Genomic DNA, 115,343 nt, shown 5'->3' with positions numbered 1-115,343 from the left:
ATCCTTGGTTAGTAACTGAAGACTAGTTCATAGCTAGTAGAGACTGACGGCATTTAAAATAGATCGCGGACGATCTGAGAACGAAGAGATTCCAAGCACATGATTACTAAGCTGCTGACAAAGGTAATTGGCAGTCGCAATGACAGAACACTGCGCCGCCTTAGAAAAATTGTAAAAGAAATTAATAACTACGAACCAACGTTTGAAGCACTTTCAGACGAAGAGCTAAAAGCAAAAACGGTTGAGTTTCGTGAGCGCTTAGATAAAGGTGAATCGCTAGACCAACTTCTACCGGAAGCATTTGCTACGGTACGTGAAGCGTCTAAGCGTGTTTACGGCATGCGTCACTTTGACGTGCAAATGATTGGTGGCATGGTTCTAAATGCTGGCCAAATTGCAGAAATGCGTACTGGTGAAGGTAAGACTCTTACAGCAACCTTACCAGCTTATCTTAACGCCCTACCTAGCAAAGGTGTTCACGTAGTAACGGTGAACGACTACCTAGCGAAACGTGATGCGGAAACAAACCGCCCATTATTTGAATTCCTTGGTATGACCGTTGGCGTGAACGTGCCAAACATGGCTCCACCAGAGAAGAAAGAAGCGTACCAAGCGGATATCCTATACGGAACAAACAACGAGTTTGGTTTCGACTACCTACGTGACAATATGGCTTTCCGTGCTGAAGATCGTGTTCAACGTGAACGCTTCTTCGCTGTTGTCGATGAAGTTGACTCAATTTTAATTGATGAAGCTCGTACACCACTTATTATCTCTGGCCCTGCTGAAGATAGCTCAGACCTTTACACGCGTATTAACACGTTAATTCCGAACCTTGAGCGCCAAGATAAAGAAGATTCTGAAGAGTACCGTGGTGAAGGTCACTACACCATGGACGAGAAATCGAAGCAGGTTCACCTGACTGAAAACGGTCAAGAATTTGTAGAAGAGCTAATGGTGAAAAACGGCCTGATGGAAGAGGGTGATACGCTTTACTCTCCAACAAACATCAGCCTATTGCACCATGTTAATGCAGCGCTTCGTGCACACGTATTGTTTGAGAAAGACGTCGACTACATCGTTACTGAAGAAGGCGAAGTGGTTATCGTTGATGAACATACTGGTCGTACTATGCCAGGTCGTCGTTGGTCTGAAGGTTTACACCAAGCTGTTGAAGCTAAAGAAGGTGTGAAGATTCAGAATGAAAACCAGACTCTAGCATCGATTACATTCCAGAACTTCTTCCGTCTATACGAAAAACTGTCAGGTATGACAGGTACTGCCGATACTGAAGCTTTCGAATTCCAGTCTATCTACGGCCTAGAAACTGTGGTTATCCCAACCAACAAGCCAATGGTTCGTAACGATATGCCAGATGTGGTTTATCGTACTGAAGAAGACAAGTTCAATGCGATCATTGAAGACATCAAAGACCGTGTAGCAGCTGGTCAACCATCATTGGTTGGTACGGTTTCTATCGAGAAGTCTGAACTACTGTCTAACGCACTGAAAAAAGCAAAAATTAAGCACAGCGTTCTAAATGCTAAATTCCACGAAATGGAAGCAGAGATCGTTGCACAAGCTGGTATGCCGAGTGCGGTAACTATCGCAACTAACATGGCTGGTCGTGGTACCGATATCGTGTTAGGTGGTAGCTGGCAGGCACAAGTTGAGAAGCTAGAGAATCCAACCAAAGAGCAGATCGATAAGATCAAAGCTGATTGGAGAATCATCCACGATAAAGTACTTGAGTCAGGTGGTCTGCACATCATTGGTACTGAGCGTCATGAATCTCGCCGTATCGATAACCAGCTACGTGGTCGTTCTGGTCGTCAAGGTGATGCGGGTTCTTCTCGTTTCTACCTATCAATGGAAGATTCTCTGTTACGTATCTTTACATCGGATCGTATGGCTGGTCTTATCCAAAGTGGTATGGACGAAGGCGAAGCGATCGAATCTAAGATGCTTTCTCGCTCAATTGAAAAAGCACAACGTAAAGTTGAAGGTCGTAACTTCGATATTCGTAAGCAGCTTCTTGAGTACGATGATGTAGCCAATGACCAACGTAAAGTGGTTTATGAGCTTCGTGACGAACTGATGAGTTCTGACGACATCAGCGAAATGATCGAACACAACCGTGAAGACGTGTTTACTTCGGTTATCGATGAGTACATTGCTCCTCAATCTCTTGAAGATATGTGGGATATCGCTGGTCTGCAAGATCGTCTGAAGAATGACTTTGATCTAGACTTTGATATTCAAGGTTGGTTAGACGAAGACGACAAGCTTTACGAAGAAGCATTGCGTGAACGAATCCTAGGTATGGCGGTTGATTCGTACAAACAGAAAGAAGAAGTGGTTGGTGCTCAAGTACTGCGTAACTTCGAGAAGTCTGTGATGCTACAAACGCTAGATGGTCTTTGGAAAGAGCACTTGGCTGCGATGGATCACCTTCGTCAAGGTATCCACCTTCGTGGTTATGCTCAGAAGAACCCGAAACAAGAGTACAAGCGTGAGTCGTTTGAACTGTTTGAAGGCCTACTAGATGTACTAAAAACAGACGTTGTTACCATTCTTTCTAAAGTTCGCGTTCAGCAACAAGAAGAAGTTGAAAAGATGGAAGCGCAACGTCAAGCCCAAGCTGAAGAAGCGGCGCGTCGTGCAAAAGCACAACATGCAACAGCTGAAAACCAGCTAGGCGATAATGAAGCTGAAGCTGCATCTCCACAAACGGTAGTACGTGATGAGCGTAAAGTGGGTCGTAACGAACCATGCCCATGCGGAAGTGGCAAAAAATATAAACAGTGTCACGGTAAAATTGACTAAGCTTGGTGAATCGTTGCTGTAACGGATGATTGCAGTGTCGGAGGTACTCACTTACTAACGTAAGCTCCGTGCCTCCTCCTCGCACTCAACACGTCACAGCTTAGCTTCACACAAACTTATTGATAAAAAGAGTCGCTTAGGCGGCTCTTTTTGTATATGAAAATAATAAGGTTTCGATGGCGTCATCCTCGAGAGTGAGGGACGAGCGAGTCGTGGACCTTTGGAACTAACAAAAGAGCAGATTCCCTATCTAATTCGTTCCTCATTGTAGGGAATGACGGTAAGGGCACAAAAGGAACACCATCAATGAAAAGAATCCACATTGTAGCTGGAATTATCTTTAACCAAGATAAGTCACAGGTATTTATTACTAAGCGCCCAGACGACAAGCATAAAGGCGGTTTCTGGGAATTTCCTGGTGGTAAAGTAGAAGTAGGCGAAACCATTGAACAGGCGATGACTCGTGAACTTGATGAAGAAATCGGTATCAATGTGACTGAACAGTCTCTGTTTGAACATCTTGAGTTTGATTACAGTGACAAGTCGCTTAAGTTTGATTTCATCCTTGTGACTGATTTCGAGCAACAGCCTTATGGTAAAGAAGGGCAACAAGGTGAATGGGTCGATCTTGAATCATTGAGCCAATACGCATTCCCTGAAGCGAATGTGCCAATTTTAGAGCGAGTAATAAAAGAGTTTTCGTAATTGCTAGCCTGAGTTTGAGATTGTTGTTAGTTTAAAGAGATTAATCGATTGAACGTTGCTGCAAGAGATAAGTGGCAACGGTAACCAAAACAATGGAGATATTCGCAGTGGTAAGAATTGCAATTGCAGGAGCAGCGGGCCGTATGGGTCGCAACTTGGTGAAAGCCGCTCATCATAATTCAGAAGCAAGTGTTGGTGCTGGTTCAGAGCGTCCAGAGTCATCTTTGGTCGGCGTTGATGTTGGCGAGTTATGCGGTGAAGGTCGTTTTGATGTTGCTCTAGTGGATGACTTGTCTAAAGCGATCGAAGAGTTTGATGTGATTGTCGATTTTACTGCACCTGTTAGCACATTAGCGAATATTGAACTTTGTAAACGTCATGGTAAAAAGCTGATCATCGGTACGACGGGTTTCTCTGAAGAAGAGAAGCAGGTGATTGATGCAGCTTCAAAAGAGATGCCTATCGTAATGGCACCTAACTACAGTGTCGGTGTGAACCTGGTATTTAAGCTGCTAGAGAAGGCCGCTAAAGTGATGGGCGATTATTGTGATGTCGAGATCGTTGAGGCTCACCACCGTCATAAAGTTGATGCACCTTCTGGTACTGCGATTGGCATGGGCGAAGCGATTGCTGGTGCGATGGGCAATGAGCTAAACGATGTAGCCGTGTGGTCACGTGAAGGCATTACTGGCGAGCGTACAAAAGATGAGATTGGTTTTGCGACAATTCGAGCTGGCGACATTATTGGCGAGCATACCGCTATGTTTGCTGATATCGGTGAGCGAGTCGAAATTACTCATAAAGCCACAGATCGAATGACCTTTGCTAATGGTGCAATCAAGGCAGCAGTTTGGTTAAATGACAAACCTGCTGGCTTTTATACCATGACTGACGTCCTTGGTTTGAACGATCTGTAAATAGATATTTATGCGCTGGCAACTGCCGGCGCTTTCTTTATTTAGTCCCTTTTTTACAGTGATCCCTCTTCTACGATCCTCTTTTTACTTTCTTATTATCGTCATTTTCCCTTAGTTTAAGTGTTATTTATATTGCCTTTGGTGTGTTTTCTATTTTAGATCTTTAAATTATCATGTTTTCTCTTTGTATTTATCGTTTGCGTTTTGTTGCTGATATTTTTATTACTCTATGCTTAGCTAAAATGAGGGGTGAAAATTAGAAAATCATAATATTCGGTTTAAATGAGCATGAAAGTTGAACTTTTGAAGCTTTGATGGTGTAAATTGGATTAGTCCTTACAAATGTTTAATTTCTTTTACGTTAAATGTTGACACGTATCACGCACATCACTAAAATACCGCCAATTTGTCTAATTTCCATAAACACGCAGTTTCTGGTGTTGCAGGAAGGTAGATTTGCAAATTAAATCAATTTTAATGCATTTTTATTTCTGGAGGTTGTCTTGAAGAAGTCAGCACTACTCGTCCTAGAAGATGGGACAGTATTTCACGGTGAAGCCATTGGCGCTGTAGGTTCTGCAGTTGGTGAAGTCGTTTTTAATACCTCGATGACGGGGTACCAAGAAATCCTCACTGATCCTTCCTATTCTCAACAAATCGTTACTCTTACTTACCCTCACATTGGCAATACCGGAACCAATTCCGAAGACGAAGAATCTTCTTCAATCCACGCTCAAGGCCTTGTGATTCGCGATCTCCCTCTAATCGCTTCTAACTTCCGTAATGAACAATCCCTTTCTGATTACCTTAAGTCGCAAAACGTTGTTGGTATCGCTGATATCGATACTCGTAAGCTGACACGTATTCTTCGTGAAAAAGGTGCTCAGAACGGTTGTATCGTAGCTGGCTCTTCAGTAAACGACGGAAATTTAGACGAAGCTTTGGCTCTAGCTAAAGCAAAAGAATTCCCTGGCCTGAAAGGTATGGACCTTGCGAAAGAAGTTACAACAAAAGAAGCGTACCAATGGAAACAAGGTTCGTGGACGCTTACGGGTGGACTTCCTGAAGCGAAAGCAGACTCTGAATTGCCATACCACGTTGTTGCTTATGACTTCGGTGCAAAACGAAACATCCTACGAATGCTTGTTGACCGCGGTTGCCGCCTAACGGTTGTTCCAGCTGAAACTTCTGCTGAAGAAGTACTAGCTCTGAACCCAGACGGTGTTTTCCTTTCAAATGGCCCTGGTGACCCAGAACCATGTACTTACGCAATTGAAGCGACAAAAGTGTTCCTAGAAAAAGGCTTGCCAATCTTCGGTATCTGTCTAGGTCACCAGATTCTTGCTCTTGCGTCAGGCGCTAAGACAGTGAAGATGAAGTTTGGTCACCACGGTGCAAACCACCCGGTTAAAGATTTAGATCGTGATGTTGTGATGATTACTTCGCAAAACCACGGCTTTGCTGCTGACGAAGAAACCCTTCCAGAGACACTGCGTGCAACTCACAAATCACTATTTGATGGTTCTCTACAGGGTATTCACCGTACAGACAAACCAGCATTCAGCTTCCAAGGTCACCCTGAAGCAAGCCCAGGTCCAGAAGATGCGGCACCGCTATTCGACCACTTCATTGAATTAATTAAACAGCACACAGCGTAATCCGGAGTAGTAGATAATGCCAAAACGTACTGACATTAAAAGTGTTCTAATTCTAGGTGCTGGCCCGATTGTTATCGGTCAAGCATGTGAGTTTGATTACTCTGGTGCTCAAGCTTGTAAAGCACTTCGCGAAGAAGGTTACCGAGTTATTCTTGTAAACTCGAACCCAGCGACAATCATGACTGACCCTGACATGGCTGATGCAACTTACATTGAGCCTATCCAATGGGAAGTTGTGCGTAATATCATCGCTAAAGAGAAGCCTGATGCAGTTCTACCTACAATGGGTGGCCAAACTGCATTGAACTGTGCTCTAGACCTAGAAAAGCACGGTGTTCTTGAAGAGTTCGGTGTTGAAATGATTGGTGCAACGGCTGACGCTATCGATAAAGCAGAAGACCGTTCACGCTTCGATAAAGCAATGAAAGCTATTGGCCTTGAGTGTCCAACTGCTGATACAGCGAAAACGATGGAAGAAGCTTATAAAGTTTTAGACATGGTTGGCTTCCCTTGTATCATTCGTCCATCGTTTACGATGGGTGGTACTGGTGGCGGTATCGCTTACAACAAAGAAGAATTTGAAGAAATCTGTCGTCGTGGTTTGGATTTATCTCCAACAAACGAACTTCTTATCGATGAATCACTTATCGGTTGGAAAGAGTACGAGATGGAAGTGGTTCGTGACAAAAACGATAACTGCATCATCGTATGTGCGATTGAAAACTTCGACCCAATGGGTATTCACACGGGTGACTCAATCACAGTGGCTCCAGCACAAACGCTGACAGACAAAGAATACCAACTAATGCGTAACGCATCTCTAGCAGTACTGCGTGAGATTGGTGTTGAAACAGGTGGTTCAAACGTACAGTTTGGTATCAACCCGAAAGATGGCCGTATGGTTATCATCGAGATGAACCCACGTGTATCTCGCTCTTCAGCACTAGCTTCTAAAGCAACAGGTTTCCCAATCGCTAAGATTGCAGCGAAACTGGCTGTTGGTTTCACGCTAGACGAGCTAATGAATGACATCACTGGTGGCGCAACGCCAGCATCATTCGAACCAACAATCGACTACGTAGTAACTAAGATTCCTCGTTTCAACTTCGAGAAATTTGCAGGTGCTAACGACCGTCTAACGACACAAATGAAGTCTGTTGGTGAAGTTATGGCTATCGGCCGTAACCAACAAGAATCTCTACAAAAGGCACTCCGCGGCCTAGAAGTTGGCGCGACTGGTTTTGACGAAATGGTAGACCTAGACGCACCAGATGCTCTAACGACTATCCGTCACGAACTTAAAGAAGCTGGCGCAGAGCGTATTTGGTACATCGCTGACGCATTCCGTGCTGGTATGTCGGTAGACGGTGTATTCAACCTGACGCAAATCGACCGTTGGTTCCTAGTTCAAATCGAAGATATCGTTAAGCTAGAGCAAGAACTTAAAGCGAAAGGCTTTGCTGGTCTAAATAAAGACGAGCTAAACAAGCTTAAGCGTAAAGGTTTTGCTGATGCGCGCCTATCTAAGATTCTAGGTGTAGCGGAAAGCGAAATCCGTCGTCTACGTGACCAGTACGATATCCATCCGGTATACAAGCGTGTAGATACGTGTGCAGCTGAGTTCTCTTCAGATACGGCTTACATGTACTCATCTTACGATGACGAGTGTGAAGCAAACCCAACAGACAAAGAAAAAATCATGATTCTAGGCGGCGGTCCAAACCGTATTGGCCAAGGTATTGAATTTGACTACTGTTGTGTACATGCATCACTAGCGCTACGTGAAGATGGCTACGAAACTATCATGGTTAACTGTAACCCTGAGACAGTTTCTACAGACTACGATACGTCTGACCGTCTGTACTTCGAACCGGTAACTCTAGAAGACGTGCTAGCAATAGCTCGTGTTGAGAAGCCAAAAGGCGTTATCGTTCAGTACGGTGGTCAAACGCCACTTAAACTGGCACGTGCTCTTGAAGCGGCTGGCGTACCAATCATCGGTACTAGCCCTGACGCAATCGACCGTGCAGAAGACCGTGAGCGTTTCCAAGTTGCTGTAGACCGCCTAGGCCTACTTCAGCCAGAAAACGCAACAGTAACAACAATGGAGCAAGCGGTAGAGAAATCTCGTGAAATCGGCTTCCCACTTGTTGTTCGTCCTTCTTACGTACTTGGTGGTCGTGCGATGGAAATCGTATACGACGAGCAAGATTTACGTCGCTACTTCAACGAAGCAGTTAGCGTATCAAACGAATCTCCAGTACTACTTGATAGCTTCCTAGATGACGCTGTTGAAGTAGACGTTGATGCGATTTGTGACGGTGAGCGCGTTGTAATCGGCGGTATCATGGAGCACATCGAGCAAGCGGGTGTTCACTCAGGTGACTCAGCATGTTCTCTTCCTGCATACACGCTAAGCCAAGAAATCCAAGACGTAATGCGCGAGCAAGTTGAAAAGCTAGCGTTTGAGTTGGGTGTTCGTGGTCTGATGAACACGCAGTTTGCTGTTAAGAACAATGAAGTGTACCTAATTGAGGTTAACCCTCGTGCAGCACGTACGGTTCCATTCGTATCTAAAGCAACGGGTGCGCCAATCGCTAAGATTGCCGCTCGTGTAATGGCTGGTCAATCTCTAGAGTCTCAAGGCTTTACGAAAGAAATCATCCCACCTTACTACTCAGTGAAAGAAGTTGTACTTCCATTCAACAAGTTCCCTGGTGTTGACCCACTGTTAGGCCCAGAAATGCGTTCTACTGGTGAAGTTATGGGTGTTGGCGCGACATTCGCAGAAGCATACTCTAAAGCTGAATTGGGTTGTGGTCACATCTACCCTGAAGGCGGTCGTGCATTGCTCTCTGTTCGCGAAGGCGACAAAGAGCGTGTTGTTGACCTAGCATCTAAGCTATCTAAGCTTGGTTACCAGCTAGACGCAACACACGGTACAGCGGTTATCCTTGGTGAAGCGGGTATCAACCCACGTCTAGTAAACAAGGTACACGAAGGTCGTCCTCACATTCTTGACCGTATCAAGAACAACGAGTACACGTACATCGTGAACACTGCTGCTGGCCGTCAAGCGATTGAAGATTCTAAAGTTCTTCGTCGTGGCGCATTGGCTGAGAAAGTTAACTACACGACAACGCTAAACGCTGCATTCGCGACTTGTATGGCGCACACAGCGGACGCGAAGACGTCAGTAACTTCAGTTCAAGAGCTCCACGCACAGGTTAAAGCTTCTCAAGCTTAATAGCCTAAAGTGTATCGCTGTTAAGCGGATATAAATGCTCAAAGCCCACTCTCCGGAGTGGGCTTTTTTATGTCTGTTATCCAATATGAGTTAAATGGTGAAAATCTGGAATAGGTTAGAATCTTGTGTTTCGTTGTTGATCGTTTGCTCACGGTGGTAACTTGTCGCTATACGAGAACTTAAGGCATGGGTATATGGAAATCACTCTAGAAATATTGGCTATCTTGTTTGTTGTTGCAACGGCAGCAGGCTTTATTGATGCAATGGCTGGCGGCGGTGGGTTACTGACTCTACCGGCATTGCTCGCGGCCGGAGTACCACCAACGCAGGCACTGGCAACCAATAAACTCCAAAGCTCATTTGGTAGCTTTTCTGCGAGTTGGTATTTCGTGCGTAACGGTATCGTGAACATAAAAGAGATGCGTCTTGCCATTCTCTGTACCTTTATTGGTTCGGCTATTGGTGCAGAGTTAGTGCAGCATATTGACGCGAGCTTGCTGACCAGCGTGATACCACTGCTGCTTATCGCTATCTCGCTCTATTTCCTGTTAGCACCACAAACCAGAGCTTCTGAAGGAAAACAAAAGATCTCTGAGGCGATGTTTGCGTTATGTGTTGGCGGCGGTGTTGGTTTCTATGATGGTTTCTTTGGTCCGGGCACAGGTTCTATCTTCACAGTTTGTTTTGTTGCTATTGGCCATTTTTCGTTAGTCGATGCTACTGCGCGCACCAAGGTACTTAACTTCACTTCGAATATCGCAGCCTTGATCTTCTTTATTTTAGCAGGCTTGCCAATTTGGGAGCTGGGATTAGTGATGGCGGTCGGCGGCTTTATGGGTGCCCAGCTTGGCGCTAAAGTAGTGGTGACAAAAGGGCAGAAATGGATTCGCCCCCTTGTGATCGTAATGTCGATGCTAATGGCGTCTAAACTGCTTTGGGAACAGCATCAACAATGGATTCTATCAGTGCTTTAACTCGTGGAGACTGATAGCTATTTGGTCTGACACAGATATGAATCGGTCGAATAAGGCCTTCTAGTTCTTGAAAGCTAAATAGGTATTGAGACTCAATATTGAGCGTCTTTACGATAGAGAGCGGGATTAAGGCTGGTCCAGTTCCACCAAGTGCAAGTTGCGCGGCTGCGGTATAAGCATCCATCTCCATCAAGGGTTTAATGCCAAACTTCTCTAATACAGAGAGCTGATAAGAGTTGGCAGGATTGGTCATATCGTTGGTAATCACCAATGGAGGAAGCTCCGTTAGCGGTGACTTACTCACTATGTAAAACGGCTCATCAAACAGGTGGAATGCCATTAAACCATGATGCGGTGGCAGTAAGCCAGCACACAACCCCAAAGTCGCCTTGCCAGATTGTACTCGCTCTATGATTCTCGGCGTGTGGTTGGTGGTAATGGTGATGTACTTATCTTGTTGGATAAATTGCCCCATCATTTCACCTAAATAACCCGCTATCAGCGACTTAGAGCTATCTAAAGTAATGAGAGTGGTATCTTCCAACTCTTGCTGTTCATAAATAAGACCACGAAGTTCATTGAATGTAGGGCCAATACTCTCGATTAATGCAATTGCATCCGGCGTGAGTTTTATCTGTCGGCCACTCGGTTCAATGAGCTTTTTACCTAGCTTCTTTTCTAAATTCGCAATCCGTTTGCTGACCGCTGATTGGCTGATATAAAGCAAACTGCCTGTGCGGCTCATGGTCTTTGCTTTACTCAATACCAGTAGAGTTTCGATTCCTTCGAGTAGCATTGGGTTATATTCATGAAAGTTGGGAATGATTGTGTCAACTTACCTGAAACGCAATCCATTCTCTAGACTTGAAACTAAAGCTTTGAACCAAGTTAGGTATTTTTAGTTATGCTCGCACGTGTAACGCGAGAGCATAATAATTGTGTTGGGGGAGCTCAAATTAAGAAAGGCTCCTTTGAGGAGCCTTTCTTAATATTTGGTAATGGTCTATTTGATGGCGAAGGTCGGCAGTGATAAGTGCCAACGAATAGCCCCAAGCCTGATCAGCAGCGTTGAGAATACACCGGCTAAAAATGCCGTCTCTGAATCGTGCCCCATGCGAATAGCCATAGTGTGGAATGCACCGCCGATGATACAAGCGGTCGCGTAGACTTCGCTTCGTAGGATCATCGGTACTTCACGGGCAAGTACGTCACGAATAATACCGCCACCACAGCCGGTGATGACACCCATGATGATGGCCACTAGTGCTGAATCTTGATAGATAAGCGCTTTTTCTACACCAATGCCAACAAACACCGCTAGGCCGATTGCATCACATACTGGCAGTATCCACCACGCCAGACGTTTGGGACGCCTTACGATGATCATAGTCAGCAAGCAGGTAATGATGATTACCCAAAGGTAGGTGGTGTCAGTGATCCAAAACACTGGAGTTGCACCCAATGCCATGTCACGAATAGTACCGCCGCCAATTGCGGTTACACTGCCTAGAACGGCTACGCCAAAGGGGTCCATCTTAAGACGGCCAGCGACAAAAACGCCTGAAATAGCAAAGATGGCAGTGCCAAATAAATCGATAATATAAAGCAGCATGGAGTCCATGATACTGGTGCTCTTATAGTTAAAATTATAGGGACAGGTCGGTGGCGAATTGTACGAAAAAACGCAGCAAATAGTTAGTGATTTTGCCTAGCTCTATCGAAGAAATCGCACACTTGTTGGATCGCTTTCAAAGTTCTCGTTGTCGGGCGATTAATCCAGTCAGAATTGAGTGACCAAATCTGATTTTGAACAACTGCTGGGATCTCATCTTCCCATGTTTGCCACATGGTTCCATTCTCAATCGCGTGCTGAGAAGTGAAGATCACTTGCGGTTTTCTTAATATAACTTGTTCAATACCAACTTGCGGATAGGGGGAAGCACTGTCTTCAAAAATATTGTGGCCACCACAAAACTCAAACACCTCACTTGGCCAATGCCCTTGAGCCACAGTGATGATCGGCTTTTCACTAAGCTGATAAAAGTAGTTTACCGGTTCGGCATCTTTATATTTTAGTCTTAACGCGTTGAGCTGTTCTTTGTATTGCTTGGCATTATTTTCACCGATACTCGGGTCGCTTGCGTATTGGCTGAGTTGTTCAATATTGGTCGCGATGCTGTCTAGGCTTTTGGTTTTTGAGTAGTAAATATTGAAACCAAACTGCTCTAGTTTCGCGAGTTCTCTAGGCGGGTTACCTGCAGGCCATGCGAGAATCAGATCTGGCTGCAGTGCGATGATTTTCTCAACCTTGATGCCTTGATAATTTGCCACCTTCTCAAGCTTATCAGCCTGTGGTGGGTAATCACTTCGTTCACTCACCGCAATAAGGTTGTCACCTAGGCCTGCGCTGTACGCTAGCTCGGTTGCATGAGGAGCGAGGCTGATAACACGTTCGGCTGTTGCTACTTCTGTCGCAAATGAAGTGGGTGCCCATAAACTGAAGCTGAGAGTGAATGCGAGGGCAGAGTATCGTGTAACAAGTTGAGAGGGTTTCACTTTAAATCCCTTGGTGAATAATGAGTAAGGTTAGGCTTTGTAAGAATATCCAGATAGCGATGCGACCAAAAAGTAGCTTTTGAACCTGAGATAAATGCAGTGCTGATGGGGCGATTCTGCCGCCTAATTTTGCTCGAATGGCTTTGGTGTTGTCATAAATGGCAGGGCCACCCAATGATAACTCCAGCTTGTTCCCTACGGCTGTAATTAACCATGCCGGGCCGGGTAGAGGCCAAGAGCGACTTTGAACAAGCATCATCTTAAATGTATGAGACGCTTTATCACCACAGACGATCATCAAGGCAAATAAGCGCATGGGTATAAATTCTAGGATAGCGACGATCTTGATTGCCGTTGAGCCAAAAGGAGAGAACTGCTTACGGCTTGGTGACCAAGCTCGAGCTAACTCGACAATCAGGCGATACATCAAAGCGGCGATACCACCACCGACGGCGTACCAGAACAGCACACAAACTACGTTACGAGCGTAACCCATGATGATGGTTTCTGTGGCGGCTTTGCCTAGGCCAAGTGATGAAAGTGATTCGGTCTGACGATTGACAATTGGAGCCAGTAACTGACGAGCGGCGGCTTTATCTTCTCGACCAAGTGCTTTGATCAACTGATTAGCCAGCTTTTCATTATTACGCCAATCAATCGCGAGTAATAACAGTGCTAACTCAAACAGTTGAGATTGCCAAACCAAAGGTTGCAAGGCCAACAGAATAACCAGAGTTGGCAGTACCATTAACCCCCAGGCTAACGTGCCCGAGATTAAGCTTTGGGAATAGTTTTGGTTGTTATTAACCTTGCTTGCTAAAAGCTCAGCAAACTTATGCCATAAGGTCGTCGGGTGTGCGGCATGAGGAATAGGTAAAATTAAATGAAAAAGCAGTGCTCCCCACATTACAAGGAGCACGCCATTAGCAAATACCTGATCAAACAGTGTTTGCATGTCTAGTCGCTTACTTTAGTAGGGCAACCATTTTGATAACCATTTCAGAAGAGCTTTGTGCTGCTAGCGGCAGGAACTCTTCGAAGCTCATTGGTGATTCTTTGTCTGCAACGTCAGAGATTGCACGTACAACCACGAATGGAACTTGGAATTGGTGACAAGCTTGAGCAATCGCAGAAGCTTCCATCTCTACAGCAACCACTGATGGGAAATGCTTACGGATGAACTCTTGGCGTTCAGCTGTGCATACAAATGCGTCGCCAGTACAGATAAGGCCACGAACAGCGTGCTTATCTTCCATTTGAGATAGCGCTTGTTCAGCAACTTGCATCAGCTTGTCGTCAGCTTTGAATGCTGCAGGTTGACCTGCCATTTGACCAATTTCGTAACCGAAAGCCGTAACGTCTGCATCGTGGTGACGAACTTCAGTTGAGATAACCACGTCGCCAAGGTTCAGTGTTGAATCAAAACCGCCAGCAGAGCCAGTGTTTAGAACGACATCTGGTTGGTATTCGCTTAGAAGGATTGAAGTACCAACTGCTGCTGCTACTTTACCAATGCCTGATTGAAGCAAAACAACGTCAACACCATTTAGCTGACCAGAGAAAAAGGTACAACCGCCTTTATTAACTTCAGTAATGTCTGAAATTGCTGCTTTTAGGATCGCAACTTCTTGCTCCATTGCGCCAATGATGCCGATTTTCATGTGTAGTCTCTTAATTAAAAATATTTAAACAGTAGAGCGAAATTGTAGCATGGATAAGAAGCGTCGAGCGACTGCCCAGAAGCACTTCTCATCCGAATAGTGTGGATTTACTCCAGTATTCTTTGTCTATTTGATTAGACCTTCGCTTTGCAAGCTAGCACGAAGTTGTTCTGCTCGTTTACGGTTCACACCAAAATCAGAGTAGCCCGTACGAGACTCGGAGCGAACGATGAGCTTGTCTCCATCGACTTTTAACTCAAGGTCATCGACAAAGCGCATGATGCGTGATGTGCACTCAACACGCAGGTAATCATCGGTTTTGTTGGCCGTTTTCGCGCCCGGCAAAGTTAGAGCTACTTGCTCAATGGCATCAAGGTTTGCTGAATCGGATAGTTCGTACGCAGCCAAAGCATGTTGTTCACGGTCATCTTGTGTTGATACGCAATTTGGTTTGTCACCACAAGGTGATGAGGTTCTGTCTTTCATGTCCGTGATTCCTTGGCTGCAAGCGGTTAATGTTAAAAGTGATAGCGAGAGGAGAGCGGCTTTTTTCATAGTGTTTCCTATGGCTTGTTTTTAATTCTAATTGTAGTTATCGGAATTGGCTTGTTTGCTGTTTTTTGTTGTGCTTGTGATAAACGTATCGAACTTAAAAAAGGATCCATAATTGGATCCTTTTTTATAGTAACGAACTGAGTAATAAAGGAAACCTACTCACACTTCTAGGTAATCTAATATCCCTTCAGCGGCTTTGCGGCCTTCATCGATAGCGGTCACCACCAAGTCAGATCCTCGAACCGCATCACCACCAGCAAAGATCTTGCTGTTGGTGGTTTGATATTGAAATTCTTGTTGTCCGGGAGCCTTGATACGCCCCCATTGGTCGAGTTCTACACCAAAAGGTTCTAGCCATTCCATTGCATGAGGTTGGAAACCAAATGCCATGATTACGGCATCAGCCTCAAGAACATGCTCACTGCCTTCAACTGGTTCTGGACGACGACGTCCTGCATCATCCGGTTCACCCAAGGCTGTTTTCACCACTTTGACGCCGGTAACGTGACCTGATGAATCGGTTTCCAGTGCTAGTGGCTGAAGGTTAAACATGAACTTCACGCCTTCTTCTTTCGCATTTTTCACTTCGCGACGAGAGCCTGGCATGTTCGCCTCATCTCGGCGATAAGCACAAACAACGTTAGCTGCGTGTTGACGAATCGAAGTTCGGACACAGTCCATCGCGGTGTCACCACCACCAAGCACGACCACTTTTTTGCCTTGCATGTCGATGAATGGCGTTGGGTTATCTAAATCCATTACCTTGTAGGTGTTAGAGATTAGGAAAGGCAGGGCATCATAAACGCCTGGTGCATCTTCATTGTCTAAACCTGCACGCATGTTTTTATAGGTACCGACACCTAGGAATACAGCATCGTAATCATCGACCAATTGCTGAAGTTGTACATCTTTGCCAACTTCGGTATTCATTTGAAACTCAACGCCCATCTCGCTAAAGATGCGGCGGCGATTTTCCATGATGCCTTTCTCAAGCTTGAACGATGGGATACCAAACGTCAGTAGGCCACCGATCTCTGGATAACGATCAAACACAACAGCTTTCACGCCATTACGAACTAGGATATCAGCCGCCGCTAGACCTGCTGGCCCTGCACCGATGATAGCGACCTTTTTATCAGTCCACTCAACGTGAGACATGTCTGGCTTCCAACCCATTTCAAAGGCTTTGTCGGTAATGTACTTTTCAATATTACCGATGGTGACCGCACCGAAATCGTCATTGAGGGTACAAGAGCCCTCACACAGTCGGTCCTGAGGACACACTCGTCCGCAAACCTCAGGCAGGCTGTTGGTTTGGTGAGACAATTCAGCGGCTTCGATAATGCGCCCTTCATTGGCAAGCTTAAGCCACTGAGGGATGTAGTTATGAACTGGACATTTCCATTCACAGTATGGGTTACCACAGTCTAAACAACGGTCTGCTTGCGCTTTCGCTTGCTGTTTAGTGAAAGGTTCGTAGATCTCTACAAACTCAATCTTACGTATCTTGATTGGTTTTTTCGCTGGGTCTACGCGATTCACATCAATAAATTGGTATACATTCTGGCTCATTATTGGCTCCTTCCAATTATTGCGCTTGAACACGAAGTTCAGCTGAGCTGCGGCTTTGGTGGCCGAGCAAGGTGTTCAGGTCTGCCGTTTTTGGCTTCACAAGGTAGAACTTCGGAATCCATTCATCAAAGTTCGCCAGAATAGCTTCAGCGTGTACTGAGCCCGTCTCTTCTAAGTGCTCTGCAATTAAGCCACGCAGATGTTCTTGGTGGATAAATAAGTCAGACAGAGAAAGTGCCTCGACCGACTCGTTGTTCACTCGGCCTTGGAAGTCTTCGTTCTTATCCATCACATAAGCGAAGCCACCCGTCATACCTGCGCCGAAGTTCACTCCAGTTGCGCCAAGGATGGCCACAATACCGCCTGTCATATACTCACAAGCGTTATCACCTGCGCCTTCAATCACAGCGACGGTACCAGAGTTACGTACGCCAAATCGTTCACCAGCAGTACCTGCGGCAAATAGCTTGCCTCCGGTTGCGCCATACAGGCAAGTGTTGCCTATGATGGTTGCTTCGTTACAAGTAAATGCGGTGCCTTGGTGAGGCTTGATAACCACCTTACCACCAGCCATGCCTTTACCAACATAGTCATTGGCATCGCCTGTTAGGTACAGCTCAACGCCGCCTGCGTTCCAAACCGCAAAAGATTGGCCTGCAGTACCATCGAGATACAATTTGATTGGTGAACCAGCCATGCCTTGGTTGCCATATCGCTTAGCAATTTCGCCAGAGATACGTGCGCCTATCGAACGGTCTGTATTAATCACGTTGTAGTAAAGGCTGGTGGATTGACGTTTCTCAATCGCATTGAGTGCATCATCAAGGATCTGCTGGTTGAGCTGAGCCTTATCAAATGGTGCGTTTGGCTCGGTCCAAAACAGCGGGTGACCTTCCGGAGAGACTGGAGCTTCGAGTATTGAAGATAGATCGAGTTTGCTCTGTTTCGCTGTGAGACCTTGAACGGCTTCAAGTAAATCAGTACGGCCAATCAAGTCGGTGAGTTTTTCTACACCAAGCTCTGCAAGGTATTGGCGAACTTCATCGGCTAGGCCCGTAAAGTAGTTCACCACCATATCTGGCAGGCCTTTGAAGTATTCGCGGCGCAATGTTTCATCTTGAGTCGCGACACCCGTTGCACAGTTGTTGAGATGACAAATTCGTAAGAACTTACAACCCATTGCGACCATTGGTGCGGTACCAAAACCAAAGCTTTCAGCGCCTAAAATCGCACCTTTAATCACATCAAGACCGGTTTTCAGACCACCATCGACTTGCAGACGGATCTTATGACGAAGCCCGTTAGCAACCAATGCTTGCTGGGTTTCTGCTAGCCCTAGTTCCCAAGGACAGCCTGCGTATTTTACTGAGGTCAGTGGGCTCGCTGCGGTACCGCCATCGTAGCCAGAAATAGTGATTAGATCGGCATAGGCTTTTGCTACACCTGTCGCGATAGTACCAACACCCGGTTCGGATACTAACTTCACTGAAACCAAGGCATTAGGGTTAACTTGCTTAAGGTCGAAAATCAGCTGCGCTAGATCCTCGATAGAGTAAATATCGTGGTGTGGAGGAGGGGAAATCAGAGTGACACCTTGAACTGAGTATCTCAGTTTGGCGATTTCTGCCGTCACCTTATGACCTGGCAGTTGACCACCTTCTCCGGGCTTCGCGCCTTGTGCGACCTTGATTTGCAGAACATCCGCATTGGTTAAGTAATGTGGCGTTACACCAAAACGACCAGAGGCAATCTGTTTGATGCGTGAGTTACGGTCGGTACCAAAGCGTCGTGGATCTTCACCGCCTTCACCAGAGTTTGAGTAACCACCTAAGCGATTCATCGCCATGGCCAGCGCTTCATGAGCTTCTGGGCTCAGAGCACCAATCGACATCGCTGCCGAGTCAAAGCGCTTAAAGAGATCGCTACTCGGCTCTACTTGCTCAAGTGTTAGTGGATTATCGGCTTTTTTAAGGCTCATTAAGTCACGCAGCATCGCGGCAGGGCGAGCATTTACCTGTTTCGCAAAAGATAGGTAATCCGACGTTTCGCCAGTTTTAACTGCGGTTTGCAGTGTGCCGACCACATCTGGGTTATAGGCGTGGTATTCGCCGCCATGCACGTATTTCAGTAAACCACCGTGCTCGATTGGCTTACGTTTGGTCCACGCTTTGCGAGATAAGTTATAAATATCTTGTTGGAAATCGCTAAAGCTTGCGCCTTGGATTCGTGTAGTAACTCCGCGGAAACATAGTTCAACAACGTCAGAATGTAGGCCAACGGCTTCGAAAAGCTGCGAACAGCGATATGAAGCAATCGTAGAAATACCCATCTTCGACATGATCTTATACAGACCTTTGTTGATGCCGTTTTGGTAGTTCTGCATCGCGGTGCGATAGTCTTTATCTAAAGAGCCATCATCTAACATTTTACCTAATGCTTCATAAGCCAGGTATGGGTAAACCGCGGTCGCACCGAAGCCAAGTAGCACTGCGAATTGGTGTGGGTCACGAGCAGTTGCTGTCTCAACCACGATGTTGGCATCGCAACGCAGATTGGTATCAGCAAGTCTTGTTTGCACCGCACCAACCAACATGGCTGCAGGGATTGGTAGTTTGCCTTTCTCTAACCCTTTATCCGACAGCACAACTAAAACCGCGCCTTCACGGACTTCTTGTTCGGCGCTATCACATACTGCTTTGATTGCTTGTTCAAGGTCTTGATGGTTAGGGGCGTAGTGCATGCTGAGAATAACATGACGGTAATGTTTTTGACTTAACTGCAGAAGCTGCTGCATGTCTGAGTAAAGCAGTACTGGTGAATCAAACGTGACACGATAGGCGTGACCGTCTGTCTCACAGAACACATTCATCTCTTTACCAATACTGGTCGCCAAAGACATCACGTGTTTTTCACGCAGTGGATCAATTGGTGGGTTGGTGACCTGTGCAAACTTCTGGCGGAAGTAATCAGTAACCAGACGCTCTTTTGAAGAGAGCACAGCCATCGGCGTATCATCGCCCATCGAACCTACCGCTTCTTGCCCCATGTCACCAAGCACACGCAGTACTTGGTCTGACTCCTCGTTGCTCATCGCAAACTGTTTTTGGTAGGTCTTGAGCGTGTCATCGTCAAAGCTACGCTTACCGACTTGGTCATCTTGCAGCGCAGAAAATGGCGTTAACTTGTGAACGTTCTTTTCCATCCACTCTTTATATGGGTGGCGGCCTTTGAGGTCATTGTCGATCTCATTAGATTGCCATAGCTTGCCGCGGCGAGTATCGATCACCAGCAATTCACCTGGACCAACACGGCCTTTTTCTGCAACTTCATCCGGTGCGTAATTCCAGATACCGACCTCAGATGCCAGCGTGATTAGGTTGTCTTTAGTAATCACATAACGCGCCGGGCGTAGGCCATTTCTATCGAGGTTACATGCGGCGTAACGACCATCTGAAAGTACGATGCCAGCAGGGCCATCCCACGGTTCCATGTGCTTGGAGTTGAAATCGTAGAAGGCACGTAGATCTGGGTCCATGTCTGGGTGGTTTTGCCAAGCGGGCGGAACAAGCATACGCATTGCTCGGAACACATCCATACCACCGGCAAGGAACAGGTCGAGCATGTTATCTAGGCTTGAAGAGTCTGAGCCTGTCTCATTCACAAAGGGCGCTGCGGTTTGTAAATCCGGCAGCAGTGGTGAAGAGAATTTATAGGCACGAGCCTTTGCCCATTGGCGGTTACCTTCAATGGTATTGATCTCACCGTTGTGCGCCAAATAGCGGAATGGTTGAGCCAGTGGCCAGCGCGGTTGTGTGTTAGTTGAGAAACGCTGGTGGAAAAGACATATTGCAGATTCCATACGTAAGTCTGCAAGATCGAGGTAAAATCGCGGAAGATCGGCCGGCATACACAGACCTTTGTAGACCATTACTTGTGTTGAAAGGCTACAAATATAGAAATCTTTGTCTTCGGTGATCTGCTTTTCAATTCTGCGACGAGCAATGTATAGGCGACGTTCGATATCACGCTCACGCCAGCCTGCAGGTGCTGAGATAAAGACTTGTTGAATGTTGGGCACTGAGTCTTTTGCGATTGGACCTAATACGTCGGTGTTAGTCGGCACGACACGCCAACCTGCGACGGTGAGTGTCTCTTGAGCGAGCTCTTTATTGACGATGTCTTGCGTGGATTGCGCTTTTATTGGGTCTTGGCTGAAGAAAATCATGCCGACAGCGTATTGCTTGCCGAGGTTGAAGTTATTCTCTTCTGCGATAATTCTGAGGTAAGAGTCTGGCTTCTGCAGTAATAAGCCACAGCCATCTCCGGTTTTACCATCCGCAGCGATACCACCACGGTGTGTCATGCGATCTAGGGCTGAAATAGCAGTTCTTACCAACTTATGACTAGGTTGGCCTTCCATTTGCGCTATTAAACCAAATCCACAGTTGTCTTTTTCAAGACTAGGATCATATAGAGCCATTGCAATTCTCCCTTTTGCTTCTCTGTCATCCAGACAGTAAATGACTAACTATTCATGTACTTGTTGTTTTTTATAAACTGATAGTTTGCTTTAGCCAGTTAAAACGTTATTGGTTGTGTTAACAAAACCGATTGATTTTATTTTCATCAGCTTTACAACGTATAGCTAATTGTGTTTAAGGTCAAGTTCATGGTTAATTATCATGCATAAACGCGATTAGCCACTTAATAATCTAAAATAGTCGATGGATATCAATGAGATATGCAAGATGAATGTTAATGATATTTAACATATACAACAGGGTGTTTTTGAAAACGCCGAAGGCCAGATAGAAAAAAGGCTAGCATCGAGTGCTAGCCAAATATAAAAGTTAGGAAGGGTGTTACTTTTCCTCTAGGCTAACGTCATTGACGCTAGCCCGAGAAATATTATGCGGAAAGCATGAGTGAATCAGCTTTCGCTTCTAAGTTTGAGTTACCCATTAAGAAGTCATCAATAGCAATTGCACATTCACGACCTTCATTAATACAACGTACCACTAGAGACTGACCTGTACGCATATCACCAGCAGCGAAAACGCCTTTCTGGTTAGTTGCGTAACCTTCAGAAGCGACGTTACCGCGCTCGTCCAGTTTAATGTCTAGTTGAGCTAGCACACCTGTTGGCTCTGGGTGTAAGAAACCCATCGCTAGGAATGCCATATCACAAGGGATAACACGTTCTGTGTTCGCCACTTCTTCAAAGCTTGGGCGCTCACCTGGTTTCGCATCTTGCCAAACGATGTCAGCAATACGTAGACCCGTCACTTGACCTTGCTCGTTACCGATGAACTCTTTGGTTAAGATGTTCCAGTGGCGTTCACAACCTTCTTCGTGAGAAGTCGTTGTTTTCATGATCATTGGGTATTGAGGCCAAGGCATATTTGCAGGGCGTTTCTCTGGTGGGATCGGCATGATCTCTACCTGAGTAATGCTTGCTGCTTTATGACGGTTTGATGTACCCACACAGTCAGAACCCGTATCACCACCACCGATAACCACAATGTGTTTATCTTGAGCGTAAATCTCTTCTGTTTTCAGGTCTAGGTCGTTGGCACGACGGTTGTTTTGACCAAGGAATTCCATCGCAAAATGAACGCCTTTTAGCTCACGACCTGGAATTGGTAGGTCACGCGGAACCGTAGAACCACCTGTTAGCAAGACTACATCAAACTCTTGACGTAGTTGCTGAGCATTAACATCAACACCGATGTGCTGGTTCACTTTAAATTCAACGCCCGCTTCAGCCATTAGGTTGATCTTACGATCAATCACGTCCATACCCAGTTTGAAATCTGGGATACCGAAACGCAGTAGGCCGCCAACTTTCTCGTCACGTTCAAATACAGTCACTGAGTGACCTGCACTGTTTAGTTGCTCAGCAGCGGCCAGGCCAGCAGGACCTGAACCGATAACAGCTACTGTTTTACCCGTGCGAGAACGAGGTGTTTTAGGTTTTGCGTACCCTTCACGGTACGCAGTTTCTACAATTGTTTTCTCGATATTACAGATAGTGATTGGGTCTTGGTTGATACCTAGTACACAAGCACTCTCACAAGGAGAAGGACACACACGACCTGTAAATTCAGGGAAGTTATTGGTTGAGCTTAGGATGTTCCAAGCCTCTTCCCAGCTGTCACGGTAAACCGCGTCATTGAATTCTGGGATTATGTTACCAATCGGACAACCGCTGTGACAGAAAGGTACGCCACAGTCCATACAACGAGATGCTTGAGTATTGATCTTGTCACCAAACTCTTCGTTAAGTACGAACTCTTTGTTGTCTTCGATACGAACTGACGGGTCGAGCTTCTTTGGAAGCTCACGACCGTGTTCTAAAAATCCAGTAGGCTTACCCATTATACTGCCTCCACTTCTTCCGTTTGTGCTTGTTGTGCTTCAGCTTTACGCTTCTCAAGAACTGCTTTGTAGTCGCGTGGCATGACTTTAATTAGTGATGCAACACTTGCTTCAAAGTTGTCGAGGAAAGACTGAGCAACTTCACTTCCTGTGAATTCAACGTGCTTGGTTAGCATATCTAGTAGAAGATCTTTATCTTCTTGTTCAATTGGATCTAGGTCTACAAGTTCAGAGTTAAGCTTGGTTTCGAAGTCGCCCGCTTTATCCCAAACATAAGCGACACCACCACTCATACCCGCAGCAAAGTTACGACCCGTTGAGCCAAGGATAATAGCAACACCGCCAGTCATGTATTCACAACCGTGGTCACCAACGCCTTCAACAACAACCTTCGCGCCTGAGTTACGAACACAGAAACGTTCGCCAGCCATACCGCGAATGAAAGATTCACCTGAGGTCGCACCGTAGAAACATACGTTACCAACCACGATGTTATCTTCAGCAACGATAGAAGATTTCGCATCTGGGTACAGTACCAAAGTACCGCCAGACAGACCTTTACCCCAGTAATCGTTCGCGTCGCCTTCTACTTCGAACTTAACGCCTTTCGCAAGGAATGCACCGAAAGATTGGCCAGCACTACCGTGGAACTTAACGTTCATTGGTTGTGGTAAACCTTGGTCTTTGTAAACCTTCGAGATTTCGTTCGACAGCATGGTACCCGCAGAGCGGTCCGTGTTGATGATAGGGAAGGTCGCATTCACGGCTTCACCTTTCTCAAGTGCAGGAATCGCAGCTTGAATCAACTTACGGTCTAGAACATCTTCAAGGTTGTGGTTTTGTTGTGTCTGGTTGTAGATACCATCTTCTTCACGAGCCTGCTCAATGTGCAGTACAGGTGTTAGATCTAGGTTCTTGTACTTCCAGTGGCCGATGTCGTCACGAACTTTAAGTTTGTGCGATTGACCCACCATCTCATCGATAGAGCGGAAGCCAAGTTCAGCCATTACTTCACGTAGGCCTTCAGCCATGTATTGGAAGAAAGTCACTACGTCTTCTACGCGGCCGTCGAAACGCTCACGTAGAGTCTTATTCTGTGTTGCGATACCAACAGGACATGTATTCTTGTGACACTTACGCATCATGATACAGCCTTCAACAACCAATGCTGCTGTTGCTACGCCCCATTCTTCCGCACCAAGTAGTGTTGCTACTGCAAGGTCACGTGGTGTTTTCATCTGACCATCAGACTGAACAACGATACGGTTACGTAGGCCATTTTTCAGTAGTGTTTGGTGCGTTTCCGCTAGACCAAGCTCCCAAGGCAAACCAGTGTGACGGATAGAAGACATCGGAGATGCACCAGTACCACCATCAAAACCTGCGATAAGTACTACGTCAGCTTTCGCTTTTGCTACACCCGATGCAATCGTACCTACGCCAGCTTCCGATACTAGCTTCACGTTGACACGGCCGTTACGGTTCGCGTTTTTCAGATCGTAGATCAGCTGAGCCAAATCTTCGATTGAGTAGATATCGTGGTGTGGCGGTGGCGAGATAAGACCTACGCCCGGAGTCGAGTGACGCGTTGCACCGATCCAGTCATCAACCTTATCACCAGGTAATTGACCACCCTCACCAGGTTTCGCACCTTGAGCCATCTTGATTTGCAGCTCATCAGCGTTAGATAGGTAGTAAGACGTTACACCAAAGCGACCAGAAGCGACCTGTTTGATAGCTGAACGTTCCCAGTCACCGTTTTCTTTACGTTCGAAACGTGCTGGATCTTCACCACCTTCACCTGAGTTTGATTTCGCGCCAATGCGGTTCATTGCAACAGCCAGTGTTGAGTGAGCCTCATGCGAGATTGAACCAAAGCTCATTGCGCCTGTAGCGAAACGCTTAAGGATGTTCTCGATTGGTTCTACTTCTGCTAGAGGAATAGAGCCTGCAGGGTTCTTGATGAAATCAAGTTGGCTACGTAGCGTTGCTGCGTTGTCGCCTTGATCATCGACTGCTTTTGCGTACTTCTTGAACTGACCGTAATCTTTGTTACGCGTCGACTCTTGAAGTAGAGAAATCGTTTCTGGGTTGAATAAGTGTTTCTCACCACGTTGTTTCCACTGGTAAACACCACCAACATCAAGGATCTGAGCTGGGATTTCACGAGCTGGGTAACCAACACGGTGACGAACCAGTACTTCTCGCGCGATATCGTCGATCGTTAGACCTTGGATACGAGAAACCGTACCTGTGAAGTATTTTTCAACCACTGATTTGCTAACACCAAGTGCTTCAAAGATTTGTGCACCGTGGTAAGACTGCAGCGTAGAGATCCCCATCTTAGAGAAGATCTTAAGTAGACCGCCGTTAACACCTTTACGGTAGTTATCGAATAACTCACGTGGGTGTACGTTTGGATCTAGCTTCTTCGTACGTTGCAGTTCAACAATCGTTTCAATAACTAAGTATGGGTTAACTGCGTTTGCACCGTAACCGATAAGCGTTGCAAAGTGGTGTGTTTCACGAGCATCACCTGTTTCAACAACGATGTCACACTTAGCACGTAGGCCTTTACGGATTAGGTGGTGGTGAACCGCGCCAACCGCCAGCATTGCTGGAATAGCGGCGTGGTTAGAGTTAACCGCACGGTCAGTCAGTAGGATGATAGAGTAGCCATCAATCACGGCGTCTTCTGCATATTGGCAGATACGCTTAAGTGCGCGCTCTAACTTACCTTGGTCGCCATTTGCTTGGAATACGATATCCAGCGTCTTCGCTTGAAGGTGCTCGTTATCGATTGCACGCAGTTTTTCTAACTCAGAGTTAGACAGGACTGGAGATTCAAGTTCTACTTTTTGACAGTGCTCAGGTGTTTCAGCAAGTAAGTTCTGATCCTTACCTAGGTAAGTGTTCAGAGACATAACCATACGCTCACGAATCGGGTCGATCGGCGGGTTAGTTACTTGTGCAAACAACTGTTTGAAGTAGTTTGAAAGGTGCTGCGATTGGTGAGAAAGAATCGCTAGCGGCCAGTCAGCCCCCATTGCAGAAAGTGGCTCGTAGCCTGTTTTCGCAAGAGGTAGAATAATTTCGTTTACTTCTTCAGAGCTCACGCCAAACGATTGCTGTTTGTGGAGAAGTTTCTCTGGAGAAGGTTGGCTAAATTCGTTGCTCGCATCTGGTAGCTTTTTCAGGCTCAGAAGGTTCTCTTCAACCCACTTTTCGTAAGGTTGTGCTTTAGCAATGCTGTCTTTCACTTCTTCATCAGAAATGATGCGGCCTTGCTCAAGGTCAGCAACAAAAATACGACCTGGCTGAAGACGACCACGGTACTCAACGTTTTCAGGTGCGATCTCAACAACACCAGACTCAGACGCCATTACTAGGAAGTCGTCTTTTGTCACTGTGTAGCGAGAAGGACGCAGACCGTTACGGTCAAGTGTTGCACCTACTTGAACACCATCGGTGAAACATACAGATGCTGGGCCATCCCATGGTTCCATAACGTTCGCGTGGTACTGGTAGAACGCGCGACGAGTTGGATCCATGTTTTTGTTTTCTTGCCATGCTTCCGGGATCATCATCATCAACGCGTGTGGCAGAGTACGACCTGAAAGAACAAGTAGCTCAAGCGCCATATCGAAGTTTGATGAATCCGAACTACCTTCCTGACAGATAGGCAGTAGCATGTCGATTTCAGCTTGTGTAAACAGATCCGATTCAAGGATCGCTTCACGTGCTTTCATCCAGTTCAGGTTGCCGCGAACCGTATTGATTTCGCCATTATGCGCGATGTAACGGAAAGGCTGAGCTAGACGCCAACGTGGGAATGTATTGGTAGAGAAGCGAGAGTGTACCAGTGCTAGAGCTGTCACCATGGTTGGATTTTGCAGGTCTAGGAAGTACTGAGGAACTTGTTCAGTTGTTAGCTGACCTTTGTACACCAATGTCTTGTAAGACATAGAGTTGATGTAGAAGTCATCACCGATATTTGAAACGCTTTCTAGGCATACACGAACTGTGTAGTTACGTAGAACATACAGTTTACGCTCAAGCTCTTCTGGTGTGATACCAGGGCCGCCAGAAATAAATACGTGTTCAAATTGAGGTTCAGTGCTTAGTGGGTCAGCACCAATCATTGAATTGTCAGTTGGAAGTTCACGGTAACCGATAACTTCTAATTCAAGGCGTTGTGCATTGCGTTCTAGAATGTCACGACACTGTGCACGTTTGTGTTCATCTTTAGGGAAAAGTACAACACCAACACCATATTTTTCAAAAGATGGCAGCTTAATTCCAAGCTTTACGGCTTCTTCTAGTAAGAATTCGTGCGGCTTCTGTAGCAGGATACCTGCACCATCACCAGAACACGGATCGCAGCCTTGGCCGCCACGGTGTTCCATACGTGCAAGCATATCGAGTGCTTGAGTTACTACATCATGAGATTTGCGATTCTTTAGATGCGCAACAAAACCGATACCACAAGCGTCATGCTCCAATTCAGGAGTATACAGACCCTGTGAGTTCTGCTCTTGATCTACCATAGATACATCCTTCCAGTTAAATCTAGGCGCAACTTCTTTGTATAAAGTCAGCCTTGTCCTTTTATATTTATGGGTCTAAACCTGCCTATGCTGGCGGTTTGAATCCTTTCCGTATCTCGCAGGAAAAGTATTGCGAGAAAAACAATCCTTAGTGATATCCGTTTATTTTTAACCACAAACTAGTGGTTTATATAGGTGGGATATGGATATCACCGACTTATTAGCAAGTTTTAGTTGTAAGTAAATACTCAAAAATAGCCAATATGTGTAAGTATCCTACAATTTTGTTTAGGCGAATTGCAATGAAAGTTGAACCATGTAGACCATTTTTTTCGTTTTATTTTGAATTTAATGTCTAACAAATGTGCAACATTAGGCAAATAGAGCAGATTTTTTGCATGTTTATTGATATTTGTTAGGTTGCTCGCAAAAAGCCTTGAGTAAACTAATTGGTCGAATTTTGCAGGGATGTAATTTTTTTCAAAAAAAGACTGATATTCATTCTTATTTACTTGAGTGCTTTGAAAATATGCAATTACATGAGTTAGTTAATACTATCGGCCAAGATCTTCAACGCCGTTATGGCGAGAAAGTCCACAAGCTGACGCTTCACGGTGGTTTCAGCTGCCCAAACCGAGACGGGACAATTGGCCGTGGAGGTTGCACGTTTTGTAACGTGGCTTCCTTTGCTGATGAACAAACTCAAATTCAAAGTATTGCTGACCAGCTAAAAGATCGTGCGGGTGAGATTGCTCGTGCCAAGAAGTATTTGGCTTACTTTCAGGCGTACACCAGCACTTATGCTGAGGTGCAAGTGCTCAAGAATATGTATGAAGAGGCGCTAAAAGCACCCGGTGCAGAGATCGTTGGTCTTTGTGTTGGCACGCGACCAGACTGTGTGCCTGATGCGGTGTTGGATCTGTTAGCGGACTACGTTAAACAAGGCTATGAGATTTGGCTCGAGCTTGGCCTGCAAACCGCCAATGATAAAACCCTCAAGCGAATTAACCGCGGCCACGATTTTGCAGTGTATGAAACGATCACCCAACGCGCACGCGCTTTAGGTATCAAGGTGTGTACTCATCTGATTGTTGGCCTACCAAAAGAAACCAAAGCGGATAACCTTGAAACCTTAGACAAGGTATTAGCCGTTGGCACCGATGGTATTAAGCTGCACGGCCTTCATATAGTAGAGGGCAGTACCATGGCTAAGGCGTGGAAGGCAGGAAAGCTAGAAGCCCCAAGCCTTGAAGAGTACATCGATATCGCGACTGATATCATTCAACGCACGCCTGCGGACGTGGTTTATCACCGTGTTTCTTCAGCGGCGAGACGCCCAACGTTACTTTCTCCTTTATGGTGTGAGAACCGATGGTTAGCGATGACTGAAATAGGCCGTTCGCTCGATAAAACCGGTGCTCAAGGCATCAAAACTGGTTCTGCATTCGAGTACACGTTGCCTGTTTTAAACGCAGCCAATTAATAGAAATGGGTGACTGTAGGTAACAGCAGATAAAACCAACAAATAGTGGTAACATTTCCCTCACAGATTTTATGGTATAGATTGAGAGTAAATGGAACTGGTAATGACTTGGTTGTGGGACAGGGCGTATGGCTACGGTATTTATATCGTTGTTGTATTGCTGATTGCTCTCATCTGCTGGCATCTCTATTCTCGTTATCAGTCGCATATCGAAACACTTCTACTTGCTACCCCGTCGCCACTCTACTTTGTTGATGTTCGAAGTGGCGAAATACTCTATGCCAATCGTCAAGCCATGCAGTTGCTCGGTATCCGCCAAATCGGTGTTAATTTTCGCTTTCCTACTGTGGAAAGTGAGAACAGCTTTCGTCACTACTTAACCAATCACATTAACTCTCGAGCCTTCGAGCAGGTCTCCCTGTGGGCGCTTTCTGAATTTGAGTCGTTCAAGATCAACTTGGTCGGTCGTAAGATCCATTTTAGAAATAAGCAGGCTTGGATGATTCACGCCTCACCTTATAAAAACACTAACGAAGAACTGTCCCAAGAAGTTCGAGAACTGAATGTTGCTCGTACCGCGTTGGATTCTTTGTCTGAGCTGATCTACGTGAAAGATAAAAAGGGTGAGTTGGTCGCGAGTAATCGCTCGTTTAAAAAATTTTGGCACGGTCGCCCGGAAGAGGGCACCTTGAGTGTTTCTGGTGGTGCATTAAAAGGCCGTGTTAGTGAGCGTTCGTGGACAACCGATCAGGACGGCAAAGGGTGTTTGCTCGAAACTTATCAAAGTGTATTGCTCTCGCAAGATGGAGAAACCATCGGCACGCTCTCTATTAGTCATGATGTGACCGATTGGCATGACATGCAGCAGAAATTGCGTGGCGAAATGGAGAAGCGTAAAGATACCGAAGTGGCACTTGCGCAACGTGACACCATATTGCAAAACATCTTGGAAGCGAGCCCAGACTCGATTGGTATCTTCAACGAAAACATGGTTTATCAAGCGTGTAATAAACCGTTTGTGGCGGCGCTTGGTATCTCTGCGGTCAGTGACCTAGTGGGTAAGCGCCTGCAAGATGTCGTGCCGAATAGTATGTATATGCGTATCTCAGACACTGATCATCAAGTGCTTCATCATGGTAAATCGTTACGCTATATCGATAAGGTTGTCTCTAGTGATGGAGAATACACTTGGTACGATGTCGTGAAATCACCGTTTAGAGATCCAGTATCCAGTACTAATGGTGTTTTGATCATGGCGCGTGATATCACCGAGCGTTATCTCGCTGAGCAGAAGCTTGAAGAGGCCAACCTTGAGCTTGAACGTCTCAGCTTTATGGATAGTTTGACCCAGGTTTCCAACCGACGCCGTTTCGACGAACAGCTCTCTACACTGTGGCATTATCATGTGCGTGAGAAGTTACCACTGACGATCATGTTGTGTGATATCGACTTCTTTAAAGGCTACAACGATTTTTACGGACACCAACAAGGTGATGATGCTTTGATTCAGGTTTCGCAGGCATTTAAGCAGGTGTTGAATCGTTCATCTGATTGTGTGGCTCGTTATGGTGGCGAAGAGTTCGGCTTTATTCTGCCAAATACAACGACCGACGGTGCTCAGCTGGTGGCGCAGCGTATTCATGACGAAGTCCTAAAATTGGAACTTGCGCATGAGAAGTCGACAGTCTCTGAATTCATCACTGTGAGCATTGGTATTATCTCTTACATTCCTACACCTGATGATGAAATGGAATCGGCTGTTGCCTTGGCTGACAGTGCGCTGTATCAAGCAAAATCTGACGGTCGAAACCGTTCTATGGTGCATCCATCCTCAATTCGCTAACTCTATAAAATTGGTGATTTGTCCACCTTTGTCTGTTTTGGTTGTTCGGTATTTATATTAATTGGATTAACCTGCGATATTGCCGCTGATCTCTTTCTGCGTGTGATGTAGCTAGCTTACCTCCTATCTTCAAACAGGGTAGAATGTTGCTAGTCTTATCGCATGGAGCGCTAAATGAAACCCATGAAAAATCTTGCCCAGTATTACGTGGATCTACTCGTAAAGCTGGGGATTGTCCGCTTTTCTATCTTACTCGCCTTAGCGCTTGTTGCCCTCGCTGTTGTTGTGCAAGTCGGCATTACCCTCGCACTTAAAGGTAATGTTGATGATATCGACATTGTCCGTTCAGTTTTCTTCGGCTTAGTGATCACGCCTTGGGCGGTTTATTTCTTATCGGTGGTCGTTGACCAGTTGGAAGAGTCTCGTCAGCGTCTAGCGAAACTGGTCTCTAAACTTGGCGACATGCGAGAGCGAGACCAAGAGCTCAACAATAAATTGCAGCTCAATATTGAGAAGCTTAATCAAGAAATTGAAGAGCGTGAAAAAGCGGAGGAAGCACGTGCAGAAGCGATGTACGACCTTGAGAACGAGGTGTTCCAACGTGAGCGAACTCAGCTTGAACTGGCAGAGCGAACGGCACTATTGCGCTCGTTTATCGATGCTTCTCCTGACCTTATTTACTACCGTAATGAAGATGGTGTGTTTTCTGGTTGTAACCGAGCGGTGGAAGAGCTCACCGGAAAAACAGAAAAAGAACTGGTTGGCTTAACGCCTTGGGATGTCTACAGCAAAGAGGTTGCCCAGCAAGTTGTTGAAACCGACAAGAGAGTATTTGCCGACAACCAAGCGCTGACCTATGACCAGTGGCTTGAATACCCTGACGGACGTAAGAGTTACTTCGAACTGCGTAAAGTGCCTTTCTACAGTAAAGATGGCCGTCACTTGGGCTTAGTGGGTTTTGGTCGTGATATTACCGAGCGTAAAGAGCACCAAGAGTCGCTAGAGAAAGCCAGTCGCGATAAGACCACCTTTATCTCAACCATTAGTCATGAGCTAAGAACACCGCTTAACGGCATCATTGGTTTGAGCCGAATGTTGCTCGATAGCCAACTGACCACTGAACAGCGCAAGCAGATGCAAACCATCAAGGTGAGCGCAGTGACACTGGGTAATATCTTTAACGATATTATCGATATGGATAAGTTCGACCGTCGTAAGCTTGAGCTATTCCCAACCCCAATCAACTTTGAAGATTTCGTTGTTGAGATTGAAAGTATCTCTGCATTGATGGCCGAACAAAAAGGATTGAGATTCGATCTAGAACGATTGTCTGATCTTCCTGCTGCCGTTGAAGTGGATGGTACTCGTCTTAGACAGGTTCTGTGGAACCTTGTAAGTAACGCGATGAAGTTCACCAAAGATGGTGGTGTAGTGATGACAGTCAGCGCCGACATTGATGGCGACTTTGCTAACATCACGATGGAAGTAGAAGACACCGGGATTGGTATCCCTGAAAGTGAAATCGAGAAAATCTTCGCGATGTACTATCAGGTGAAATCGGGAACGGACAATCTACACGCCGTTGGTACCGGTATTGGCCTTGCTGTATCTCAACAACTGATCAATATGATGGATGGCCACATTGAAGTCACCAGTGAAGAGGGTTTTGGTAGTACCTTTACGGTTTCTATTCGTGTGCCTGTTAATCACGATACTCAAGCATTGATTAAGACACCAAGAAAGCAATCAAATCTAAAGATCTTTATGGTCGAAGACATTGAGCTTAATATTACGGTGGCTCGTTCTCTACTTGAAAGCTTAGGCCATGAAGTGACAGTAGTGATGACGGGTAAAGAGGCGCAAATAGCTTTCAACCCTGAAGACTATGACTTGGTATTACTGGACATCCAACTGCCAGATATGACAGGTTTCGACATTGCCCAATACTACCGTGAGAAATACAGCCAGCTGCCGCCTTTGGTTGCATTAACGGCGAACGTATTGAATAACAAGCAAGAGTACTTCCAGAAAGGCATGGACGAAGCGATCAGTAAACCATTGTCGGTTCGTGCAATCCAAGATGTCATCAGCGAGCTGATCGAAGATGCGCCAGAGGTAATTGAGACAGTAGCGGGTACGGAGAAGGTTGAGAGCATTGATAAAGTCGACGTGAGTAAGCCTGTTCTTTCACCGGTTGATACCACTTTACTTGATATTGATATGCTAGAGTCTTATGTTGATATTGTTGGGCCGAAACCGGTTTTGGATAGCATCGTGATGTTTGAAGATATGATGCCGGAGTATATGGAAATATTGAACTCCAACATGGTCGCGAAAGACAAAGCCAGTATCGTTTCCGAGGCACATAAGATTAAAGGTGCAGCAGGGTCCATTGGTTTGAAACGTATCCAGCAAGTGGCTCAGAAAGCTCAATCTCCAGATATGCCTGCGTGGTGGGAGAACATTTCAGATTGGGTTGATGAAATAAATAACGAATACCAGAATGACATTGAAGTCTTAAAGAGTTGGTTAAATCAAAGGTAGAAGAATAATGAAAAAATTAGCATTCGCCGCATGCGTAGTGGCATTAGCGGGTTGTTCTGCGCCGCAAGTAGAATGGCAGCAAGATAATCAAGTAGAAGTATCTGCAGCAACAGTCACAATGAAAAGCAACCTTTGGCACAACAAGATGCCAACGATTGGAGAAGCTCAAGATAAGACACTACACGGTTCTATCTACTTAGAGTCAGACTCACAGCTACCAGCAACACTTGCGGTGGAGAGCGTGACCGTTAAGCAAGGTGCAGATACCTTGCTAGTAACGGCTGACGACCTTGATCTAAGAACACATAGCGAGACTCAGTGGGAAGTGGCGTTTGTATGGCAGTTAGAGATCGATAGCGAAAAGCCTGTTGATGTTGCGGTTGAGCTGAGAGACGGTGAAACTGTGAAGTGGCTGGTGGAGAAAGACGTTAAGGTTGATACGGTTTACTAAAGCCTTATCAATTAAGAAGAATAAAAAAGGGAGAATGCGTTGGCATTCTCCCTTTTTAATAACTATTGATTGCGCTTCTACTGTTAAAAACACCGAGTGTTAAACGACCAGAAACGTCAATCGAATTAGTCTTCTAGGTCACCACAGAAGCGGTAGCCTTCACCGTGAATCGTTGCAATGATTTCTGGCGTACCAGAAACAGATTCAAAGTGCTTACGAATACGACGGATTGTTACGTCTACAGTACGATCGTGTGGCTTAAGCTCACGGCCAGTCATCTTCTTAAGAAGGTCTGCACGTGTTTGGATCTTACCTGGGTTCTCACAGAAGTGAAGTAGAGCACGGAACTCTGAACGAGGTAGCTTGTAGCCTTCGCCATCTGGGCTAACCAGAGAACGGCTGTTGATATCTAGTACCCAACCGTTGAACTCGTACTTCTCAACGCTGCGCTTTTCTTCTTGAACAGAGCTTGTGCTCATTGAACGGTTCAGAAGGTTGCGTGCACGGATAGTCAGTTCACGAGGGTTGAAAGGCTTAGTGATGTAGTCATCAGCGCCGATCTCTAGGCCAAGGATCTTATCAACTTCATTATCACGACCAGTTAAGAACATAAGTGCTACGTTTGCTTGCTCACGTAGTTCACGCGCAAGTAGTAGACCATTCTTACCTGGAAGGTTGATGTCCATAATTACAAGGTTAACTTGGTTGTCAGATAGCACTTGGTGCATCTCTTCACCGTCGCTAGCCTCAAAAACAGCATATCCCTCTGCTTCAAAAATACTCTTTAGAGTGTTACGAGTTACTTGCTCATCTTCAACGATAAGAATCTGCGGGGTTTGCATTTGGCGGTACCTAAATTTGTGACGAAACTGTGCTAATAGAATAAATTCTAGGCAAAAACATAACATACAGGTAATGTATTTTTGATGATAACTTAAAGTTTTCAAAAAAACACTTACTTCCAGCTATCTGCCTTCCTTGAAGTATTGCCCAATAACGTAGATCCAGTACGCCTTTCAATCATTCTTTTAGTGATTGCAGAGGATTCTATAATGTTAACAGCATGCTAACAACGCGAGAATGTTAATTCCATTCAGTTTGTTGATTTACATCAATTGCCGTATCGCAACAAACTTTAATAGTATGGCTACAACTTAACCAATGTTATGGTGACTATTTAGTACCAAAACAAGAATGATTATTCGAGATGCTTCGGACATCTCGGTTGCTAAAGACCGGATTATTAACCAAGGAAGCTGAAAGCTTTCCTAAGAGTCTAGTAGATAAATATGCTCAATCAACTTTTATTGAGTAATAAATTGAGCATAGAACAATGAAAACAAAGGATTAATTTTAATAACATATAAAAGCATAGAGGCTCACCTGACTTAACAGGTAGCGCCTTACTCACGGAGGATATATGCACGATATAACACCTGACTTGTGTGATGAGTTTGAAAGCAAAGTCACCCTACTGAATATGCCATTACAGAACTTCGGTCAACGTGGTGCGTTCTTTGGAAAAATTGTAACAGTTCGTTGTTATCACGATAATTCCAAGGTTCGCGAGGTTTTAGAGACAGACGGCTGTGGCAAAGTGCTTGTTGTTGACGGGAATGGTTCATGCCAAAAGGCGCTGCTTGGTGATCAACTCGCGATTCTCGCAATAGAAAATGGCTGGGAAGGCGTGATTGTAAACGGTGCTGTGCGTGATGTTGGCATGATGTCGCAAATGGATCTTGGTGTTCAGGCATTGGGTGCATCGCCATTCAAGACGGAGAAGCGCGGCGTAGGCCAAGTGAATGTCACGCTATCTATACACAATCAACTGATTCAGCCTGGGGATTACATTTATGCCGATTGGAATGGTGTGTTAATTTCATCTGAGCTATTGCTTGAATCATAACTGGTACGTAACTAATAAAAGAGGCTTGAATACGTAACATATTCATCGATATCAAGTTAATTGGATTAGAAGCGAAATCCTAATCCCACTTCAACACCTTGCTGCCACTCTTCATAATCAAGAGTGGCATGCAAATCTAAATTGTCGGTCAGCTGTACTCGGCTAGAAACTTCTGCGGCCACCGATTTCTCATTGTCTTCGGTTTCATCTTTATAGGTGTGTAGAGAACTGTTGAAAGAGACTCTTTCTGAGAACTGATAACTGACACCACTCAAGAATCCGCTTTCCTGTTTCAGTGCAGCACTATTGATACGTGTACCGACATAAAGATCCACATCCGAAAACAAACTATATGAATAGCCACTGTCTATTTTCCAAGTATCGAAGCTTTCATTCGATGCGTTTTGGGTGGAGATAAAAAATTTATGAGAAGAGCGATCGATTTGACCGGGAAGCAGAGGCAAACTATTTAGAAGAGGTAAACTGTTCGCTGAACAAACAACAGGCATAGCCAAGGCTATAAGAATAAGTAATCTCTTCACTTCCCACTCCTGATGTCATTATTATTGTTTTTCGAACGTTATCGTTCAATTAAAGCACAGAATTTGTACGCTCGCCGCACAATCGATATAGCATTTTGTTATTAGAATATGCAATTAGCTACTTATATTTGCTCGGTGAGTGAATTCAGTATCTTAATTGAAGGTTAATACAGGGTGTTTTATCCCTAAAATGATGGTTTGCTCTGAAAAATGGTGCGAATGTAAAAAAAACGCAACTTTTCATTGACGTCTAGTGGTAAAAATTGATACACGTAGAGTAAAGCACAAGCAGAGAATTTGATATGCAGCACGTAAGCCACCTAGTAATGACCACAACCATTATTATTACCGACATTAACATTGTTGGGGCAGGCTGCTAAGTAACGGATTTTAAAAAAAGGCCTGTATCCAACAAGATACAGGCCTTTTTTTGTACCATTTTTATGACTTATGGAGAAAGGGATGCGCGTTTTAAAGTTTGGAGGTTCATCATTAGCTGATGCAGATCGTTTTTTACGAGCGGCGGATATCATCGCTAATAATGCCCAGCAAGAAGAGCTAGCCGTTGTACTATCGGCTCCAGGAAAAACAACCAATAAGTTGGTCGCTGTTATTGAAGCTGCACTGAAAAATGGTGAAGCAGACGCACAGATTACAGAGATCGAATCTTCATTCGCTGCGCTGTTTGCAGAGATTAAAGCGGTTGTACCTTCTATTGATGGTACTGCGTTCCAAGAGCAGGTTGATGCCTCTCTTGCTCAGTTAAAGCAGTTCGTGAACGGCATCAACCTACTTGGTATGTGCCCGAACCACGTCAATGCTCGCATCATCAGTAAAGGTGAGCGAATCTCTATCCAGTTAATGAAAGCGGTACTTGAAGCAAAAGGCCAACCAGCAAGCCTGATTGACCCAGTTCAATACCTATACGCTAAAGGTGATCACCTTGAAGCTATGGTTGATGTGGATGTGTCTACTCAGAACTTCCGTCAATCGCCACTTCCACAAGGTCACGTTAACATCATGCCGGGCTTCACTGCCGGTAATGATAAAGGCGAATTGGTCACTCTTGGCCGTAATGGCTCTGACTACTCAGCAGCAGTGCTAGCTGCATGTCTGCGTGCTGATTGCTGTGAGATCTGGACAGATGTAGACGGCGTTTACAACTGTGACCCACGTTTAGTCGATGATGCTCGTCTTCTTAAGTCATTAAGCTACCAAGAAGCGATGGAGCTTTCTTACTTCGGTGCTTCGGTTCTACACCCGAAGACTATCGCACCTATCGCGCAATTCCATATTCCTTGTCTGATCAAAAATAGCTTTAATCCACAGGGTGCGGGTACTTTGATTGGTCAAGACACTGGCGAAGATAACCTAGCAATCAAAGGTATTACTACGCTAAGTGACCTAACAATGGTTAACGTATCAGGCCCTGGTATGAAAGGCATGGTAGGCATGGCAAGCCGCGTATTCGGCGCGATGTCTTCGGCTGGCGTTTCTATTGTCCTTATTACTCAATCTTCTTCTGAGTACAGCATCAGCTTCTGTATTGAATCGGCTGACAAAGTGAAAGCGAAACAAGTGTTGTCAGACGCGTTTGAACTTGAACTTAAAGATGGCCTACTAGAGCCCGTTGAGTTCATGGACGACGTAGCGATTGTAACGCTGGTGGGTGACGGTATGCGTACTTCACGCGGTGTCGCTTCTCAGTTCTTCTCTTCTTTAGCTGAAGTGAACGTGAACATCGTTGCGATTGCTCAAGGTTCTTCAGAGCGTGCTATCTCTGCGGTTATCCCTGAAGACAAGATTTCTGAAGCTATCAAGGCGTGTCACGAGAACCTATTCAACTCTAAGCACTTCCTTGACGTATTCGTTGTGGGTGTTGGCGGTGTTGGTGGCGAGCTTGTTGACCAGATCCAACGTCAACAAGGCAAACTGGCTGAAAAAGGCATCGTGATTCGCGTATGTGGTTTAGCAAACAGCAAAGGTTTGTTGCTAGACAGTGAAGGCTTGCCTCTAGAGCAGTGGCGTGACCGTATGTCGAGTGCGACTGAAGAATTCAGCCTTGCGCGTTTAGCGGCTCTGGTTCAACGTAACCATATCATCAACCCAGTATTGGTTGACTGTACGTCTAGTGAAGATATTGCTGCGCAGTACGCTGATTTCCTAGCGGCTGGTTTCCACGTGGTAACACCAAACAAGAAAGCAAACACAGCAAGCATGGCATACTACCATCAGCTGCGTGAAGTTGCGCGTAACTCACGTCGTAAGCTGATGTACGAAACAACCGTAGGTGCAGGTCTACCGGTAATCGAAAACCTTCAGAACCTTATCTCTGCAGGTGATGAGCTTGAGAAGTTCAACGGCATTCTTTCTGGTTCACTGTCTTACATCTTCGGTAAGCTTGATGAAGGCATGACACTGAGCCAAGCAACCAACATTGCTAAAGATAATGGCTTTACTGAACCGGATCCACGTGATGACTTATCAGGCATGGATGTGGCGCGTAAGCTACTTATCCTAGCTCGTGAAGCAGGCATGGCACTTGAACTTGAAGATGTTGAAGTAGACCAAGCACTACCACCAGGTTTTGACGATTCAGGTACGGTTGAAGAGTTCATGGCTCGCTTGCCAGAAGCAGATGCTTACTTCCAAGAGCAGTCAGCTATCGCAGCAGAAGAAGGCAAAGTACTTCGTTATGTTGGTGAGATTGCTGATGGTAAATGTAAGGTTCGTATCGCAGCTGTTGATGGCGACGACCCAATGTTCAAGATTAAAGATGGCGAGAACGCGCTGGCATTCTACAGCCGTTACTACCAACCAATCCCGCTAGTACTTCGTGGCTACGGTGCCGGTACTGAAGTAACAGCAGCAGGCGTATTCTCTGATGTGATGCGTACTCTTGGTTGGAAATTAGGAGTTTAGGAATGAGTTCAAGTGATATGGATGTTGTCGTTTATGCTCCTGCATCAATCGGTAATGTCAGTGTAGGGTTTGATGTGCTGGGGGCCGCTGTGTCTCCAGTGGATGGCACATTGCTGGGTGACCGAGTTATGGTTAAAGCCGGTGATGAACCATTCTCACTTAAAACAGCAGGCAGCTTTGTATCTAAGCTGCCAACTGAAGCCAAAGAAAACATCGTCTACGACTGCTGGGTGGTGTTCTCTAGAGAGCTTGATAAAAAAGGCGTAGCGCTAAAGCCTTTGGAAATGACACTCGAAAAGAACATGCCTATTGGTTCTGGTTTAGGTTCAAGTGCATGCTCAATCGTAGCGGCACTTGATGCGCTAAACCGTTTTCACGGTCAACCACTGAATGAAACGGAACTGCTTGCTCTGATGGGCGAAATGGAAGGTAAGATTTCAGGCGGTATCCATTATGATAACGTTGCACCATGTTATCTTGGTGGTGTGCAGTTAATGCTTGAAGAGCTAGGCATCATTAGCCAAGAAGTCCCATGTTTTGATGATTGGTACTGGGTGATGGCTTATCCGGGCATTAAGGTTTCAACGGCAGAAGCGAGAGAGATCCTACCATCTCAGTACCGTCGTCAGGATATCATTGCTCATGGTCGCCACTTAGCGGGCTTTATCCACGCGTGTCATTCAGGTCAACCTGAACTGGCGGCGAAGATGATCAAAGACGTGATCGCTGAACCATATCGTGAGAAACTGCTTCCAGGGTTTGCTGACGCTCGTAAATACGCGCTGTCGGCAGGTGCATTGGCTACTGGTATTTCTGGTAGTGGCCCAACTCTATTTAGCATTTGCAAAGAACAAGATGTCGCCGAGCGTGTTGCACGCTGGTTAGAACAAAATTACGTACAAAATGAAGAAGGATTCGTTCACGTTTGTCGCTTAGATAAGCAAGGTTCGATCGTTACAGGAAGTGAGTTATGAAGCTGTACAACATCAAAGAAAATGACGAGCAAGTCTCTTTTGGCCAAGCCGTTCGTCAAGGCTTAGGTCGTAATCAAGGTCTATTTTTTCCATCTGAGCTGCCAAAGTTTGATGATATCGATGCGCTGCTAGCAGAGGACTTTGTCCCTCGTAGCTCAAAGATTCTGTCAGCATTAATTGGCGATGAACTACCAAAAGAACAGATCGACCAAATGGTGGATGCAGCGTTCCAATTCCCTGCTCCAATCAACCAAGTAAAAGATGGCGTTTACGCGCTTGAGCTTTTCCACGGTCCAACACTGGCGTTTAAAGATTTCGGCGGCCGCTTTATGGCTCAGTCTTTAGCAGCCGTTTCAGATGGTGGTCAAATCACTATCTTAACAGCAACATCAGGTGATACTGGTGCGGCGGTTGCGCATGCTTTCTACGGCATGGAAGACATCAATGTCGTGATTCTTTACCCGAAAGGCAAGATCAGCCCATTGCAAGAGAAGCTTTTCTGTACGCTGGGTAAGAACATTCACACTGTCGCTATTGATGGTGACTTTGATGCGTGTCAGGCTCTGGTTAAAGACTCATTTGATGACGCTGAACTGCGTAAAGAGATTGGTCTTAACTCGGCAAACTCTATTAACATCAGTCGTCTAATGGCTCAGATCTGTTACTACTTTGAAGCGGCTTCTCAGCTGACTAAAGAGCAGCGTGAAAACCTCGTTATCTCTGTACCAAGTGGTAACTTTGGTAACCTAACGGCTGGTCTATTGGCTAAAGCACTCGGTTTACCTGTTAAGCGTTTCATCGCAGCAACCAATGAAAATGACACGGTTCCTCGCTACCTAGAAACAGGTCAATGGGATCCAAAACCGACCGTTGCGACAACATCGAACGCGATGGACGTAAGCCAACCAAATAACTGGCCTCGTATTGAAGAGCTTTGCCAACTGAAAGGTTGGGGCTTAGATACATTAGGCAAAGGTAAAGTATCTGACGAGCAGAGCGCTGAGTCAGTACGTGACCTAAAAGCACAAGGTTACCTATGTGAACCACATGGTGCGATTGCTTACCGTCTATTGGATGAGCAACTGCAAGAGAACGAAACTGGTTTGTTCCTGTGTACAGCACACCCAGCGAAATTCAAAGAAGTGGTTGATGACATCCTAGGTTCTGATATCGAACTGCCTGGCCCGCTAGCAAAACACGCGGCAATGGAGTTGTTGTCTGAAGATCTTGATAACGATTTTGAAGCGCTAAAAGCAGTGCTTCGTCGAGTTCAACCGTAACGTCCATTTGTTTTTCGAACAAATAAAAACGGCGCTCAATGAGCGCCGTTTTTGTATTCTAATTTAAGCTCTAAAAATTATAGAGACTCAGTGAACGTACGTGCGATAACGTCACGTTGCTGTTCAGTTGTTAGAGAGTTGAAACGTACAGCGTAACCCGATACACGGATTGTTAGCTGTGGGTAGTTCTCTGGGTGAGCAACTGCATCTTCTAGCGTTTCACGTTTAAGAACGTTAACGTTTAGGTGTTGACCACCTTCGATGCGTGGTGCTGCTTCGATTGCAACTTCACGGCTTTCGTACTCGCCTAGGTCTGCAGCTGAGATAACTTGGTCAGCTTCGAAACCTGCAGTAGCAACAACACAACGAGCTTCATTCTTCTCGCTATCTAGTAGCCAGATTGAGTTTAGTAGGTCATCGTTTGCTGCTTTAGTAATTTGAATACCTTGGATCATAACTATCTCCTAGTCCACTGAATGTGGTTTGATTATGGTGTTAACTTTCGATTTTTATTGAGCTGGGTAATATATACCTAATACCCATGAGGTTATCATTGATTTAAGTCAAAAAACAACCAAAAACCATATTTTTACAAAGGTAATTATATTGAGGCAAATCAATAAAACCTTTGAAAACAAAGTAATTACAAAATATTTTAAAGTATAAAAAATATTTAACAGTCATATTTGTTGTAAGTTTACTACATTTGTTGTGTTTTTATTGACCTGCAACCGATACGACCCTTTATTTATTAAGCATTCTGAAAGTGTAAAGTGATTTAATGACAAACAATAATTCATCCTCAAAACCGGAAACAAATATGAAGTTTATTGGCGCTCATGTGTCGGCTGCTGGTGGTGTCGATCAGGCGCCTATGCGTGCTCGTGAGATTGGCGCTAATGCGTTCGCACTGTTTACCAAAAACCAGAGACAATGGGCTGCAAAACCATTGGAAGCTAAAACAATCAGCGCCTTTAAGGCCAATTGCAAAATGTTAGGTTTTAGCGCTGAACACATTCTTCCTCATGACTCCTACCTTATTAACTTAGGAGCACCAGAAGAAGAGAAGCTAGAGAAATCACGTGCGGCTTTTATTGATGAAATGGAGCGTTGTAATCAACTTGGCTTAACGCTTTTGAATTTTCATCCTGGGAGTCATTTAAAGAAAATCTCAGAAAGCGAATGCTTGGCAAAGATCGCTGAATCGATCAATCTCGCTCATCAAGCGGTTCCTGATGTGATCGCGGTGATCGAGAATACGTCAGGGCAGGGCACTAACCTTGGTTGGAAGTTTGAGCACCTAGCAGAGATTATCGATCAGGTAGAAGATAAGTCACGTGTTGGTGTGTGCTTAGACACTTGCCATACCTTTACTGCTGGTTACGACCTACGTACAAAAGCGGCGTGTGAGCATACTTTTGCAGAGTTCGACCGCATTGTGGGTATGCACTATCTAAGAGCAATGCACATCAATGATTCAAAAGCTGAGTTCGCGAGTCGAGTCGATCGACACCATTCTTTAGGAAAAGGCGAAATTGGCTGGGACTGTTTTGAGTATATTGCTTCGGATTCTCGCTTTAATGGTATCCCTCTCATCTTAGAAACCATTGATTCGACGATCTGGAAAGAGGAAATTCAACAACTTAGAATGTTTCATCGCTCAGCAATGGAAGTGAGTGAAGAAGCGTAATATATAGAGGAAAAAATAATTTCCTTCTATTCCTAAAATTGGCATCTTTCTTTCATAGTGTTTAGTTGAATATGTAGTTCACTGTAACAATAGAGGAGGGTGCCATTATGTATTCTATAACTTATACCCCAAGTGCTTCTTCAACAGTCCATGCTGCAGCGCGTCTGCCAGCACCGAACCGTCACATCCATAGTCATGGTCACCATCGTACTCCCCAGAAGAGTGGCTAACCGAGATAAACTTAAATTGAACCCATTAATATGATTCATCAACAAGCGAACCCTACACATCATGTTTATTGATAGCTGTATGAGGTATAACTAGAGCCTTATTTAGGACAGTTAGCCGATACCGCTATTTTTTTGTCTGGCGAAAGCCCCTAGAAACCTTGATGATTGGGAAGTAAAACGATGAGCGCACCAAAGACTTGGGAATCCATTATTAATGATGAACGTGATAAAGAGTACTTTGAGAGTATCCTCGCGTTTGTTGAACAGCAACGTAATAGTGGGAAAACAGTCTACCCGCCACAAGATCAGGTATTCAGTGCCTTTGACATGACGCCTTTTGAATCTGTACGAGTGGTTATCTTAGGGCAAGATCCTTATCACGGTGCTAACCAAGCTCATGGCTTAGCATTCTCAGTGCTTCCTGGCGTGAAAATCCCACCTTCTCTACGCAATATGTACAAAGAGCTTGCTCAAGATATAGAGGGCTTTGAGATTCCTAGTCATGGTTATCTCGATTCTTGGGCATCGCAAGGGGTGTTGATGTTGAACACGGTCCTTACAGTAGAAGAAGCAAAAGCACACTCACATGCGAAGTGTGGCTGGGAAATCTTTACCGATGCCGTCATTGCTGAGCTCAATCAGCGCTCTGAACCTATCATCTTCTTATTATGGGGTGCACACGCCCAGAAGAAAGGACAAGCGATCGATGTAGGTAAGCACCATGTGTTGATTGCGCCTCATCCATCGCCATTATCCGCCCGTCGTGGCTTTTTTGGTTGTCAGCATTTCTCAACAACTAACAAGTTACTTTCTTATATGGATCAACAACCTATTGACTGGCGTTTACCAACAGAAGTGTAGGTTGGTGATTTTCTGAGCAGAGTCAAATCATAAATGAGCATCTTCGTATACACTTATAAACAGTAGGTGTAATGGAGTGCAATACTATGATGATTGAAAGGATAAGACGAGAGCATGGCTATATGGCTCGTTTGCTCGCGATACTCAACAATAAGTTAGAGCTTCTAAAACAAGAGCGAGAAATAAACTATAGCTTGATCGCTGAGGTGGTTGATTACCTGATGAATCATTCAGAGAAGGTCCATCACCCAAAAGAAGACGTTATTTATCGCTACTACCTTAAACAATATGGCGGTGACCAAGTGATTGAAGACTTGGAGTTAGAGCATCAATTGCTTTCTGAGAAAACGGCGGAATTTTTAGGAGTGGTCGATATGATCCTTCAAGATGCGGTGGTTCCTCAGCAAGTCTTTATTGAGCAGCTTGAAGCGTTTGTTAAAGCTCAGCGAAAGCATATGGAATATGAAGAGAAGCATGTGTTACCAATGATTGTTGAGGCGTTCACGGTGAAAGATTGGCAAGAAGTTGAATCTCAATGGCTTCAACCGGAAGATGACCCTGTCTTTGGAGAGACCATTGCTGATCAGTATCGTCAACTCGCAGCCCGTGTTCGACAAAATGAACAAGAGTGCGTTTAGTGAGTCGGCAGTTGCCTCTATAGTAGAGGGGCTTTCTCTGATAACTGGGATTTCAAATCGACTCACAGGGAGAAATGTCACCTCATCAACGAAAAAAGGCACCTAAATAGGTGCCTTTTGCTATCTGATTTCTTATCGTGCTGATTAAAGCTTTATATCGTCTAGGCTAAAATCGAGTCCTAGATTCATTTCTCTCAGCTCTTTTTCAAGCTGTCTACGATCGTTGATGGCTTCGATTTCACGCCACTTACGCTTGAGTGGTTTTGAGCGTGATTTTTGAGTTACACGAGGCATTTCTAGTTCTGATACTTCATCGAATTGAAAGCTATCCATAAGCCATATCTCCTTCCGTGGGACTAGTTCTTACGAACCAATAAATATCATATTTAGGTTTACAATAACTTTGATTTGTTTCTCATTTGTTTCAAATCTATGAAGCTTTTGTTCTGTTTTCTCATGCATGCTCACACATTGTGAGAATTTTTATGTGCAAAAAATAAGCAAACAAACCTAAGTAAACGATTAAATTGGGGGTTATTGAATGTTAATTCATTGTGCGAATGGAATAGCGTTTTGATCACAATGCATTGAAGTGTATATGGTGCCGTGCGGTATAGGGATATCATTGGCCTAGAAAAAAACGAATATCTTCACTATACCTTGTAAAACCTAGGCTGACGTCATTTTTATAGGATGATGTTCCTGTTGGGGCGGTGCCATGGCTGTTGTTGATATTATGTCCCGATAATGTGACTTTTATTGAGCTGCATTGTTGAATGTTGTGTTAACAAAAGGTGTGTTATTAGTGAAATGTCATTTTAATATAAGTGTATTTGCATATTGATTTTTAGGCCGTCTCGCTGCATTATCCGCCCGTCAAAAAATACACTGATACGTAAAATGGATGCATGAAGCGACATTTACAGTCTCAATCGCCGCAAGAATATAACAAGAGTGCCGACACAACATTGACAGAGGCATAGGCGATTAAGAGGAAGGCTAGGAAGCATGATCGGTGCTTAAACTCAATTACGAGGTTCACGTGACAGACTTAATCAATTTGATGAACGATCTCCTTTGGGGATCTATCTTAGTTTACTTACTGGTTGGTGTGGGTATCTACTTCACTGTACGACTAGGCTTCATTCAATTCCGCCATTTCGGCCACATGTTCTCTGTTCTAAAGAACAGCCGTAAAGCAGACAGTGCTGGTATCTCTTCTTTCCAAGCTCTTTGTACTAGTCTCGCTGCTCGTGTAGGTACGGGTAACATGGCCGGTGTTGCTGTAGCACTAACCGCTGGTGGCCCAGGTGCTATCTTCTGGATGTGGCTAATCGCAATGCTAGGTATGGCAACATCGTTTGCTGAAAGCACACTGGCTCAGCTATACAAAACGCGTGATAACGACGGTAACTACCGCGGCGGCCCTGCATACTACATGGAGAAAGGCCTAGGCATGCGTTGGATGGGGGTTCTATTCTCTATCTTCCTAATCATTGCATTTGGTCTTGTATTCAACGCGGTTCAAGCAAACGCGATTGCAAGCGCAATGAACACAGCATTTGACCTTGAGCGTAGCTACGTTGGTGTTGGTATCGTAATTATCTCTGCATTCGTTATCTTCGGTGGTATCCGTAAGATTGCTCGTACTGCAGAAATCATCGTTCCAATCATGGCATTGGCTTACCTAGCGATCGCTATGTACGTGATGTTTGCGAACATTGAGAAAGTGCCTGAAGTATTGGCTCTTATCTTCAAGAGTGCATTCGGTTTGCAAGAAGCAGCTGCGGGTGGCCTAGGTTACGCAATCGCACAAGCGATGATTAACGGCATCAAACGTGGTTTGTTCTCGAACGAAGCGGGTATGGGTTCTGCGCCAAACGCAGCAGCTTCTGCTACGCCTTACCCACCGCACCCAGCATCACAAGGTTACGTGCAAATGCTAGGCGTGTTCATGGATACCATTGTTATCTGTTCAGCAACAGTCGCAATCATCCTGATGTCTGGTGAGTATGTACCACACGGTGAAGTAACGGGTATCGAACTAACGCAACGTGCGCTAACAGCACAAGTGGGCGAATGGGGCGGCATCTTTGTAGCGGTAGCGATTTTCTTCTTCGCTTTCACTTCAATCATTGCAAACTACTCGTACGCTGAAACGAACCTTATCTTCCTTGAGCACAACAACAAGAAAGGCCTAGTGCTGTTCCGTATCGTTGTTCTGGGTATGGTTATGTTCGGTTCTCTAGCGACACTGCCAACGGTATGGGCACTGGCTGACGTATCAATGGGCCTAATGGCGATTGTTAACTTGGTGGCGATTATCCTGCTATCAGGAATCGTGATTAAGCTAGCGAAAGACTACAACCGCCAACTAGACGCGGGTAAAGTACCAACATTCGATTCGAATGACTTCCCAGAGCTTAAGTCTCAGCTGGAAGACGGTATTTGGGACAACAACAAGAAGTAATCTTGTTGGGGCGATAAACGGCTCATCCTAAAGTGATTAGAAAGGCTAAGGTTTCGACCTTAGCCTTTTTCTTTGCCTGTCATTTGTCTCATTCTGTCTATCGAAGCTCATTCTCCCTATCGAAACAATAGGAAGAGTCATAAAGACAAGTTGATGTTTTTTCTATACTCTAGCAGCATCCAGTTAGATAACCGATTAGGGTAAAGTTATGTTAGTTGTCGTTTCTCCAGCCAAAACACTTGATTACGAATCACCATTAGCGACGGAACGCTTTAGTCAACCTGAGTTTGTTGAACACTCTGCTGAGTTGATTGAAGAGTGCCGTAAGCTGACGCCAGTCGATATTTCTGCACTGATGAAAGTCAGCGATAAAATCGCAGGGTTGAACGTAGCGCGCTTTGAGCAGTGGAGCGAGACCTTTACCCAAGACAACGCACGTCAAGCAATCCTAGCCTTTAAGGGCGATGTATACACTGGCCTAGACGCTGAAACGCTATCGGATGAAGATTTTGACTACGCACAAAATCACCTGCGCATGCTTTCTGGCCTATATGGTTTGCTTAAGCCGTTAGATTTGATGCAGCCATATCGCCTAGAGATGGGTACACGCTTAGCGAATGCTCGTGGTACTAACTTGTACCAGTTCTGGGGTAACATCATCACAGACAAGCTAAATGAAGCGTTGAATGCTCAAGGCGACAATGTGTTGATCAACCTAGCATCGAACGAATACTTTAAAGCCGTGAAGCCGAAGAACTTGGATGGCCAAGTGATTACCCCAGTATTTAAAGACTGTAAGAATGGTCAGTACAAGGTAATCAGTTTCTACGCCAAGAAAGCGCGTGGCATGATGGCTCGTTACATTATCGAGAACAAGATTGACTCGGTTGAAGCGCTGACCCAGTTTGATACGGCGGGTTACTACTTCGTTGAAGAAGAGTCGAACGCGAAAGAGCTTGTCTTCAAGCGTGAAGAGCAAAACTAGACGTTATTGATTAATGGTCTTCACGCTCTATGGCGAGATACTAACCAGATAGAGAAAAGCCCCATGCAGCGAACTGCATGGGGCTTTTTTATTGAATCGTTGAAGCAGTTAGATTATTTCTTCTTTGCTGCTTTCTTTTTCTTGGCGATTTTTTTCTTCTTGGCGATTTTTTGTTTCTCTACCGCTTTTTTATCTTCTTTCTTCGGCTTCTTCTTCTTAGTCACCGCCGCTTTCTTATGCGTAGGACGCATGCCTTCGATGAAGCGTTCTTTGATTGGTTCGTCTGTGTAACGAGCTACACGCTCAATCATCAGTTGATCGTGCGCTTCAATGATAGAAACCGCGTTACCTTTTTTACCAGCACGAGCTGTACGACCAATGCGGTGTAGGTATACGTCAGCCGTACGTGGCATGTCGTAGTTGATTACGTGGCTTACGTCTGGAAGGTCGATACCACGAGCAGCAACGTCAGTCGCTAGCAGTACGTTTACAGAACCGTCACGGAAACGAGCAATCGCGTTGTTACGACGATCTTGAGGCATTTCACCTTGGATCCATGCACATGGGATTTGCGCGCTTTCAAGTTGAGCTCGTAGATCACCTAGACGATCACGTGTCTTCAAGAATACGATGCTGCGCTCAGCTTGTTCTGTGATGATGTGTTTTAGGATGCTCAGCTTGTGCTCTGCTGTGTCTGCACGGTGGTACCACTGAGTGATTTTCTTACGCTCACGAAGTGATGATTTCGCATCGATCTCTGCTGGGTTTTTCAGTAGGTCTTCAGTGAAGCCTTCAATGCCTTTACCTTCTAGCGTTGCTGAGAACAGTAAAGTTTGTTTACGCCAGCGACATTCTGCAGACAGACGGTCAACAACAGGACCAAAGCCCATGTCTAGCATACGGTCGGCTTCATCTAGAACTAGCCATTCAATCGCACGACAGTCAAAACGCTCGCCTTCAATGTATTCCATCAAACGACCAGGTGTTGCTACTACGATATCTTGAGTCGTACTTAAGATATCTGCATGCTCTTGATACATCACACCGCCCGTGATCGTGAAGATATTTAGGCTGGTGTATTTAGCAAGCTCACGTGCTTGTTCGGTTATCTGCATTGCTAGCTCACGCGTTGGCGTCAGGATAAGCATACGTGCAGGGCCAGATTTCTTACGTGGGAAATCCAGTAGGTATTGCAGTGCTGGCAATACAAATGATGCTGTTTTACCAGTACCTGTTGGCGCAGAAGCCAAAACGTCTCTTCCATCTAACGCTTGTGGGATTGCTTCAGCTTGTATCTGTGTTGGACGTTCGTAGCCCATTTCGTCAATTGCTTTAAGCAGCTCTTGGTTTAGATCGAGTTCTGCAAAGGTTCTGATCACTGTTGTTTCTCCACAAGCAATAAATGTTTCTGCCTCAAAAGCAGACGATAAAAAAGAGTAGTCGGACATTATAGAAGCATTAGTGATTAGGATCACATGGTATTTGCTACATCTTGAGATAAAAATCTTTAGTGAGCGCAATAAATGCTTCGCTATAACCATCTTGCTGGTGAATTGTAAGCGATTCGCGCTGCAAATCTTGCTCGCAAGCAGGATCTTTAGATAACTCAAATAGAATTCGGCTAGCTGGCTTTTTATCTGTTGTTTTCACATCAAGGCGTTTTGCTAGATACCAACCACATTGCTCGGCAAACTTGATAAAACCTTCCCCTTCAGGCGTCGGTAGGATGAAACTGGCAGTCGCGAATTCAGTGGTTAGCTCAAAACAACGCTGTGCAAGCGCTAGGTGATCCAAGCTGTCGGAGTGTCTGGCGGTGGCTCTTTGGCTTTGCTGCGCCTGTTCTCCAGAGTTGAAGTAGGGCGGGTTACAGATGATCGCATCAAACCTTTGTGGAAAGTCGGCCGTTAACACGCTGTCGTGATGAAGGGAGATACGATCTTGCCAAGGCGACTGATCAATATTGACTGTGGCAGCATCAATGGCGTGTTGATCAATATCTATCGCGGAGATTGAAGCATCCTCAAAACGCTGCGCTGCCATTAAGGCCAGCAGACCTGTTCCTGTTCCAATATCGAGTACACATGATCTTTGTGGCAGGCTTACCCATGCGCCAAGTAATACGCCATCGGTACTGACTGGCATACCGCTTTTCCCGCCGTAAATTGAGAATTGCTTAAAATTGAAGCTTTTAGTCTGCACTGTTTTGTCTTTCATTAATGTTCTGAGTATCGAGATATTTTAAGTGATTAGCTCTAATGTTAACCGCTTGTATGAATCAATGTTCTGCTTGAGAAACTATTGTTGTGAATTATGGTTAGTTTATAATTGTGGCTATTTTTCTATAGCTAGTGGAATCCACTGCTTTTTGTTCTCATATGCAAATTTATATGGTGTTTTTGTGTGGTGACTTGTAGCTAGCCAGTTGTTTCGTCATTATGCGCGACTATTTTATAGATTGATTGGCAGCTTTGAGCTGTAACATTCATGTAAGCACAACATAAATTCATAAATATAATTAAGGATTATCTGTGAAACAGAGTCTAAAACTAACAGATATAATGGCATTGGGCTTTATGCTTTTTGCGTTTTTCTTGGGTGCGGGTAACATCATCTTCCCACCTCTAGCTGGCCAATTAGCCGGTGATCACTTCCTTCCAGCGATGTCTGGTTTTCTGCTGACTGCCGTTGGTCTGCCGTTAATCACTATCGTCGCGGTCGCAGTGGCTGGTGGCTCTTGGGGTCACTTAACTAAAGATCTTCCTAAGAAAGCAGCAACCATCATGGCTGTACTGATCTTTATCATTATCGGTCCTGCATTTGCTGCACCACGTACCGGCCTTGTTGCCTATGAGATGGCGGTGAAACCGTTCTTCATCGATGCCTCTCAAGCTCACCTAACTCTCTTTTCGATTGCATTTTTTGTAGTAGCGATGTTTTTCTCTTGGTCGCAAGGTAAGCTTATTGACGTCATTGGCAAGGTACTAACACCAGCACTGTTTGTTGGTTTGGTTGTACTGGCGATTGCTGTATTCGTTAATCCTCAAGGCGATATTCTTGCGGCTCACGGTGAGTACATCACTCAGCCACTGACCAAAGGTTTCCTGGAAGGTTACAACACCATGGATACTTTTGCTGCTTTGATGTTTGGTATGCTGATTGTTGATGCGATTCGTAGCAAGGGCATTACTGACCGTGCAGCGACAACTAAGTACCTAATTAGCGCGGGTTGTATTGCCGCAACGGGTCTAGCGTTTGTTTACATCTCTCTATTCTTCCTGGGTGCAACAAGTGCAACAGTAGCAGCCGGCGCGGACAATGGCGGTGCTATCTTAAGCCTTTACGTTCAATCGTTGTTTGGTCCTTCTGGTCAGCTAGTACTTTCTGTGATCGTACTGTTGGCGTGTCTAACGACGGCGATTGGTCTTGTGTCAGCATGTTCTGATTACTTCAGCTCACTAACGCCTCTGTCTTACAAGACTTGGGTAATCATCAATGGTGTAGCTTGTGCAACTGTTGCGAACGTTGGCCTTTCTCAATTGATTTCTCTGTCTGTACCAGTACTGTTTGCACTGTACCCAGTCGCTATCGCTTTAGTAGCACTGACGTTCTTGCGTAGCCGTTTCCCTAATCCAAAAGCGGCTTACCGCGTGGTGGTATTAGTGTCACTGCTGTTTGCTCTTATTGATGGTGCTAAAGTAGCGGGTGTAGACGTGTCTGCACTTAAGATGCTGCCACTGTTTGAGATTGGTATGGGTTGGTTGCTTCCAACGACTGCTTCAATCATCTGTATGTTCTTTGTTGGGAAATCAACAGAACAAGAGATGGCTGAAGAGACTGTTTAATCTTCCGTTGAGATTAGATTGTCCTTCGAGATGAAATAGAAAAGGCCTCATTACTTCGCAGTAATGAGGCCTTTTTGTATTCTGTGGTCTTTTTATATTCAGCTACTTAGCTGGGGGCACTTCTGTTTGGTTATAGTTTTTCGCTGTACTCAACCAGTACTTGTTCAACCCAGCTTGCGATACGGTCGTCGCTAAGCTCGTATTGTGAATCTTCATCAAGCGCCAAACCAACAAATTGAGATTTGTCTTCCGTTAACGCTTTAGACGCTTCGAATTCGTAGCTGTTATCGTTTGGCCAGAAGCCAACGAACTCTGCTCCTGCGGTTTTCAGTTCATCATGCAATAGACCCATCGCATCTAGGAACCATTCGCCGTAGCCTTCTTGGTCACCCAAACCAAACAGAGCCACAACCTTGCCCTTCATTGGCGTGGTTGCGATGTCTTCCCACAGTTCATTCCAATCTTCTTGGATTTCACCGAAGTCCCAAGTCGAGATGCCCAGCAATAAAAGGTCGTAGTCCGCCATCAATGAAAGAGGGGTTTCTTTCACGTTATGGATATCAACTAGGTCTTCACCAATAATGCCGCGAATTTTCTCTGCTGCCATTTCTGTGTAGCAGGTGGTTGAGCCGTAAAATAATCCAATTTTCATAGCAAACGTTCGATTTTAATTTCAGATGGCGAATTCTAACCATAAATCGACTTCGATTGCAGCGATTATCCGCTCAAGTCGTAATTTTTATGGCATTCATATTTGCTCTGGCATACTCTCAAAACAGTTTCCAATATTGTGAGTAACACTATGCAGTCGCCTCAAGGGCAGAGCGCAGACCACGGTCTCGTTGAGCAGTTTTTAGATGCTATGTGGATGGAGCGAGGATTATCGGAGAATACGCTTGTCTCGTACCGTACTGATTTGTCCAAATTATTAGCGTGGATGGAAAAGAACAATTACCGCCTCGACTTCATTAGCCTTTCAGGTTTACAGGATTATCAAGGTTGGTTAGCCGACGCTGATTTTAAACAGACTTCTCGTGCTCGTATGTTGTCGGCAATTCGTCGCCTGTTTCAATACTTACATCGCGAGAAAATCAGAGGTGATGATCCAAGCGCATTGTTGATCAGCCCGAAGCTGCCGCAACGCTTGCCAAAAGATTTGAGCGAAGAACAGGTTGATGCTTTGCTTGATGCACCTGATCCGAACGATCCAATTGAGCTTCGCGATAAGGCGATGCTTGAGTTACTCTATGCTACCGGTTTGCGTGTGACAGAACTTGTCAGTTTGACGATGGAAAACATCAGCCTAAGACAAGGCGTGGTGCGCGTTATTGGTAAGGGTGGCAAAGAGCGCTTGGTTCCAATGGGCGAAAATGCGGTGGATTGGATCGAGACATTTATTGAACAAGGTCGCCCGCAGTTGCTTGGCGAAAACAGTTCTGATGTGGTTTTTCCGAGTAAACGCGCTAAGCAAATGACCCGTCAGACGTTTTGGTATCGTATCAAACATTACTCGGTCGTCGCTGGTATCGACACGGAGCTATTGTCACCACACGTATTGAGACACGCTTTTGCGACTCATTTACTGAACTATGGTGCAGATCTCAGGGTCGTACAGATGTTACTTGGGCATAGTGACTTATCGACAACCCAAATTTATACTCACGTGGCGACTGAAAGGCTGAAGCAAATTCACGCACAGCATCACCCACGTGCTTAAATCCATTTATTTTTAAGGTGAACTTAATGAGCGTATTACGCCGTCTTCCTCTATTAGCGCTTCCTCTGATGATTACTGCATGTAATGCATCAGAAGCGAAAGTAGAAACAACATCAACAGCCGTAGAAGCTGCTCCAGCTCAAGCTATTGATACTGCAGCGTTAACTAAGCGTTTTGAAAAAATCGGCATTAAGGTCGATAAGATTGTTCCTTCGGATATCGATGGTCTTTTAGAAGTTCAAACCAACAGCGGCATTATCTTTTCTTCTCCAGAGGGCGACCATTTTCTAGCCGGTACACTTTACTCTTTGGATGACAACGGCAAGTTCAGTGATGTTTTGGCTGAGCGTCAAGCTCCGTTGAATGCAGAAAAAGTAGCAGCAATGTCGGATACAGTTATCGAATATAAAGCAGATAACGAAAAGTATGTTGTGACGGTATTTACTGACATTACGTGTGGCTACTGTGTTCGTCTGCACAGCCAAATGCAGGGCTACAACGATCTGGGTATTACCGTTCGTTACATGGCTTACCCACGCCAAGGTGCGACAGGGCAAGTTGCCGATCAAATGGCGGCAATCTGGGCGGCTGATGATCCAAAAACAGCGATGCACGACGCTAAAGTCAACCGTCAAATGCCAGCGTCTGGCAAAGACCTAGCAGAACAGAAGCAGATCATCGCTAAACAGTACCAATTAGGTCGTGAACTTGGCATCAATGGTACACCGGCTATCGTGCTAGCAAGTGGTGAGTTGGTGAGTGGTTACTTACCGCCAGCACAACTGCTTCAACGTTTAGAGCAATAATCTCGTTTTCTGTATTGCCAATTTATCCCCCCATGTTTTTGATTTAAGGAGTGGCCTGATTGATATTGGGCCCATTTTTATATGATAGAGATCCAACGCCGTCCTGAGGTCGACATTTCAGTTTTACCTGCTCACTTACCTGACTTGTTAAAGCGCATCTATGTGAGTCGTGGTATCGACAATGCTGACCAACTAGAGACTGCTGCGAAAGGCTTGCACTCTTATCAGAAACTGGGCGGTATTGATGCTGCAGTTGAGTTGTTGTTCAACGCGATTCAGCATCAAAAACGTATCATCATTGTTGGTGACTTTGATGCTGATGGCGCGACCAGTTCAGCCTTGTCAGTGCTTGCTTTGCGTATGCTGGGCAGCTCTAACGTCGATTATCTGGTACCAAACCGTTTTGAAGATGGTTATGGTTTGAGCCCTGAGGTTGTCGAACAGGCAATCGAGCTTGGCGCTGAAGTGATCATGACGGTTGATAACGGTGTATCTTCGATTGAAGGTGTGCGTTTTGCCAAAGAGAAAGGACTAGAAGTCCTGGTTACCGATCACCACTTGCCGGGTAATGAACTGCCAATGGTTGATGCGATGGTGAACCCGAACCTTGAGAGCTGCGCTTTTCCTTCAAAAGCTCTAGCGGGTGTAGGAGTTGCGTTCTATCTGATGATGGCGCTGTGTGTTCACATGCGTAAGTTGAACTGGTTTGCTCAACACGGCATGACAGAACCTAAGTTGATGGAACTGATTGACCTTGTGGCGTTGGGTACTGTTGCCGATGTTGTTCCGCTCGATGAGAATAACCGAATCTTGGTTCATCAAGGGTTACAACGTATTCGAGCGGGTAAAGCTCGTCCGGGCATTCAAGCCTTGATCGAAATTGCTAAGCGAGACGCTAAGCGTTTGGTGGCGTCTGATTTTGGCTTTGCTCTTGGTCCTCGTATCAATGCAGCTGGTCGACTGGATGACATGTCTTTTGGTGTTGAGCTGCTAATGAGTAACAACATCCATGCTGCGCGTCGTATGGCGAGTGAGTTGGATGGATTGAACCAAACTCGTAAAGAGATCGAAGAGGGCATGAAGCAAGAAGCGATGGCTTTTTGTGAGCGCCTTGAGTTTGGTAAAGACGACCTGCCTTCTGGTTTAGCCCTGTTCCAACGTGATTGGCACCAAGGTGTGATTGGTATCTTGGCTTCGCGTATCAAAGACAAATACCACCGCCCAGTGATTGCGTTTGCAGATGGCGGCGAAGGTAGTATTAAAGGCTCTTGTCGTTCGATTCCGGGTTTGCACATGCGTGATGCTTTAGACCGAATTGACACTCAAAACCCAGGCTTGATTCTTAAGTTTGGTGGCCACGCAATGGCGGCGGGTTTAACCATCATGGAAAAGGATTTTGAACGCTTCAGCAAGCTGTTCAATGATGTCGTGAAGAATGAGCTTGGAGAAACAGCACTGAAGGGCATTATTTTGTCTGATGGTGAGCTGTTACCTGAAGAGTTTTCGATGCACACCGCTGAAACGTTGCGTTCAGGTGGTCCTTGGGGACAAGCATTCCCTGAGCCCATCTTCGACGGTGAGTTTAAAGTGCTACATCAAAAACTGGTGGGTGAAAAGCACCTTAAGCTGATGCTCGAGCCGTTATACAAAGGCCACCCAACCAATGTGATGATTGATGGTATTGCCTTTAACGTGGATTTGCGTCGTTGGCCTGATGCGTCAGTGAAAACGGTTCACCTTGCATTTAAGCTCGATATCAACGAGTTTCGTGGTAACCAATCGCTGCAGTTGATGATTGATCACATCGAAGCTAAATAGCCACCTCTCGGCTGAATAATGTTAATCATTTAGCGCTAAATTCAACAAGCTCTGTTCAAAAACAGGGCTTGTTTTCCTTTCTGCCCTTACAAATTTTAGGTGTTTTTTCTGCCTGTCAATTTTATATCCGATTAAGTTGTTGAATCTTGGTTCACCACTCTAAAAAATTCTGTATCTCCGTCACACTTTTGAGTACAATTCTTCGGTTAAATTCTACTCATAAATGATGAGCTAAAATGTTTGAAATCAATCCTATAAAAAACCGTCTGCAGGATGTGTCTGAGCGCACAAATATCCTGAGGGGGTATCTTTGACTATGACGCTAAGCAAGAGCGTCTAGAAGAAGTAAACGCAGAATTAGAACAACCGGATGTATGGAACGAACCTGAGCGTGCTCAAGCGCTAGGTAAAGAACGTTCTGCATTGGAAGCGGTAGTAGAAACGATCGACCAACTTGACCAAGGTGTTGAGGATGTTGATGGCCTATTAGAGCTTGCGGTTGAAGAAGAAGATCAAGAAACGTTTGACGAAATTGAACCAGAACTGGCTGAGCTAGAAGCTAAGCTAGAGAAGCTGGAATTTCGTCGTATGTTCTCTGGTGATCACGATGCATCAGATTGCTACATCGATTTACAGTCAGGTTCGGGCGGTACAGAAGCTCAAGACTGGACTTCAATGATGTTGCGTATGTACTTACGTTGGGCAGATTCGAAAGGCTTCAAGACTGAAGTTATCGAAGTGTCGGATGGTGATGTTGCTGGCCTTAAAGGCGCAACGGTACGTATTTCTGGTGAGTACGCTTACGGTTGGTTACGCACAGAGACTGGTGTTCACCGTCTAGTTCGTAAGTCACCATTTGATTCAAGTGGTCGTCGTCATACTTCATTTGCATCTGCGTTTATCTATCCTGAGATTGATGACAACATTACGATCGACATTAATCCTTCTGACCTACGTATTGACGTATACCGTGCCTCTGGCGCTGGTGGTCAGCACGTAAACACCACGGAATCGGCGGTACGTATTACTCACGTTCCGACTAACACCGTGGTTCAATGTCAGAATGACCGTTCGCAGCATAAGAACAAAGATCAAGCGATGAAGCAGCTACGTGCTAAGCTTTTTGAACTTGAGATTCAAAAACAAAATGCTGAAAAACAAGCGAGCGAAGAAACCAAATCAGACATCGGTTGGGGCAGTCAAATCCGCTCTTACGTACTGGATGATTCTCGTATCAAAGATTTACGCACCGGCATCGAAAACCGTAATACTCAAGCGGTTCTTGACGGTGACTTAGACAAGTTTATTGAAGCTAGCCTGAAATCAGGTCTGTAAGCTTTACCAACTATTAAGCTTTACCAATAATATTGGTAAAAATGCCTATATTTGCAAAAATATAGCTGTCCAAATTTTAAAAGCAGGGTACATCTCTAATGACTGATGCTGTTCAAAACGAAAACGCACAAGAAGCTTCTTCACCTGAAGAGAACAAACTAATCGCTGAGCGCCGCAGCAAGCTGGATCACATCCGCCAAAACTGCAAAGCTAACGGTCACCCAAATGACTTCCGTCGTGAGCACCTAGCTGGCGATCTTCAAGCGGAATTCGGTGAGAAGACTAAGGAAGAGCTAGAAGAGCTCAACCACATCGTTGCGATCGCTGGTCGTGTTATGGCGAAGCGTGGTCCATTCCTTGCGATTCAAGAAACTTCTGGTCGTATCCAAGCATACGCAGCGAAAGACGTACAAAAAGTACTGAAAGAGAAGTACCAAGGCCTAGATATCGGTGACATCATCGGTGTTAAAGGTGCGCTTCACAAATCAGGTAAAGGTGACCTTTACGTGAACATGGAAGAGTTTGAATTGCTGACTAAAGCACTTCGCCCTCTACCAGAGAAGTTCCACGGTCTAACTGACCAAGAGATGCGTTACCGTCAGCGTTACGTTGACCTAATCGTGAACGAAGATTCTCGCAATGCATTCATCGTGCGTTCTAAGCTTGTATCTTCAATCCGTAACTTCATGAGCTCAAAAGGCTACCTAGAAGTTGAAACGCCAATGATGCACGTGATCCCGGGTGGTGCGACTGCACGTCCATTCATCACTCACCACAATGCACTAGACATCGACATGTACCTACGTGTTGCACCTGAGCTTTACCTTAAGCGTCTAGTGGTTGGTGGTTTTGACCGTGTATTCGAGATCAACCGTAACTTCCGTAACGAAGGTTTGTCTCCGCGTCACAACCCAGAATTCACAATGATGGAATTCTACCAAGCGTACTCTGACTACAAAGACCTTATGGATCTGACTGAAGAGATGTTAAGCACGGCAGCAATGGACGTTCTTGGTTCTACTTCTATGCCTTACGGTGATGAAACAGTTGAGTTCGGTGGCACTTACGCTCGTATGAGCATGTTCGATGCAATCAAACACTACAACCCTGAGCACGCAGAGATTCAAGCGCTAACAGAGGCAGATCTGCAAGACCGTGAGAAGATGGTAGCTATCGCTAAATCTGTACACGTAGACGTAGAAACGTTCTGGACATGTGGTCAGCTTCTTGAAGAGATCTTTGGTGAAACGGCTGAGCCTCAGCTAATTCAACCAACGTTCATCACTGGCTACCCTGCGGACATCTCTCCTCTAGCTCGCCGTAGCGATGACAACCCGTTCTTCACAGACCGTTTTGAATTCTTCATCGGTGGCCGTGAAGTAGCGAACGGCTTCTCTGAGCTTAACGATGCACAAGACCAAGACGAGCGTTTTAAAGCGCAAGTTAACGCGAAAGACGCAGGCGATGACGAAGCAATGTACTACGATGCAGACTACATCACAGCTCTTGAGCACGGCCTACCGCCAACAGCGGGTCAAGGTATCGGTATCGACCGTCTAGCAATGCTATTTACAAACACGCACACAATCCGTGACGTGATCTTGTTCCCGGCAATGCGTCCACAAGCGTAATTCTTGCTTAAGGGTCGTAGCAGCCCACAAAATTAAAAAGCCACCTTCGGGTGGCTTTTTCTGTTTTTGGGCTTCAAAACCTAGTCTGTACCGCACTCTTGATTCGAAAAATCGTTATTTCTGACATAGTCTTACTATTGAGACATAAAATCTAAGATAGTCTCACTACTATACGTCTCTGCGCTGAATACGATCTCGTGGCATTTTGTCGAACGATGAAGCATTGACTCGTATTAGCCTGATTTAAATAAAAATAGAATAAGGAAGAAGGATGGGAACTCAATTTAAGATGGATTCCTTACCAGGTTCTCTTATCGTCGTTGGTGGTGCGTACGAACCCTGGTTATCAGTGTTAGAACAAGTGGGTTGGCAGTGTACCCAGTGTGCAGATTTACGAAAAGCCGATGCCTTGATTGCTGATATCGGCCCATGTATTGGTATTGTCGATCTTAGTCATGATGAGTTCAGTCTCAATGGTATTGCTAACCTTGTGAGCAATAACAAGCAGGTGAGATGGCTCGCCTTTATCCGTGAATCTCAATTAAGCTCTGATACGATCTGCCAGTTTATCGTTAACTTCTGTATCGACTTTTTCACGGCACCAATACCAGATGCTCAGTTGTTAAGTACCATTGGTCACCAACTAGGTATGCTTAAGCTTGAGCAGAAGGTATGGCCAAACTACGGCATCAATAACAACATGGGCCTACTAGGTGATTCTGTAGCTGTGAAGCGCCTGAGAGACCAAGTGAAGCGTATTGGCCCGACAGATGTAAGTATCTTAATTTATGGCGAGAGTGGGGCAGGTAAAGAGACGATTGCACGTTCTATTCATCAAAACTCGTCACGAGCTCAGAAACCATTTTTAACGGTTAACTGCCGTGCCTTATCTGAAATGAGAATAGAGGCTGAGGTGTTTGGTATTTCAGCACAGCCAGCTACAACACCTTGTATGTTGGAAGAAGCTAACGGTGGAACCATCTTACTCAATGATGTTTTAGCAATGCCGCGCAATCAACAATTGAATCTGTTGCGCTTTTTGCAAGAAGGTAAGATTGAAACCGCGAATGGGCCTAAATCTGTCGATGTACGTATTCTGGCTGCGAATTCCTCTGATATAGAGAAGGCGTTGATCGAAGGTGACTTCAATGAAGAGCTCTACCACTACATCAATGTTCTGCGTATTCATATCCCTAGCCTGAAAGAACGTGTGAGTGATATTTCAGTATTGGCTAATCATTTCCTTCGTGAGTACTCGAAAGAGTTTAATGCTCAGGCTAAGAGCTTTTCAGACGATGCCATTCGTTCGATGAATCGCTATCACTGGCCAGGCAACGTCCGTGAGCTGATGAATCAGATTAAGCGTGTTGTGTTGATGTCTGATGCCGTGATCATTGAGGATCACCAACTCGATTTACCAAAACAGAATGATGAACGCCGTAGCTTGAAAAGCATTCGTGAGCGTTCAGAGCGCGATGCATTGCTGATTGTATTGGAGTCCTATGGTGGACAGGTTTCGTTGGCGGCCAAGGAGCTTGGAGTATCACGAGCAACGATGTACCGTTTGCTGAATAAACACAGCCTTATTTCTGAGGGTGTTGTGTAGAACTCTCTGCTAAGTCATTCAATCTGTTAGTGTAAATTTAAGAGCCACGCATCATGCGTGGCTTTTTTGTTGCTAATCTCTGCGTTTATGTTCGAACAATCGAGAGATGAACTCTCAGTGACTAAGAGAGATATGCTGTGATTTTATATAATTATAGTGAATATCTTATATATAAATGAATATGCAACTGATATTTTAGGTGAATGCATTGTTTTGAAAATGTTAACCAATTATTGGTTGAATAATATACTCACTTGGTTAGACTTTAACCGTGAAAGCAGCGATTTAACAAAGACTTGTCTGCTTCTACTACCCATTTCTTTTTGGATTTTTTAGTTAGTTTGGAGGCGCAAATGAAACATTTCGATTTTATACAGCATATTTGCGCTTCGTTTGATCCGTGTTCTGACATGGTGACTGTTATGTCACAAACATCAGCCATGGCCGATCGAAACACCCAAGATAAACCTAACTAATAGATCCGTATCCTTATTTGGCTGCGGAAAAATAGCAGCTAAATGAGAAGCCCTCATACTATCTAATACGCTATTTTTCCTCAGTTTATTCAACAACTGGAGAGTTATTATGCGTCACTCAGTATATTTAAAATTAGCAACAGTCCTTATCCGTGCAGACCTTCGTCGTGAAGAGCGTGAATGGCAACGAAAAGTTCGTCGTAGTTCATATGATCTACCATGGAACAATACTCACTTATTAAGAGATATTGGTCTTGAAGCTGACGGTCGACCTATTGGTTTTTCTGAGCCAGAAGTCGTTACTATTGAACGTCGAGTACGTCACCTTCGTCGTGTTCTAAGTGCTCGAATACCGACGTAATCTGCGGGGTTGATAGCACCTTTCAACCCCTTAGATAAGTCACAGGGATAGTTATGGCGTCGAAAGTGTAAGCTTTTGAACTAGAACTGACCAAAAAAGAGAAGCTTTTGCTTCTCTTTTTTGGTTTTTTAATCGAGAAAAATCAACACGCCCTAGTAAAGAAATAGAGTTCTACTAAGCTTTAGAGAGCAAGGGAGGCTGGCTATGCAAAAGCATCAATTAGACATGTGGTTACATGGAGAGCACAAAGACTCTTATCAAACCCCCAAAGTGTACGTTATTGGTTGTTCTGATATCTCAGAGTATCTATTGGCGGTGGAGTATAAACACAAGCTAGAACCGGTAAAGCAAGATGGCGAGCCGCTTCACTTTGGATCCTTGGATCAAGTGAAAGAGGAGTTACTCCGGCTCGGCTTTGAAAAGGCCTACCTTCGTTTGCACAACGCATATGACGAGTTTGGTAATGAACCAAGCCAAAGCTACTGCGACATTGAACTGGCGCTCAAACCTCATTAGAACTCGTTTTTTAGTACCGACGGTTTATAACATATTGATCATCAGATCTTTGAGGCGTGTTAAAACGACCTATGCGTAGTGTGTCGTCAGCAATTTGTGGGTGAATTGAGTTCGTAGATAGAAACCACGTGGTTTAGTTTTGATTGGTTTTCCACTTGCACCGTAAGCTTCTGTTAACACTCGACTGTTGGCGGCTTTTGGACGTAAATGCAGTGCTTCACCGTGCCTTGCTGTTATCTGTTCAACATTGCCTAACACGATCAATTCCATCAGTTCTTCCCAATCCCTTTTTAGCAGCTCATCTTCAGCTTCGCTTGGTGTCCATAGCAAAGGGGAGCCTACATGCCTTTCTGCCAATGGGATCTCTCTTTCTCCCTCAACAGGGATCCACAACACTTTGGATAGCTTGTTACGAACGTGACTGGTTTCCCAGGTAATGCCTTGCACACCCATTAGCGGTGCGACACACACAAAGGTGGTTTCGAGTGGCTTTCCAGAGTAGCCAATCGGAATGCTTTTGAGCTCAATACCTAGCTTGGCAAAATCTTGTTCTGGCTTACTGCCAGCAGGTGCGCCTAAGTGCCATTCCAATAGCTGCCCAACCCAGCCTTTATCGCGCTTAAGGTCGTTTGGCATCACCATCTCGGCTTCATCGGCAAGCTCTTTAAAGGTCATTCCGGCGATAGCATACGCTCGCTCTAACAGCTCTTGTTGTGTTTGTGGTTCTGGTTTCATAATAAAAGGCATGATCAAAAAAACGATTTTATCAGAAGTTACCACCAAATGACGACTGGTTAAGAAATGATCTCCTTGCGATGAAGGGATCAAAATCAGGGTTATCCACAGGACATAAAGGTAATTAATTGAAATATTAATTTAGTGGATAAATAAACAGGGGTTTATGGTGGATAAAATGCTTGCCAAATGGGGTTCAAAATGAATCTTTCACTTGGTAGTGTGGATAAACATCGGAGTGGTTGATCTTTAACCATGTCAGATTTCTGAAAGATCTTTTACATTGCTAATGTTTTTTAAAACCAAAATAATATTTTAATTTATTGATTTGTATGGAAATAAAATGAATTTGATTGATTTGTCGTTTTTGGTGTTGATGAATCTATGGATTAAAAAAAACGATTGCGGGTAATTCTTCACATAGTTATTCACAGAAAAGGTGAATAAATGTGGTCTATGTCTCACTATTGTGTGGGTAACTAGAACTTGAGCAAAACTTATCCATATTCCTAGTTATTATTCATAAATATAGCGCTTATCACGTCACTAAGTTTGCTCCGATTGGGGATATGTGGAAAAATCAGAGTAATTAAAAATTTAGATAGAGGTTGGCCAGTGATAGATGGCGATGGTTACCGATTAAATGTTGGTATTGTAATCTGTAACAACCATGGTCAGGTCTTCTGGGCTAAACGATACGGGCAACATTCATGGCAATTCCCTCAAGGGGGAATAGATGAAGGTGAGACTCCGGAACAAGCAATGTACCGCGAGTTGTATGAAGAGGTTGGCCTTACCAAAAAGGATGTAAAGATCGTCGCGACAAGTCGTCATTGGTTACGCTACAAGCTACCCAAACGACTGGTTCGGTGGGATTCTAAACCTGTCTGTATTGGACAAAAACAGAAGTGGTTCCTTTTGCGCTTAGATTGCGATGAATCGCATATCAATATGCAGCGTGGAAGTACACCTGAGTTTGATGGTTGGCGTTGGGTGAGTTACTGGTACCCAGTTCGACAAGTTGTTTCTTTCAAGCGAGATGTGTACCGTCGAGCGATGAAAGAGTTCGCATCTTTAGCAATGCCGTTTAAAGAGCGAAAAATAAAAGGAAAGCGCAAATTGCGTAGAGGTTAAGCATGCTCAGTCAACTAAGGGAAATAGTTGAACACGTATCAAGAGTTGAAGATGTGTCGACGGCTCTTGATATTTTGGTTAAAGAGACATGCAGTGCGATGCAGACGGAATGTTGCACCGTGTATTTGGCAAATAATGATATGCAGCGCCTTGAGTTGATGGCAACTCAAGGCCTGATCTTCAAAGGTAATAGCATTCACATTGGTTTTGACGAAGGTCTGGTTGGCCTTGTTAAAAGAAGTGCTGAACCTATCAACCTTGCACAAGCGTCTGCTCACCCTGCTTATAAGTTTTTTCCAGAGCTTGGAGAAAACGTCTATCACTCTTTTCTCGGCACTCCGATTATCCACCGCAAGCAAGTGCTTGGTGTATTGGTTATTCAACAGAAGACCCCTCGTTTATTCAGTGAGATGGAAGAATCTTTCCTTGTCACGCTCTCAGCACAACTTGCCGTTATTGTGGCGCACGCCCAAACTCAAGGTCATTGGCTGTTAGAGCAACAGAAACTACCTGCGACTAAAGGTATTGCAGCTTCATCGGGTGTGGCGATTGGTGATTTGTGGTGGGACAATACTCAGCCTGAACTCACCGATGTTTATCCTGCTTCGACGCTCAATGTAGAGAGAGAGCATGAGTTGTTGGCGGTAGCGGTTGAAAACGCCCTCAATGACTTTAAGCGCATGCGAAAGCGCTTAGATAGCGAAATCAATAAAGATGCGTTGGCGATCTTTGACCTGTTTACTCACTTACTCAACGATCCTATGTTGCGTAAGGATCTGAAGAGTCAAATTCAGAAGGGCGATAAAGCCGATTGGGCATTAAGACAGGTTGTTGAGAGCTATTCGAATCGCTTTGCTCGTATGTCAGATGTGTATCTTCGTGAGAGAGCGCAAGATATCCGAGAGCTCGGACAAAGGCTGCTCTATTTCCTCCATAACTCTGAACATGAACTCCGCACCTTAGATAAGCCGATTATTCTAGTGGTTCGTGAGTTAACCGCTTCGGTATTAGCGTCTATTCCCAAAGAAAAGCTCTTGGCGGTTATTTCTTTGGAAGGGGCGGCGAACTCGCACGCAGCGATTTTATCTCGAGCGCTTGGCATACCTTCAGTCATGGGGGTAAATCTCAACCTAGCTCAAGCTAATGGTAAGCGAGCGATTGTTGATGGGTATAGCGGTGAGATCTTTATTGAGCCGACTAAAAGCCTGCTCAAAGAGTATCGAGGGCTGATTCTGGAAGAGAGTGAGCTCTCCTCTATGGTCAATCGCGAGCTGTACCTTCCGGCAAAAACCCAAGACGACAAGCAAGTCGAGATCCTGCTTAATGCGGGCTTGAGTGCAGACACTAACATCGCTATCAACCAAGGCGTTGATGGAGTAGGGCTGTATCGAACTGAAATCTCTTTCTTGTTGCAGCAAAGATTCCCGTCAGAGGATGAACAATTCAAGCAGTATCGTTCTGTGCTGGCAAGTTACCCAGAGAAACAAGTGGTGATGCGTACACTCGATATCGGTGGTGATAAGGCCTTACCTTATTTTCCTATCGAAGAGGACAATCCATTCCTTGGTTGGCGTGGTATTCGTTTTACGCTCGATCATCCTGACATCTTTATTATTCAGTTACGTGCCATGCTACGTGCGAGTTGTGAAAGCCATAATTTGAGTATTTTGCTGCCGATGATCTCAGGTGCTCAGGAATTGGATGACGCGCTACAGCTGATTGAACAAGCGTATGACGAAGTGCATGAGCTTGATAACCGAGTGCGTATGCCTCGCGTTGGTATCATGATTGAAGTGCCGTCCATGCTGTACATATTGCCGTTGATTGCGCATAAGGTCGACTTCGTTTCAGTTGGTACCAACGACTTAACCCAATATTTATTAGCGGTTGATCGGAACAATTCACGAGTATCCGATGTCTATGAATCAATGCACCCTGCGGTGATCATGGCATTAAAACAAATTCATGATACTTGTAAGCAATATCAATTACCTGTGTGTATTTGTGGCGAATTAGCCGGTGACCCGATGGGCGCGCTGCTATTGATTGGATTGGGGTATGAGACGTTAAGTATGAATACCTCGAATGTCGCAAGAACCAAATATTTGATTCGTCAATCGAACTTGGCTGAATTACAGGATTTGGCAAATAAGGCACTTTCAAAACCGTATGGTAGTGACATCTATAGTATGATGCTGAACTATTTCGAAGAGCGTGAATTTACAGGCTTCATTCGAGCAGGTAAAAAATAGGATTTAACGTGTCATATGAACTGATAGGCTTGTTAGCAGGCCTTGGTGCTATTGTTGGTGTTTTAGCTGGCTTGCTAGGCATTGGTGGTGGTTTGCTGGTGGTTCCTGCCTTACTGTTTTTGCTTCCTAAAGCGGGTATCCCTCAAGAGTTTGCGATGCAAATGGCATTGGCTACTTCGCTATCAACCATCATCGTTACGTCGGGATCGTCTGCGATTAACCATCTAAAGTTGGGTAACGTAGAGATATTTGTCGTTAAATGGTTGATGCCAGGTGTAGTGATAGGTGGCTTCCTCGGTTCTTTTGTGGCCGATGTGATTCCAGCTCAATACCTACCAAAAATCTTTGGTGTGATTGTCTTGGTATTGGCGTTGCAAATGCTGTTGTCGATTCGCTCTAAGAGCCAAAAATCGATGCCGGGTTCAGCTAAAACCGTGTTGTGTGGTGGTGGGATTGGTTTGGTATCAAGCTTAGCGGGTATTGGCGGTGGGTCTTTATCGGTACCTTTCCTTAACCATCACGGTGTGGAAATGCGTAAAGCCGTCGGCTCATCTTCGGTATGCGGTTGTGTTATCGCGATTTCGGGAATGCTAGGTTTCATTTGGCATGGTTCATCGGTTAACGATTTACCCGCTTTCAGTTTAGGTTACGTTTATCTACCCGCTCTGGTTGCGATATCTTGCACCTCAGTGTTGACCACTCGAATTGGCGCTAAGTTGGCGACTCAACTGCCAACCCCTGTGCTGAAGAAATTCTTTGCGGTATTTTTAATGTTTATAGCAGCTACAATGCTGCTGTAGTGTCTTTTCTGTTAGTTATTGAGCTAACCGTTAATCAATTTAGATAGAGAGCCAAGTATGTCTCAGGGTTTTATCGAATTCCCAAATATCGATCCTGTTCTTATTGAACTAGGACCAATCTCAGTTCGTTGGTACGGCCTAATGTACCTTGTCGGTTTTATGTTTGCTCTTTGGCTAGCAAATCGCCGAGCTGATCAGCCGGGTAGTGGTTGGACTCGCGAGCAAGTCTCAGACTTATTGTTCGCTGGCTTTCTAGGTGTGGTGCTGGGTGGTCGTATTGGCTATGTACTGTTCTACAATTTTGATCTTTTCCTAGCCGACCCACTTTACCTATTCAAAGTGTGGACTGGCGGTATGTCTTTCCACGGCGGGTTGCTTGGTGTTATTACCGCAATGTTCTGGTATGCGAAAAAGAATGGTCGCACTTTCTTTGGCGTCGCAGACATGATTGCACCATTGGTACCCTTTGGTTTAGGTATGGGCCGTTTAGGTAACTTCATGAACAGTGAGCTATGGGGCCGTGTTACGGATGTACCATGGGCTATCGTATTCCCGAATGGCGGTCCACTTCCTCGTCACCCATCTCAGCTTTATGAAATGGCGCTTGAAGGTATTGTGCTGTTCTTCATCTTGAACTGGTTTATCAAAAAGCCGCGTCCTCTTGGTTCTGTATCAGGGTTATTCCTTGCAGGATATGGTACATTCCGCTTCTTAGTAGAATACGTACGTGAACCAGATGCACATCTAGGCTTGTTCGGCGGCTTTATCTCTATGGGACAAATCCTGTCATTGCCAATGGTTATCATCGGTGCGCTGATGATGGTTTGGGCATACAAGCGTGGTCACTACAAAGACGAATTACCACAACAGACGAAGTAAGGAATTGGTGTGAAACAGTATTTAGATCTCTGTCAGCGTATCGTTGATAACGGTACTTGGATTGAAAATGAACGCACGGGCAAGCGCTGCCTAACCGTGATCAATGCTGACCTTGAATATGATGTTGGTAACAACCAGTTCCCACTTGTCACAACGCGTAAGAGCTTTTGGAAAGCGGCAGTTGCTGAACTGCTTGGCTACATCCGTGGTTACGATAATGCTGAAGATTTTCGTAAGCTAGGGACTAAAACTTGGGATGCGAACTCGAACCTGAACGAAGCATGGCTGAATAATCCTTACCGCAAGGGTGAAGATGACATGGGCCGTGTTTATGGCGTTCAAGGCCGTGCATGGGCAAAACCTGACGGCGGTCATATCGACCAACTGAAGAAGATTGTAGATGACCTGACGAATGGTATCGATGACCGTGGTGAGATCTTAAACTTCTACAACCCAGGCGAGTTCCATATGGGATGCTTGCGTCCGTGTATGTACAGCCACCATTTCTCTCTACTTGGTGACACTCTGTACCTAAACAGTACTCAGCGCTCTTGTGATGTACCACTAGGTCTGAACTTCAACATGGTTCAAGTGTACGTGTTCCTAGCGATCATGGCACAAATCACCGGTAAAAAAGCAGGTGTTGCTTACCACAAGCTAGTTAATGCTCATATCTATGAAGATCAACTGGCGCCAATGCGTGATATTCAGCTGAAGCGTGAGCCTTTAGCGGGCCCTACGTTCCATATCAATCCGGAGATTAAGTCTCTAGAAGATTTGGAAACTTGGGTAACGATGGATGACTTCTGGGTTGAAGGTTACGAGTGCCACGAAGCGATTAAGTACCCATTCTCGGTTTAATTGAATCTGTTTTGTTTGATTGAAAGGCTGCCACTGTGCAGCCTTTTTTATTTGTGATGCTTGGCTTGCTTACCATTTATAAAACCAATAACCTTGTGGGGTCTTTTCTAACTACAGAACTGCTATGACTCGCTCGCATTGCTTTGTATTGCAACATGACTTCCCTATTTCATTTTACCCTGATAAGAATCAGTTGGTGATTGATTATGAGGCGATTCATCTAGAGCCATTGCAATCTAAATTGCTGAGCTATTTCATTGAGAATCGTGGGCGAGTGGTGAGTACGCAGCAGATTGCCGCGGATGTGTGGCAAAGAACTCAAGTGTCTGACAACTTGGTCAGACAGGTCATCAGCTTACTGCGCAGTCAGCTTCAGGATAAGTCACGCCCATATCAGATTATTCAGACCATTCCTAAGCAAGGTTACCTGTTCGATGTTGAGGTGACTCAGCCGAGCATCGAACCAACTCCCATCGAGGACGTCTCTCAGCTTGAACCTAAGGCCCTTGTCGCTAAGTCGAAAAAGAAAACCATCGCCCGGATTACAACAGCGGTATTCTCTGTTGGCTTAATAGCTACCTGGGCGTGGCAACTCGATGTCCCAACTAATGACACCACTGTTATTTCTGCTAATCAAAATGATGTAATTCCCGTTTATATCCATGATATAACACTCGATTCTACGAACGATTATGAGATGTCGGAGAGTGTGTATAACTATCTTTTCTATGGGCTGAACTCAGCTAAAAACCTATCGGGTTACCACTTTTCTCAGCTATCTAAACAAGGTAAGCAATCACTGGCCAACAATGGTATCGAACTCAAAGGTTGGCTCAAGCAAAAGGGTGGAGAGTATGTACTGAGCGTACTTGTACAAAACAACCGCCAGCCCAATCAAAGTCAGAAAGTGGAAAAGCGCTTCAGCCAAGATAATTTCTTTGATGCCATTGGGGATGTGATTCTCGAGATCAAAGCCATTATTGCTCCTATGAGCTCAGAATACGGCGTGGCAAGTCATCGAGTGACCTCTATCGAAAACTACGAGGATTGGAGTGTTATCTCTGAGGGGATATCGCTTTTTTACCAAGGCAAAGGTGGTCAGCCATTTGAAGACATAGCGGTTCAGTTGGATGTGATTCAACAGCAAGGGCGAGATAATTATTTGGTCAATGCTTTGCTGTCGTATTCCGAGTCTTTGGCCTATTTGCAAAACAGTGAGCAAGAAGATCGCGAACGCGCTCTGCAATTGGCAAAGCAAGCCTTTGAGATGAACCCACGTTGTGATATTGCCAATCTGACCCTAGGGCTTGCATTGTTAATTAACCAACATGCCAATCAAGCTTTTCCTTACCTTTCTTATGCTGCTGAAAGTACGCCGAGTCCAATTAGCTTTTATCTACTCAGTGTGGCTGACAAGCTATCGGATAATCCAAAAGGCTCACAATACAATTATCAACGCTACACTGAAGTGAAAAAAGAGCATGACGGTCAACTCTTTGATCTTATTGAATCTTTATAAAAACCAAACCTTTTCTAAATGCCTAAACTCTCTTTCAAGCGAAGGTGTTTCATGAGAGCTGATAGCTCCGGTATTCCCGCAAGTTTTTCTTGTGCCAACAGGCTTCTCAACATGTTTGATTATTGTTTGGACTTAGGCTCGATTGCCTTGCATCAAGTGTAAACACGCCGAATTCCACATACTTGTCACCAAATAATTCACTATTTGGGGTACATACATGTTGAAGAAGTTTGCTTTTCAGATCATTCCAATTCAGATTTTCCTGTTCGTCTTTTGGTTCAAAAATGGCTTTATCGATAAAGTGATGGGCGTACTACTTGGCTTCATTTCGCCGGATACCGCATATGCGGGAGACACCTGGGCTGGTTGGAAAGGCTATATTGTAGGCACTTGGGATAAGAGCCAAGTCGGTCATGCTTTACTTAGCCCAACGTTCGACTTTATGTTTCCGATTCTGATTGCGTTGCAATGTGTTCCATTTTTACTGGTTATTCGCTCTGTATTTGCAGGTGAGTTCATGGTCGGGAAAGACCGTCCGTGGTTACTTTATGCTGCATTTTCTTCTTTGTTTGTGACTGCTTGTATGGCTTTCACTCAAACCATCACTGGCGCAAGCGATGGACAGTATCTATGGCAATTTATCGGTTTTGGCATGGTTGCGATCATGTACCTGCGTAATGAGCAGGGTAAGTAGGGTAGCTAGATACGAGTGCACGAGATGCGAGATACGAAGATCTAAGAATAGAAACGAGTAAATGAGATTAGGAATACGAAAAACATACCTAGGTTTGAGTCGGCGATATACCAAGTACGACTATCACAGTTCGTGTTTTTCGTTACTCGCTTACCCGTATCTCTAATCTGCTTCTGGCCCTTCGCTACTCGCATCCGCTGTGCAGAAAAGAAAAAGCCCACAACCTAGGTTGCGGGCTTTGCTATAAGCGATGTTTGTTTTGCTATTAAGCAGTCAGAGCTAACACTGTACCAGGCAGTACAAGGAATACCGCAACAAGGTAGCCTGCTACTACAGATTTGTTCTTCACAGCCATATCCGAAATCATGTCAGCCGCTTTAACTGGAAGTTCACGTAGGAACGGGATTCCGAAGATGAATACCGTTGCCATGATGTTGAACACCAAGTGTACTAGAGCAATTTGTAGTGCGAATACTGCGAACTCACCAGATACTGCTGTTGCTGCAAGTAGAGCGGTAATACATGTACCGATGTTTGCTCCCAGAGTGAATGGGTAAACGTCACGTACTTTAAGAACACCTGAACCTACTAGCGGAACCATCAAGCTTGTTGTCGTAGAAGAAGACTGAACAAGGATAGTAACGATAGAGCCAGAAGCGATACCGTGGATAGGGCCACGACCGATTGCGTTCTTTAGAATCTCACGAGCACGACCAACCATTAGGCTCTTCATTAGCTTACCCATTACTGTGATGGCTACGAAGATAGTCGCAATACCTAGAACGATAAGCATGATGCCGCCAACAGTGTCGCCAAATGTTGATAGAGGCTCTTTAATCGCACTGACTACTGGCTTAGTGATTGGCTTGATGAAGTTAAGACCACCCATGCTCATATCACCTGTTGCTAGCATTGGTGATACTAACCAGTGAGAAATCTTCTCTAGAATACCAAACGCCATCTCTAGTGGTAGGAAGATAGCCACAGCTAATAGGTTAAAGAAGTCGTGAATTGTCGCACTTGCGAATGCACGCTTGAACTCTTCTTTACAACGAACGTGACCAAGGCTAACTAGCGTATTGGTTACCGTAGTACCAATGTTCGCACCCATGATCATTGGGATTGCTAGCTCAACAGGTAAACCACCGGCCACAAGGCCAACGATAATTGAAGTAACTGTACTAGATGACTGAATCAGCGCTGTTGCTACTAAACCAATCATTAAGCCTGCAACTGGGTGTGAAGCAAATTCAAAAAGAACCTTTGCTTGCTCGCCTGTTGCCCATTTGAAGCCTGTACCAACCATTGAAACTGAAAGTAATAGTAGGTAAAGCATGAATGCCAAGTTAGCCCAGCGTAGCCAACGAGTAGTGCTCGAGATAGGCGCTGCTGCAGTAGTAGCTTGGTTCATAATGTATTCTCCATTGGACCGTTTAAGTCTGTGTTTGGTCTGTTTGTTTAATCTGAGCGTGATGTTAGAGAACAAATATTTCAGTAATATTACATTTTGGTTTAGGTTGGTTTTTTTTGTGATGATTTACTGTTTAAATATTTTGACAGTAAATATTGTCATTTTAACTAATTGTTTTTGTTTGGTTTTATGTGATTTGTAACTTGGTGATTTAGATCTTAAAAGTTGGAGAAAAATTGAAAATATTCACTGAAATATTACATTATGAAATCAGACACTTCGTAAAAATAGGTAGTAATACTTAGTTAGGTTTGGTTTTTCCGAGTTTATTGAGTGGCGGTGTCATATTTGATATAAAAGGCTATCTACTCTTTTATTACGGCACATCTATGTCGCACCTCAACTATAACCATCTGTATTACTTCTGGATGGTTTGCAAGCAAGGCTCAGTTACTAAAGCTGCAGAAGCCCTATTCTTAACACCACAAACGGTAACGGGGCAGATAAAAGCCTTAGAAGAGCGCATGGATGGCAAGTTGACCAAGCGTAATGGCCGCAGTGTTGAGCCTACAGAGCTTGGACAGCTGGTCTTTAAATATGCCGATCGTATGTTTGGCCTGAGTTACGAGATGCTGGATATCGTGAATTACAGCCAGCACTCCAATATTTTGTTTGATGTTGGCGTTGCAGATGCACTCTCTAAAAGGCTCGTCAGTAAGATACTGATGTCGACCATTCCCCCTGATAACAGCATTCATTTACGCTGTTTTGAATCGACCCATGAAATGTTACTTGAGCAACTCTCACAACATAAACTCGATATGATCTTGTCTGACTGTCCGGTGGACTCTAGTCAAAGCCCGGGTCTGTTTAGTAAAAAATTGGGTGAGAGTGGAATGAGCTTTTTTAGTTCAGGTCAGGTTGAAGGTGTTAACTTCCCCGCAGTATTAGAACAAAGAAAGCTTTTGATCCCAGGAAGCCGAACTTCGATGGGACGTAAAGTACTGCAATGGTTCGATAGACAAGGACTTAAACCTGATATTTTGGGGGAGTTTGATGACGCGGCATTGATGAAGGCTTTTGCTCGTTATCACGATGACGCAATATTCTTAGCGCCGACGCTTTATATGTCTGAAGTTGAGGAAGATACGTCACTGCAATTATTGTGTGGTATTGAAGAGTTAAAGGAGGAGTACTACGTCATATTTGCTGAGAGGATGATCCAACATCCAGCAGTAAAAAACGTATGCGACGCAGATTTTAGCAAATTGTTCGAGTGAGGCGGTTTGTTAATGAATTGATATCGATTATCATAACGCCACCATATGCCGGAAATACTGATAGCCCGTAGTTGGCGTAAAGGTTGTAGGGAGCCAAACTATGAACTTAAAAGAGATGGAGAAGAACTCAGCGCAAGCTGTGATTCTACTCAAAGCCATGGCCAACGAGCGTCGCTTACAGATCTTGTGCCTATTACATGGTACTGAGCTGTCGGTTGGGGAGTTGTGTGGCAAGTTGGAACTGAGTCAGTCTGCTTTATCTCAACATCTTGCTTGGTTGAGAAGAGATGGTTTGGTCGAAACTCGCAAAGAAGCTCAAACCGTGTATTACACATTGAGCAGCGAAGAAGTCAAAGCGATGATTAATCTACTGCATGGTATTTACTGTAAGTAGCTAATTGCTGGTGGGAGGGGGATTTCTTATCAGCGATGGAATGACACAAGGAAGTGTCAGTATTTCATGTCGAACGTTAAAATCTATCTATCTATCTATCTATCTATCTATCTATCTATCTACGTACCAATTTGCTTCTCTCTTTATTTTCCTGATTGTTTTTTATCTATCTGCTTAATTGTCTATCGGTAAGTAAAATGGCTGTTAGCACGTAAAATAAAAGCGTTACTCAAAATTTAGATATAAAAAAACCGGCCTAGGCCGGTTTTTTTCGTTTTGCGTTGTAATCAAATTTCTATTAAAGAGCTTTGATTGCAGCAGCGAAACGAGACTTATGACGTGCAGCTTTATTCTTATGAATAAGGCCTTTAGTCGCCATACGGTCAAGAAGTGGTGTAACTTCTACAAGAGCAGCAGTTGCAGCTTCTTTATCACCAGCTGCAATAGCTGCGATAGTCTTTTTCATGTAAGTGCGCATCATAGAACGACGGCTAGCATTGTGCTGGCGACGTTTCTCAGCTTGGATAGCGCGCTTCTTAGCAGATTTACTGTTTGCCAAGGGTCTAACTCCCAAAAACTTAGTTCGGTGACAATTTAAGGGCGAGGACTATCCCTCATTAGCGCTTAATTGTCAAATGATTTGTGCAAAAACCAATCGTAGCCAAACAAACTTTGGTATGGAAAGGTCATCGCGGTTAAGATGGCGGGGATTCTAACAGCATTTTTAGACCAATGCTAATAAATATGCTTCTTAGGATAGGATAGTATTTATCCTCGCTTGAAAGTAATCAACCAGTGTCAGAGGTTTCTGTGAGTAAACGACTATTAAAGTCAGGCCTGATTGTCAGTGCAATGACTTTTGTTTCCCGTGTGTTGGGGCTAGTACGTGATGTAGTAGTAGCAAATTTGATGGGGGCTGGAGCGAGTGCTGACGTATTCTTCTTCGCTAATAAAATTCCTAATTTCTTACGTCGACTTTTTGCAGAAGGTGCGTTTTCTCAAGCGTTTGTTCCTGTATTAACGGAATATCACGCAGCAGGTGATAAAGATAAGACTCGAGATTTAATTGCCAAAGTATCAGGTACGCTCGGAGTTTTAGTGTCTATCGTCACCGTTATCGGGGTATTGGGCTCTGGCGTGATCACCGCGATGTTTGGTGCGGGTTGGTTTATCGACTGGCTAAATGATGGCCCATCAGCGCCAAAATTTGAGCTAGCGAGCTTTATGCTCAAGATTACCTTTCCTTATTTGTGGTTTATCACCTTCGTAGCTTTATCTGGGGCCATTCTTAATACATTAGGTAAGTTTGCGGTCTCTTCTTTTACTCCAGTGTTCTTGAACGTGATGATCATAGGCGCTGCATGGTTTATTTCACCTAATTTAGAACAACCAGAAATTGGTTTAGCCATTGGTGTGTTTCTTGGTGGCTTAGTCCAATTTCTTTTCCAAATGCCTTTCTTGATCAAAGCGGGTGTGTTGGTTAAGCCGAAGTGGGGCTGGAGAGATCCGGGTGTAGTTAAGATCCGCACACTAATGATCCCTGCTTTATTCGGTGTATCGGTCAGTCAAATCAATTTATTGTTTGATACCTTTATTGCCAGCTTCCTCGCAACAGGCTCTATCAGTTGGTTGTACTACTCAGACCGACTGCTTGAATTTCCTCTCGGTTTATTCGGTATCGCGATTGCGACCGTGATTCTTCCTGCTTTATCTCGTAAACACGTAGATGCTCAAGGGGAAGGGTTCGCGCATACCATGGACTGGGGCGTGCGCATGGTTTTGCTGCTTGGTATTCCTGCGATGTTAGGTCTTATCGTTTTAGCTAAACCAATGCTGATGGTGCTATTCATGCGCGGTGAGTTTTCTCCACATGATGTACAGCAGGCATCGATGTCATTGGTAGCTTACGCATCAGGCTTGCTTAACTTTATGCTGATTAAAGTATTGGCTCCGGGTTACTACTCTCGCCAAGATACGAAAACACCGGTTAAGTACGGCATTATCGCTATGGTGACCAATATGGTGTTTAACGCGATCCTTGCTTATTTCTATGGTTATGTTGGTTTGGCGATTGCGACAGCCTTGTCTGCCTTTGTGAATATGGCACTGCTATATCGCGGCTTACACCTTGCTGGTGTCTACAAACTAACAAAGACGACTTTGTTGTTCTGCGCGAAGTTAATTGTCTCTGGCGGTGTGATGGTTGCGGCTATTTTGTGGCAGCTAGATAATATGCAACAGTGGCTTGAATGGAGCTTTAGTCAGAGAGCGCTGATGCTAACAGGCTTGATTGGACTTGGTGGCTTTGTTTATATTGTTTCGGTACTGGTTTTAGGTATCCGAGTAAAACATTTAAAAGCAGCGACAGATTAATACTGATTAGTATATAATCCGTCGGTTTCACACAATAAATGATGCAAATAACAGGTTTTAGCTGATCATAATGGAACTGATCCGAGGTATACACAATATTAAAGCGCAGCATCATGGCTGTGTATTAACCATAGGTAACTTCGATGGTGTTCATTTAGGACATCAAGAGGTTCTGAGTCAGGTTTCTAAACAAGCTGCAGCATTAGGGCTACCTTCTGTTGTTATGACGTTTGAACCGCAGCCTATGGAGCTGTTTGCCCGAGATAGAGCGCCAGCACGTTTAACTCGCTTACGAGACAAATACGTGCAACTGAGTAAGCTAGATATCAGTCGCTTATTGTGTGTCAATTTTAATCAGTATTTTGCAAGTTTATCCGCAGAAGCATTCATTAAAGATCTTTTGGTTGATAAGCTTGGTGTGAAGTTCTTGGTGGTTGGTGACGATTTTTGCTTTGGTAAAGGTCGCACTGGTAATTTCGCTATGCTCAAAGAGGCGGGCGAGAAGTACGGTTTTGAGGTGGTAAGCACCCAAAGCTATTGCTTAAACCAATTACGAGTAAGTAGTACTGAGATACGAAATGCATTAGCGGTCGATGACTTGGCTGCAAGTGCTACCATGTTAGGACGTGATTACAGTATTAGTGGTCGAGTGTCCCATGGTCGAAAACTAGGGAGAACTATCGGTTTCCCTACCGCTAATATTCCATTAAAGCGTTGTGTTTCTCCTGTATCGGGAGTGTATGTTGTTGAAGCTTTGGATATCGATGGTGTTCCTGTCGGTGGCGTTGCTAATATTGGACAACGACCAACAGTTAATGGGGTAAGGCAGCAATTAGAAGTGCACTTTTTTGACTTTAAAGCCAATTTATATGGTAAACAGTTAGAAGTACGACTTTTGCACAAACTGCGCGACGAGATAAAATTTGAATCGTTCGACGCACTAAAGAATCAAATAGAATTGGATGCTGAAGCCGCAAGGGTGTGGCTGCTTCAGCTAAAGAATTAATCGGATGATTCCACCGATTAACATAATGTCTAACTTCGCCCAATATAACGGAATTAAGAATCGATGAGTGATTATAAAGATACCCTGAACTTACCAGAAACAGGGTTCCCAATGCGCGGCAATCTGGCAAATCGTGAGCCAGAAATGCTGAAGCGTTGGTACAAAGAAGATCTTTACGGCGAAATCCGTAAGGCAAAGAAAGGTAAAAAATCTTTCGTACTACATGATGGCCCTCCATACGCGAACGGCGACATTCACATTGGCCACGCGCTGAATAAGATTCTTAAAGACATTATTATCAAATCTAAGACCCTTTCTGGTTTTGATGCACCGTACATCCCTGGTTGGGACTGTCACGGTCTTCCAATCGAGTTAATGGTTGAGAAGAAGAAAGGTAAGCCTGGTCAGAAGATTTCGGCTGCTGAATTCCGCGAAGAGTGTCGTAAGTACGCTGCGGGTCAAGTTGAAGGTCAGAAAGAGAGCTTCAAACGTCTTGGTATCATGGGCGAGTGGGACAAACCTTACCGCACTATGGATTTTGGCACTGAAGCGAACATCATTCGTTCTTTAGGCAAAATCGCAGACAAAGGTCACCTTCTTAAAGGTTTCAAACCAGTTCACTGGTGTACTGACTGTGGTTCTGCTCTGGCTGAAGCTGAAGTTGAATATAAAGATAAAGTTTCTCCATCTATCGATGTGAAATTTACTGCAACTGACGAAGCGGCACTTCTAGAGAAATTTACTCTAGCTGAAGGTCATGCGGGTCAAGGCGAAATTTCAATCGTTATCTGGACGACAACACCATGGACTCTGCCGGCGAACCGCGCAGTATGTCTACGTGATGATCTTGAATACGTGCTTATCCAAGTTGAAGCGAATGGCGACCTGCCTGCTCAACGTATCGTTGTTGCTTCTGAATTAGCAAAAGACGTAATGGACCGTGCAGGTATCGAGCATTTCCATAACCTTGGTTTTGCTACAGGTGCTGATCTTGAGCTTTCTCAGTTCAACCACCCGTTCTACGATTTTACTGTTCCTGCTGTTCTTGGTGACCACGTGACAACGGATTCAGGTACTGGTGTGGTTCACACTGCGCCTGGCCACGGTCAAGAGGATTTCGTGGTTGGTAAGAAGTACAACCTAGAAATCGCTAACCCAGTTGGTTCAAACGGCGTTTACCTGCCAGATACTGAGCTATTTGCTGGTCAGCATGTATTCAAAGCGAACGACTCTGTTTTAGAAGTTCTAAAAGAGAAAGGTGCACTTCTGCATCACCACGCATACGAGCACAGCTACCCACACTGTTGGAGACACAAAACTCCAATCATCTTCCGTGCAACACCACAATGGTTCATCTCTATGGATCAAGCTGGCCTACGTGCAAAAGCACTAGAGTCAATCAAGAGTGTTGAGTGGTTGCCTGAATGGGGTCAAAGCCGTATCGAAGGTATGGTTGAAGGTCGCCCTGAGTGGTGTATCTCTCGTCAACGTACTTGGGGTGTGCCAATTGCTCTGTTTGTTCATAAAGAAACAGCAGAACTTCACCCAGAAAGCCCAGCGCTTATTGAAAAAGTTGCGAAGCTAGTTGAAGAGAAAGGCATTCAAGCTTGGTGGGATGTAGACGCTGCTGAACTTATGGGCGCAGAAGACGCTGATAAGTACGAAAAAGTAATGGATACGCTAGACGTATGGTTCGACTCAGGTGTTACGCACTTCTCTGTTGTTGATTCTCGCGAAGAGTACAACTTCCCGAACGAAGAGCGCACTCACAGTGCTGATCTTTACCTTGAAGGTTCAGACCAACACCGTGGCTGGTTCCAGTCTTCTCTAATTTCATCTATCGCGATGAAAGACGAAGCACCATACAAGCAAGTACTAACACACGGTTTTGTGGTGGATGGTAACGGCCGTAAGATGTCGAAATCTATCGGTAACGTTGTTGCACCTAAAGATGTAACCAACAAGCTAGGTGCAGATATCCTGCGTCTATGGGTTGCTTCTACAGACTACACAGGTGAAGTTGCGGTTTCTGATGAAATCCTAAAGCGTTCAGCGGATGCTTACCGTCGTATTCGTAACACGGCTCGTTTCTTCCTAGCGAACTTGAACGGTTTCAACCCTGAAACTGACCTAGTACCTGCTGAAGAGATGGTTGCACTTGATCGCTGGGCTGTTGGTCGTGCTCAAGCTGCACAAGAAGAGATTGTTAAAGCATACGGCGAGTACAATACTCACGGTGTGACTCAACGTCTAATGCAGTTCTGTTCTATCGAAATGGGTTCTTTCTACCTAGACGTAATTAAAGACCGTCAGTACACAGCGAAGCAGGGCAGCCATGCTCAACGTAGCTGTCAGACTGCGCTTTACTACATCGTAGAAGCTCTCGTTCGTTGGATGGCACCTATCATGTCGTTCACTGCAGATGAAATCTGGAATGAAATGCCGGGTGAGCGCGACACGTTCGTATTCACAGGTGAGTGGTTCGAAGGTCTATTTGGTCTTGCTGAAGGCGAAGAGCTAAGCAACGAATTCTGGACTGAAATCCAATCTGTTCGTGGCGCAGTGAACAAGCTTCTTGAAGATGCTCGTAAAGAGAAAACGATCGGTGGTGCACTGCAAGCTGAAGTTACTCTATACGCTGACGACGCACTAGCGGCGAAAATCAACAAGCTAGAAGATGAGCTACGTTTCGTACTTATCACTTCTGCAGCTGTTGTTAAGCCACTGAGCGAGAAGTCTGATGCAGCGCAAGCGACAGACGTTGCTGGTCTATTCGTTGAAGTTGCAGCTACTGAAGCTGAGAAGTGTGATCGTTGCTGGCACCACACTCCAGATGTAGGCACTATCGAAGGTCACGAGAAAGTTTGTGGTCGTTGTGTGTCGAACATCGACGGTGAAGGCGAAGTGCGTAAGTTCGCATAACGACTCAGAGAAAGACTGAACTTTTTGTAAAAATCATAGCCCCAGTATCAACTGGGGTTATTTTTAGTTATAGGAAATGTGTTTAACCAAGTCGGTAATCAAAGCCACTTAAGGTGACTAACAATGAATATCAACTTCGTAAATACTAGGAATTGAAATGAGTGAAGTTTCGTTAAAACAATCTGGTGTACGTTGGTTATGGCTGGCTCTATTGGTCTTCTTGGCTGATATCGGCATTAAACTCTTTGTCATGGACAATATGGGTTATGGCTGGGCAAACCGTATTGAGGTGCTGCCATTCTTTAACTTTCTGTATGTGCATAACTACGGTGCAGCGTTTAGCTTCTTGAGTGATCAAAGTGGTTGGCAGCGTTGGTTATTTACGGGTATCGCCTTTGCGGTAACAGGCATGCTGACGTACTGGATGAGCAAACTACCAGCAGCAGAGAAGTGGAATAACATTGCTTATGCGATCATCATTGGTGGCGCAGTAGGTAATGTGTTTGACCGAGTCGTACATGGCTTTGTTGTCGATTACTTAGACTTCTACTGGGGCACTTACCACTGGCCTGCATTTAACTTAGCGGATATGGGAATCTGTATCGGTGCTGCGATGATCATCTTAGATGGTTTCCGTAAGAAAGACGAAAGCAAATAGCTTGCCTCAAAGTCAGTCTATGACTCACAGAATAGAATAGCCCTAAGCGCTGTCGGTTGATTCCGACGGCGCTTTTTTTTATGCTGTAAGTAATATGAGAGCGAAGCAAATTGCGTTTTCAAATAATAAAGAAATCTAAGGAAAGTAACGTGGCAGCAATTAAAAATGATTCAGCAGTAACTCTACATTTTACGATTAAAATGAAGGATGGTTCAGTTGCCGATAGTACGGAAAATATGGGCAAACCAGCAAAGTTCGTCATGGGCGATGGCAGTCTAAGTGAGAACTTTGAAGCGTGCTTACTGGGACTTGAAGCTGGAACTGAAAAGTCTATCGAACTGAAAGCAGAAGACGCGTTTGGTATGCCAAACCCTGATCATATTCACTATATGGATCGTGCTAAGTTTGTTGGCGATTCTGAAGTTGAAGTGGGCACTATCATGGCATTCTCTGGTCCTGACGGTATGGAAATCCCAGGGATTATTACTGACATCGCAGGTGATTCAGTGACGGTTGATTTTAACCACCCACTTGCTGGTCAAGACGTTACGTTTGACGTCAACATCTTAGCGGTAGAATAACTATCTTAACGTTAGAATAGCTGTCTTCACGCTAGAACAAGATAGCCTTACAGCTGTGATGTCACCCAGAGCTTCACTGTCTAGACGCTTCACTGTAGAATGCGAACCTCGCTGACGGCGAACTCTATAGAAACAACCTTAGTACCGCGGTAAATGATGAGCAATGAAATGAAAATAATGTTAGCTAACCCTCGTGGCTTTTGTGCCGGTGTCGATCGTGCGATCAGCATCGTAGAGCGTGCACTCGAAATGTATCAGCCACCGATCTATGTTCGCCATGAAGTGGTACACAACCGCTTTGTTGTTGAGGGGCTCAAACAGCGTGGTGCTATTTTTGTCGAAGAACTGAGTGAAGTACCAGACGACAACATCGTGATCTTCTCGGCTCACGGTGTTTCTCAAGCGGTTCGTAAAGAAGCGAAAGAGCGTGAGTTAACGGTATTCGATGCGACGTGTCCTTTGGTGACTAAAGTTCATATGGAGGTTGCTCGTGCGAGCCGCAAACATATGGAAGTAGTACTGATTGGCCACGCGGGTCACCCTGAAGTGGAAGGCACTATGGGTCAGTACGCGAGCCAAACTGGTGGTATGTACTTGGTTGAAAGACCAGAGGACGTACAGAATCTAGTGGTGAACGATCCGAGTAACCTGCACTATGTTAGCCAAACTACCTTGTCTGTTGATGAAACGGCAGATGTAATTGAAGAGTTGCGTCGTGTATTCCCTGAGATTCAAGGCCCTCGTAAAGACGACATCTGTTATGCGACTCAAAACCGTCAAGATGCCGTGCGTGAGATGGCGAATGACGTTGATGTAGTGATTGTTGTTGGTTCTAAGAACTCATCTAACTCAACTCGCCTAAAAGAGCTGGCTGAGAAGCTAGGTACGCCAGGCTACCTAACTGACTGTCCTGAAGACATTCAAACCGAGTGGGTTGAAGGCAAAAAGAAAATCGGTGTAACAGCCGGTGCTTCTGCTCCTGAAGAGTTAGTAAACCAAATCTTAGATCGTATTCGTGAGCTGGGTGCTACCGAGGTTGAAGAGATTCAAGGTCGTGAAGAGAACATGTTCTTCGAAGTGCCGAAAGAGCTGCAGATTAAGCAAGTCGACTAATCGCTATGGATTGGTGACAAGATCGATTCGCAAACACTATCGATTTGCAAATAGTAAAAAGCCAACGTTGATACTGAAGTGACCCCGTAAAGTTGGACATTTCTGTTAAGCGGCTTTCAAGGCCTGAGTTCGATATTCTATCGGAGTCAGGCCTTTTAGTTTCACTTTTATACGTTTGGTATTGTAGTACTCGATGTATTCTTTAATTTGCTCTATCAGAGCATCTGCATCTTCAAAGCTTTGGTTGTGATACATCTCTGTTTTGAGTAAAGCAAAAAAGTTTTCAGCAACCGCATTATCCAAGCAGTTACCTTTTCTCGACATGCTTTGTGTTAACCCACTCTCCGCTACCTTTTTTTGATACTGTCGATGGCGATATTGCCAACCTTGATCGCTATGTATAATTGGCTTTGAGTTGGGTTTAAGCTTTGATATGGCTTCCGTCAGCATATCCGTGACTAGCGGCAAGCAGGCACTTTTGGCCACTCTATAAGCAACCACTTCCTGAGTAAACAAGTCGACAACGGGAGACAAGTATACTTTCTGCTCTTTGACTTTGAACTCCGTGACATCAGTTACCCATTTTTCGTCGGGTTGAGTCGCACTAAAATCTCTTTCAAGCACGTTGGGAGCAGCTGTTCCAGACTCTCCTCGGTATGAACGATACTTTTTAATCCTGACCGTCGATTTAAGGTTGAGCTGAGCCATAAGCCTTTGAACCGTTTTGTGGTTAAGCACGAACCCCTGATTTTTTAGTTCCAAGTGAATACGGCGGTAGCCGTATCGCCCCTTATGTTCATGATAAATTGACTTTATCAACCGCAGCTCACGTTCGTAGCTATTTGGGCGTTTGCTCGTTTGAGCCTGATAATAAAAGACACTTTTTGCCAGCTGTAGAGTGTGCAGTAAGTGCTTTAACGGGTACTTGCCTTTAAGAGTTAGAGCTATGACCGCTTTTTCTTTGTTCGACGGTTTTTTTCCTGCTCCAACTCTTCCAACTTTTTTAGAACGGCATTCTCGGTTCGTAAGTAAACCAACTCCTCTTTTAGCTCCTCAAGCGTCATTTCATTATCAGGCTTAGTGGTACGTTGAGGTTGCTGTTTCATTGAGGGTCTTCCTTTCTGGCGCATTTTGAGCCCTTTGATACCGAGCTCATTAAATCGTTTGAGCCAGACTGAGAGTATCCCAGGGGATGAGAGGTTTAATACTGCGCTAGTGTGCGTGAGAGACCATTCATTCGTCCACATTAAATTCAATGCTTTTCGTTTTGTCCGAGCAGTAGCCGCATGGTTAGTTGGTAAAAATGAATCAGTACCATGGATGGCAAAGACTTGAGCCCAATACCGTATCTGTCTTGAAGAAATTGAATATTGTTTTGCTAAGTAGAGAGATGACGTGCCATCTAAGTATTGCTTAGCAATGATACATTTTAGCTCTCGGCTATATTTGGACATAAAAAGACCCCCAATAATTGGTGTCCAACTATTGGGGGTCAGTTCATACGTTGGCTTTTTTGATCGTACTTTGGAACAAGGCGTCGAACTTCTAACTCGTTACTGGAGACCGAGTTGCTCTTTTAAAGTCTTTAAGTAACGACGGCTAACAGGGACTTCAAAGCCAGTAAGGGTAATGATCTCCGCTAATCCATTCTCTAGCAGTTTGATCTCTTGGATCGATTTTATGTTGATCAAATATTGGCGATGACAGCGGATCAAATCGGTTTTTTCTTCCAAGATCTTTAGCGTTAACTGTGAGGTCGCGGTTTGCGATGAGCTACGAACATGCACACCACTGATATCGGAATAGGCGCACTCGACCGTTTGGCTTGCCATGATCACAATGCGGTTGTGACCAATACACGGAATCTGCTCTAAGTGGCAGGGAGCAATCGCTGAGATGTTCTGTTCTGGTGCTTTCTGGTTTTGTTTGATGACTTTATTTAGACGACAAACGCTCTTGTTTAATCGACAAGGCTCGACTGGCTTAAGTAGGTAATCAAATGCGTTATCTTCAAAGGCTTGAATCGCATATTGGTCGTAGGCGGTAACGAATACCACGTAAGGCATGGTGTCTGGGTCAAGCATGCTTAACAGTTCAATCCCGGTAACCTGCGGCATTTGGATATCCAAATACACGACATCAGGCTTGAGTAGATTGATCTGTTTCAGTCCTTCGATCGCGTTACTCGCTTGGCCAATGATTTCCACTTCTCCGGTTTCGGTTAGCAGCTCAATCAGTTCTTCGCGAGCAAAAAGCTCATCATCGACAACTAATGCCTTTAACATCCTACAATCTTCATCTTGGTTCTATCCCTGCTTGATTCACGCTTATCTTTTAAATGTCTGCTTCTAATTGTTTCAACTCGGAGCGATTTGTCTCCGAAAATACCATTATTTTAGTATAGGTATGATAAAGCTCATTCGAGTAAATTGCTGTGGCTGAGATTCTATTTTTAGTGCTGAATCTTGTCCAAAGAAATTAGTGAGTCGTTTGTCAACAATTTCCATACCTAATCCTACGTGATCTTGAGATGGCTTCTGATAATTACCCGCGTTGTCTTCAACGGTTAACTTGAATCCACCCTCGAAAGCTTCGCTATAGATCTTCACTTTGCCGCCTTCCAACATGTTTGAAATCCCATGTTTGATGGCGTTTTCTACCAGCGGTTGCAGGGTAAAGCTCGGCAATTGAGATTCATACAACTGCGGGTCGATATCCCATTCCACTTCTAGTCGATCGGTAAAGCGTGCTTTCTCTATGGTCAGGTAAGCGTTGACGTGTGCCAGCTCGTCTTTGAGCTTCACGGTGTTGATGTTCTGCTTTAGGTTGCTTCTAAAGAAGTGAGATAGGTGCTGAATCAACTCTCGAGCTTTATCTGGGTCACGGCGTGTTACTGCGCTGATGGTGTTAAGCGCATTGAACAAGAAGTGTGGGTTAACCTGAGCGTGCAGCAGCTTGATTTCCGCTTGTGTCAGTAGCGTCTGTTGTTGCTGATAGTTGCTAAATAGGATCTGGCTCGATAATAGCTGAGCGATACCTTCACCCATCGACATATTGATGGTCGAGAATAGTTTTAGCTTTGGCTCATACAGTTTAATGGTGCCGACCACTTCGTTACCCGCGCGGAGTGGAATAATCAGAGCTGAGCCCAATTTACAATCCTGCGACAAGGAGCATTGGTATGGGTTCTCTTTGCCATCAAGGTAGATGATGTCGTTCTGTTCCATCGAAGTGAGCGTGCTTTGTGATGAAATTGGGGTATTTGGAATATGGTGTTCATCACCAATGCCGACGAACGCGAGAATTTTTTCTCTGTCGGTAATCGCTACCGCACCAACATTGGTCTCTTCATAAACGATACGTACGATTTTTTGTGCGTTATCGGAATTGAACCCGCCATGCAAAATACCTACCGAACGCTCTGCGATGGTTAATGCGCGGCGTGAGAAGGTAGCCGAGTATTTTTCGAAGATGGTTTTCCTGTCTTGGATGATGCTCATGAACAGCGCTGCACCGACTGAGTTAGCAATGATCATTGGCGCAGCAATATCAGAGACCAGAGCGTAGGACTGTTCGAAGGGTTTTGCGACCGCCAGTAGAATCAGCATTTGAATGATCTCTGCAAACAGGGTTACCGAGAAAACCACCAACGGGTTAAACAGTTGGCTGGCTTTGTTCTTTCTGACTAAGTAAACGTGCAATAGGCCACCAATCAAGCCTTCTGCTGTGGTCGAAATAGCACAAGCCAAGTCTGTGAAACCGCCTAATGAGTAACGGTGAATACCGCCAGTAAAGCCGACGGCAAAGCCAACCACAGGGCCGCCAAACAGACCCCCCATAACCGCACCCATCGCACGAGTGTTGGCTATCGCGTCATTAATCTGCAGTCCGAAATAGGTACCCATAATACAGAACAGAGAAAACAGAACATAACAGCTGACTTTATGACTTAAGCGTGAAGATATGCTCAACAAAGGCAGAATCAATGGGGTTTTACTTAGCATATAAGCAATCACTAAGTAGACACAGGTTTGTTGCAGTAGAGAGAGAATGAGTTCCATATTTTCACCTATTGAGACGCTTGTTAAGTGTAAAGCTCATTGCGTGGTAACGGTAGCTTTGCTTGTGTTTTCGTTGGTTATATCGAGCGGTCATTGCTTCTCAGGCTGAGATGCCAATATTGAGATACAGTAAAGCCCATCACGGTGGACGGGCTTTAGTCTTAATTTCCAAGAATCACTGGGTGATTACGGGAGCAAGCGAAGTGTGTTTGGCTTGTTCTTTTGTCTCTCTATGAAGACTTGTCTCTTTTTATCAATATCCTGAAAGAGCTAGGCGGTTTTGGTGACGCCTTTTGCTTCTTTTTCTTCTTCATCAGCAAGGTCGATATCGCCTTTGCCTTTTGAAATTTTGATAACGTAAGCTGCAATACCGAATGCACTTACCACGCCGATGATGGTTGAAAGCTGCATTGGCAGACCGAAGCCTAGCTGGCTGTTGTTCAGGATGAATGTAATACACACAGAAGTCATGAACACAGCTGGAACGGTTGTTACCCAGTGCAGTTTATTGTGACGAAGTAGGTAAGCCGAAGCTGTCCATAGCATCATTACTGCTGTTGATTGGTTAGCAAAACCGAAGTAACGCCAGATGATACCGAAATCTACTTGAGTCAGGATACCACCGATAACGAACAGTGGTAGAGCCATCAGTAGGCGGTTACGCAGTGTTTTCTGCTCCATGTTGAAGTATTCAGCAAGGATAAGACGGCTTGAGCGGAACGCCGTGTCACCAGAAGTGATTGGTAGAATAACCACGCCAAGGAAAGCAAGGATACCACCGAATACACCCAGTAGACCAAATGAAGCGCTGTATACCACGTTACCTGGACCACCGTTTGCAATCGCGTCAGACAAAGACTCAACAGAGCCGAAGAATGATAGCGCAAGTGCGCACCAGATTAGAGCAATGATACCTTCACCAATCATTGCACCGTAGAATACGAAGCGACCGTTCTTCTCGTTTTCCATACAACGCGCCATTAAAGGAGACTGAGTTGCGTGGAAGCCAGAGATTGCACCACAAGCGATAGTGATGAATAGAGCTGGCCAAAGTGGTAGGTCATTCGGGTTCATGTTAGTGAACATGTCTTTCATCTCGAAGCCGTCCATGATTTGGTGCTCGTCAGATAGACCAATCGCAGTGATTAGGCCAACAGACATAAAGATAAGTAGTGCACCGAACAGTGGGTAGAAGCGACCAATGATTTTATCGACAGGGACAATCGTTGCGATGATGTAGTAAGCAAATATGATAACAACCATGGTTGTTGCAGACATCGCGAAATCAGTTTGGTCGTTCACTAGGTTAGTGATCATGCCTGCAGGAGCAGATACGAATACGACACCAACTAGAAGCAGTAGAACAATGGCAAAGATGTTCATAAAGTGTTTTGCGCCATTGCCTAGGTAACGTCCAGTGATGGTTGGAACTGAAGCACCGCCGTTACGGATAGATAACATTCCTGAGAAATAGTCGTGTACCGCACCTGCGAAGATACAACCTAGCACGATCCAAAGCATCGCTGCCGGACCATAAAGGGCACCCATGATAGGGCCGAAGATTGGACCGACACCTGCAATGTTAAGCAGCTGAACTAGGTAAACCTTTGGCGTCGACATTGGAACGTAGTCCACGCCATCTTGCTTAGTGTGAGCGGGTGTTTGACGCTTTTCATTGATACCGAAAATTTTCTCGATAAAGGCACCGTAAATAAAGTAGCCACCAATGAGTGCTGCAACACAGGTAAGAAACCACATCATAATTTGTTATCCCTGAATGTATTAATTAAGTCAGGGTGTATATTAGAGGAGTGTATGAGAAGAAACTTCCGCTATGAGAGTGAGTGGTCGAATAGTCAATTAAGTGGTGTTATAACTGATTGAGTGGTTTGTTACGTTTGCAGAGCGGTTGGTTATTCATGTTGAGATGTGTCTTGCTTCTGGTAAGTGGTGATTTATCAGCTTTAAGCGGTAACCAATAGATATCAGTGGCAGATAACAGACATAAGTGGACATCAGCCAGTGTTCAGCGGAGAATCACCACAAATGCAACGCTTCGTCAGGAAGTGGCTAGGTAAATATAAAGGACTGAAATGAAAAAAATAATCGCACTATTCGCCGTGGCATTTAGCCTTGCAGGATGCAGCGCCAATGTTCAAGATTTAGCAGCTGAAGGCAATTGGCAAGAGATTGGCTATCGTGATGGTATCAAAGGCCACACTCAACGTTCGTATTCAGAGATGACTGAGCTTGGCGCAGTCGATCAAGCGAGTTACACAGAAGGTTACCACCTAGGTGTGGCTGAATATTGTAATCCGAACCATGCTTATCAGATTGGTTTATCTGGTCAGGTGTATGAAGGCGTGTGTTCTGGTACGGAAGACGCTCAACGTTTCCGTATGGAATGGCAACGTGGCTGGGATGAGTTCTCAAACGACTATTAAGCCCAAGCTAGCGATAAAAAATTAAAACTAAAAAAGACCAGTACCGCATGTGCACTGGTCTTTTTGTATGTAGCGATAGTAACAGTCAACAGCAGACTATTGATTATTCTCGACTGCTTTTCTCAAGAAGCCATTTTGCTTATCAAGCTGAGCCTTGGCCAATTCTAAATCTAGCCCTGTTAGAATCATCAAAATAGACAACTTCACATCGTAATCAGTCGTTTTAAGTGTCGAGACTGCCAGTGCTTTGTCGCACTCAGTTGCTTGGATAACGATACGAGCAGCGCGGGCAACCAACTTTTCATTGGTTGCTTTTACGTCGACCATCAGATTTTGGTAGCTTTTACCAATGCGAATCATGCTGGCAGTCGTCAGCATATTAAGCACCAGCTTTTGTGCTGTACCTGATTTGAGGCGTGTTGAACCAGTCAATGCTTCTGGGCCAACCACCGGGCTAATTGCGATTTGAGCGATTTCAGCAATTGGAGAGTCAGGGTTACAAGACAATGCAACGGTCACCGCGCCAAGTTGATTGGCATAGTTGAGTGCACCAATCACGTAAGGTGTGCGACCACTGGCAGCTATACCCACCACGACATCATTTTCTGAAAATTGAATCGCTTTCAGATTTTCAATACCGAGAGTTAGCGAGTCTTCTGCGCCTTCTTTAGCTTTTAAAATCGCCTCTGGTCCGCCAGCGATTAGGCCGATAACCATCTTGTCTGAGACGCCGAAAGTCGGCGGGCATTCTGATGCGTCTAACACACCTAATCGACCACTGGTGCCTGCGCCCATATAAATCAGTCGACCACCGTTTTGAAAGGCATGAGCAATTTTATCTACCGCTTTCGCGATCTGCGGCAGTTCCGCTTCAATCGCCAGTGGGACTTGTTTGTCTTGTTGGTTAATCTTTTCAACCACTTCGAGAGAGGTGAGCAGATCAATATCCATAGTATCAGGGTTTCTCCCCTCCGAAACGAGGTGCGAGAGCGCTGATATGAGAGCGTCGTTACTCATAATGATCCTTAAATGGTGATTCTAAAATGATGGTTCTAAAATGGTTTAGTCAGCACGATAGAGAACGCCTAGAGAGGCCGCTCTGCTTGCGCCAGTCACTTCTGGCAAATTGCTTGGCAGTTGATGAACATGACGTTGAGCAAGCCACGCAAAAGCCATCGCTTCCATGTAATCGGCATCAACGCCTTTACTGGTTGTTGAGTCAACATCCCAACTTGGAAGCAGTTCGGACAATCTCTTCATCAACAATGGGTTTCTTGTACCACCGCCACACACATACAGTGCAGGTTGGTTACCCAAGCGATAAGCTTTCACTTCATTGGCTATCGTCAATGCGGTGTATTCACAAAGCGTGCACTGAACATCTTCTGCCGTAAGATCTTTAAATTCTGTAAGCTGTTGCTCTAGCCAGGGTAGGTTGAACAGCTCTCTGCCGGTACTTTTCGGTGGCATTTGAGATAGATAAGATTCATTTAACAGCTGTTCGAGCAAGGCTTGATTGAGTTGACCTTTAAGTGCGAATTGCGCATCACGGTCAAACTTCTCGCCCGTGTGTTTATCAACCCAAGCGTCCATCAACATATTCCCTGGGCCTGTATCATAACCAAGTGTTGGCTGATTCGGGCGCAGCACTGAAATATTCGAGATACCACCAATATTCAACACCACAACCGAGCTGTCTTGCGGGTGGAAAATTGTATGGTGGAAGGCGGGGACTAACGGTGCACCTTGTCCGCCTAATGCCATGTCTTTACGTCTGAAGTCAGCGACGGTTTGAATCTGTGTTTTAGCGGCAATGATGTTGGCATCACCCAGCTGCATGGTAAATGGAGATTCGCCTGTTGGCTGATGAAACACTGTTTGGCCATGATTACCAATCGCAGTCACAGAAGATGCAGGTGTGTCTGACTTGTCGAGAAGTTGTAGAACCGCATCAGCAAACAGATGGCCAAGCTGGTGGTCTAGCTCACCAATAGCAATCAAATCCGTTTTCTGACCAATACAAACCTCCAGCAGACGCGCTTTGAGGTCATCAGGCATAGGGAACTCATCATGAGCAAGCAATGTGATTTGCGTATCTTCAATCGAAACTAAGGCAGTATCAACACCGTCCATACTCGTGCCTGACATCACACCGATATACAGTTCTTTATGATCCATTCCTAAGCTCTTGCGCTGCATTCCTAAAGTCTTCCACAGATTGGTTTAAAAACATTGTAAAGCAAATTTAAAGAGAATAATCTCGGGAAGTTTACGAAATTAGGTTTAATAAGGGATAAATATGGGACCGTTGTGGGTTGATGTTGCAGGCTACGAGCTGACAGCTGAAGACAGAGAAATTTTGGAGCACCCAACCGTTGGTGGTCTCATCTTATTTGCTCGAAACTACCACGATAGCAAACAGTTATCGGCGTTAAATAAAGAGATTCGCAAAGTTGCAAAACGTCCTATTTTAATCGGCGTTGACCAAGAAGGCGGACGAGTACAGCGTTTTCGTGACGGCTTTTCAATTATCCCAGCTGCTCAGGAATTTGCGACTAAGAATAATGGTGAGCAGTTAGCAGAACAGGCCGGCTGGCTGATGGCGGCGGAATTGATTGCCCATGATATCGATCTGAGTTTTGCACCGGTATTAGATAAAGGTCACGACTGCAAAGCGATTGGTAGCCGAGCGTTTGGTGAAGATATTGATACCATTGTTCGTCATAGCAGCGCTTTCATCAAAGGCATGAAGTCGGTTGGTATGGCTACAACAGGAAAGCACTTCCCTGGACATGGTGGCGTAATTGCTGACTCACACTTAGAGACGCCATATGACCCTAGAGACGATATCTTTGAAACAGACATGGCAATCTTCAAGGCGCAAATTGAAGCCGGAATATTGGATGCCATGATGCCTGCACATGTGGTGTTCTCTCATTATGATGAGCAACCAGCAAGTGGCTCTCAGTATTGGCTACAGAAAGTCTTGAGACAAAAACTTGGCTTTAAAGGCCTAATATTCTCGGACGACTTAACCATGGAAGGTGCTGCTATTATGGGCGGACCAGCCGACAGAGCAAAAGCGGCCTTGAATGCGGGTTGTGACATGATATTGATGTGTAATAAACGAGATGCACAAATTGAAGCTCTTGATCACTTAGCGATTCAAGAGGTGCCTTTAGCCAACTCATTGCTTAAAAAACATAGTTTTGATTTGTCGACGCTTCACTCAGATGCTAGGTGGAAAGCGACCTCAGAGACGATTAAACGAATGCTAGGCAGTGAGTGATAAATAAACACATAATAATTTTAGATAAGGCGATATGATAAATATCGCCTTTTTTGTATGTGTGATCCGTGGTTTAAACCTATTTATATCTCAGAGTGAGTTAAAGTTGATGTGTAAATTTTAATTTACACGTAATGTTTTTTATTGTTTACACTTGCAATCGTTTTTTTAGCTGTTATTGTGTTTTTAAAGATTGTTAGCCCAAATGGAAATGTTGGGTGTAAAGGTAAATATACAGGTTGAGTTATGCAGAAAAGTGAATTAAGCAATGTCAATATCATCGACGAACAGGTACTGATTACTCCTGAGGAGTTAAAAGCAAAACTGCCTTTGAGTGATAATGCTCGTCGTTTCATTCAAGAGTCTCGTCAAACTATCGCAAACATCATTCATAAGAAAGATCATCGCATGCTTGTTGTATGTGGCCCATGTTCTATCCATGACATTGAAGCTGCGAAAGAGTACGCGAAACGCCTAAAAGCCTTATCTGAGCAACTTAGCGATCAACTGTATATTGTTATGCGTGTTTACTTTGAGAAGCCTCGAACCACTGTGGGTTGGAAAGGTTTGATCAATGACCCGCATCTAGACGGCACTTTCGATATTGAGCATGGTCTGCATGTTGGCCGTGAGCTACTTGTTGAACTCGCTGAGATGGAAATCCCACTAGCGACTGAAGCATTAGATCCAATCAGCCCTCAATACCTAGCAGATACATTCAGCTGGGCGGCAATCGGAGCTCGTACGACCGAATCGCAAACTCACCGTGAGATGGCAAGTGGTCTTTCAATGCCAATCGGTTTTAAAAACGGTACCGATGGCAACCTAGGCACTGCAATCAATGCAATGCAAGCTGCTTCTTCTAGCCACCGTTTCATGGGTATCAGCCGCGAAGGTCAAGTTGCACTACTAACAACGCAAGGTAACCCAAATGGTCACGTGATTTTACGTGGCGGTAAGCAGACGAACTACGATTCAGTATCGGTACACGAATGTGAGCAAGAGTTGGGTAAATCTGGCTTAGAGGCTGCGCTAATGGTCGACTGTAGCCACGCTAACTCTCGTAAAGATTTCCGTCGCCAACCTTTAGTTGCAGAAGATGTGATTCACCAAATTCGTGAAGGTAACAAGTCGATTATCGGCCTTATGATTGAAAGCCATATTAACGAAGGAAACCAATCTTCGGATATACCTCTCAATGAGATGAAATACGGCGTTTCTATTACCGACGCGTGTATCAATTGGGATTCAACTGAGGCACTATTGAAACATGCACATACGGAATTAGTCCCGTTCTTAGAGAACCGCTTGAAAGGTTAGTCAGAGTTTTAAATTTAAGTGCCTCATCTAATGGGGCATTTTAAGATCTGTTGCTAACGAACCTGCGTGATTGTGGGCTTATAGATTGGCACGGGCTTATAGATTAGTAAGGAATAAAATGGCCGTTGAACTGAACGAATTACGCGACCAAATCGATGCTGTCGATAAACAAATGTTGGATTTACTGGCTCAACGCCTTGCTCTAGTAGAGAAAGTAGGCGAAGTAAAAAGTGAACATGGTTTACCTATTTATGTACCAGAGCGTGAAGCTGCAATGCTGGCATCTCGTCGTCAAGAAGCCGAGAAAATAGGGGTCCCACCACAGTTAATCGAAGATATTTTGCGTCGTACTATGCGTGAGTCTTATGCCAGCGAAAAAGATTCTGGTTTTAAGTGCCTTAACCCAGAATTGCGTTCAGTGGTTATCGTTGGTGGTAATGGTCAACTTGGTGGCTTGTTTGGCCGTATGTTTAAGCTTTCTGGCTACGAAGTGAAAATCCTTGGCAGCCAAGATTGGGATAGAGCTGATGAGATCTTAGATAATGCTGGTCTTGTGGTGGTGACCGTTCCAATTCATTTGACTGAAGGTGTAATTGCAAAGCTAGGTAGCCTACCAAGTGATTGTATTCTATGTGATTTGACGTCAATTAAATCTAAACCTCTGCAAGCAATGATGAACATGCACCAAGGCCCAGTGGTTGGATTGCACCCAATGTTTGGCCCTGATGTTCCAAGCCTTGCTAAGCAGGTGATTGTTTACAGTGATGGTCGTGGTTCTGAAAGCTATCAATGGCTACTGAATCAATTTGGTATTTGGGGCGCGAGTCTTTGTCAGATGGATGCTGCTGAACACGATCACGGCATGACACTGATTCAAGCACTTCGTCACTTCACCTCTTTTGCTTACGGCTTACACTTAAGTAAAGAGAATCCGAACATCGACCAACTTCTGAAGCTTAGCTCGCCAATCTACCGACTTGAGATTGCGATGGTTGGTCGTCTGTTTGCTCAAGACCCGAACTTGTATGGTGACATTATTCTCTCTTCGGATGAGAATATTGAGATGATTCGACGCTTCCATAGCTGTTTCGGAGAAGCGCTAGAAATCCTAGATGGCAAAGATAAAGCCAAGTTTGTTGAGAGTTTCAACCAAGTGAGTGATTGGTTTGGTGACTACTCACAACAATTCTTGCAAGAGAGCCAAAGTCTTTTAAAACAAGCACATGACTCGATTCATCGTGGTTAATACGATTTGAAATCATAAAAAAGAGCGACCTGATGGTCGCTCTTTTTGTTTGTGCTGAACGCTATGAAAGCATTTGGCCTACTGTAGGCTAAAAGCAATTAGATCATCATAGGCCAATCAACAGGTTCTAGTTAGCCGTGTCTAGTTAGTCGTAATAGGTTTCTTGCTATCTTCACTAGATACAGTGTCGATGGTCGAGCTAATGTAAGGCACGTTCGTCAGGTTTATCTGTAAGCGAACCACATTATCAATCAGTTGAACCAGCGGGCCCCACTTAACCTTTTTCTCTTTTTCGAATACGTAGTTGAAGTTCTCAGGTGTCCAATCCATCAAGTATTGAGGGTTCAATGAACGACCAAGGAAGCGTACTTCATAATGTAAGTGTGGGCCGGTTGAGTTACCTGAGTTACCACAGCTCGCAATCACATCGCCTTTACTAACAAACTGACCGCTACGTACTTTGAACTTCTGTAGGTGCGCATAAGAACTCATGAAACCAAACGAGTGACGCATAGTAATAAAGTTACCGAAGCCTTTTTTACTTGGGCGCACCGTTTCAATGACTCCATCTGCGGGCGCTACAATATCTTCACCACGCTTACATGTTAGATCGATACCAGTATGTACGTGGCGTTTACCTGAAATAGGGTTAGTGCGACTACCATAAGAAGAAGAGATACGTTGATAAGCCATTGGACTATCGTTTGGAATCAACCGGAACATCGTGGCTCTTACTGCTGAATCGACTGCAGCCGCATCAATGCGATCTTCTAGAGAAACATCATCGGTAAGCAGCTCTTCATCTGCAAGACCAAGTACTGATTCCACATCAAATACACGCTTACCAAGCAGCTGAATCGTGCCTTCTTTCTCGGTGAGTATTTGCGATAGAGAATGGTTGGTTTCTACCTGCTCAGCATAAAGAAATTCTGTTTGTTCTTTTTCAACAATCAGTGTTTCAATCAACTGTTGGGCATCACCCGCTTGCAGTGCGAGTTCTTGTTTACTCTCGAAGTGCATGTACGCAGCTCCGCCAATCAGCAGCGGTACTGAAAAAATCGCAGTGGTGCACATGAGTACGGCTTTACGGCCGAAGTAAAACGTCTGCTCCCCCTGACTAGAGGGAATAGTAATTGATACTTTTTTAGACATGGTTTTGTATTAACTAAATGCTTCTAATAGAAAAGGGTAATGGAGATGTCACTCTTTACCTAAATCGGTAAGGTGTTCAATCTCTCTATAAAGCAGTTCATCGTCACCAACGTTAAGCTCAACAAGTCGCTTAAGGTGGCTGATACTATCAATATCTAAATGCTCTATGCGTAAACGCATTGAGGTATTGATGGTAGAGACTATCGTTGCTGCTAACTGAATATTGATATCACTGTTTTCGAGTTTAAAGCTCACTTGAACAGGGACATCATGGCTAAGTTGTTTTGATTCATTGCATTGAATGAGTAAACCATGGAGTGATAAGTCTTGCACTGAGCCTGAAACATTTACTTGTCCTTGTGAGATCTCAGTCGGGACTTGATAAATAACTCGTGAAAATTGACGTCTTTCAACCATAAGTAATCTCTCTATATCGATGCGTAACACGTAAGCCAGATATATCAAAGGCCGCTATTATCGCGGCCTTTGTTCAAAATACAAGCTAATTTACTTAGCGATACGCTTGTACTTGATACGGTGCGGTTCTGCCGCTTGCGCGCCTAGAGTTTGCTTAAGCCACTCAGTGTACTCAGTATAGTTACCTTCGTAGAAGTTAACTTGACCTTCATCACGGTAGTCTAAGATATGGGTCGCAATACGGTCTAGGAACCAACGGTCGTGCGAGATAACCATTGCACAGCCAGGGAACTCAAGCAGTGCTTCTTCAAGAGCACGTAGCGTTTCAACGTCAAGGTCGTTGGTAGGCTCATCGAGTAGCAGTACGTTACCGCCCGCTTTTAGCAGTTTTGCTAAGTGAACACGGTTACGCTCACCACCAGAAAGCTCACCGATGATCTTCTGTTGGTCGTTGCCTTTAAAGTTGAAACGAGAACAGTAAGCACGCGCAGGGATTTCGAAGTTGTTGATCTTAATGATATCAGCGCCTTCAGAGATCTCTTGGAATACTGTCTTAGTGTCGTCCATGCTGTCACGGAACTGATCAACAGAAGCAAGCTTAACAGTTTCACCTAGTACAACCGAACCTGAATCTGGTTGTTCTGCACCGCTTAGCATCTTGAATAGTGTTGATTTACCCGCACCGTTGGCACCAACGATACCAACGATAGCGCCCTTAGGCATGCTGAACGATAGGTCGTCGATAAGAACGCGATCACCAAACGATTTAGTTAGGTTGTTCACTTCAAGAACTTTGTCACCTAAACGCTCACCTGGCGGGATGAACAGTTCGTTGGTTTCGTTACGCTTCTGGTATTGGCCAGTAGTCAGTTCTTCAAAACGAGCCATACGAGCTTTAGACTTAGCTTGACGGCCTTTAGGGTTTTGACGAACCCATTCAAGTTCTTTCTCGATTGTCTTTTGACGTGCGCTTTCGCCCGCTTTTTCTTGCTTAAGACGCTCGTCTTTCTGTTCTAGCCAAGACGTGTAGTTACCTTCCCATGGGATACCTTCACCACGGTCAAGTTCTAGAATCCAGCCTGCAGCGTTGTCTAGGAAGTAACGGTCGTGGGTAATCGCCACAACAGTACCGCTGTAATCTACTAGGAAGTGCTCAAGCCATGCTACTGATTCTGCATCCAAGTGGTTGGTTGGTTCATCAAGAAGCAGCATGTCTGGCTTCTCTAGAAGTAGACGACAGATCGCAACACGACGACGTTCACCACCTGATAGGAATTCAATTTTCGCATCCCACTCAGGAAGGCGAAGTGCGTCAGCTGCGCGCTCTAGAGCTGTCTCTAGGTTGTGGCCGTCTTTTGCTTGGATCAGCGCTTCAAGCTCGCCTTGTTCTTTAGCAAGAGCGTCAAAATCTGCATCTGGTTCTGCGTAAGCTGCGTAAACTGCGTCGATACGCTTAAGCGCATCTGCAACATCAGAAACCGCTTCTTCTACGATTTCACGCACTGTTTTTGATTCGTCTAGTACAGGCTCTTGCGGTAGGTAACCGACTTTAAGACCTTGTTGTGCACGAGCTTCACCATCAATATCAGTATCAATGCCAGCCATGATACGTAGTAGGGTAGATTTACCTGAACCATTTAGACCCAAAACACCGATTTTAGCGCCTGGAAAAAAGCTAAGAGAAATGTCTTTAAGAATTTGACGCTTAGGTGGAACAGTTTTGCTCACCCGAGACATGGTATATACGTATTCAGCCATTGCCGATCGATCCTAATTTATTGTTCAAAATTGTCGTCTATTTTATACCAATATCCCCAAAGATGTTACTCCTAGGACAGAAAAGCCATTCTTGAACGAATCCTTACCTATTATTGTCACATTGGTCATTAAAACTATATTTAATAAGCTTCTGAGGCGAAGTGTTAAATATTAATAATATTTACACTCAATCTCTTTACATTTGATGTGATGTCGGGCGTAAATAGACTTCACGTATTCATACACGCACTAAGGAAAGAGCGAATGTTTTTCCGCATTGGTAATACGAAAATTGCTGTCGCTGCATCGGCAATTTTGTCTTCATTTTCACTGGCTCAGATGGCTATGGCTAGCAACGCATCTGAGCTTGAAATGCAGCGTGATGTTTATGACAGAGCGCAAGAGGTTTTAGACAACCGTGATTTAGAAGCTTACTCCGCGCTGCGTAAAAAAATTCAAACATATCCGTTAACGCCTTACACTGATTATCGCGCCTTCTTATTAGGCTTAGGTGATCGCACACCTGCTGAAGTGGATGCCTTTATTGAAGAGAATAAAGCACTGCCGTTTTCCAATCGTATGCGTGCGCCTTATTTAGATTTATTGGCGGCTCAAAAACAGTGGGAAACGATCCTTGAGTTTCAAACCCAAGAGCCTGTTGGTGAAAAATATCAATGTATCTACTACCGTGCGAATTATGAGCAAGGCAACCAAGAGCTTGCTTTTAAAGGGGCTAAGCAACTTTGGTTGAGTGGTAGTGGTATTGATGACGCTTGTGACCCTCTATTTCAAAGCTGGGATCAAGCCGGGCTAAGAACCGATGAGTTGATTCTGGATAGAATGCTGTTAGCGTTCGAGAGCCGTAACGGTAAGTTAATGAGCTATTTGATTAAGCAATTGGAGCATGATGAGTCAATTACTCAAGCTAAGCAGATGAAGGCGTTGTACAACAAGCCTGAAAATGTACTCGCGTTTGCTAAGAAGCACCCAGCAAATGAATTCTACCAAGCGCAAACCGAGTTTGCTTTCGAGAAGTTAGCAAGGAAGTCATCAAGCAGCGCTCAAGAGGTGTTTGATGATGTCATCAAAGCTCAGAAATTTTCGAAAGAGAAATCTCAAGAGCTAGCCGATTATCTAACGTTTCGTCTGATCAACACCGACTCTGAAGAGTTGATGGTGTGGCGAGACAAAATGCTCGCGAGTTCATCAAAGCAAGTTCTACTGGAACGACGTGCTCGCTTAGCGATTCAGCATGCCGATTGGACGGGCCTGAAAGAGTGGATAGCGCGCTTGGATGATAAACATCAGGCTTCGCTTCGTTGGCAATATTGGCAGGGCAGAGCTGAAATCGCGACGGGCGACACTGATAAAGGCAATAAGCGACTGTCAGATATTTTAGGGAAGCGTAACTTCTACAGTGTGGCTGCGGCTAAGCAGTTAGGTAAGCCGGTTCAATACCCAACATCGACACTCAAATACAATGCTGAAACAGTCAAGCCATTCGCCACTTCTTTGGTTCGAATCGGCGAGCTGATTGACCGAGATAAAATAGCGGCAGCGAAGAGTGAATGGCGTTGGTTGTTAACTAATGCTGACAAAGATCAGAAATCAATGCTTGCGGCTCATGCCGCGACGCAGCGTTGGAATCACTTTACAGTAACAGCGAGCATCTCGGCGAAGATGTGGGATAACATTGCGCTACGTTTTCCTGTTGCTCATAAGTGGTGGTTTAATTTCTACGCCGAGAAGCACGATCTCGATCCAATTACTTTGATGTCTTTAGCAAGACAAGAGAGTGCCATGGACTCAGAAGCTCGTTCTCCTGTTGGCGCGCGCGGTATCATGCAAATCATGCCGAAGACGGCTCAATATACAGCGAAGAAGCATCAGATTAAGTACCAGGGCAGCGATGATCTTTATGATGTCGGCAAGAACATTGAGATTGGTAGCCACTATTTAGATGGTTTATTGGCTCAATATGATAATAACCGTATCTTTGCGTTTGCTGCTTATAATGCTGGTCCTAGTCGTGTCAAACAGTGGCGCTCACGCAGTGATGAAAAGCTAGATGCGTATGCTTTTATCGAAATGATCCCATTCAAAGAGACTCGCGGTTACGTTCAAAATATCTTGATGTTTGAGACCTACTATCGAGATATCTTGGGTGAGCAGGGAACGTTTTTAGCTCCCCATGAGACAAAAATGAAATACTAAGGCTTCGGTATTTTGTCTTAATCTGAGTAATATGAAAGGCAGTGAGTGCGAACCATTTCCACTTACTGCCTTTTTACATTGGATCACATCAAGTGTTTCGGTATAAAGTGTTAAACGCTTTCAATCGTTAAGCGACTCTTTAAAGTCAGAATTTAAAAGTAAGTGTAGAGATATGGCATCACAACCTGAATATGATAATTGGCAACAACTGATGGACTTGGTAAAGACGGCTGTCGAAAAAGATCAGCACGAATTGTTGTTGACCATGATGATGACACCTGACGAGCGAGATGCTTTGGTTGCTCGAATTAATATTTTTTGTGAGTTGATGAAAGGCGATATGTCTCAACGGCAAGTAAGTCAAATGCTGGGAGTAGGCGTGGCAACGATAACCAGAGGCTCAAATGAGCTAAAGGCCAAGTCTGAACAAGAGAAAGCCGTGATCGCCGATCTATTGCTAAAGTAATAACGGAATTAGGCTATCACTAGATAGTGCGAATACGAATTCGATAAAAAACGCTAACTGAATGTTAGCGTTTTTTGTTTCTGAAGATTATTTTCAGAACCTTTCTAAGTTTAACGAAGCACTAAATAGGAAAGTGCTCAGGATTCACAAATGGGATCAGCGCTAGAATTAAAGCTTGATGATAAACCGAACTGCGTGACAGTTGGTTATGTGTTAGTAAGCCAATGGCGCCACCTTTCTGTTTGATGTTATCGGTACCAAACACTTCATCCATCACATCCCCTAATTCGTTTGCATGCTCTAACTTTTCAAGCACGGCTGGTGGCAACATCAGGCTTGCTGAACGAGACTCGCCACGTTGACCATTCGCTTCGATCACCATCCAAGCAAAGGTGACGTTTGTTTCTATTCCCGCTTCTAGACCAACATAGAAGTCTGCATCAGGCTGAGCTTGAGTTGCGTTGTGAACACGATTCACGGCACCTTGATAGGTTTCATCATTGCTCATCGGTTGATCGGCGACACCACTAGGGACGCTGATGCCTTTGAAATCAAATTCAGTATCAGGAAAAGCAGATAAGAACGCACTTTTAACGGCGTTAATTTTAGCTGGGTTCAGCGATGCGATGATTACAGATTTCATGTGTCGGATTCTTTTTGTTGTCGATTAGATTGAGTTGATGTTGTCGGTACCAGTCACTCAACTCTTCTAATGGCATGGGTTTACCAAAGTAATAGCCTTGCAGCATATCGCACTGTGCATCCTGTAACCACTGGTGCATGTCTTGAGTTTCAATCCCTTCGGCGGTGACCTTTTTCCCCTGAGCATGACACAACCCGATAACTGGTTTTACGATGTTCTGGTTATCTGTCTCAATTAAGGTATCCAAAAACGCTTTATCCAATTTAATTTTCTGAGTTGGATACTGCACCAGTTGAGTGATAGAGGTGTAACCGGAACCAAAGTCATCAATCGCCAGTCGATAACCCATGCATGACAGTTCGTTAAGCAGCGGAAAACCTTCAGAGTTAGAGTAAAAGGTTTCGGTAATTTCAAAATCAATCAAACTTGGCGGAATTCGATTTAAATCGGCGTGCTCTTTGATGAAGTCAGCAAGATCAGTCGTTTCAATCCCAGCAGAAGATAAGTTAATCGATAACTGAATTGAGTGATCAAATTGAGCTTGAAGTCGATGAAAAGAAGCAAATGCATTCTGAATGACCCACTGATCAACCTGATCGAATAATCCTGTTTGCTCGGCAATTGGAATGAATTCATCAGGTGGAACCAAGCCTAGTTGCTCCGAATTCCAACGTAATAACACCTCAACGCCAATAACATGGGTTCCTGTTGAATCCATGTACGGCATATAAACGAGTCTAAATTCACCATCAAAGTTCTTGTCTCTGAGTGCGCGTTCAATGTTTGCTTGGCGTTGAATCGCTTTGTCTAAATCTCGTGAATAGTCAGCAAATTGGTTTTTACCTGCGCGTTTGGCTTGATACATCGCGGTATCAGCGTTCGACAGTAGCTTTTCGATGGAGTGGCCATCGTTGGGGTAGGTCGCAATACCAATACTGACCGTGATCGGAAAGCTCCCTGATTCTGTGATAAAACCTTTTTGTAGTGGCGTCAGTAAGCTCTCAGAGAATCTATGCGCGATATTCCCTTGGCGAGTAGGGGCGTTAATGTACACAACGAACTCGTCTCCAGAAAGTCGGGCTGGCATACAATGAGCGTCAAATTCTGTTTTATAGTGGCTACAAATATCGGAAATACGCTGAGCAAAACTGACCAGAATGGAGTCGCCGATTTGATGTCCATATTTGTCGTTCACAAACTTGAAGTTATCTAGGTCAAAGTAGAGAACCCAGGTTTCGGTATTCGAGCTAGGCTTGGGCAATGATTGCTGAACGAAGGTTTGAAATTGATGCCTATTGGCGATTTGGGTTAACTGATCATTCTCGGCCAAAAGCTTGGTTTGTTGGTAGGTGTTATCTAGTTCTTGGTACATGTCATAAAAACGCTGTGATAGACGGCCAAGCTCATCACGAGTGCCCAAGCGTTCAATGTTCTTACGTTGTTTTTTTTCTACCTGCTGTAATTGTCGATCGAGTCGCGTTATCGGAGTTATCACGCTGCGAGACAAAAGCATGAGTAGCAGAGCGACAGTAACAAACGCAGATAGTACAAATGAGACACTCAGCTTGTTCCAAATAGAGTCGAGTTTGTTTTCTAATAGGAACTGAGCTGGGTCTACCGTTGCATACAGTTCTGGCGCAAGTTTGACTGAGTGGGTGACATCATTTTCTAGAGAAACCGCTACCGAGGTGAAAAATAAGCTTGTTTGATAGTCGAATTCTATCTGTTTTCTCAAAGTATTAAACTTGTCGAGAGAGACTGACACAACCACAAAGAACGCATCGTTTAGTTGATTATTTTCGGTTGGGAAAGTCGCTTTTCTGTCTACCTTCTCATAATGAACCAACATCCCTTCGCCTTGAGAGTTTTGAATATATTTGGTACCTGAGATTGCTTGGGTATCTCGATAGTACTGGTCAACATATTCTAATATTTTCTTGTCAATCTGAGAGCGTGAATCGTTGCTATTATCCGCATAATAGCGCAATTTTCGTTCACCATTTAAAAGTGCTAAACCAGTATAACTTTCATCATCATCTTGCAGAAAATGTATGGCTTCTTGAAGATTACTTACCAGTTCAAGATCGCGAGATAGGTTTTGTTCAGTGAGAAAGTAACGCTTTACCATATCACTTTGGGTCAAGGTGTAAGAGTAGCTATTGAGGAATGAGCGAGACTGTCGAAAGTACCCAGCTAACTTTTCCATGTTGAGCTGAAGTGCGTTGTCTTCGCGTTTGATGAAACTGCTTTTCTGCGTCGAATAAATAATATAGCTAGAAGCAGCGGTACTGAACAGTATCACAGGAGTTATCAGCAGCAAGATTTTAGTACTTAGCTTCATAGTTAATGACAACACTATTTATAATTTAAGCGCGTAAGTTTATGTTACTTAATGCTTACTCGCTATTAATTACACGCAGTTCGATGATTTCCTGTGAAGGCGGTAAGGTTTTGTCTTTATTGATAAAAAAGCCACTAATGGTTTTTATTAGATAGGCGTAAGTGGTGGAGGGAGATAATCGTGCAGAATTTACGAAACAAGTGAATTGTGTTGCAGGCATGCTAGGGGAAGTGTTCTTAGCTCGAATAGTACTCGACTAGATGGTGATTTAAGTATTTGGCCTACTGTAGGCCAAATACTTATGTTGGCTAGAAGCTGATACTCACTCTCAGCTATGACAACTTAACTTGAGTCGCTTTGATGTTTTCACTTGGGTAGCAACCAAGGACTTTTAAATGGCGAGTAATAGCTGTTAGTTCCGTTATCGCTTGCTGCATATTATCTGAATCCAGGTGTGCTTCTAAATCGACATAGAACATCTCTTCCCAAGGGTTACCCATTATTGGGCGAGATTCCAGCTTGGTCATGTTGATGCCCAAGCGTTGCAGGATCAGTAGTGTCTCTACCAAAGAACCCGCCTCTTGAGATGTCGACATAATCAGTGTCGTTTTTGCTGGAATTTGAGTCGATACTTCAACCGGTTTACGTGCTACAACGATGAAACGCGTGTGGTTCTCTGTTTGGTTTGCAATGTTGCCTTGGATTGGCTGAAGCCCATAAAGCTTACCGCTCGATGCGTTACCAATAGCTGCTACGTCATTTCCATCCAGCTCTTTAACCTTTTTCATTGCATCAGCCGTGCTTGCGCAAGACTCAAGGCTGACACCCTTAAGGCGGCTCAAGAACTCACTGCATTGCTGATGAGGTTGTGGGTGGGAATAGAGCGTTTTGATGTCTTCTAAACGAATATCGTTTTTCGCCACTAGGCAGTGTTCAATCGGCTGAGATAGCTCACCAACGATATAAAGCGTGGTGTGTTGAAGTAGGTCATACACTTCGTTAATCGAACCTGAGCTGGTGTTCTCAATAGGTAACACACCGTAATCAGCGTGGCCCGACTCTACCGTCGACGCTACTTCTTTGAAGTGGTTGCAGTTTAATTCAATCAATTCCATATTCTTACGGCTGAAATATTCACGGCTCGCAAGATGAGAGTAGGACCCTTTAGAACCTAAGAATGCAACGCGAGCCAATGGTTTACGGCTTTGCGGATTCGCGAGGTTTTGTAGGTATGACTGTTGCAGTAGGACTGAATCTTCAATGATAGTGTGAAACAGCTTGGTAATGTACTGAGCATCCAATTCGTATTTATCTTTACCGTTGTTAATCAGTTTAACCAACAGTTGTTGTTCTCTTACTGCATCACGAACTGGCTTTGATGTTTCTACCTTGCTTTTAGCAACTTCGATGCTTAGCTTGCGACGTTCTGAAAGTAGCTTCAGTAGTTCATCATCTAAATCATTAAGACGAAGGCGGATATCATCCAGTGAAATTGAGCGGTCAGTCATAAATGTGTCCTTATAAAAAAGCCTCCCTAGTGTGGGAGGCTTCTTGTTCGTTTTTGACTTGTTTTTCTAAAACGACTTAGCCTCCGATTTACGGAAGAAAAAAGAAGTCAAAAATAAACAAAGATTGAGTTTGCATAAAAAGTGATTGTTTTATGAATGTTTAAACACAATAAGCAAGCGAGCTACGAGCGTCAAGCAAAAAAATAGCGCTCTGAGGCGCTATTTTTTAATCTGTTATCTTTCCTTATTCTACTTCAGCTTCTAGCTCTTCGATTTCAGGCTTTTCAGCGCGGCGCGCTTCTGGTTTATGGCGTAGCTTGTTGAGTTGACGCTCTAGTTTTTGTTCTACTTCGTTGATAGCAACGTAGAGGTCGTCATGGATTGATGAAGCAACAAGTTGGCCTTTTGGTACGGTTAGTACTGCTTCAAATTTTTTCTTCTTATTTGGTTCTTCGCTAAAGCTCGCTTGGCAGCCAATGATGTCTACTTGCCATTTATCCAGCTTTTTAAATTTGCTTTCTATGTGATCACGGATTGCAGAGGTAATGTCGATGTTTTTACCAGTGATGTTCATTTTCATAGAAGTTTTCCTCTGTTGTATCCCTCATGGGTTAACTTCAGATTACGACTTTCAGGAATAAAGAATGTGATCTAGATCTTGTTTTTGTTGGGTGGAGTGAGCATTAAAATCAAATGTGATCTCACGCAAATCTTAGTATCTTTTTGGCGGGAAATGCTTGTTATCCTTATGGAAAACGATAACTTGGAGACAAGGCTTCGCTAAAAATTAAACCAGTTTTTAGGGGCGTCCTACAGCTTATTGAAAGTACTTGATGAAAATTCACTCAATAGTGTTTTGTGATGTAGCTCTCGTGATATAGTTCGCTATGTAAGCTTTCTCTGAATTTGATAAGCAAAAGCCGCATAAGTTTTCTTATGCGGCTTTTGTGTTTTTATCTTCCCCTAGTGCCTTTGTTCCTCAGGCTTTTGGGATTGAAGACAAACTAATCGTTGGTTTTTAGTAATCTCGCTGTACCGTCCTCTCGGATGGCATTGATAGCTTGTAACTGCTTATAGATTACAAAATAACGGTTGATGTTGGCGACATAGGTTACCGGTTCTTTACTCACGTATTTGCGAGTGATGATCTCTACGTTTTTAAACCAGATGTTTGGGTTGTAACCTTTCTGCTTGGCAATGCGCCTCATCTTTCTGATCTTAGCTGGACCTGCATTGTAAGAAGCCAAAGTGAAGTAGATTTGGTTGTCTGGCGTAATGGCAGGGTCGTCAAAATATCTGTCCTTAATGAAGCGCATGTATTTCACACCCGCATGGATATTGTTATCCACCTTATGTATGTTTTTAATGTTGACGTTTTTGTCTTTAGCGGTACTTGGCAGCACCTGCATCACCCCAATAGCGCCACGATGAGAAACTCTGCTTTGATCCAATCCAGATTCTTGGAAACCTTGTGCAGACATCATCAAAGGGTCGAATTCGTATTTACTCGAATACTTTTCAAAGACATCTGAAAGCTTAGCCACTCGGTCTATTTTATTTGGGTTGAGTGCTCTACCTAACCAGCGAGTGTTGTCGATGTATTTCTGATAGATAACATTTCCAAGTAGGGTACCTGTTCGTGCAGTCTTGACGTATTTGTTTATCTCTTTCTTTAACTGAGGGCTGTTTTTTCTCAATGCCCATGCTATTTGGCTATTTTCACGTAAGGGCAAATCATGATGCACTTGAATGTTTTCCATTACGTCGATCCACAGCTTTGCTTTATGGCTGTCCAGAATTGTGCCCTGAATATAACCTTGGTTGACTAGCTCTATCAGCTCGTAGTCTTGCAGTGATTCTTCAATGAAGTGGACATGCAGTGGTGGTAAACCTAATTCGTTAAGCTCTTTATTGACTCTTTGTACACTCTCGAAGTAACTCGAGCTTGCACGGATCCATACCTCTTTGCCGCTCAATTGCTTGATCTCGGTGATCGGCTCTGAGTTCTTGCCGGTGATAATCAATTCTTTCCCATCTTTAATCATTGGATTGGAAAAATCGATGATTTGTAAGCGCTTGTCGGTGATCGTCAGGTTAGCAACAGCGACATCTCCATAGCCAGATTCTAAAGAGGGAAGTAGATCATCTCGTTGTACGGGGATGATTTGAACATTGAGGTAGGGGTGTTTCTTACGAAGGCTTTTTTCAAAGTGGTAGAGCATTTCTGCCACGATGCCTTTTGGCTTACCATCCTCGATGTAATAGAAACCAAGATCGGCAGAAACTAGCACTCTAACCGTTCCTTTGGCTTTGAGCACATCTAAGTCGCCCATGTAAGGCTTATTGCTTAATGGGGACAGTTCTAATGCGTAGGATAATTGGCTAAATAGCGATACCCAGATAAATAATAACAACCTACTCACATCCACACTCCATGTTGATGTTTTGTTAAAAGTTATCTTTTGAAGATACCGTGTAATATGCGATTCATCAAGTTTGCGATATGTGGATAAAAAAACGCGCTAGTAAATTAGCGCGCTTTTGGGATTGAGATGTAAGAAGTAGATTAAGGTAGTGGGTTTAACTCAATCAACTTTTCTGTTCTTAACACAGCGTCATCTAGGCCTAGTTGTTTATAAGCTTCTAGCTGAATCTCTAGAGATTTACGAGCAGCGATGGTATCTGGGTAAGTCTTTTGCAGCTCTTGCGTTCTGTTGATCGCAGCAATCCAAGCTTCGCGGCGTAGGTAGAAATCCGCAGTTGCTAAGTCATAGTCGGCTAGGCGATTCTTAAGTGCGAACATGCGTTTTTGTGCATCTTCAGCGTAAGGGCTGCTAGGGAACCGTTCGAGTAGTCGCTTGAAGTCAGCAAAAGCGAGTTTCACCGGCTCTGGGTCTCGGTCGCTACGGTCGATATTAAAAATATCGTGCATGAAGTTTCGGTCTTGCGCCATGTGCGTTAATCCACGCATGTAAAGAACCCAATCTTGTTTCTCGTGAGTAGGGTTCAAACGTAGGAATCGTGAAATGGTAGCGAGGCCAAGTGCCAAGTCATCATTTTTGTAGTAAGCGTAAATCAGATCGAGCTGTACTTGCTCAGAATAGGCGCCGAATGGGTAACGTGAGTCTAGGGCTTCTAGCTTTTCTATTGCTGAAAGCCAGCTACCGCTCTGCAGTGATTCTTGCGCGTCAGAGTAGAGAACCGATGGTGGTACATCTGGCACTATCTCTTCACTACTTGAACAACCAACCAAGAGTGATACGGCTAATAGACCCGATAAAGTAAGGTGTTTCATGTCAGGCGTCGATTCCTTGAATTAAATATTTCGTAAGCTTCCGTTACTTTCTAACCAGTAACAGATACAATGATGCAATTATTCTATTTTATCCATACTAATGGGTATTAGTCTCACGGTTTTTAAAAAAGTTCGATATGGCTCAGCAGATCACATTAACAGACACAGTAAAAAGCAGCCAGTTAGGTCAACGTTTAGACCAAGCTGTCGCTGAACTATTTACCGATTTTTCTCGCTCTCGTATTAAAGAGTGGCTTCTTGACGGCAAAATCCAAGTGGATGGCGAAGTTATAACTAAGCCGCGCGTTAAGGTTTTGGGCGGTGAGGAGATCATCTTGCAAGCTGAACTTGCAGATGAAGAGCGCTGGGAAGCACAAGATATTCCTCTAGACATTGTCTACGAAGATGATGACTTATTGGTTATCAATAAGCCTCGCGATCTGGTTGTACACCCAGGAGCAGGCACGCCGGATGGAACCATACTAAACGCATTGCTTTTCCATTACCCACAGATTGCAGAAGTGCCTCGTGCAGGTATTGTGCACCGTCTTGATAAAGACACAACCGGCCTTATGGTTGTGGCTAAAACGGTTCCAGCTCAAACTCGTCTTGTACGTGCTCTTGCTAAGCGTCGTATTACTCGTGAATATGAAGCAATTGCAATTGGCAAAATGACCGCTGGTGGTGTGGTAGAAAAAGGCATTAGCCGCCATGCAACTAAGCGTACATTAATGGACGTAAATGAACTGGGTAAGCCGGCGGTAACTCACTACCGTGTTGCTGAACACTTCCGTGAGCATACTCGTATTCGTCTGCGCCTCGAAACGGGTCGTACTCACCAAATCCGTGTTCACATGTCATACCTTCAGCACCCGCTGTTAGGTGATGTTGCATACGGTGGCCGTGCTCGTATTCCAAAAGGTGCATCTGAAGAACTAACGACCATGATTCGTTCTTTTGATCGCCAAGCGCTACACGCCGTTATGCTTAAATTTGTTCACCCAATTACAGGTGAAGAAGTTGAGTTCCACGCTCCTGTGCCAAATGATATGGTTGTGATGGCTGAAGCGTTACGTGTTGATGCTCGCGAAAATAAAGAAGAAGACATTTAATATGTCGTTGATCATCCCTAACTGGAATGCACCTAACAACGTGAAGGCATTTGCGTCGACACGTGTAGGTGGCTTTTCTACTGACGCGTATCAAGGATTAAACTTAGGTACGCATGTTGGGGATGATGCTTCGCTTGTTGAAAACAATAGAACCTGGCTTAAGCAGCAAGCTAATATGCCCGCAGCTCCGGTATGGCTAAATCAAACTCATTCAACAGATGTCATTACGGTTTTAGAACCTATGGCGAGTGTTCTTGATGCTGACGGTGCATTTACCACGGCTAAAGGTGTTGTCTGTTCTGCGATGACAGCTGATTGCTTACCTGTAATTCTTACTGATACCAAAGGCACTCAAGTTGCGGCTGTTCATGCTGGTTGGCGTGGCCTTGCTGGTGGAATTCTTGAAAATGCAGTCGCAAAGTTTTCAAACCTAGATTCAGAGAATAAGATCATTGCTTGGCTTGGTCCTGCAATAGGCAAACAAGCCTTTGAAGTAGGTGATGATGTGTTGGAAGCTTTTGTTCGTTTTGACCTTCAAGCTAAGCTCGCATTTGCAGCCAAAGCTGAACCGGGCAAATGGCTAGCGAATATGTCTCAACTTGCTACACAACGACTTGAAAAAGTGGGTGTGTCGGAAGTGACGGATTCAAATCTCTGTACCTTTGCAGATCCTGATTTGTTCTATTCTTATCGTCGTGATGGTATTACTGGACGCCAAGCTACCTTTATTTGGTTAGAGTAACCTTTAGCTAGTGCAACCAGGCATCCAGCTCATTTATATTTTTATATAAGCTCTATTCTTCATTCTTATCCCTTGAAAATCCGCGTTACCGTATCCATCTTCTAATCATAAGATAAACATATCTAAGAGTAGGAAGGTTGGCATGCGTCTCGATCGATTCACTAGTAAATTCCAAATTGCGATATCTGATGCTCAGTCGCTCGCATTAGGTCGTGATCACCAATATATAGAACCTGTGCACCTAATGGTGTCTTTGCTTAATCAAGATGGTAGTGCAATTCGTCCATTGCTCACCATGCTGAATATTGATGTGGTTCAATTGCGCTCTAAATTGAGCGAAATATTAGACCGAGTCCCTAAAGTAAGTGGCATCGGTGGTGACGTTCAATTATCGAATGCCATGGGAACGCTGTTCAACCTATGTGATAAGGTCGCGCAAAAGCGTCAAGACAGTTACATCTCTTCAGAAGTATTCCTACTTGCCGCAATTGAAGATAAAGGCCCTTTAGGAAGTCTACTTAAAGAGCTAGGTCTTACCGAGCAAAAATTATCTCAAGCTATTGAACAAGTTCGCGGTGGCCAGAAGGTCGATGACCCGAATGCGGAAGACAGACGTCAAGCACTAGAGAAGTTCACTATTGATCTGACCGAAAGAGCAGAGCAAGGCAAGCTAGATCCGGTAATTGGCCGAGACGACGAAATCCGTCGCACTATCCAAGTACTTCAACGCCGTACTAAGAACAACCCTGTCATTATTGGTGAACCAGGTGTCGGTAAAACAGCAATTGTCGAAGGTTTAGCGCAGCGTATTATCAATAATGAAGTACCTGAAGGTTTGAGAGGCCGACGTGTACTTTCATTAGATATGGGCTCTTTGATTGCCGGTGCTAAATATCGTGGTGAATTTGAAGAACGTTTAAAATCGGTTCTTAACGAATTATCGAAAGAAGAGGGCAATATTATTCTCTTCATCGATGAAATTCACACCATGGTCGGTGCGGGCAAAGGCGAAGGCTCTATGGATGCCGGGAATATGCTGAAACCAGCATTGGCTCGTGGTGAACTTCATTGTGTAGGCGCAACAACGCTCGATGAATATCGCCAGTATATAGAGAAAGATCCTGCGCTAGAGCGTCGATTCCAAAAAGTGATCGTCGATGAGCCAACCGTGGAAGACACGGTTGCGATTCTCCGTGGTTTGAAAGAGCGCTATGAACTTCATCATCACGTAGAAATTACCGACCCAGCGATTGTTGCGGCAGCAACGTTATCTCACCGATACGTTTCTGATCGTCAACTGCCAGATAAGGCGATTGATCTGATTGATGAGGCGGCTTCGAGTATTCGTATGCAGATCGACTCGAAACCTGAGTCTCTAGATAAGCTCGAACGAAAGATCATTCAATTGAAGATCGAGCAGCAAGCTCTTACTAATGAAAATGACGAAGCCAGTGAAAAGCGTCTTCGAACATTACAAGAAGAGCTTTCTGACAAAGAACGCGATTTTGCAGAGCTTGAAGAAGTGTGGAATGCAGAGAAGGCCGCGCTTTCTGGCACGCAACATATTAAATCAGAGCTAGAGCAAGCTCGAATGGATATGGATTTTGCGAGACGTGCTGGTGATCTTAATCGAATGTCTGAATTGCAATACGGTCGAATCCCGGAGTTAGAGAAGCAGTTAGATCTTGCGACTCAAGCTGAAATGCAAGAAATGACGCTGTTGCGTAATAAGGTCACCGACGCAGAAATTGCAGACGTGCTATCGAAGCAAACTGGCATCCCTGTTTCTAAAATGTTAGAGGCTGAGAGAGAGAAGCTCCTTAAAATGGAAGGTGTTCTACATAAGCGAGTTATTGGCCAAGCGGAAGCAGTAGAAGTGGTATCGAATGCGATTCGTCGTAGCCGTGCTGGTTTATCTGATCCGAATAAGCCGATTGGCTCTTTCTTATTCCTTGGCCCAACTGGCGTTGGTAAAACCGAGCTGTGTAAAACACTCGCGAACTTCATGTTTGATAGTGATGATGCGATGGTGCGAATCGATATGTCTGAGTTTATGGAGAAACACTCTGTTGCTCGTTTGGTTGGTGCTCCTCCGGGTTACGTTGGATATGAAGAAGGTGGCTACTTAACAGAAGCGGTACGTCGCAAGCCTTACTCTGTGATTTTGTTAGATGAAGTAGAGAAAGCGCATCCTGATGTTTTCAATATATTATTGCAGGTTCTTGATGATGGGCGCTTAACTGATGGACAAGGTCGTACGGTCGATTTTAGAAATACAGTTGTGATCATGACATCTAACCTTGGCTCATCGAGAATTCAAGAGAACTTCAAGACTCTCGATTACCAAGGAATAAAGAATGAGGTGATGGAAGTGGTAGGTAAGCATTTCCGTCCTGAGTTTCTGAACCGAGTTGATGAAAGCGTTGTATTCCACCCATTAGGTCAAGAGCACATTCAATCGATAGCCTCTATTCAGCTTGATCACCTTAAGAAGAGAATGGAAGACAATGGTTATGAGCTTGAAGTCTCGGATAAAGCACTGAAGTTGATTTCTCAAGTTGGTTTTGATCCTGTATATGGCGCGCGACCTTTGAAAAGAGCTATTCAACAAAGTGTTGAGAACCCGTTAGCGAAAGCGATATTGGCAGGAAAAATTAATCCAGATAAGAAAGTACAGCTATTAGTAAACAACGATCGCATTATTGCTCACCAATAGTTAAAGCAAGAACGGTAGGTACGATTGGCCGAAATTGAGGCTTAATCGTACCTATTTTGAGCGCTTTGTGTGAATAGTGTTCGAACGGTCGCCGGTGGCGGTTTTTTTTTGTTTTCGGTCTTGTGCAAAGGATTATTTTCTCTATAATGCGCCTCCGTTGCCAAGGATAACCAAGCGGTTTGAACTGAGTAACAAGACGGTGATAAGCATTTAAGATGCTTTGAAAAATTAGCTGGAAAAAGTGTTTGACACTGAAACCCAATTCGCTAGAATGGCCGTCCACTTCGAGAGGCTCCTTACTAAAAGGAACGCTCAACAAGTAAAGCTCTTTAACAATTTAAACCTATCAATCTGTGTGGGCACTCGTTGATGAATATCAAAACGTTATTACTTAGGTAGTAACAGTTACTTCGGTAACAAACTTGATTTCAATGAACTGAGTGACCAATACGTTTAACTACTTTCTCTTGTAGAAAGAAATTATTCGGCACAGTCAATTCATTACCATTCTGTTGGAATGGTAATAGCTTTAAAATTACACTCTTTATTTATAAAGAATAGTTTTGAAGTCAGTATTCGTTGAGTCACAAAATCTTAAATTGAAGAGTTTGATCATGGCTCAGATTGAACGCTGGCGGCAGGCCTAACACATGCAAGTCGAGCGGAAACGACACTAACAATCCTTCGGGTGCGTTAATGGGCGTCGAGCGGCGGACGGGTGAGTAATGCCTAGGAAATTGCCTTGATGTGGGGGATAACCATTGGAAACGATGGCTAATACCGCATAATGCCTACGGGCCAAAGAGGGGGATCTTCGGACCTCTCGCGTCAAGATATGCCTAGGTGGGATTAGCTAGTTGGTGAGGTAATGGCTCACCAAGGCGACGATCCCTAGCTGGTCTGAGAGGATGATCAGCCACACTGGAACTGAGACACGGTCCAGACTCCTACGGGAGGCAGCAGTGGGGAATATTGCACAATGGGCGAAAGCCTGATGCAGCCATGCCGCGTGTATGAAGAAGGCCTTCGGGTTGTAAAGTACTTTCAGTTGTGAGGAAGGGGGTAGCGTTAATAGCGCTATCTCTTGACGTTAGCAACAGAAGAAGCACCGGCTAACTCCGTGCCAGCAGCCGCGGTAATACGGAGGGTGCGAGCGTTAATCGGAATTACTGGGCGTAAAGCGCATGCAGGTGGTTCATTAAGTCAGATGTGAAAGCCCGGGGCTCAACCTCGGAACTGCATTTGAAACTGGTGAACTAGAGTACTGTAGAGGGGGGTAGAATTTCAGGTGTAGCGGTGAAATGCGTAGAGATCTGAAGGAATACCAGTGGCGAAGGCGGCCCCCTGGACAGATACTGACACTCAGATGCGAAAGCGTGGGGAGCAAACAGGATTAGATACCCTGGTAGTCCACGCCGTAAACGATGTCTACTTGGAGGTTGTGGCCTTGAGCCGTGGCTTTCGGAGCTAACGCGTTAAGTAGA

The 115,343-nt window shown here is 44.6% G+C and carries 89 protein-coding genes, 1 rRNA gene, 1 pseudogene and 2 other annotated features (1 of these 93 only partly in view); of the genes and pseudogenes, 54 read left to right on the top strand and 37 right to left on the bottom strand.

The window, feature by feature from the left end; genetic code table 11:
* Positions 1-99: 99 nt before the first annotated feature.
* The 6 genes from secA (at position 100) to AB8613_RS06180 (ending at position 10,327) form a co-directional block, all read left to right on the top strand.
* The gene (secA, locus tag AB8613_RS06205) at positions 100-2,826 is read left to right on the top strand and encodes a preprotein translocase subunit SecA (RefSeq protein ID WP_061019049.1); all 2,727 of its coding nucleotides are present in this window, start codon (positions 100-102) and stop codon (positions 2,824-2,826) included.
* Positions 2,827-3,132: 306 nt separating this feature from the next.
* Positions 3,133-3,531: an 8-oxo-dGTP diphosphatase MutT gene (mutT, locus tag AB8613_RS06200; protein WP_076670693.1), complete on the top strand. Its 399-nt coding sequence runs from the start codon at positions 3,133-3,135 to the stop codon at positions 3,529-3,531.
* Between the two features lie 92 nt (positions 3,532-3,623).
* Positions 3,624-4,448, top strand: a complete 825-nt coding sequence (gene dapB, locus AB8613_RS06195) for a 4-hydroxy-tetrahydrodipicolinate reductase (protein ID WP_026084086.1) — start codon at positions 3,624-3,626, stop codon at positions 4,446-4,448.
* A 503-nt stretch (positions 4,449-4,951) separates the two neighbouring features.
* Positions 4,952-6,106 (top strand): glutamine-hydrolyzing carbamoyl-phosphate synthase small subunit, encoded by a 1,155-nt coding sequence (gene carA, locus AB8613_RS06190; protein WP_010434758.1) that lies wholly within the window; start codon positions 4,952-4,954, stop codon positions 6,104-6,106.
* A 16-nt stretch (positions 6,107-6,122) separates the two neighbouring features.
* A complete protein-coding gene (carB, locus tag AB8613_RS06185) occupies positions 6,123-9,353 on the top strand; it encodes a carbamoyl-phosphate synthase large subunit (RefSeq protein WP_146490531.1) in 3,231 nt (1,076 codons plus the stop codon).
* Positions 9,354-9,547: 194 nt separating this feature from the next.
* Positions 9,548-10,327: a TSUP family transporter gene (locus AB8613_RS06180; protein WP_372384658.1), complete on the top strand. Its 780-nt coding sequence runs from the start codon at positions 9,548-9,550 to the stop codon at positions 10,325-10,327.
* On the opposite strand, the gene AB8613_RS06175 is transcribed toward AB8613_RS06180, so the two are convergent.
* The 10 genes from AB8613_RS06175 to gltB (AB8613_RS06130) form a co-directional block, all read right to left on the bottom strand.
* Positions 10,278-11,123 (bottom strand): LysR family transcriptional regulator, encoded by an 846-nt coding sequence (locus AB8613_RS06175; protein WP_060983044.1) that lies wholly within the window; start codon positions 11,121-11,123, stop codon positions 10,278-10,280. The two genes, AB8613_RS06180 and AB8613_RS06175, sit on opposite strands and share 50 nt — an antisense overlap.
* Positions 11,124-11,330: 207 nt before the next feature.
* Positions 11,331-11,948, bottom strand: a complete 618-nt coding sequence (locus AB8613_RS06170) for a TRIC cation channel family protein (protein WP_146490532.1) — start codon at positions 11,946-11,948, stop codon at positions 11,331-11,333.
* Between the two features lie 74 nt (positions 11,949-12,022).
* A complete protein-coding gene (gene btuF / locus AB8613_RS06165) occupies positions 12,023-12,883 on the bottom strand; it encodes a vitamin B12 ABC transporter substrate-binding protein BtuF (RefSeq protein WP_146490533.1) in 861 nt (286 codons plus the stop codon).
* 1 nt (position 12,884) lies between these two features.
* On the bottom strand, positions 12,885-13,838 hold the full coding sequence (locus AB8613_RS06160; RefSeq protein ID WP_372384657.1) for a cobalamin biosynthesis family protein: 954 nt from the start codon (positions 13,836-13,838) through the stop codon (positions 12,885-12,887).
* A 10-nt stretch (positions 13,839-13,848) separates the two neighbouring features.
* Positions 13,849-14,544: a 5'-methylthioadenosine/S-adenosylhomocysteine nucleosidase gene (mtnN, locus tag AB8613_RS06155; RefSeq protein WP_017630246.1), complete on the bottom strand. Its 696-nt coding sequence runs from the start codon at positions 14,542-14,544 to the stop codon at positions 13,849-13,851.
* 126 nt (positions 14,545-14,670) lie between these two features.
* Positions 14,671-15,099, bottom strand: a complete 429-nt coding sequence (locus AB8613_RS06150; protein ID WP_171366878.1) for a DUF1499 domain-containing protein — start codon at positions 15,097-15,099, stop codon at positions 14,671-14,673.
* A gap of 159 nt (positions 15,100-15,258) precedes the next feature.
* Positions 15,259-16,671: an FAD-dependent oxidoreductase gene (locus AB8613_RS06145; RefSeq protein ID WP_239717353.1), complete on the bottom strand. Its 1,413-nt coding sequence runs from the start codon at positions 16,669-16,671 to the stop codon at positions 15,259-15,261.
* 16 nt (positions 16,672-16,687) lie between these two features.
* Positions 16,688-21,151, bottom strand: coding sequence for a glutamate synthase large subunit (gene gltB / locus AB8613_RS06140; RefSeq protein WP_372384656.1), 4,464 nt, complete (start codon positions 21,149-21,151; stop codon positions 16,688-16,690).
* A 428-nt stretch (positions 21,152-21,579) separates the two neighbouring features.
* Complete coding sequence (locus tag AB8613_RS06135) at positions 21,580-23,049, bottom strand: glutamate synthase subunit beta (RefSeq protein ID WP_285955153.1); 1,470 nt, start codon at positions 23,047-23,049, stop codon at positions 21,580-21,582.
* The gene (gene gltB, locus AB8613_RS06130; protein ID WP_123423002.1) at positions 23,049-27,596 is read right to left on the bottom strand and encodes a glutamate synthase large subunit; all 4,548 of its coding nucleotides are present in this window, start codon (positions 27,594-27,596) and stop codon (positions 23,049-23,051) included. Before gltB (AB8613_RS06130) ends, AB8613_RS06135 begins: the two co-directional genes overlap by 1 nt.
* Positions 27,597-28,125: 529 nt before the next feature.
* Here gltB (AB8613_RS06130) and AB8613_RS06125 point away from each other — a divergent pair.
* The 4 genes from AB8613_RS06125 (at position 28,126) to AB8613_RS06110 (ending at position 33,917) form a co-directional block, all read left to right on the top strand.
* Positions 28,126-29,079, top strand: coding sequence for a TIGR01212 family radical SAM protein (locus tag AB8613_RS06125; protein WP_285955154.1), 954 nt, complete (start codon positions 28,126-28,128; stop codon positions 29,077-29,079).
* Positions 29,080-29,170: 91 nt separating this feature from the next.
* Positions 29,171-30,922, top strand: coding sequence for a diguanylate cyclase domain-containing protein (locus AB8613_RS06120; RefSeq protein WP_372384655.1), 1,752 nt, complete (start codon positions 29,171-29,173; stop codon positions 30,920-30,922).
* A gap of 174 nt (positions 30,923-31,096) precedes the next feature.
* A complete protein-coding gene (arcB, locus tag AB8613_RS06115) occupies positions 31,097-33,466 on the top strand; it encodes an aerobic respiration two-component sensor histidine kinase ArcB (protein WP_372384654.1) in 2,370 nt (789 codons plus the stop codon).
* A 7-nt stretch (positions 33,467-33,473) separates the two neighbouring features.
* A complete protein-coding gene (locus AB8613_RS06110) occupies positions 33,474-33,917 on the top strand; it encodes a hypothetical protein (protein WP_146490542.1) in 444 nt (147 codons plus the stop codon).
* A gap of 125 nt (positions 33,918-34,042) precedes the next feature.
* Here the strand turns inward: AB8613_RS06110 and arcA are convergent, their stop codons facing one another.
* Together arcA and AB8613_RS06100 are read right to left on the bottom strand one after the other, a co-directional pair.
* Positions 34,043-34,759 (bottom strand): two-component system response regulator ArcA, encoded by a 717-nt coding sequence (gene arcA, locus AB8613_RS06105; RefSeq protein ID WP_004741534.1) that lies wholly within the window; start codon positions 34,757-34,759, stop codon positions 34,043-34,045.
* 429 nt (positions 34,760-35,188) lie between these two features.
* A pseudogene (locus tag AB8613_RS06100) lies at positions 35,189-35,290 on the bottom strand (ribonuclease activity regulator protein RraA); the annotation flags it as partial.
* Positions 35,291-35,337: 47 nt separating this feature from the next.
* On the opposite strand from AB8613_RS06100, the gene AB8613_RS06095 reads away from it, so the two are divergent.
* The gene (locus AB8613_RS06095; protein WP_060983054.1) at positions 35,338-35,823 is read left to right on the top strand and encodes a putative 4-hydroxy-4-methyl-2-oxoglutarate aldolase; all 486 of its coding nucleotides are present in this window, start codon (positions 35,338-35,340) and stop codon (positions 35,821-35,823) included.
* A gap of 65 nt (positions 35,824-35,888) precedes the next feature.
* On the opposite strand, the gene AB8613_RS06090 is transcribed toward AB8613_RS06095, so the two are convergent.
* Positions 35,889-36,365 (bottom strand): ribonuclease regulator, encoded by a 477-nt coding sequence (locus AB8613_RS06090; protein WP_146490544.1) that lies wholly within the window; start codon positions 36,363-36,365, stop codon positions 35,889-35,891.
* A gap of 315 nt (positions 36,366-36,680) precedes the next feature.
* Positions 36,681-36,798, top strand: a sequence feature (Thr leader region).
* A gap of 29 nt (positions 36,799-36,827) precedes the next feature.
* Between AB8613_RS06090 and thrA the strand changes: the two genes are divergently transcribed.
* From thrA to thrC, 3 genes are read left to right on the top strand one after another with little or no spacing between them, the layout of a single operon-like run.
* Complete coding sequence (thrA, locus tag AB8613_RS06085) at positions 36,828-39,287, top strand: bifunctional aspartate kinase/homoserine dehydrogenase I (protein ID WP_372384653.1); 2,460 nt, start codon at positions 36,828-36,830, stop codon at positions 39,285-39,287.
* A 17-nt stretch (positions 39,288-39,304) separates the two neighbouring features.
* Positions 39,305-40,261, top strand: a complete 957-nt coding sequence (gene thrB, locus AB8613_RS06080) for a homoserine kinase (protein WP_048615050.1) — start codon at positions 39,305-39,307, stop codon at positions 40,259-40,261.
* A complete protein-coding gene (gene thrC / locus AB8613_RS06075) occupies positions 40,258-41,541 on the top strand; it encodes a threonine synthase (RefSeq protein WP_285955158.1) in 1,284 nt (427 codons plus the stop codon). The genes thrB and thrC overlap by 4 nt, the downstream gene beginning before the upstream one ends.
* Before the next feature lie 77 nt (positions 41,542-41,618).
* Here thrC and grcA read toward each other — a convergent pair whose 3' ends face one another.
* Entirely contained in the window at positions 41,619-41,996 is a 378-nt protein-coding gene (gene grcA, locus AB8613_RS06070) for an autonomous glycyl radical cofactor GrcA (RefSeq protein WP_017059315.1), read from the bottom strand.
* Between the two features lie 326 nt (positions 41,997-42,322).
* Between grcA and nfo the strand changes: the two genes are divergently transcribed.
* The 4 genes from nfo to AB8613_RS06050 all read left to right on the top strand — a co-directional run bounded on the left by nfo (position 42,323) and on the right by AB8613_RS06050 (position 44,960).
* Positions 42,323-43,231, top strand: a complete 909-nt coding sequence (gene nfo / locus AB8613_RS06065) for a deoxyribonuclease IV (protein ID WP_146490547.1) — start codon at positions 42,323-42,325, stop codon at positions 43,229-43,231.
* Positions 43,232-43,338: 107 nt separating this feature from the next.
* Entirely contained in the window at positions 43,339-43,461 is a 123-nt protein-coding gene (locus AB8613_RS06060) for a hypothetical protein (RefSeq protein ID WP_261383420.1), read from the top strand.
* Between the two features lie 180 nt (positions 43,462-43,641).
* A complete protein-coding gene (gene ung, locus AB8613_RS06055; protein ID WP_372384652.1) occupies positions 43,642-44,322 on the top strand; it encodes a uracil-DNA glycosylase in 681 nt (226 codons plus the stop codon).
* Between the two features lie 86 nt (positions 44,323-44,408).
* Positions 44,409-44,960 (top strand): hemerythrin domain-containing protein, encoded by a 552-nt coding sequence (locus AB8613_RS06050; protein WP_146490549.1) that lies wholly within the window; start codon positions 44,409-44,411, stop codon positions 44,958-44,960.
* A gap of 144 nt (positions 44,961-45,104) precedes the next feature.
* Here AB8613_RS06050 and AB8613_RS06045 read toward each other — a convergent pair whose 3' ends face one another.
* Positions 45,105-45,293, bottom strand: a complete 189-nt coding sequence (locus AB8613_RS06045; protein ID WP_017059319.1) for a DUF3545 family protein — start codon at positions 45,291-45,293, stop codon at positions 45,105-45,107.
* Between the two features lie 709 nt (positions 45,294-46,002).
* Here AB8613_RS06045 and AB8613_RS06040 point away from each other — a divergent pair.
* Entirely contained in the window at positions 46,003-47,430 is a 1,428-nt protein-coding gene (locus AB8613_RS06040) for a sodium:alanine symporter family protein (RefSeq protein WP_146490578.1), read from the top strand.
* Positions 47,431-47,638: 208 nt separating this feature from the next.
* Positions 47,639-48,415: a peroxide stress protein YaaA gene (gene yaaA, locus AB8613_RS06035; RefSeq protein ID WP_048606773.1), complete on the top strand. Its 777-nt coding sequence runs from the start codon at positions 47,639-47,641 to the stop codon at positions 48,413-48,415.
* 113 nt (positions 48,416-48,528) lie between these two features.
* Here yaaA and srmB read toward each other — a convergent pair whose 3' ends face one another.
* Both srmB and AB8613_RS06025 read right to left on the bottom strand, forming a co-directional pair.
* Positions 48,529-49,794: an ATP-dependent RNA helicase SrmB gene (srmB, locus tag AB8613_RS06030; RefSeq protein ID WP_060983060.1), complete on the bottom strand. Its 1,266-nt coding sequence runs from the start codon at positions 49,792-49,794 to the stop codon at positions 48,529-48,531.
* Between the two features lie 106 nt (positions 49,795-49,900).
* The gene (locus AB8613_RS06025) at positions 49,901-50,629 is read right to left on the bottom strand and encodes a tRNA1(Val) (adenine(37)-N6)-methyltransferase (protein ID WP_285955160.1); all 729 of its coding nucleotides are present in this window, start codon (positions 50,627-50,629) and stop codon (positions 49,901-49,903) included.
* A 314-nt stretch (positions 50,630-50,943) separates the two neighbouring features.
* On the opposite strand from AB8613_RS06025, the gene brnQ reads away from it, so the two are divergent.
* Positions 50,944-52,257 carry a branched-chain amino acid transport system II carrier protein gene (brnQ, locus tag AB8613_RS06020; RefSeq protein WP_327784224.1) on the top strand — a complete coding sequence of 438 codons (1,314 nt, stop codon included), beginning with the start codon at positions 50,944-50,946 and terminating at the stop codon, positions 52,255-52,257.
* Between the two features lie 130 nt (positions 52,258-52,387).
* On the opposite strand, the gene fldB is transcribed toward brnQ, so the two are convergent.
* Positions 52,388-52,909, bottom strand: coding sequence for a flavodoxin FldB (gene fldB / locus AB8613_RS06015; protein ID WP_372384651.1), 522 nt, complete (start codon positions 52,907-52,909; stop codon positions 52,388-52,390).
* 150 nt (positions 52,910-53,059) lie between these two features.
* Here fldB and xerD point away from each other — a divergent pair, with 150 nt between their 5' ends.
* The 8 genes from xerD to AB8613_RS05975 all read left to right on the top strand — a co-directional run bounded on the left by xerD (position 53,060) and on the right by AB8613_RS05975 (position 62,523).
* On the top strand, positions 53,060-53,974 hold the full coding sequence (xerD, locus tag AB8613_RS06010; RefSeq protein ID WP_285955162.1) for a site-specific tyrosine recombinase XerD: 915 nt from the start codon (positions 53,060-53,062) through the stop codon (positions 53,972-53,974).
* Positions 53,975-54,000: 26 nt separating this feature from the next.
* Complete coding sequence (locus AB8613_RS06005; RefSeq protein WP_327784223.1) at positions 54,001-54,780, top strand: thioredoxin fold domain-containing protein; 780 nt, start codon at positions 54,001-54,003, stop codon at positions 54,778-54,780.
* 81 nt (positions 54,781-54,861) lie between these two features.
* A complete protein-coding gene (gene recJ / locus AB8613_RS06000; protein ID WP_285955164.1) occupies positions 54,862-56,598 on the top strand; it encodes a single-stranded-DNA-specific exonuclease RecJ in 1,737 nt (578 codons plus the stop codon).
* 236 nt (positions 56,599-56,834) lie between these two features.
* Positions 56,835-57,933, top strand: a protein-coding gene (prfB, locus tag AB8613_RS05995; RefSeq protein ID WP_102300662.1) for a peptide chain release factor 2 whose coding sequence is annotated in 2 segments (ribosomal slippage) — positions 56,835-56,909 and positions 56,911-57,933 — 1,098 coding nt in all. Because the reading frame shifts where the segments join, the coding sequence is not laid out codon by codon here.
* Positions 57,934-58,031: 98 nt separating this feature from the next.
* A complete protein-coding gene (gene lysS, locus AB8613_RS05990) occupies positions 58,032-59,564 on the top strand; it encodes a lysine--tRNA ligase (RefSeq protein ID WP_060983067.1) in 1,533 nt (510 codons plus the stop codon).
* A 271-nt stretch (positions 59,565-59,835) separates the two neighbouring features.
* A complete protein-coding gene (gene vpsR, locus AB8613_RS05985) occupies positions 59,836-61,170 on the top strand; it encodes a cyclic-di-GMP-binding transcriptional regulator VpsR (protein WP_372384650.1) in 1,335 nt (444 codons plus the stop codon).
* Between the two features lie 585 nt (positions 61,171-61,755).
* The gene (locus AB8613_RS05980; protein ID WP_004735015.1) at positions 61,756-62,007 is read left to right on the top strand and encodes a hypothetical protein; all 252 of its coding nucleotides are present in this window, start codon (positions 61,756-61,758) and stop codon (positions 62,005-62,007) included.
* A gap of 204 nt (positions 62,008-62,211) precedes the next feature.
* A complete protein-coding gene (locus AB8613_RS05975) occupies positions 62,212-62,523 on the top strand; it encodes a DUF6482 family protein (protein WP_004735016.1) in 312 nt (103 codons plus the stop codon).
* Positions 62,524-62,592: 69 nt separating this feature from the next.
* Here the strand turns inward: AB8613_RS05975 and mutH are convergent, their stop codons facing one another.
* Positions 62,593-63,258, bottom strand: coding sequence for a DNA mismatch repair endonuclease MutH (gene mutH, locus AB8613_RS05970; RefSeq protein ID WP_239717378.1), 666 nt, complete (start codon positions 63,256-63,258; stop codon positions 62,593-62,595).
* Between the two features lie 615 nt (positions 63,259-63,873).
* Between mutH and rppH the strand changes: the two genes are divergently transcribed.
* The 7 genes from rppH to AB8613_RS05935 all read left to right on the top strand — a co-directional run bounded on the left by rppH (position 63,874) and on the right by AB8613_RS05935 (position 71,397).
* Positions 63,874-64,392 (top strand): RNA pyrophosphohydrolase, encoded by a 519-nt coding sequence (rppH, locus tag AB8613_RS05965; protein WP_017059335.1) that lies wholly within the window; start codon positions 63,874-63,876, stop codon positions 64,390-64,392.
* 2 nt (positions 64,393-64,394) lie between these two features.
* Entirely contained in the window at positions 64,395-66,644 is a 2,250-nt protein-coding gene (ptsP, locus tag AB8613_RS05960; RefSeq protein ID WP_048615014.1) for a phosphoenolpyruvate--protein phosphotransferase, read from the top strand.
* 8 nt (positions 66,645-66,652) lie between these two features.
* On the top strand, positions 66,653-67,444 hold the full coding sequence (locus AB8613_RS05955; protein ID WP_372384649.1) for a sulfite exporter TauE/SafE family protein: 792 nt from the start codon (positions 66,653-66,655) through the stop codon (positions 67,442-67,444).
* A 57-nt stretch (positions 67,445-67,501) separates the two neighbouring features.
* Positions 67,502-68,323, top strand: coding sequence for a prolipoprotein diacylglyceryl transferase (lgt, locus tag AB8613_RS05950; protein WP_008221585.1), 822 nt, complete (start codon positions 67,502-67,504; stop codon positions 68,321-68,323).
* A gap of 9 nt (positions 68,324-68,332) precedes the next feature.
* Positions 68,333-69,184 (top strand): thymidylate synthase, encoded by an 852-nt coding sequence (locus AB8613_RS05945; protein WP_102425317.1) that lies wholly within the window; start codon positions 68,333-68,335, stop codon positions 69,182-69,184.
* Positions 69,185-69,308: 124 nt separating this feature from the next.
* Positions 69,309-70,703: a transcriptional regulator gene (locus AB8613_RS05940; RefSeq protein ID WP_372384648.1), complete on the top strand. Its 1,395-nt coding sequence runs from the start codon at positions 69,309-69,311 to the stop codon at positions 70,701-70,703.
* A gap of 217 nt (positions 70,704-70,920) precedes the next feature.
* Positions 70,921-71,397, top strand: a complete 477-nt coding sequence (locus AB8613_RS05935) for a hypothetical protein (RefSeq protein WP_146490558.1) — start codon at positions 70,921-70,923, stop codon at positions 71,395-71,397.
* A gap of 265 nt (positions 71,398-71,662) precedes the next feature.
* Here AB8613_RS05935 and AB8613_RS05930 read toward each other — a convergent pair whose 3' ends face one another.
* Positions 71,663-72,808: a Na/Pi symporter gene (locus AB8613_RS05930; RefSeq protein ID WP_048662115.1), complete on the bottom strand. Its 1,146-nt coding sequence runs from the start codon at positions 72,806-72,808 to the stop codon at positions 71,663-71,665.
* Positions 72,809-73,197: 389 nt separating this feature from the next.
* Here AB8613_RS05930 and nhaR point away from each other — a divergent pair, with 389 nt between their 5' ends.
* Both nhaR and AB8613_RS05920 read left to right on the top strand, forming a co-directional pair.
* Entirely contained in the window at positions 73,198-74,088 is an 891-nt protein-coding gene (gene nhaR, locus AB8613_RS05925; protein ID WP_146490559.1) for a transcriptional activator NhaR, read from the top strand.
* Positions 74,089-74,188: 100 nt separating this feature from the next.
* Positions 74,189-74,482, top strand: coding sequence for a metalloregulator ArsR/SmtB family transcription factor (locus tag AB8613_RS05920; protein ID WP_004735028.1), 294 nt, complete (start codon positions 74,189-74,191; stop codon positions 74,480-74,482).
* Positions 74,483-74,780: 298 nt separating this feature from the next.
* On the opposite strand, the gene rpsT is transcribed toward AB8613_RS05920, so the two are convergent.
* Complete coding sequence (gene rpsT / locus AB8613_RS05915; RefSeq protein ID WP_004739529.1) at positions 74,781-75,041, bottom strand: 30S ribosomal protein S20; 261 nt, start codon at positions 75,039-75,041, stop codon at positions 74,781-74,783.
* Positions 75,042-75,292: 251 nt separating this feature from the next.
* On the opposite strand from rpsT, the gene murJ reads away from it, so the two are divergent.
* From murJ to ispH, 6 genes are all read left to right on the top strand, one after another.
* Positions 75,293-76,855 (top strand): murein biosynthesis integral membrane protein MurJ, encoded by a 1,563-nt coding sequence (gene murJ, locus AB8613_RS05910; protein ID WP_353057850.1) that lies wholly within the window; start codon positions 75,293-75,295, stop codon positions 76,853-76,855.
* Between the two features lie 70 nt (positions 76,856-76,925).
* Positions 76,926-77,861 (top strand): bifunctional riboflavin kinase/FAD synthetase, encoded by a 936-nt coding sequence (ribF, locus tag AB8613_RS05905; RefSeq protein WP_017062867.1) that lies wholly within the window; start codon positions 76,926-76,928, stop codon positions 77,859-77,861.
* A gap of 63 nt (positions 77,862-77,924) precedes the next feature.
* Complete coding sequence (gene ileS, locus AB8613_RS05900) at positions 77,925-80,783, top strand: isoleucine--tRNA ligase (RefSeq protein ID WP_372384647.1); 2,859 nt, start codon at positions 77,925-77,927, stop codon at positions 80,781-80,783.
* 157 nt (positions 80,784-80,940) lie between these two features.
* Positions 80,941-81,441: a signal peptidase II gene (gene lspA, locus AB8613_RS05895; RefSeq protein WP_004735054.1), complete on the top strand. Its 501-nt coding sequence runs from the start codon at positions 80,941-80,943 to the stop codon at positions 81,439-81,441.
* A gap of 149 nt (positions 81,442-81,590) precedes the next feature.
* Positions 81,591-82,022, top strand: a complete 432-nt coding sequence (fkpB, locus tag AB8613_RS05890; RefSeq protein WP_102321451.1) for an FKBP-type peptidyl-prolyl cis-trans isomerase — start codon at positions 81,591-81,593, stop codon at positions 82,020-82,022.
* Positions 82,023-82,178: 156 nt separating this feature from the next.
* Positions 82,179-83,135, top strand: coding sequence for a 4-hydroxy-3-methylbut-2-enyl diphosphate reductase (ispH, locus tag AB8613_RS05885; RefSeq protein WP_146490579.1), 957 nt, complete (start codon positions 82,179-82,181; stop codon positions 83,133-83,135).
* Positions 83,136-83,240: 105 nt separating this feature from the next.
* On the opposite strand, the gene AB8613_RS05880 is transcribed toward ispH, so the two are convergent.
* The 5 genes from AB8613_RS05880 to AB8613_RS05860 form a co-directional block, all read right to left on the bottom strand.
* A complete protein-coding gene (locus AB8613_RS05880; RefSeq protein WP_327784266.1) occupies positions 83,241-84,083 on the bottom strand; it encodes an IS3 family transposase in 843 nt (280 codons plus the stop codon).
* A complete protein-coding gene (locus tag AB8613_RS05875) occupies positions 84,080-84,589 on the bottom strand; it encodes a helix-turn-helix domain-containing protein (RefSeq protein ID WP_372384646.1) in 510 nt (169 codons plus the stop codon). Before AB8613_RS05875 ends, AB8613_RS05880 begins: the two co-directional genes overlap by 4 nt.
* A 99-nt stretch (positions 84,590-84,688) precedes the next feature.
* Positions 84,689-85,420, bottom strand: coding sequence for a two-component system response regulator BtsR (gene btsR, locus AB8613_RS05870; RefSeq protein WP_017106772.1), 732 nt, complete (start codon positions 85,418-85,420; stop codon positions 84,689-84,691).
* 105 nt (positions 85,421-85,525) lie between these two features.
* The gene (locus AB8613_RS05865; RefSeq protein WP_146490562.1) at positions 85,526-87,196 is read right to left on the bottom strand and encodes a sensor histidine kinase; all 1,671 of its coding nucleotides are present in this window, start codon (positions 87,194-87,196) and stop codon (positions 85,526-85,528) included.
* A 270-nt stretch (positions 87,197-87,466) separates the two neighbouring features.
* Positions 87,467-88,957: a carbon starvation protein A gene (locus AB8613_RS05860; RefSeq protein WP_372384645.1), complete on the bottom strand. Its 1,491-nt coding sequence runs from the start codon at positions 88,955-88,957 to the stop codon at positions 87,467-87,469.
* A 332-nt stretch (positions 88,958-89,289) separates the two neighbouring features.
* Between AB8613_RS05860 and AB8613_RS05855 the strand changes: the two genes are divergently transcribed.
* Positions 89,290-89,640 carry a DUF2799 domain-containing protein gene (locus tag AB8613_RS05855; protein ID WP_146490564.1) on the top strand — a complete coding sequence of 117 codons (351 nt, stop codon included), beginning with the start codon at positions 89,290-89,292 and terminating at the stop codon, positions 89,638-89,640.
* A gap of 96 nt (positions 89,641-89,736) precedes the next feature.
* Here AB8613_RS05855 and murQ read toward each other — a convergent pair whose 3' ends face one another.
* Complete coding sequence (gene murQ, locus AB8613_RS05850; protein WP_285955173.1) at positions 89,737-90,657, bottom strand: N-acetylmuramic acid 6-phosphate etherase; 921 nt, start codon at positions 90,655-90,657, stop codon at positions 89,737-89,739.
* Between the two features lie 45 nt (positions 90,658-90,702).
* Positions 90,703-91,818: an anhydro-N-acetylmuramic acid kinase gene (locus tag AB8613_RS05845; RefSeq protein ID WP_285955174.1), complete on the bottom strand. Its 1,116-nt coding sequence runs from the start codon at positions 91,816-91,818 to the stop codon at positions 90,703-90,705.
* Positions 91,819-91,939: 121 nt separating this feature from the next.
* Between AB8613_RS05845 and nagZ the strand changes: the two genes are divergently transcribed.
* The 3 genes from nagZ (at position 91,940) to tyrA (ending at position 95,495) form a co-directional block, all read left to right on the top strand.
* Complete coding sequence (gene nagZ / locus AB8613_RS05840; protein ID WP_146490567.1) at positions 91,940-92,929, top strand: beta-N-acetylhexosaminidase; 990 nt, start codon at positions 91,940-91,942, stop codon at positions 92,927-92,929.
* Positions 92,930-93,175: 246 nt separating this feature from the next.
* Positions 93,176-94,249 carry a 3-deoxy-7-phosphoheptulonate synthase gene (locus AB8613_RS05835; RefSeq protein WP_017059354.1) on the top strand — a complete coding sequence of 358 codons (1,074 nt, stop codon included), beginning with the start codon at positions 93,176-93,178 and terminating at the stop codon, positions 94,247-94,249.
* A gap of 118 nt (positions 94,250-94,367) precedes the next feature.
* Complete coding sequence (tyrA, locus tag AB8613_RS05830; RefSeq protein WP_146490568.1) at positions 94,368-95,495, top strand: bifunctional chorismate mutase/prephenate dehydrogenase; 1,128 nt, start codon at positions 94,368-94,370, stop codon at positions 95,493-95,495.
* A gap of 141 nt (positions 95,496-95,636) precedes the next feature.
* Here the strand turns inward: tyrA and AB8613_RS05825 are convergent, their stop codons facing one another.
* From AB8613_RS05825 to ettA, 3 genes are all read right to left on the bottom strand, one after another.
* Positions 95,637-96,647 (bottom strand): M23 family metallopeptidase, encoded by a 1,011-nt coding sequence (locus AB8613_RS05825; RefSeq protein ID WP_060983086.1) that lies wholly within the window; start codon positions 96,645-96,647, stop codon positions 95,637-95,639.
* Between the two features lie 48 nt (positions 96,648-96,695).
* Positions 96,696-97,064, bottom strand: coding sequence for a PilZ domain-containing protein (locus tag AB8613_RS05820; protein ID WP_146490569.1), 369 nt, complete (start codon positions 97,062-97,064; stop codon positions 96,696-96,698).
* Positions 97,065-97,154: 90 nt separating this feature from the next.
* Entirely contained in the window at positions 97,155-98,822 is a 1,668-nt protein-coding gene (gene ettA, locus AB8613_RS05815) for an energy-dependent translational throttle protein EttA (protein WP_017071393.1), read from the bottom strand.
* A gap of 264 nt (positions 98,823-99,086) precedes the next feature.
* Between ettA and AB8613_RS05810 the strand changes: the two genes are divergently transcribed.
* Positions 99,087-101,036: a transglycosylase SLT domain-containing protein gene (locus tag AB8613_RS05810; protein ID WP_372384644.1), complete on the top strand. Its 1,950-nt coding sequence runs from the start codon at positions 99,087-99,089 to the stop codon at positions 101,034-101,036.
* A 172-nt stretch (positions 101,037-101,208) separates the two neighbouring features.
* A complete protein-coding gene (trpR, locus tag AB8613_RS05805; RefSeq protein ID WP_048615039.1) occupies positions 101,209-101,502 on the top strand; it encodes a trp operon repressor in 294 nt (97 codons plus the stop codon).
* A 121-nt stretch (positions 101,503-101,623) separates the two neighbouring features.
* On the opposite strand, the gene yjjX is transcribed toward trpR, so the two are convergent.
* The 6 genes from yjjX to AB8613_RS05775 form a co-directional block, all read right to left on the bottom strand.
* Positions 101,624-102,145: an inosine/xanthosine triphosphatase gene (yjjX, locus tag AB8613_RS05800; RefSeq protein ID WP_048606829.1), complete on the bottom strand. Its 522-nt coding sequence runs from the start codon at positions 102,143-102,145 to the stop codon at positions 101,624-101,626.
* Positions 102,108-104,486 (bottom strand): putative bifunctional diguanylate cyclase/phosphodiesterase, encoded by a 2,379-nt coding sequence (locus AB8613_RS05795; RefSeq protein ID WP_372384643.1) that lies wholly within the window; start codon positions 104,484-104,486, stop codon positions 102,108-102,110. The genes yjjX and AB8613_RS05795 overlap by 38 nt, the downstream gene beginning before the upstream one ends.
* A 332-nt stretch (positions 104,487-104,818) precedes the next feature.
* Positions 104,819-105,994, bottom strand: a complete 1,176-nt coding sequence (gene pheA / locus AB8613_RS05790; protein WP_060983091.1) for a prephenate dehydratase — start codon at positions 105,992-105,994, stop codon at positions 104,819-104,821.
* Positions 105,995-106,006: 12 nt separating this feature from the next.
* Positions 106,007-106,128: a sequence feature (Phe leader region), on the bottom strand.
* Positions 106,129-106,238: 110 nt separating this feature from the next.
* Positions 106,239-106,574, bottom strand: a complete 336-nt coding sequence (gene hpf / locus AB8613_RS05785) for a ribosome hibernation-promoting factor, HPF/YfiA family (RefSeq protein WP_004735034.1) — start codon at positions 106,572-106,574, stop codon at positions 106,239-106,241.
* Positions 106,575-106,998: 424 nt separating this feature from the next.
* Complete coding sequence (locus AB8613_RS05780; RefSeq protein ID WP_372384642.1) at positions 106,999-108,423, bottom strand: transporter substrate-binding domain-containing protein; 1,425 nt, start codon at positions 108,421-108,423, stop codon at positions 106,999-107,001.
* Between the two features lie 137 nt (positions 108,424-108,560).
* Entirely contained in the window at positions 108,561-109,289 is a 729-nt protein-coding gene (locus AB8613_RS05775; protein ID WP_061019010.1) for an outer membrane protein assembly factor BamD, read from the bottom strand.
* A 137-nt stretch (positions 109,290-109,426) separates the two neighbouring features.
* On the opposite strand from AB8613_RS05775, the gene rluD reads away from it, so the two are divergent.
* The 4 genes from rluD to AB8613_RS05755 form a co-directional block, all read left to right on the top strand.
* Entirely contained in the window at positions 109,427-110,401 is a 975-nt protein-coding gene (gene rluD, locus AB8613_RS05770) for a 23S rRNA pseudouridine(1911/1915/1917) synthase RluD (RefSeq protein WP_019820953.1), read from the top strand.
* A 1-nt stretch (position 110,402) separates the two neighbouring features.
* Positions 110,403-111,143: a peptidoglycan editing factor PgeF gene (pgeF, locus tag AB8613_RS05765; protein ID WP_372384641.1), complete on the top strand. Its 741-nt coding sequence runs from the start codon at positions 110,403-110,405 to the stop codon at positions 111,141-111,143.
* 142 nt (positions 111,144-111,285) lie between these two features.
* Positions 111,286-113,859 (top strand): ATP-dependent chaperone ClpB, encoded by a 2,574-nt coding sequence (gene clpB, locus AB8613_RS05760; protein WP_372384640.1) that lies wholly within the window; start codon positions 111,286-111,288, stop codon positions 113,857-113,859.
* A gap of 596 nt (positions 113,860-114,455) precedes the next feature.
* Positions 114,456-115,343, top strand: a 16S ribosomal RNA gene (locus tag AB8613_RS05755); it runs 667 nt beyond the window's last position.

This window comes from Vibrio sp. BS-M-Sm-2, assembly GCF_041504345.1.
Classification (GTDB): Bacteria; Pseudomonadota; Gammaproteobacteria; order Enterobacterales; family Vibrionaceae; genus Vibrio; species Vibrio satsumensis.
The sequence above is the reverse complement of the archived record's forward strand: the minus strand, read 5'-3'. Positions and strand labels throughout refer to the sequence as shown.

Coding starts and splice junctions, on each gene's coding strand:
- AB8613_RS05940 (WP_372384648.1), top strand. CDS start 69,309: ATGACTCGCTCGCATTGCTTTGTATTGCAACATGACTTCCCTATTTCA.
- AB8613_RS05775 (WP_061019010.1), bottom strand. CDS start 109,289: ATGAAACACCTTACTTTATCGGGTCTATTAGCCGTATCACTCTTGGTT.
- mtnN (WP_017630246.1), bottom strand. CDS start 14,544: ATGAAAATCGGCATCATTGGCGCAATGGAGCAAGAAGTTGCGATCCTA.
- tyrA (WP_146490568.1), top strand. CDS start 94,368: ATGGCCGTTGAACTGAACGAATTACGCGACCAAATCGATGCTGTCGAT.
- AB8613_RS06150 (WP_171366878.1), bottom strand. CDS start 15,099: ATGAAAAAAGCCGCTCTCCTCTCGCTATCACTTTTAACATTAACCGCT.
- AB8613_RS05825 (WP_060983086.1), bottom strand. CDS start 96,647: ATGTCTAAAAAAGTATCAATTACTATTCCCTCTAGTCAGGGGGAGCAG.
- pgeF (WP_372384641.1), top strand. CDS start 110,403: ATGTCGTTGATCATCCCTAACTGGAATGCACCTAACAACGTGAAGGCA.
- AB8613_RS05845 (WP_285955174.1), bottom strand. CDS start 91,818: ATGGATCATAAAGAACTGTATATCGGTGTGATGTCAGGCACGAGTATG.
- AB8613_RS05920 (WP_004735028.1), top strand. CDS start 74,189: ATGAACTTAAAAGAGATGGAGAAGAACTCAGCGCAAGCTGTGATTCTA.
- btsR (WP_017106772.1), bottom strand. CDS start 85,420: ATGTTAAAGGCATTAGTTGTCGATGATGAGCTTTTTGCTCGCGAAGAA.
- xerD (WP_285955162.1), top strand. CDS start 53,060: ATGCAGTCGCCTCAAGGGCAGAGCGCAGACCACGGTCTCGTTGAGCAG.
- nagZ (WP_146490567.1), top strand. CDS start 91,940: ATGGGACCGTTGTGGGTTGATGTTGCAGGCTACGAGCTGACAGCTGAA.
- hpf (WP_004735034.1), bottom strand. CDS start 106,574: ATGAAAATGAACATCACTGGTAAAAACATCGACATTACCTCTGCAATC.
- vpsR (WP_372384650.1), top strand. CDS start 59,836: ATGGGAACTCAATTTAAGATGGATTCCTTACCAGGTTCTCTTATCGTC.
- AB8613_RS05975 (WP_004735016.1), top strand. CDS start 62,212: ATGCAAAAGCATCAATTAGACATGTGGTTACATGGAGAGCACAAAGAC.
- AB8613_RS06045 (WP_017059319.1), bottom strand. CDS start 45,293: ATGGATAGCTTTCAATTCGATGAAGTATCAGAACTAGAAATGCCTCGT.
- AB8613_RS05860 (WP_372384645.1), bottom strand. CDS start 88,957: ATGATGTGGTTTCTTACCTGTGTTGCAGCACTCATTGGTGGCTACTTT.
- lgt (WP_008221585.1), top strand. CDS start 67,502: ATGTCTCAGGGTTTTATCGAATTCCCAAATATCGATCCTGTTCTTATT.
- AB8613_RS06145 (WP_239717353.1), bottom strand. CDS start 16,671: ATGAGCCAGAATGTATACCAATTTATTGATGTGAATCGCGTAGACCCA.
- AB8613_RS05810 (WP_372384644.1), top strand. CDS start 99,087: ATGTTTTTCCGCATTGGTAATACGAAAATTGCTGTCGCTGCATCGGCA.
- arcB (WP_372384654.1), top strand. CDS start 31,097: ATGAAACCCATGAAAAATCTTGCCCAGTATTACGTGGATCTACTCGTA.
- clpB (WP_372384640.1), top strand. CDS start 111,286: ATGCGTCTCGATCGATTCACTAGTAAATTCCAAATTGCGATATCTGAT.
- arcA (WP_004741534.1), bottom strand. CDS start 34,759: ATGCAAACCCCGCAGATTCTTATCGTTGAAGATGAGCAAGTAACTCGT.
- fldB (WP_372384651.1), bottom strand. CDS start 52,909: ATGAAAATTGGATTATTTTACGGCTCAACCACCTGCTACACAGAAATG.
- dapB (WP_026084086.1), top strand. CDS start 3,624: ATGGAGATATTCGCAGTGGTAAGAATTGCAATTGCAGGAGCAGCGGGC.
- lspA (WP_004735054.1), top strand. CDS start 80,941: ATGAGTGAAGTTTCGTTAAAACAATCTGGTGTACGTTGGTTATGGCTG.
- AB8613_RS06175 (WP_060983044.1), bottom strand. CDS start 11,123: ATGCTACTCGAAGGAATCGAAACTCTACTGGTATTGAGTAAAGCAAAG.
- thrC (WP_285955158.1), top strand. CDS start 40,258: ATGAAGCTGTACAACATCAAAGAAAATGACGAGCAAGTCTCTTTTGGC.
- lysS (WP_060983067.1), top strand. CDS start 58,032: ATGACTGATGCTGTTCAAAACGAAAACGCACAAGAAGCTTCTTCACCT.
- AB8613_RS06135 (WP_285955153.1), bottom strand. CDS start 23,049: ATGGGTAAGCCTACTGGATTTTTAGAACACGGTCGTGAGCTTCCAAAG.
- AB8613_RS05875 (WP_372384646.1), bottom strand. CDS start 84,589: ATGTCCAAATATAGCCGAGAGCTAAAATGTATCATTGCTAAGCAATAC.
- nhaR (WP_146490559.1), top strand. CDS start 73,198: ATGTCGCACCTCAACTATAACCATCTGTATTACTTCTGGATGGTTTGC.
- gltB (WP_123423002.1), bottom strand. CDS start 27,596: ATGGTAGATCAAGAGCAGAACTCACAGGGTCTGTATACTCCTGAATTG.
- AB8613_RS06110 (WP_146490542.1), top strand. CDS start 33,474: ATGAAAAAATTAGCATTCGCCGCATGCGTAGTGGCATTAGCGGGTTGT.
- murQ (WP_285955173.1), bottom strand. CDS start 90,657: ATGAGTAACGACGCTCTCATATCAGCGCTCTCGCACCTCGTTTCGGAG.
- AB8613_RS06005 (WP_327784223.1), top strand. CDS start 54,001: ATGAGCGTATTACGCCGTCTTCCTCTATTAGCGCTTCCTCTGATGATT.
- carB (WP_146490531.1), top strand. CDS start 6,123: ATGCCAAAACGTACTGACATTAAAAGTGTTCTAATTCTAGGTGCTGGC.
- pheA (WP_060983091.1), bottom strand. CDS start 105,994: ATGACTGACCGCTCAATTTCACTGGATGATATCCGCCTTCGTCTTAAT.
- AB8613_RS05935 (WP_146490558.1), top strand. CDS start 70,921: ATGTTGAAGAAGTTTGCTTTTCAGATCATTCCAATTCAGATTTTCCTG.
- grcA (WP_017059315.1), bottom strand. CDS start 41,996: ATGATCCAAGGTATTCAAATTACTAAAGCAGCAAACGATGACCTACTA.
- AB8613_RS06120 (WP_372384655.1), top strand. CDS start 29,171: ATGGAACTGGTAATGACTTGGTTGTGGGACAGGGCGTATGGCTACGGT.
- AB8613_RS05980 (WP_004735015.1), top strand. CDS start 61,756: ATGCGTCACTCAGTATATTTAAAATTAGCAACAGTCCTTATCCGTGCA.
- ettA (WP_017071393.1), bottom strand. CDS start 98,822: ATGGCTGAATACGTATATACCATGTCTCGGGTGAGCAAAACTGTTCCA.
- ileS (WP_372384647.1), top strand. CDS start 77,925: ATGAGTGATTATAAAGATACCCTGAACTTACCAGAAACAGGGTTCCCA.
- AB8613_RS05820 (WP_146490569.1), bottom strand. CDS start 97,064: ATGGTTGAAAGACGTCAATTTTCACGAGTTATTTATCAAGTCCCGACT.
- AB8613_RS06095 (WP_060983054.1), top strand. CDS start 35,338: ATGCACGATATAACACCTGACTTGTGTGATGAGTTTGAAAGCAAAGTC.
- yjjX (WP_048606829.1), bottom strand. CDS start 102,145: ATGAAATCTGTAATCATCGCATCGCTGAACCCAGCTAAAATTAACGCC.
- AB8613_RS05795 (WP_372384643.1), bottom strand. CDS start 104,486: ATGAAGCTAAGTACTAAAATCTTGCTGCTGATAACTCCTGTGATACTG.
- AB8613_RS05855 (WP_146490564.1), top strand. CDS start 89,290: ATGAAAAAAATAATCGCACTATTCGCCGTGGCATTTAGCCTTGCAGGA.
- yaaA (WP_048606773.1), top strand. CDS start 47,639: ATGTTAGTTGTCGTTTCTCCAGCCAAAACACTTGATTACGAATCACCA.
- ispH (WP_146490579.1), top strand. CDS start 82,179: ATGAGCAATGAAATGAAAATAATGTTAGCTAACCCTCGTGGCTTTTGT.
- AB8613_RS06125 (WP_285955154.1), top strand. CDS start 28,126: ATGCAATTACATGAGTTAGTTAATACTATCGGCCAAGATCTTCAACGC.
- ung (WP_372384652.1), top strand. CDS start 43,642: ATGAGCGCACCAAAGACTTGGGAATCCATTATTAATGATGAACGTGAT.
- AB8613_RS05930 (WP_048662115.1), bottom strand. CDS start 72,808: ATGAACCAAGCTACTACTGCAGCAGCGCCTATCTCGAGCACTACTCGT.
- AB8613_RS05835 (WP_017059354.1), top strand. CDS start 93,176: ATGCAGAAAAGTGAATTAAGCAATGTCAATATCATCGACGAACAGGTA.
- ptsP (WP_048615014.1), top strand. CDS start 64,395: ATGCTCAGTCAACTAAGGGAAATAGTTGAACACGTATCAAGAGTTGAA.
- trpR (WP_048615039.1), top strand. CDS start 101,209: ATGGCATCACAACCTGAATATGATAATTGGCAACAACTGATGGACTTG.
- ribF (WP_017062867.1), top strand. CDS start 76,926: ATGGAACTGATCCGAGGTATACACAATATTAAAGCGCAGCATCATGGC.
- AB8613_RS06160 (WP_372384657.1), bottom strand. CDS start 13,838: ATGCAAACACTGTTTGATCAGGTATTTGCTAATGGCGTGCTCCTTGTA.
- secA (WP_061019049.1), top strand. CDS start 100: ATGATTACTAAGCTGCTGACAAAGGTAATTGGCAGTCGCAATGACAGA.
- gltB (WP_372384656.1), bottom strand. CDS start 21,151: ATGGCTCTATATGATCCTAGTCTTGAAAAAGACAACTGTGGATTTGGT.
- mutT (WP_076670693.1), top strand. CDS start 3,133: ATGAAAAGAATCCACATTGTAGCTGGAATTATCTTTAACCAAGATAAG.
- AB8613_RS06170 (WP_146490532.1), bottom strand. CDS start 11,948: ATGGACTCCATGCTGCTTTATATTATCGATTTATTTGGCACTGCCATC.
- AB8613_RS06050 (WP_146490549.1), top strand. CDS start 44,409: ATGATGATTGAAAGGATAAGACGAGAGCATGGCTATATGGCTCGTTTG.
- rluD (WP_019820953.1), top strand. CDS start 109,427: ATGGCTCAGCAGATCACATTAACAGACACAGTAAAAAGCAGCCAGTTA.
- recJ (WP_285955164.1), top strand. CDS start 54,862: ATGATAGAGATCCAACGCCGTCCTGAGGTCGACATTTCAGTTTTACCT.
- thrB (WP_048615050.1), top strand. CDS start 39,305: ATGGATGTTGTCGTTTATGCTCCTGCATCAATCGGTAATGTCAGTGTA.
- AB8613_RS06025 (WP_285955160.1), bottom strand. CDS start 50,629: ATGAAAGACAAAACAGTGCAGACTAAAAGCTTCAATTTTAAGCAATTC.
- AB8613_RS06060 (WP_261383420.1), top strand. CDS start 43,339: ATGTATTCTATAACTTATACCCCAAGTGCTTCTTCAACAGTCCATGCT.
- AB8613_RS06180 (WP_372384658.1), top strand. CDS start 9,548: ATGGAAATCACTCTAGAAATATTGGCTATCTTGTTTGTTGTTGCAACG.
- nfo (WP_146490547.1), top strand. CDS start 42,323: ATGACAAACAATAATTCATCCTCAAAACCGGAAACAAATATGAAGTTT.
- thrA (WP_372384653.1), top strand. CDS start 36,828: ATGCGCGTTTTAAAGTTTGGAGGTTCATCATTAGCTGATGCAGATCGT.
- mutH (WP_239717378.1), bottom strand. CDS start 63,258: ATGAAACCAGAACCACAAACACAACAAGAGCTGTTAGAGCGAGCGTAT.
- AB8613_RS05865 (WP_146490562.1), bottom strand. CDS start 87,196: ATGGAACTCATTCTCTCTCTACTGCAACAAACCTGTGTCTACTTAGTG.